The sequence below is a fragment of the Sciscionella marina DSM 45152 genome, from assembly GCF_000379465.1.
Lineage (GTDB): Bacteria > Actinomycetota > Actinomycetes > Mycobacteriales > Pseudonocardiaceae > Sciscionella > Sciscionella marina.
This window is the reverse complement of record NZ_KB905381.1, coordinates 804,128-910,873: the sequence shown is the minus strand read 5'-3', so window position 1 is coordinate 910,873 and position 106,746 is coordinate 804,128. Positions and strand designations below refer to the sequence as shown.

Here is a 106,746-nt window from a genome sequence, read left to right as displayed (position 1 = left end):
ACCCGATCGATCGCCGCTTGGTAGTACTGAACGTACTGTTCGGCCTGCGGGTCGCGGCCGAGTAACTGGCCCATCAGCCGGACACTCGGCACAGTGTTCTGCAATGGTTTCTCGAAGTAGTCCACCACGACCGTGGGGATCCCCACTCGTTGCAACTTGTCGACGATTCCGGCGTCTTGTGCGNCCTTGAAGTTCGCCGCACTCAGCACGAAGACATCCGGGTGCAGCTGAATGGCCTTCTCCACCGAGAAAGATCCGTCATAAACCTGTCCGGTCCGCTGGATCTTGTCGATTCCGGGGAACTTCTTCTCGTACTGTTGCAGGGAGTCCGGGTCGTTCTGCTCCAGATCGTTGGGCAATCCGACAATTCCGGCAAGTGGGTTCCGCTTGTTCAGCACGGCAGTGGTGTAAAGCATCCGCGCGCCATCGAGCAGNATGCGCTTGGCGGGCACCGGTACCTCGACCCGGCGGCCGAGTACATCGGTGACACTGCGCTTCGCGGCATCGGATGACTGCGCACCCGGCGGGCTCCCGCACGCGGCGAGCAGAAGCACCATCGCGAGAGCCACGACGGCACGCTGCCGCCGAGAAACGCGCCATGCCGCCGCACGCAAGTCCCTGATATTAGGCATGGCTAACCTTATCCACATGCGGCCACGGTCACGCAAGCCCCGCGCCGACTCCGTTACTTCGATCGCATCCCACCCGATTAGGTACGGCCTCGATTCGGTACGCACGTACCGGGGCGGCGCGCCAAAGTTCGCCATTGTCCACAACAAATCGCGAATATACGGAGCGTGTCGGCCCGCTCGGGGATAAGCGGGTCGCGCCTTCGTCGATTCCACCCTATGGCGCTTGTCACTTAGCTTTGCCTTACTTAATTTTGTGTCTCATTGTGTGCGAACGGCGACTCGGCGGATAGGGCCACGTCACCGATAGCGAGAACTTGTTCCGACTTTGGAGCGCGCTTGATGACCGAACCGCAATTGCATGTATTCACCAGGACCGATCTGGCCGACCTCGAACTCGCGCCGAGAGACGTGATCGAAGCGGTGCGGCAGGGATATCTCGCCCTGGCCGAAGGGAAAAGCCGGTGCCCCACGAAGCTGATGATGCCGCTGCCGGAAGCCGAGCGCGACGCAGTCTCGTACTCGATGCTCGGCTATGACGGTGCGAACGAATATCTCGGATTCAAGACCTCGTATCGGCAAGGGACCGACAATCCGGACAAGTATTACACGACAATCAGTTTGTACGACAATTCCACCGGCATGCCGTTCGCTTTGCTGGATTGCGAACGGGTCGGGGCGTCACGGACGCCCGCTACGACCGCGCTGATCGCCCAGGCCTGCGCGAAACCCGATGCGAAATCCGTCCTGATGATCGGCACCGGGGTCCAGGGACGGAACACCTTGCCGTATCTGCAGACCGCGTTGCCCGGTCTCGAACGGCGCATGCTGTACGGCACGCATCCGGACGGCATCTCCTCGAGCCTCGAGACCTTTCACCGGCACTTCCCGGATCAAGAGATCGAACTCGTCTCGGATGTCCCACAGGCGGTGGAGGAATCGGACATCGTGGTGGTCGCATCCGGGCGCGCCGCGCACCCGAAGGTGCAGACGAGCCGGATGAAGCCGGGCGGCCTGATGATTTCGGTATCGAGCAAAGGCGTCGACTCCTCCGCGCTGCGCGATGCCGACTATGCGATAGCGACGAGCGCGGGACAGCTGGGCGTCACCGGTTCGCGTTTCGACAGCGAGGACGGCAAAGCCACGATCGACGCGGAATTTCCCGAGGTGCTGGCCGGTCGCGTGCCGGGACGCCGCGCCGATGACGATCGGGTCTTCGTGTTCAGCAGTGGCATGATCATCACCGACATTCCGGTGGCGCATGTCCTGGCGCGGCGGGCCATCGCGGCCGGTCGCGGTCAGCGGGTGGCACTGTGGAGTTGAGGTTCGAACAGGAAAACGTCAGGGCCCCCGCCGCGTCTTTGCCCGCACTGGAGCCGGAATGGGCGCTACGCCTGCGGGCCGATCAGCGGCTGCTCACGGAGATCGCCGAGGCGGTCGGTGGTCCATTCCACGTACTGTGCCCGGACCGGTTCGTGGACAACCTGACCGCATTCCAGACCACACTGGCCGAATCCGGCGTCCCGGGACAGGTTTATTTCGGCAAGAAGGCCAACAAGTCCGGCTGCTGGCTTCGCGCATGTGCGGAGGCGGACGCGGGCGTGGACGTGGCCAGTGTGCCCGAGCTGGCGCACGCCCTGCGCAACGGCGTGCGCGGCGAGGACATCGTTGTCACCGGTGCCGCGAAGACCGAGGAACTGCTCTGGCTGGCGGCCAGGCAGCGCTGCCTGATCGCGGTGGACGCCGTCGATGAGTTGGAACGGGTGATCGAGAAAGCGCACCGCACCGGGACGATCAGGATTCTGTTGCGTGTGTTGCCCGAGCACAATCCGGACAGCCGATTCGGGCTCGCCGAGACTGACCTCCGGCACTGCCTGCGCCGGTGTGCCGAGCAACGACAGCGGGTCCGAATGGAGGGTTTCTCCTTTCATCTCAACGGTTATGCCGTCTCGCCGCGGGCGGCACTCGCCGACCGGCTGATCGACGAGTGCCTTGCCGCCCGAGAGCTGGGCCTGGTTGCCGACTCGATATCGATCGGCGGAGGCTTTGCGGTCAACTACCTCGACCCGGCCGATTGGCGGTACTTCGAACGTGCGCACCGGAGCTCCTGGTTCCACGCCAACCGCGTGTTCAGCCACTTCTACCCCTATGCGCAGGCCCCGGTCGGCGCGGACATGCTCGACGAGATCCTCGCGAGTCCGACCGCCGCGGCCGGTGAGCGGCTTCGGACGAGATTCCTCGAGACCGGAACCCGGTTGCTCCTGGAACCCGGGCGGGCACTGCTCGACGGCTGTGGGTTCAGCGTATTCCCCGTACAGGGAAGCAAACGCCGGGAAGACTACGGAATAGTGACCGTTTCCGGGTTGAGCATGAGCGTCTCCGAACAATGGAAAGCAAGTGAATACCTGCCCGACCCGATACTGTGGCCGGAAGGTGAGGGCCAGCCGATTAACGCCTGCATCGGCGGATCGAGTTGTCTGGACTACGATATGCTCACCTGGCGGAAAGTGCCGTTCACACGGCTTCCGAAATTCGGCGACCTGCTGATCTATCCGAACACGGCGGGATATCAGATGGACAAGAACGAAACCGAATTCCACCAACTTCCACTGCCGGACAGAATTATCGTCTCGGAACGGCAAGGCCGATGGCATTGGCGCATCGACAAGCTACCGCATATTCGATGACAAACGAGAAAGAGCCGATCCATGACCTTTTTGCACAGCGGTCGCGAAAATATTGTCTCCACGGTTTCGGAACTGATCGGGCACACGCCGCTTTTCCACCTGGGAACCGCACAGTCGGGAAGTCGGCTGCTGCTGAAGCTCGAACAGTTCAACCCCACTGGCTCGGCCAAGGTGCGGATGGCGCGGCAGATGCTCATCCACGCCGAGAACTCGGGGCAGCTGGGTCCCGAGGGCCACATCATCGAACCGACCTCCGGAAACACCGGCCTGGGCATCGCGTTGGCCGCCATCGAACGTGGTTATCGCTTCACCGCCGTGGTGGACCATCATGCTTCGAAGGACAAACTCCGTGCCATGGCGGCGATGGGCGCGAACCTGTACTACGTGGGCGATCCGGAGACACCCGGTCCCCGGACGCTCGAGCGCAAACAGGTCGCCAACGAACTCGCCGCATCGGTCGACGGGGGATACCGGCCGGATCAGCACAACCATCCCGGCAACCAAGAGGGATATCAAGGGCTCGCGCATGAACTGCTCGCCGACATCTTCGGCGACCTCGACTACCTGATCAGCTCCGTCGGCACCGGGGGCTCGCTCTGCGGCACGGCACGCGAGCTGCGCCGGCTCGGTTCCCGGGTCCGCACGGTGGGTGTGGAGCCGGTCGGGTCGATCATCTTCGGCACGAGCGGTGGCAGGTACTGGCAGACCGGCGGTGGCAACCCCGAGGGATTCCCACTCGGCAGCAATATCGACTACGGACTGATCGACGAAGGAGTCCAAGTCGGCGATGTGGCGGCGTTCGCCACGGCGCGCGTCCTGGCCCGCCGAACCGGTCTGCTGATCGGGGGCACAGCGGGCGGGGCGATCTACGCCGCACTCGAACGGCTCGACACCGCCACCCCGGGAAGCACCATCGCGACCCTCGTCTGCGACGCCGGGGAGAAATACCTCGATACCATTTTCGACGATGACTGGATGCATGCCCGGGATCTACTCGATCCCACAGTCGAGGAGCTCGTGCAGCAACGGCTCGACCAGCTGGTCAAGCATGTACCGGCACCGCGTGCCCACATCGGCGCCCCGGACACCCTGGAGAAAGTAGGTTCCACCGGATGAATCCGCGCACCGGAGTGCGGGACTACCGCCCCCTGATCGCGGTGTCCGCGCCGATCGCCGGGATCCAGCTCGCCCAAGTCGCCCTCACCACGACCGATCTGACGATGATGGGTCTGATGAGTGTCGAGGCCATTGCCGCCGGCGGTCTCGCGATCACGCTCTACAACCAGCTGCGCACCATGTGTGTGGGCATGGTGACCGCGGTCGGAAATCTCGTGGCGAGCAGTGCTGCGCGAGGTGAGGACGACCGGAGATCACCCGGCGAACGACTCGGCGGGAAAGCCGAAGAAGAGGTCCGCCAGGTCGTCCGCTCGGCGTTCCTCGTCGCCACCGCCATGGCCGTCCTCGGCGCCGGGATTCTCATCGGCCTGGGTTATGCCATGGTCTGGTTCGGGCAGAGCGCGCACACCCTCGAACTCGCGCGTCCGGCCATCGTCACGCTCGCGCCGGGACTCATACCGATGCTCTGGCTCAATGTCCTGCGCCAGTTCGCCGTCGGCATGCGACGACCCGGCTCATTGCTGTGGGTCACGCTCGCCTCCATCGCGGTGAACGCCGCGCTCGACGGTGCCTTCATCTACGGCTGGATGGGCATGCCGCGACTAGGGCTGGCCGGGATCGGACTTGCGACGACGCTGGTCCAGTTCGTCAACTTCTTCGCCTTCGCCATGATCGTGCGCCGCGACCGGCAGCTGCGGCATCTGCTGTCCCTGCGGGGCTGGAAAGCCGATATCCGCACGGTTCGTGAGATCGTCCGGCTCGGTGTCCCGATCTGTCTGACCTACGGCTCCGAAGCGGGCATCACCTCGGTCGCCACCGTGCTGATGGGCACCTTCGGCCCGGCGATGCTCGCGGCGCACAACATCGTGAACCAACTGGCCTACATCGCCTACCAGTTCAACATCGGAATCTCCCAAGGCTCGTCGATTCTGATCAGCCGGGCCGCGAGCAAGAACGACCCGGCGGCGGCGCGCACGATCGCCGGACGGGCGATGCGCCTCAGCGCCGTACTGATGGCCTTGTTCGCCGTTTTCTACCTGGTCGCACCGTCCTGGGCGTTGTGGCTGTTCCTCGACCACCACGACACCCCGCAGATCCAGGCGGCCGCGCACACTCTGCTGTACCTCGCGATCGCGCACCAGTTCTTCAAGGGCGCCCAGAACGTCAACGTCGGCCTGCTACGAGGGCTCGGCAACACCAAGAGCGGTTTCCACATCACCCTGATCGGCTACTGGGCGATCGGCGTGCCTGCCATGCTGCTGGCCGGATACGCCCTCGACCTCGGCGGGCCGGGAATCTGGATCGGGCTCTGCCTCGGATTCGGCGCCACGGCCGTGCTGCTGCTGCGCCGCTTCCACCGAGACCTCCCCACCGCCACCACACCGTCCGTGCTCAGCGCGGCCTGACCACGGCTCCCTTTCGTCGGTGACGCATCGGTATCGATCTGCCTGGCGTTGCCTGAGCTGCCGAGTTCAGCGGTCTCGTCGGCGTTCGCCGGGCCGGGAAGCGAGTGTCCTGCCGACCGGCCGTTCCTGCCGACCGACGATCACGGGATCAGGACGATTTTGCCGCCGGTTCGCTGTTCGGCGACCCGACGGTAGGCCTCGCGGACATCGGCGAGGGAGTAGGTTCCCGCGACAGGGACGTCGAGCTCGCCCGCGGCGACGAGATCGACGAGGCGCTGGAGCCCGGTGGCCCCGCCGGCGTCGTTGGTGCCAACGATTCCGGCACGACCATCGATCGCGGCGTGGAAGTCCACGATGGTGTTGATGCGCTTCGCGGGAACACCCAACTCATGCGCGAGGTCGACGTAGCCGGCGCCGTAGGTGTCGATGAACGCCCCGATCCGATCGCCGGCGGCCGACCGGCACCTGGCCGCCTGGCCATCGCCATAGGTGACCGGGATGGCGCCAAGGCGGCGCATCCGATCGTGGTTGGTCTGGCGGGTCAGACCGATGACGACGGCACCGCTGCGACGGGCGAGCTGAACCGCTACGACTCCGACCGCACCGGCGGCGCCGGACACGACAACGGTCTCGCCGGGCGCAGGGGAAACCGCCTCGACGCTGGCGAGCGCGGCCATCGGCGCGATGTACATCGAGCCGGCGACCTCCCAGCTCATATCGGCGGGCTTGGGGACGAGATGACCGGCCGGCACGGCGGCGAGTTCGGCCTGGCCGACTCGCTCCTCGGACCAGCCGAGCACTTCATCGCCGACCCGCCAGTGCTCGACCCCGTCACCGACGGCGACGACCTCCCCTGCCAAGTCCGTGCCCTGCCCTGCGGGGAAGGTCATCGACTGCCGGGGCGCATCCGTCGCCCGCCCGGACAACCGCGCCCGCAAAGCCCACGCTTGTTCCGCGAGCCCTTCCCGTACGTAGATGTCTCCCGGGTTGGCCGCGGCTGCCCGGATCCTCACCACCACCCGCCCTGCGGTGGCCACCGGGGCGTCGACCTCGCGCACATCGAGCACATCGACATCGCCGTAGTGGTCGAAACGAACTGCTCTCATCCTCGAACTCCTCTGATCACGCCGACTCCCGGCCACAATTAGACATGTCTCATGTTAATACATTGCACATGTCTATCATAGGAGATGTCGGCTCCGCTAGACTGCGTATCGTGAAACCCGAACCGGGCATCGGCGACGGCACCTCTCCCCCAGACACGATCGATGCGCTCGGATTCCAGCGCACCACCTCGTGGCTACTCGCCGGGGCAGGCAAGCTCGTCCTACGGCGCTGGGCCGGCATGCTCGCCCGGCTCGAGCTCACCTCGACGCAGTACAAGCTCCTGTTGACGCTCGACGAGACCGGTCCGCTCGGCCAGCAGCGACTGGCCGAACTGGTCGGCATCGACCCGCGCAACGCCGTGCCGATCATCGAGACCTCGGTCGAACAGGGACTGCTGATTCGTCAGGTCGACCCCGCCGACCGGCGCCGACGGGTACTGGAGCTCTCCTCCAAGGGCCTAGCAGCCGCCGCGAAGCTGCGCGCCTCGACCGCGGACATCGAGGAAGAACTGCTGGGCTCGCTCGATCCGGCCGATCGCACCGCCCTGCGGCGAACACTGGGTGCCCTGCTCGACGCATCCGATCCGCACCCCTGACCATCGCTGAAGCGGCGGGCGCGGACAGTCCGGCGGCGCCTCACCCGAACAGCATCCGCGAATCGAGCCTCAGCGCAGCGCGCGCTGCTTCGGCACGAGCTCGCGCAGCGACCACTGCAGGCTGCCCGGCGAGGGAAGGCCAACGCCTGCGCCAGTTGCGGTTCGAGCGGGATGTAGTGCCTCGCCCGCACCGCGGAGAGCGTGCCGAAGGCCGGACCGTCCTTGAGCGCCTGCAGCGAATCCGGTTACCCGGTAGCGAAAACCACATCGGCATCGGCGGTACCCCGTCTCGCAGCTCAACTTCGCCCGGCCCACGGTCGCCGAGTCCGGCAGCCGCTGCACCGCGGCGGAGAGCTGCAGCCCGAGCCGGCCGAGCAGCCGCGCGCTCCCATCCCGGCCGGAGTTCACCACGTGCACCCCGTTCGCCTGCGGGGCGACGAGGAAGCTGAAGCTCTTGTCCCGCAAGGAGGACAGCTCGCCACGTGCCTTGCCGATCGCCTCCTTGGTCTCGGCGATCAGCCGGTCGGGCCATCGGTGTAGTGCACCACCGGGTGAGCCTGCTCAGTTTCGGGTACGAGTCCGTGAGGTCGTAGTCCTTCGCCGCGAGGATCAGATCCGGACGGCACGAGGCGATCTTCTCGATCGGATCACCGTTGGTGATGGAGAACCGCTCCGGTGCCGAACCGCCGAGCCGCGCCGCGGTCCACGGTTCGATCCCGTTCGGGGCACCGGCCACCGAGGCGATGGCGACCGGCCGCACGCCGAGGGGCACCGCGATGTCCGCGCTCGTCCGGTCCAGCGCCACCACCCGCTGCGGCCGGTGCACGATCTGCGCCTCTCCGAGTTTTCCTTGCACCGTCACGGGAAACGGACCGCCACCGGCGGCTGTCGCGTCCTCGGTTCCGGTGCCCGATCCGCACGCCGTCAGTCCGCATCCGAGCAGCACGGTCAGCAGTGCCGCCACCATTCGACCAGGTTTAACGTAGGTGAGCCTCGCCTAATGCCAACCGGGGCAGCAGCCTGGCGACGAGCACCACGGCCAGCAGTGCCCCGGCGATCCACCAGGCCGCACCCGGATAGCCCGCACCGCCCTGCATCAGGAGCATGACAAGGGCGACCCCGAATGAGGCACCGAACTGGTTGAGCATATACAGCGCGGAACTGCCCTGCGCGACCTGCTCCTCCGGCAGGCTGCGATACAGCGAACCCATCGTCGGCGCGGCCACCAGGCCCATGGCGGCGCCGACGAGAAACAGTCCGGCCAGGACCCAGCCGAGACCGGTGTCGGCGCCCGCGAAACTCAGGCCCAGCATGACGAAGACGGACACGGCGGCCCCCGATCCGGCGAGGCCGCGCGCCCCGACCCGATCGGCGAGCCGCCCGGCAAGCGGCATCGAGATCGCCGAACCGATGCCGAACGGCGCGATCAGCAGCCCGGCCGCGAACTGGCCGAGACCGCGCAGTTGTTGGTAGTACAGCGGGAACAGATAGGTGATGGAGAACATCGCCGCACCGGTGAACAGCATCACCGCGACCGCCCCGGTGAACCCCCGATTGGTGAACAGTCGTGGATTCAGGATCGGTTTCCGCCGCCCGCGCAACGCGCGCGGCACATAACACGCGAGCAGCGCGATCCCCGCCAGCAGCGGAAGGATCGCGCCGAGCGTGCCGGGTTCCTCGCCGAGCCGGGCGAGCCCGAGCATGGACAGCGCGAATCCCGGGCCGAGCAACAGGAAACCGAGCACATCGAAGCGGTCCGCGTCGCCGGGGTCATCGGCGGGGATCAGCCGCAGCGCACCGAGGAAGGCCAGCGCGCCGATCGGCAGATTGATCCAGAACATCCACCGCCAGTCGAGCGAGGAAAGCACCAGCCCGCCGAGTACCGGGCCGAGTACCGGGCCCAGCGAGAGCACCACCCCCATCAGCCCCATCACCCTGCCGGTCCGCGCGGGCCCCGCGGCCCGCGCGAGCATGGTCAGCAGCAGCGGCTCCAGGAATCCGGCACCGAGCCCCTGCAACACCCGGAAACCGATCAGGCTGGCGATATCCCAGGAGAACGCGGCCGTCAGCGAGCCGAGCAGGAACACGGCGAGCGCGGACAGCCACAGCCGTTTCGCCCCGAACCGGCCCACCGCCCAGCCTGCGACCGGGACCATCGCCGCGACCGCGAGCAAGTACCCCGAGGCCACCCAGCCGATCGTGGCGAGATTCGCCGAGAACCGTACGGCGAGCGTATCCGTGGCGACCCCGACCATGGTCGCATCCAGGATGCCCATGATTCCGCCCAGCAGCAGCACGAAGATGCGGCGCAGCACCGGACCGTCCAGTCGGGCGGCTGACTCATAAGTTGTTTGAATTGAACTCATCAGTTCAAGATAGCCAATTGAACTCAGGAGTTCAATCAATGAGATGGGCTAGTATCGGTGGCATGGCACGGCCCCCAACGTCACAGTCCCCGAAGGCACAGCACCCTTCGACACCAGGTACCGGGCGGATCGACAAGCGCGCGGCCATTCTGGACGCCGCGTTCCAGGTCTTCGCCAGGGACGGCTATGCCAACGCCGCGGTGGACGCGATCGCCGCGGCGGCCGGGGTCGCCAAACCCACCGTGTACAACCACTTCACCGACAAGCAGACCCTGTTCCGGGAAGCACTGGCCGCCGATGCCGAGCGCGCACTCGGGCGCAACCTGGCCGTGGTGCAGCGGCTCAGCGACGGGCGCGGCGAACTACGCTCCCGGCTGGAGGATCTGGGCGCCCGGCTGATCGAGTGCTACGCCGATGACCGTTCGGTGGCGGTGCGCAGGTTGCTGTGCGCGGAGGCGAGCACTTTCCCCGAGATCCACAGCGAGATCCGGGAACAGACCGGGGAACGGGTGGTCGCCGCGCTCGCCGACCGGTTCGCGCACCTGGTGCTCGACGGAACTCTGCGCGAGTGCGATCCCGCGCAGGCCGCCGAACAGTTCGAGGCGCTGCTCGCCGGGCCGATGGAGCACCGTTCCCGTTCGGGCAGCCGCAAGGTATCGGCCGCGGCCAGGCGCGCAATCGCCAAGGCCGCCGCCGACACCTTCATCCGGGCCTACGCCCGCTAACCCCGTTCGATCAGGTGGCCGACGACATCCGGGCCCGGGTGCGCGTGCCCCGAACCGTCGCGGCGATTGTCGGTCTCGGGCAGTTCCACCGCGGCACCGTTGTCGGTCGAACCGGCAGGCCGCTGACCGATCCAGGCCACGGTGACCTCGTGCTCCCCCTTGAGGAAACGGTGCACGCGCACCCCACCGGTCGCCCTGCCCTTGGCCGGATAGGCGGCGAACGGGGTGACCTTCACGCTCTGCCCGGTCGAGGTGACCACCATGGGCGCGCCGTGTTCCACATCGGTGGTGTTGACCGCGCCGAAGAACACCGCGCGTCCCCCGGCGCCCAGTTTCACCCCGGCCATGCCACCACTCCCCCGCCCCTGCGGGCGCACGATCGAGGCGTCGAACCGCAGCAGCGCCGCCTCCGAGGTGACGAACGCGAGTGCCTCATCGCCGTCGGCGAGCCAGGCTGCGCCGACCACTTCGTCCCCGTCCTTGAGCCCGATGACCTCGAACTCGTCCGAGCGCACCGGCCAGTCCGGGGAGCACACCTTCACCACCCCGCGCCGGGTGCCGATCGCGAGCCCGGGTGATCCGGCGGCCCGTTCCCCGAGCGGGGCGAGGCCGACCACCCGTTCCCCCTTGGCCAGGGAAAGCAGCTCCCTGGCGGCCACCCCGCCGCGCAGGGACACGGTGCCGGACTGCTCGGGCAGCACGGGAATCGGGAGTACATCGGTCTTCACCGCCCGCCCGTTGCTGGTGATCAACAGGATCTGCCCGCGCGCCGTGGTGTGCGCGATGGCGGCGACCGCGTCGTGTTTGGCCCGCCCGCTGCGTGTACGTGCCTCGCTGGCCTCCTCGGATTCGGCCGCGGTGCGCGCGACGAGCCCGGTCGCGGAGAGGATCACCTGGCAGGGATCGTCGGCCACCTCGAGCGGACCGGCCGGTTTGGAGGCGGCGAGCACCTCCTTGAGGTCCCCGTCGACCAGCGCGGTCCGGCGCGGATGATCGAAGTCCTTGGCCACCTTGGCCAGTTCGTTCGACACGACCTTGCGCAGTTCCTTGTCGTCCTCGAGGATCGCGGTCAGCTCGGCGATCTCGGCGCGCAGCCGCTCCTGCTCCTCCTCGAGCTCGATCCGATCGTATTTGGTGAGCCTGCGCAGCGGGGTGTCCAGGATGTAGGCGGCCTGGATCTCGGAGAGCTTGAACTTGCTCATCAGGCCCTCCTTCGCGGCCGCCGCGTTCTCGCTGCTCCGGATCAGCTTGATGACCTTGTCGATGTCGAGCAGCGCGATCAGCAGACCGTCGACCAGGTGCAGCCGTTCCTCACGCTTGCGCCTGCGGTACTTGGTGCGCCGGGTGACCACCTCGTAGCGGTGCTGCAGGAACACCTCCAGCAGCTGCTTGAGTCCGAGCGTCTGCGGCTGCCCGCCGACCAGCACCAGGTTGTTGATGCCGAAGGACTGCTCGAGCGGGGTGAGCCGGTACAGGTCCGAGAGCAGCGCCTGCGGGTTCACCCCGACCTTGCACTCGATCACCAGCCGGGTGCCGTTCTCCCGGTCGGTGAGGTCCTTCACGTCGGCGATTCCGGTCAACCGCTTGGATTTGCCGACCTCGTCGGTGATCTTCTCGATGATCTTCTCCGGGCCGACCCCGTAGGGCAGCTCGGTCACCGTGATCGCCTGACGGCCCCGGCTGCCCTCCAGCGGGCCGGTCTCCACCTTCGCGCGCATGCGGACCACGCCCCGGCCGGTCTCGTAGGCGCGGCGCACCTCGTCGAGCCCGAGCAGGCTGCCCCCGGTCGGCAGGTCCGGGCCCGGCACGAACTCCATCAGCTTGTCCAGGCTCGCGTTCGGGTGGTTGATCAGCCAGCGCGTCGCGGCGACCACCTCGCCCATGTTGTGCGGGATCATGTTGGTCGCCATCCCGACCGCGATCCCGGAAGTACCGTTCACCAACAGGTTCGGGAACGCGGCGGGCAGCACCTCGGGCTCGCCGAGCGAACCGTCGTAGTTGGGGTGGAAGTCGACGGTCTCCTCACCGAGCTCCCCGACGAGTGCCATGGCCTCCGGGGACATCCGCGCCTCGGTGTACCTGGACGCGGCCGGTCCATCGTCCGGGCTGCCGAAGTTCCCGTGCCCGTCGATCAGCGGTGCGTTCATCGAGAAGTCCTGCGCGAGCCGCACCATCGCGTCGTAGATGGCGGTGTCCCCGTGCGGGTGGTATTTGCCCATCACGTCGCCGACGACGCGCGAGGACTTCACGTAGGCGTGGTTCGGCCGGTACCCGTTCTCGTTCATGGAGAACAGGATCCGGCGGTGCACCGGTTTGAGTCCGTCCCGCGCGTCCGGGAGCGCGCGGGAGTGGATGACCGAGTAGGCGTACTCGAGGTAGGAGTCCTCCATCTCAGTCTTCACGGAATTGTCGTAGACCCGCGCGCCAGCGTTGTCGAAGACGCTCGGATCGATCTTCGTCTTGGGGCCGTTGCGGCGTGCCATGGTGCTCCTCTTAGATATCGATGGCTTCGCGGTCGACGCGGTCGGCGGAGGCGACGAGCCAGTTGCGCCTCGGTTCGACCTTCTCCCCCATGAGCAGTTCGAGCGCGGTCTCGGCGGCTTCCACGTCGTCCAGCGTGATCCGGCGCACTGCACGGGTGGCCGGGTTCATGGTGGTCTCCCAGAGCTCGTCCGCGTCCATCTCACCGAGCCCCTTGAACCGGGGCACCGGGGTGACGACCTGTTTGCCCGCCTGCTGGATCTCGGTGACGGCCTCTTCCATCTCCCGCTGGGTGAAGGTGTACCTGGTCTCGCCGGAGCGGCCCTTGGTGATCACCTTGTGCAGCGGGGGCATCGCGGCGTAGAGCCTGCCGTCCTCGATCACCGGGCGCATGTACTTGGCGAACAGGGTGATCAGCAGGGTCCGGATGTGCGAACCGTCGACATCCGCGTCCGCCATCAGGATCACCCGCCCGTAGCGCATGGTGGACATGTCGAAGGTGCGCCCGGTCCCGGCGCCGAGCACCTGCACGATGGAGGCGATCTCGGCGTTCTTCAGGGTGTCCCCGAGGTTGGCCTTCTGCACGTTGAGGATCTTGCCGCGCAGGGGAAGCAGCGCCTGGTATTCGGAAACCCTTGCCATGCGGGCACTTCCGAGCGCGCTGTCCCCCTCGACGAGGAACAGCTCACTGCGCGCGACGCCGGTGGTGCGGCAGTCCACGAGTTTGGGTGGCATGGCCGCACCCTCGAGCGCGGTCTTGCGCCGTGCCGCGTCCTTCTGCTGCTTGTGCACCAGGCGGACCCGGGCGGCGTCGACCACCTTCTGCAGCACGGTCTTGGCCTCTGTTTTGGTCTTGCGGCCGTCGGTCCACTCCTTGACCTGCTTCTCCACGATGCCGGTCATGACCTTGGTGATGCCCGCGGTGGACAGCTCGTCCTTGGTCTGCGAGGTGAACTGCGGTTCGGGGATGCGCACGTGGATCACCGCGGTGACCCCCTCGAGCACATCCTCGAGGGTCGGCATGTCCTCCTTGGGCTTGAGCAGCCCCCGGGTGCGCCCGATCGCGTCCTGGATGGCCCGGGAAAGGGCGCGGTCGAAACCCTTGCGGTGGGTTCCGCCGTGCATGTTCCGGATGGTGTTGGTGAAGCACTCCACGGTGCGCTCGTAGCCGGTGCCCCAGCGCAGCGCGACCTCGACCTCGGCGCGGCGCTCGACGTTGGAGTGCATCACGCCGTTCTCGTCGGCGGCGTTCTCCTTGTAGGTGCCCTCCCCGGTGATCATCAGGGTCCCGGAGACCGGACGGTCCCCGGACGGGGTGAGGAAGTCCACCATGTCCGAGAGGCCGTTCGGGAAATGGAAGCGCTCCTCCTCGATGGCGTCGTCGCCGGCGATGCGCAGCACGTAGGTGACACCCGGCACCAGAAAGGCCGTGTTGCGCACCTTCTCGCGCAGCACCCCGAGATCGAGCTCGGCGCCCTGCTCGAAGTAGTTGGTGTCGTACCAGTAGCGGATCGAGGTACCGGTCTGTTCACCGCGCTTGAGCTTGCGCGCCACCCGCAGCCCGGACTGCTTGGTGAACTTCGCCTTCGGGCCGGATCCGTCGAACACGCCGGGCACCCCGTGCGCGAACGACATCTCGTGCACCTTGCCCTTCTGCTTGACGGTGATGTCGAACCGGTGCGAGAGCGCATTCACCGCGGAGGCGCCGACCCCGTGCAGACCGCCGGAGGCCTTGTAGCCGCTGCCGCCGAACTTCCCTCCCGCGTGCAGCCGGGTGAGCACCAGCTCGATCCCGGAGAGCCCGGACTTGCTGTGCACCCCGGTCGGGATCCCCCTGCCGTCGTCGTCGACCTGCACACTGCCGTCCGCGTGCAGGGTGACCGTGACCATGCTCGCGTGCCCGCCGACACCTTCGTCCGTGGCGTTGTCGATGATCTCGTTGAACAGGTGATTGATCCCCCGGCTGTCGGTCGAACCGATGTACATACCGGGGCGCTTGCGCACCGCCTCGAGCCCTTCGAGGTGGGTGAGGTCATCCGCACCGTAGAAATCAGCAGCAGTCACGGCGCCACATTATCCGCTGTGGCCGACAGGACCGTTCACCGAACCCCTGGCGCGGCTTTCACCGGGGCGGGTCCGGGGCCAGGCTGCCGTCCGGAGCGATGTGCTCGAAGATCTGGTCGACGAGCGCGATCACGTGCGGATCCTCAACCGCGTAGATCTGCCGCCGCCCCGATCGGCGCGCGGTGATCACCCCGGCGAGCCGCAGTTTGCTCAGGTGCTGACTCACCGTGGCGATGGTGAGGCCGACCCGTTTGGCCAGGGTGCCGACATCGTAGGGGCCGTTGGTGATCAGCCACACCAGATGCAGCCGGGTCGGGCTGGCCAGCAGTGCGAAGGTTCCCGCAGCCGAGTTCAGCTGCGCGTCGGTCGGTTCCGGCGTGTCGGCCGGGGCATCAGCTGGGGACATGATCATCCGATTGTCCCCCACCCGGCGAATCTCCGTTCACCGAGTCTTTCATTTCGGTACTTGCGAAAGTATCAAACCTTCGTGCATGATGGATCTCGTCGAAGGGGAGTAGCCCAGAAGCCCACCGTCGACAGACTGAGGACCGCGGTTCTCCGGTGGTGGCGCCCGTGCAAAACGGGCGGGCGAGACCAACGGCTGCGCAACGTATTGCCTGGCCGAGAACCCCCTGGACGTCTCGGCGGGGACCGAGACGAGTCCGGGAAGAGGGATCACCATGGCAAGGCTGTTGCGGGTACTGCTGCTCTGCGGCGTGCTCACGCTTCCCGCCCTGGCCGTACGGCTCTCCGGGATCGGGCTCGATCCGGTCGCCGGGCTGCTGCTCTACGGCATCGCGGTGGCCGCGGCGTCGTTCCTGCTCGCCTGGGCGGCCGAAGCGGCGCAGGCGGACATCTCCGGTGGGCTCGCCATCGCCATCCTCGCGGTGATCGCGGTGCTTCCCGAGTACGCCGTCGACCTCTACTTCGCTTATACCGCGGGACACAATCCGGCACACGTGGCCTACGCGGCGGCGAACATGACCGGATCGAACCGGCTGCTGCTCGGCCTCGGCTGGTCGCTGGTGGTGCTCGTAACGCTGGCGGTGACCCGCAAGCGCACCGGCAAGCCCGTCTCCGCGCTCGTACTCGAGTCGAACCACCGGATCGAGCTCGGTTTCCTGGCGATCGCCTCGCTTGCCGCGTTCGTGATCCCGGCGACCGGGCAGATCGCGCTGCTGCTCGGGGCCGCGCTGCTCGGGCTGTTCGTGTACTACCTGGTCCGGGTGGCGCGCACCGAGTCCGCCGAACCCGAACTGGTCGGCACCGCGGCGACCATCGGCGCGCTCCCGGCACGGACCCGGCGGACCCTGGTGATCGCCCTGTTCGCCTACGCCGCCACGGTGATCCTCGCCAGCGCGCAGCCGTTCGCCCAGTCCCTGATCGGCACCGGAACCCGGCTCGGCATCGACCAGTTCCTGCTCGTGCAGTGGCTGGCCCCGCTCGCCTCGGAGGCTCCCGAGTTCATCGTGGCGATCCTGTTCGCGGTGCACGGCAAGGGATCCGCCGCGATCGGCACGCTGATCTCGGCCAAGGTCAACCAGTGGACCCTGCTCGTGGGCAGCCTGCCGATCGCCTATCTGCTCGGCGGTGGCGGGCTCTCGCTGCACCTGGACGGGCGCCAGATCGAGGAGTTCCTGCTCACCGCGACCCAGACGCTGCTCGGGGTGGCCGCCCTGCTGGCCATGCGCTTCCCGAGGTGGGCGGCGTGGACCCTGCTCACCCTGTTCGCGGTGCAGTTCGCGGTGCCCGGGCAGACCGCGCGCTATGTGCTCTGCGTGCTCTACGCGGCACTCGCGATCACCGCCCTGGTACGCAATCGGCGCCACATCGGGGCCACCCTCGCCGCGCCGTTCCTGCCCGCGCCGCGCTCCGGCGGGCGGGTACCGGAACTGGCGGATCAGAACGCGAAATAGCGCAGCCACAGATAGGGCGCGGCGATCACCACGGTCAGCAGCGTGACGATCATGCCCTTCTTGGTGAAGTCCCAGAACGAGATCGGCGTGCCCTCGCGCTTGGCGAGCCCGAGGATCACCACGTTCGCGCTCGCTCCCACCGCGGTGAGGTTGCCGCCGAAGTCCGCGCCGAGCGCGAGCGCCCACCACAGCGCCTCGGAGTGCACCGGGTCCGCGAAGTCGTTGGTCAGCTGCAGCACGATCGGGCTCATCGTGGCCACATAGGGAATGTTGTCCACGATCCCGGACAGGACCGCGGAGACCACGAGCACGAGCATCACCGCGAACAGGGCGTTGCCCGCGGTCGCATCCGCGGCCAGGCCGGCGATGTACTTGATCACGCCGGTCTTCACGAGCGCGCCGATCATGATGAACAGGCCCGCGAAGAACAGCAGAGTCTCCCACTCCACCCCGGCGAGGTACTGCTTGGGTTTGGTGCCGGAGAGCAGGATCAGCAGCCCGGCCCCGATCAGCGCGACGATCGAGGGGTCGAGTTCGAACACCGAGTGCCCGATGAACCCGATGAACACCAGCAGCAGCACGATGCCGCACTTGATGAGCAGCTTGGTGTCCTTGATCGCCTCGCGTTCGTTCAGCGCCATCACATCGCTGACCTTCTCCGGATCCACGGTGAACGAACCGCGGAACAGCCAGCGCAGGCAGATGACGAACACGATGAGCTCGATCAGCACGATCGGGCCCATGTTGACCAGGAACTCGTTGAAGTCGAGGTTCCCGCGGCTGCCGATGATGATGTTCGGCGGATCACCGATCAGGGTGGCCGCGCCGCCGATGTTCGAGGCGAGCACCTCGGCGATCAGGAACGGCACCCTGCTGGTCCCGAGCCGGTCGCAGACCAGCATCGTCACCGGGGCGATCAGCAGCACCGTGGTGACGTTGTCCAGGAAGGCCGAGGCGACCGCGGTGATGGTCACCAGCAGCACCATGATGCGCAGGGGTTTTCCCTTGGCGCGCTTGACCGCCCAGATCGCGGTGTACTCGAAGGCACCGGTTCTGCGCAGGATGCCGACGATGATCATCATCCCGAGTAAGAGGAAGATGACGTTCCAGTCGACCCCGGTGTCCGCGGAGAAGAACGCGTCCTTCGAACCGACGACCCCGATGAGCAGCACGACAGCGGCACCGGTGAGCGCCACCGCCGTCTTGGGCAGCTTCTCACTGGCGATGAAGACGTACGCGACGACGAAGATGACGACCGCGACAATGCTCATCACGGCCGCACCACCGCCCGGGTGGCGGCGGTCAGGAGGTGGAGAGCGCGCGCTCCAGCAGTCTCGAGGCGGTGATCACGCCGATCGGCAGCTTGCACCCGTGCACGACCGCGAGCGGGAAGCGCGAGCCCGCGATCGCCGCGGCGACCTCCACCAGGGTGTCGTCGTGCTGCACCACCGGCAGCTCCGGCGGCTCCTCGGGCAGCAGCCCGCGCACCGTCTTCGCGGCGAGTTTGCTGGTGATCTGGTCGGCCATGGATTCGGTGAGCACCCCGGCGAGCGAGGGATCGTCGCGCACGTAGCCCGGCACGAGGCTGTGCACCACCTGCGCGGCGGGCAGCACCGTGTACGGCTTCCCGCTCTCGTCGACCACGATCACCGCGGGCAGCCGATTGTCCGCGAGGAGCCGGACAGCGTCCAGGGCATCCGCGTCCAGGCCGACCGCCGGGAATTCCTCCGCGATGTCTTCCGCGTGCATATCCGCAGGGTACGTCGACGTTGCCGGGATTGCCGAGTACGGGTGGCAACTCATGACGTGACCTTGACAGCGGCCGCGAACCAGTACCACTCCTACGCACCATGAAGCCCCTCTACGCCTCTACACCCACCCCGTTCGAAGCAGGTGTGCCGACCAGACTTCCCGGCACGCCAGGTGTAAAGATGCCGCAAAGCTGGTGGTCGAGGCAAATCCGCCAGGCCACCCGGCAGGTCGCGGGGCACACGGCTCGCCGGGCGGGACGGTCAGGAACGTTTGGTGATGACCACCGGTTTCAGCGTCGTCGGCACCTTGGCGAAGGCACTGGGCCCCACCCCGAAGGTTGTGCCGAGAACCTCACGCGGCAGCGAGTTCAGCGCGGCGAGGATGCCGATGTCGTCGTTCGGCTCGGCGGTGCTCGTATTGAAGATCACGAGCACCTGGAGCGGATCGCGCAGGCTCGCATGACCGAAGTAGTGGAAAAACCCTGCGGCGCGAACACCAGATCGCCCTGCCCCGCCCGAAATCGTTCATTGTGATAGGAACCGTCGGCGTGCGTGCCGAGCACCACCCAGTCCGCCGTTCCGCTGATGATGAAATTCAATTCCCAGGCGCTCGGGTGCCAGTGCGGCTCACGCATACCGCCGACATCCAGATGCACGAAATACACCGATGCCTGCTGGCCGGTCAGCACCGGGAAGTTCTTTTCGTGCGCACCGCGCAGGCTGCCGCCGTGGTAATCGTCCGGAGCGGACCTGGTGAGCCGGAACAAGAACGGATTGCCTCCGCCCGCGGTATCGGCCGGCGCCATCGCGTTCGCCGCCCGCGCGCTGACCCCGGTCGCGGCGAGCGCGGCCGCCCCGGTACCGAGCGCGACCCGTCGATCGATTTCGGACATTCGATCACTCCGCACGACAAAAAGCGGAGAAATTGATAATTCAAGATTAGCCAAGAATCGACGTCGTCCACCCACAAATACGCCCGACAGGGCTAACCCTTCCCAAGAAAACTTTCACATAAAGAATTACCGGCATAAAAACGTTCTCATCGCCGATCGGAATTACTGTTGATGCGCAGCGCGATCCCGAGGCCGCCGAGCGCGAGCACCATCAGCAGCGCGCTCACCGCCACCGGCGCGCGGTAGCCGAATCCCGCGCCGATGGCCAGCCCGCCGAACCAAGGGCCCACCGTGTTGCCGATGTTGAACGCGGCGGTGGTGAACGCTCCGGTCAGCGTGGCCGCCCCGGTCGTGAGGTAGAAGGCGCGCGAGCTGAGTGCCGGCGCGATCCCGAAACCGAGCATGCCCTGCACGAACACCAGCACGAACACCGCGGCCGGGATCCCGGCGAGCGGCAGCAGGGCCAGCCAGCCGGACAGCAGCGCGGTCATGCCGATACCGAGCACCCGGTACGGACGGGCGTCCGCGATCCGCCCGCCGACCGCGATCCCCAGGAAGGCACCGAGTCCGAACAGCACCAGCAGCACGGGAACCCACCGCGCGCCGATCCGCGCGACCCCGGTCAGCAGCGGGGCAAGATAGGTGGAGGTGCAGAAGGTCGCGCCCTGGACGAGCGCGTTCAGCGTGTAGGTCAGCAGCAGCCGCGCATCGGCGAGCGCGCGCAGTTCGCCACCGAGACGCGTACCCGCGGCGTGTTCGGGACCGTGCGGGCGAAGCGCGGGCAGCAGCGCCACGAGCGCGAGCAGGGTGAGCACGGCCACCGCGAGGAAGGCGCTGCGCCAACCCCACCGCGCGCCGAGCAGCGCACCCGCGGGCACCCCGACGACGCAGGCGATGCTCACCCCGCCGAGCACGATCGCCATTGCCCGGCCTTTGCGTTCGGGCGACACCAGATCCATCGCGGTCGCCTGGGCCACCGCCCAGAATCCGGCGTTCCCGAGTGCGCCGAGCACCCGGGTGCCGAGCAACAGGCCGAAGTCCTCGCACGCGGCACCGAGCAGGTGCGCGGCGATGAACACGATCAGGAAACCGGCGAGCGCGGGACGGCGCGGCCAGCGCATGGCGAACACCGCGAGCAGCGGGGCGCCGAAGATCATCCCGATGGCGAAGGCCGAGGTGAGCAGACCCGCGTCCGGGATGCTGACGTGCAGATCGGCCGAGACGTCCTGGACAAGGCCGGAGAACATGAATTCGGACGTGCCGAGTGCGAACACGGCGAAGCCGAGCAGGTATACCGCGGACGGCATGAGAGAGACCCCGTATCGGTTGCGTCGGAGAAGGGCAACGGCAACCGGCCGGTCCGGGATCACCCGGACGCGGGCGCGTTCGGGCTACGCCACCGGAGCAACCGGTGGCCCGCTCCTCGACGCCTCGGGGGTGGACATGCCGGATAGGTCAGCCAGCCCGGGGCCCAGCCGTCCATCCGGTTTCCGGGCGGTTTTCCAGGCGGCCGTGGGTGAGCTCACCACACGGAACCCACGCGCGGTGCTACCTTAATAGTTAAGACGTTAAGCATTAGCACGTACGAGGACAGTGGGAGCGCGGCTTCCGCGAGCGAAGGCGGTGACGGGCGGATGACCATGGCCCGACCCAATCCGGCGCAGTGGATCTGGCACGCGATCGGCGGACGGCTGCCCATGCGCTACAAGGAGTGGGCGCTGCACGACGCAACCTGCCGCACCTGGTGGCTGCGCTATCTCGCCGGGGTGCTGCTGCGGGTGTCCGTGCCCGCGCTGATCCTGTTCTTCGTGCTCGCCTCCTTCGGCGGTCCGCTCTGGCTGGCCTTTCTCTCCGTGCTGCTCGGCCTGATCGTGTCGATCTACTACGGGCTCACCTACGCCCCGGACAGCATCGACTCGCGGCTGGTGCGCTACGGATACCCGCCGCGCACCGCCTCCACGGTCCGGGAACAGGCGAACGAGGAGAAGGTGCGCGCCGAGCGGCTCGACTACGATTCGGTATGGCGCAGCGAGACTTGAGCGGGCATCGCAGCGAGCCCCTGGCGAGTGACTAGCGCAGCGAAGCCCGGGCAAGCCCCGGCGAACCGGCGCAGCGAGGGGTGAACGCGCCCGGCCCGCGGAACGGAGAGGAACTGTCGTGAGTTCATCGGTCGATCTCGGCGAGGATCCCCTCGCTCTCGAACGGCAGGTGTGTTTCGCCCTCTCGGTCGCCTCGCGAAATGTGATCGGCCTCTACCGGCCGCTGTTGAAACCGCTCGGACTCACGCATCCGCAGTATCTGGTGATGCTCGCGCTGTGGGAAGAGTCCCCGCAGTCCATCAAACAGCTCGGCGCCTCGCTGCGGGCCGATTCCGCCGCGCTCTCCCCGATGCTGAAACGGCTCGAATCGCTCGGCTACGTGACCCGGACCCGCAATTCGGCCGATGAGCGCCTGCTCGCCGTCGGATTGACCGAAAAGGGAAAGAAACTGCGGGAAATGGCGGAGCGAATCCCGTACCAGGTGGTCGAGAAACTGGGGATCGACGTCGCCGACCTGGAGAAATTACGGGTGGCGCTCACCAAGGTGATCGCGGCCTCCGAGGAATTGGACATCGAATCGGCTCCGCTGTTCGAATAGCCGGTCCCCGCTGCACTGTGCACCGAACCGGACAAGCGGGATGAACCCCGGGCCGGGTAACCGGATTTCCCACTCCGGAGCCAACGTTTCCGGTGTGACCCGGACCTCCGCCCGAAATCGTGAGGGCGGGCACACGAACACCGACCCGCACGGAGGAGCACTCACCCACGCGGGGTCCACCTGCCGGGAGAACTTTCCCAAATTGGACCACGTGCCACGGCGGTGATGATCCGCCCGTTCTCGCCCCGTGCGGGCCGTACGCAGCGGGTTGTCCCCTCCTGCGGGGCGCGCGGATCGAGCCGGCGAGTTGCCGGCTTTCGTGAGCCGCGCCATTGTTTAGCACGGAGGGTGTTCAACTTTAGCCGTTCGGTCCGACAATAAAGATAGACCAGGTGATCGAGGAATGGGAGGCGATCGGGATGACCGGGTCAATGCGCACCCGTCGGTGGTGGAGGTTTGCCCACCTCCGGCGGAACCCACTTGTGCGCGGCGTTGACCGGTTGGAAAGCGGGTTGCTCGCGTTCGCGGTAGCACTCGCGATTTTGTCCGTGCCGTTTGCGGTGTCGATCGGAACGAACAATTTCACACAACTGCATGAACAATCCACACGACAACTAGCCGACCGGCACGCGGTCGCCGCGACCGCGCTCGCCGACGCACCCATCGCCGGGATGGGACGGATCGCGACGGAACAGACCACGAAGGTGCCCGCCCACTGGAGCGAAAGCACCCTGCCCGGGCGGGCGGACGGGGACATCGTGGTGCCTCCCGCGACGAAGAGGGGCGACCAGATCCAGATCTGGCTGGACAACACTGGGGCGGTGGTACGCGCACCGCTGACCGCGAACGATGTGACGATCGGGGCGATCTGCACCGGCCTGCTCACCTGGCTCGGTATCGCCGGTGCACTGACCGGGCTGTTCCTGCTCGCCAGGGCGGGTATCAATCAGGGGCGCTATTTGCGCTGGCATCGTGAATGGCAACTGTTCGACACGAACAACCACAGCGGGCCCCGTTTCTGGTGACAATACGCAGAGATTCCTTTGCAGAGAATGTTCTGCAGAGGAATCTCTGCGGCGGGTCCGACCGACGAGCTAGTCCGGCCGAGGGGTGAACCGATCGGGGCCCGCTAGTCCGGTTGCTCCCGGGACCGTTTCGGGGCACGCAGTTCGGTAGCCAGCACCGCGGCCTGGGTACGCCGCTCGAGCCCGAGCTTGGTCAGCAGCCGGGACACGTAGTTTTTCACCGTCTTCTCGGCGAGGTACATCCGCTCGGCGATCTGCCGGTTGGTCAGCCCCTCCCCGATCAGGTCGAGCAGCACCCGTTCCTGCTCGGTGAGCCCGGCGAGCGGGCCGTCCACCGCGGCGGCATCCGCGCGCAGTTTCGCCATCAGGGTCGCCGCCGCCCGGTTGTCGAGCAGTGAGCGGCCCGAGCCGACCTCGAGGATCGCCGCGGTGAGCCTCAATCCCTGGATGTCCTTGATGACGTACCCGCCCGCGCCGGCGAGTATCGCGTCGAGCATGGCTTCCTCGTCGGTGTACGAGGTGAGCATGAGCACGTTGAGGCTGGGCAGCATGGAGCGCAGTTCGCGGCACAGTTCGATGCCGTTGCCGTCCGGCAGGCGCAGATCCAGTACCGCGATATCCGGGCGCAGCGCGGGAATCCTGGCCAGTGCCTGGGCGAAACTGCCCGCCTCGCCGATCACCTGCAGCCGGTTGTCCGCGCCGATCAGCTCGGCGAGGCCCCTGCGCACGACCTCATGGTCGTCGACCAGAAATACCCTGATCACGGACGAGTTCTCCTCTCCTGTGGACCCCGGGGCGAACCTAGAGCGCCGCGGGCGCGCGGCGCCAGTGTCGTACCGTCCTCGATCACCGGGACCAAGGTCCTCATCCGGGCCGCTCAGTCCAGGGGCGCGGTCCAGGACAACCGGGTGCCACCGGTCTCCACCGCGCTGACCGTGAGCGCCCCATCCGCCTCGACCGCCCGGCGTTCCAGGTTGCGCAGCCCGCTGCGCACCACTTCCGCGGGGATCCCGCACCCGTCGTCGGTGACCTCGATCGTCAGATCGTCGTCCACGGACACGGTGAGCAGCACCGATCGCGCCCGGGCGTGCCGCACCACATTGCTCACCGCCTCACGCACCACCGCCTCCGCCGCGTCCGCGAGGCGCGCGGAGATGATCTCCAGCGGTCCGGTGACCCGAACCGTGGTGCGCAGCCGGATGTCCCTGGTCAGTTCGTCGATCGCGCCGTCGATCCGGGTACGCAGCCGCGGGGTCCCGCGATCGCCACGATGCAGGTCGAAGATCGCGGTCCGGATCTCGGTGATGATGTTCTGCACGTCCTCGACCATGTCTGCGAACCGCTCGACGACTCCGGGTGTGCGCACCCGCGCCTGAGTGCTCTGCAGCGCGAGCCCATGGGCGAACAGCCGCTGGATCACGTGATCGTGCAGATCACGCGCGATCCGGTCCCGGTCCGCGAACAGCCGCAGATCGTGCAGCCTGCGCTGATCCTCGGCCAGCTGCAGGGCCAGCGCGGAGGAATCGGCGAACGAGGCGGCCAGTGGGATCACCGGCTCCGGGAACGGCTCCGCGCCTGCTTCCCGCAGCAGCACGAGCACCCCGGTCACCGCCTCCGCGGAGACGCGCAGCGGCAGCGCCAGCGTGGGACCGAAACGGTCGCCGAACCGCTCGCCGAGCCCGGGAGACGGCGCGCTCTGCGGCCGCGCGGTCACGAACGCCTGTCCGCAGGGATCACTGGTGACCGGGACCATGTCCGGAGCGGTCCCGCTAGCCGCGACGACCAGCAGTTCGTGCACCTCATCGGAGGGCTGTTCCGCGTCCTCGGTCCGGGCGAGGAAAGCGGCGTCGGCCCCGATCAGTTCCCCGGCTCTGGCCACGATCAGATCGAACGCACCCGCGGGATCGGCGGCGGTGAGCAGTTCCGCGCGGACATCGCTGGTGGCCTCCTGCCAGCGCTGGCGGTGCTTGACCGTCTCATAGAGCCGGGCGTTCTCGATGGCGATCCCCGCCGCGGCCGCCAGCGCGGCGACCACCACCTCGTCGTCCTCGGTGAACGGTTGTTCGCCTGCCTTCTCGGTCAGGTAGAGATTGCCGAACACGGTCTCCCGCACCCGGACCGGCACCCCGAGGAAGCTGCGCATCGGCGGGTGGTGTTCGGGGAATCCCACCGAAGCAGGGTGCGCGGCAAGGTTCTCCAGCCGCACCGCCTTCGGCTGTTCGATCAGCAGCCCGAGCAGACCGTGCCCGCGCGGGAGGTCACCGATGAGCTCACGGGTGTGTTCTCCGATGCCCTCGTAGACGAACTGGGAGAGCCCCACCGCGGAGGGATCGAGCACGCCGAGCGCGCCGTACCGGCAGTCGACCAGTTCGATGGCGGCGTGCACGATCCGCCGCAGTGTGGCGTCGAGTTCGAGCCCGGATGCGACCGCGAGCATCGCCTCGAGCAGACCGTCCATCTGATCGCGCGCGCTGACGAGTTCCTCGACCCGTGCCTGTACCTCACCGAGCAGCTCGCGAAGCCGCAATCCGGAAAGGGTTCCGCGCAGCGATGGCTCCTCGTTCACGGACATGCTTCACCATAGGCGCGCTCACACGCCGCTGACCAGCGTCCATGCCGGGGACCAAGGACCCTGCCCGGTGCGACCGTCTGCTCTGTGCCCGTACTCGGCACGCCACGCAGGATCGGGGCCATGAGCGAACTCATCACCCAGGCGCTGCGTGCCGCGGCCCGGGCGCCATCGCCGCAGGACCGCCGGCCATGGCTGTTCCGGGCGCACGGCGAACGGGTCGAGGTCCACCTGGATCACAGCTTGGCCGCCCATCCGGATGCCCGTGCGACCCTGCTCGCCTGTGGTGCCGCGGTGCACAACCTGCGCGTGGCGGTGGCCGCCCGGGGACGCCGGGTGGTCGTCGACTGGCTGCCGGGACCGGAACACCTGGCCAGCGTGCTGCTGACCGGGCAAAGCCGCCCGACCCGGTACGAGCGTGCCCTCGCCGCGTGCATCGAGACGCGGCGCCGCCGAGCACCGTTCCCGGACGGTCCGGTCCCCGATCCCGCGCGCCGCGCACTGCACCGGGCCGCGCTCGCCGGGGGTGCGCGGCTGCTGTTCCTCGACGGTGACACCGAACTCCCCGCCGTGCTGCGCGAGACCGAGGCACGCCGGCATGAGCACGACCCACTGTTCGCCGTGCTGCACACCGAGAACGACACCGAGTTCGCCCAGCTGCGGGCGGGCGCGGCGATGCAGCACGTCCTGCTCACCGCGACCCATCTCGGGCTCGCCACCGGATTCCGCACCCTGCCGACCGGGATCGCCTCCGCCCGGCCGGTCCTGCGTGAGCTGTGCGGTGGACGGACCCATCCGCAGACGATGCTGCTCCTCGGGGAGGACTCCGCGGCGGTCTCGGACACACACCTGGAGGTCGGGATCGCGTGAAGACGCTGTCCGACGCCGAGACCGGGCTGCTCGCCCGGGCGCTCGAGCACGCGCCCTCGTTCTGCCCGACGCGCCCGTGGCGGCTCGAGGTGCAGGCGAACACCGTGCGACTCGACGAGAACCGCGCCGCGGAACCGGACCAGGAGCGCGCCCTGTCCTGCGGTGCCGCGCTCACCGCGCTCGAACTGAGCCTGCGCGCACTCGGCAGGCAGCCGTGGTCGCGGCTGTTCCCCCGCGGACGGCAGGCCGAACTGCTCGCGAGCATCGAGGCAGGTATGGGCGGGGAACCGGAAACGGCCGAACTGACCGCCTACTCGGCGCTGTTCCGCCGGAGGAGTTATCGCGCCCCGTTCGCCCCACGCCCGCTGTCCGAGGTGTTGTGCGAATCGTTGCTCGCCAACGCCATCCCGGTCCCGGTCCGGCGGCTCGGGGACCGCACGGACACCTACTCCTTCGCCGGACTGCTGTGCGCGGCCGCGCGAACCCGGCACGCCGATCAGGCCTTCCATCAGGAACTGCTCGCCTGGAGCACCCTGTTCCCGGTTTCCTCCGCCCGGGAATCCGGTGCTTCACTTTCCGGGCTCATGCGCACCAAGACCTATCTGCCGCAACCGGAGCTGCTCGCCTCCCGGATCGCGGCCGAATCGGTCGTGCTGCTGTACACCGAGACCGACTCGCGCCCGGCGCGGGTGCAGGCGGGCGCAGCGTTGCACCGGCTGTGGCTGGCCGCCATCGCGGAAGGACTCGCCGGTTCGGTGCTCGTCCGGCCGCTGCGATCGGCGCACCTGAGTGCCGGGGTCGCCCGTGCGTTCGGGATCGAGGGCCACCCGCAGGCGCTGTTCCGGTTCGGTTATCCGGCCGCCTGAGCCGCACTGGCCGGAGGCAGCAGGACCGATCCCCGCGCCAACGGGCGGTAGTGCTCCCGCACGAAACCGGCCAGGGCGGCCAGCCCAGGGTGTGCATTGTCCGCGCGCCAGAGCAGCGAGCAGGGATACACCGGGACCGGATCGATGAGCGGGATCCGCACGATCCCCTCGTGCCAGGGCACCCGCACCCCGTCCCCGGCGAAGGAGAGGCCCTCGGGGCTGCTGCTGAGCCAGTCGAGCAAGTAGTCGATGCCGAGGTCCGGGCCGCTGGTGTCCATCGCGATGCCGAACTCGCGGCCGAACCAGTGCCAGTAGCCGGTCCACTCGGCCCCGGTTCGGTTGCCCGGCATCCACGCGGTCGCACCGCGCAGCTCCGCGGGCCGCACCCGTTTGCGGCGGGCGAACCGGTGGCCGCGCCCGACGAGCAGATGGGCGACCTCCTCATAGGCGGGCACCCGCTCGAACGGCCCGTCCGCGGCGAACGCGAACGCCGCGTCGACCCGTCCGCCGGCCAGTGCCGCATCGCGGGTCCGCACCGAACGGAATCCGGTGACCAGATCGATCTCGATGTCCGGATGCCGTTCGTGGAAGGCATGCAGCAGCTCGGTCCCGATGATCTGATGGGAGATCACGTCGACGCGCAACGGCCGCCGCGTTCCGGTGACCGCCTCGACGGCCCGCTCCGCGACGCTGAGCAGGGCGCGTGCGTGCGGCAGAAAGCGCTCCCCCGCCGCGCTCGGGCGCACCCCGTTCCGGCCCCGGTGCACCAGCTCGGCGCCGAGCCGTTCCTCGAGCCGGGCAACCCGCTTCGACACCGCCTGCTGGGAGAGCTCGAGCACGGCGGCCGCCTCACCGAAGTGCCCCTCCTCCACCACCGCAAGGAAGGCGCGCACCGCGGCCACATCCAGTTCGCTGGCCTCCATCAACAACTCCCGGTGGTCGTTCGTGTCGTGTCGATTGTTGGACTCCCCTGCGGTCTGGCGGTTCGAATGCAGCGGCCAATCAAACGTTACAACCGCGAGGAGTGGGCACGTGGATCCGTTCGTCCATCTGCATGTGCACACCGAGTACTCCATGCTCGACGGTGCCGCGAAGATCGGTCCGCTGTTCGCCGAGGCACAGCGGCTGGGCATGCCGGCGGTCGGGATGACCGATCACGGCAATTTATACGGCGCGGACGAATTCTACCGCGAGGCGTGTGCCTCCGGGGTGAAACCCGTGATCGGCATCGAGGCCTACCTGGCACCCGCCGGGCGTGCGCACAAGAAACCCGTGTTCTGGGGCGGATTCGAGCAGCGCGGCGACGACGTTGCCGGAGCGGGCGCCTACACCCACATGACCATGCTCGCGGCCGACACCACAGGGCTGCGCAACCTGTTCGCCCTGTCCTCCCTGGCGAGCATGCAGGGCTATTACCGCAAACCGCGCATGGACCGGGAACTGCTTGCCGAACACGCCGACGGGGTCATCGGCACGACCGGCTGTCCCTCCGGCGAGGTGCAGACCCGGTTGCGGCTCGGGCAGCGGGAGGAAGCGTTGCGCGCCGCGGCGGAATACCGGGACATCTTCGGCGCGCAGAACTTCTTCCTCGAGCTGATGGATCACGGGCTGGCCATCGAGGCGCGAGTCCGCGAGGGTCTGCTGGAGATCGGCGAGCGGCTGCGGCTGCGCCCGCTGGCCACCAACGACAGTCATTACGTCACCGTGGACCAGGCGAAGGCGCATTCGGCCCTGCTGTGCGTGCAGTCCGGCAAGACGCTCGACGATCCGGCCCGGTTCGCCCTGGACGGCAGCGGGTACTACCTCAAGTCCGCGCGGGAGATGCGGGAGTACTGGGATCGCGAGGTGCCGGGTGCGGCGGACAACACGCTGCTGATCGCCGAGCGGGTCGAGTCCTACGCCGCGGTGTACGCGCCCCGCGACCGGATGCCGCGGTTCACCGTTCCCGATGGTGAGACCGAGGCGAGCTGGCTGCGCGCCGAGGTACTGCGCGGACTGGACTGGCGGTTCCCCTCCGGCATCCCCGAGCAATACCCGCCGCGCGCGGAGTACGAACTTGAGGTGATCGCGCAGAAGGGGTTCCCCGCCTACTTTCTCGTGGTGGCCGATCTGGTGGCACACGCGAGGAAACTCGGCATCCGGGTCGGTCCGGGGCGGGGCTCGGCTGCCGGTTCCCTGGTGTCCTTCGCGCTCGGGATCACCAATATCGACCCGATCGAGCAGGAGCTGCTGTTCGAACGGTTCCTCAATCCGGAGCGGGAATCCATGCCGGACATCGACATGGACTTCGATGACCGGCGCCGGGGCGAGATGATCCGCTATGCCACCGAGAGATACGGCGCCGACCGGGTGGCACAGGTGATCACCTTCGGCACCATCAAGACCAAGGCAGCGATCAAGGACGCCGCCCGGGTGCACTTCGGTCAGCCCGGTTACGGGATCGCCGACCGGATCGCCAAGGCCCTGCCACCACCCGTGGCCGCGAAGGACATTCCGCTCTCCGGGATCGTGGACTCCGCACACGAGCGGTACCCCGAGGCCGCCGAGGTGCGTTCGCTGATCGAGACCGATCCCCAGGCGGGCACCATCTTCGAGACCGCGCGCGGACTGGAGGGGCTGATCCGCAACGCCGGGGTGCACGCCTGCGCGGTGATCATGTCCAGCGAGCCGCTGCTGGAGACGATCCCGCTGTGGCAGCGCGAGGACGGCGCGCTCATCACCGGCTGGGACTACCCGTCCTGTGAGGCGATCGGCCTGTTGAAGATGGACTTCCTCGGCCTGCGCAATCTGACGGTCATCGGGGACGCGATCGAGAACATCCGTGCCAACCGGGGCACGGAGATCGATCTGGACCGGCTCGCCCTCGATGATCCGGCCACCTACGAACTGCTCGGCCGCGGCGAGAGCCTCGGGGTGTTCCAACTGGACGGGGCGGCGATGCGGGATCTGTTGCGGCGCATGGCACCCATCGGGTTCAACGAGATCATCGCGGTGAACGCGCTCTACCGGCCCGGTCCGATGGCGATGAACACGCACAACAACTACGCCGACCGCAAGAACGGCCGCCAGGAGATCGCGCCGATCCATCCCGAACTGGCCGAACCCCTTTCCGGCATTCTCGGCGAGACCTACGGGCTGATCGTCTACCAGGAACAGATCATGCGGATCGCCAGGCGGCTGGCCGGGTTCTCCATGGGACGCGCCGATGTGCTGCGCAAGGCGATGGGGAAGAAAAAGGCCGAGGTACTGGAAAAGGAGTACGCCGGGTTCGCCGAGGGAATGCGCGCGAACGGTTATTCCGGCGAGGCGGTGCAAACATTGTGGGACACGATTCTGCCCTTCGCCGGGTACGCGTTCAACAAATCGCACGCCGCCGGATACGCGCTCGTCGGCTATTGGACGGCCTACCTCAAAGCGAACTATCCGGCCGAGTACATGGCCGCGCTGCTGACCTCGGTCGGCGATAACAAGGACAAGTCCGCGGTGTACCTCGCGGAGTGCCGCAGGCTCGGGATCCGGGTGCTGCCGCCGGATGTGAACGAGTCCGGGCCCCGGTTCGCCGCGGTGGGCCGCGATATCCGGTTCGGCCTGGACGCGGTGCGCAATGTCGGCGCGAATGTCGTCGAATCCATCGTCCGGTCCCGCGAGGAGAAGGGAAAGAGTGGTTCGTTCACCGAATTCCTGGACACGTCCGAACTGCTCGTCTGCAACAAGCGGGTCATCGAATCGCTGATCAAATCCGGCGCCTTCGATTCGCTCGGTCACACCAGGCTCGCACTGTTCACCGAACACGAGGCGGCGATCGAAGCGATCATCCCGCTCAAACGCAAAGCGGCGATGGGCCAGTTCGATTTGTTCGGCGCGAATGACGAGGCCGCCGAGACCGCACCGCTGGCCCATCTGCGGTTCGGCGCCGAGGAATGGCCGCGGGCGCAGTTGCTCACCCAGGAACGGGACATGCTCGGGCTGTACGTTTCCGGGCATCCCCTCGACGGCGCCGAACAAGCACTGCGCAGGCACGCCCCCGCCCCGATCGCCGCGCTGCTGGAGAACCCGCGCGAGGGCGAGGTCACCATCGCCGGGCTGATCACCGAGGTGCAGCGGAGGGTGAACAAACAGGGCCGGCCGTGGGCGATCTGCACCATCGAGGACCTCGACGCCGCCATCGAGGTGCTGTTCTTCGCCAAGGCCTACGATCTGTTCGGCGCCGAACTCGCCGAGGACACCGCCGTCGTCGTGCGTGGGCGCGCCCAGTCCCGCGAGGACCGGCTCTCCGTTTTCGGGGACGGCTTGCAGCGCCTGGAGATCGAAGCCGAACCGGACAACAAACCGCTCATCCTGGAGAGTAGGATCGGCGAGATCACCCTCGAGCTGGTGCTCGAACTCAAGCGAACCCTGGTGGCGCACAACGGCAACACCCCCGTCCAGCTGCACCTGCGAGACGGGGCACGGCGCGCCGAGTTCGCGCTCGATCGCTATCCGGTGCGGGTCACCCCGGCGCTGCTCGGCGAATTGAAGGCGCTGCGCGGGGTGATACCAGTACCCCGCTGAATCGCTGTCATTTCCTGGCCGATTCTTATCCTTTCCACTTCGCTTGCCGAGGCAGTTTGTGATTGCGATCACGAGCAGGCTCGGCTGGATGCCGTCAGCGTGGACCACGTATGCCTTGTATCGCGAGCAAAAGCAGTATGTCGACAAGGATCCGGTCGAGTCGGTGATCGAGGAACTCCGGTTGTCGCGGAATGTTGCGCGTGGCCGATCGATCGATACCGTGGGAACAGCGATATTTCTCCGTGAGCGGATGCCCGGGATTCTCGAATGTATGCTCGACAAACACCTTCGGTTGCGCAGCACCCGCGCGGCGAGCTCACCCGCTAGGCACCCCGCGCCCGGTGCGTTTTCGGCTCAGCGGGACCACGATGGTGCTCGACCGCGAGCCCGACGAGCTCCACGATGTTCGAGTCGTCCACGAAGTACACCTGCCGCTTTCCCTCACGGCGGGCACGCACGAGACCGGCGAGCTTGAGCTTGGCGAGGTGGTGGCTGACGGTCGCGACGGACTGCCCGGTGGCCTCGGCGAGGGTCCCTACATCGCTTTCCCCGGAGGCGAGCAACCACAGGATCTGCAGCCGCACGCTGGCCGAGAGCAGCCCGAATGTGGCGGCGGTCTCCTGCAGCAGGTCGGGCGGGAGCGGTTCGGGAACCGGAATCGACACGTGTACTTGTCCTCTCGAGTCGGCAACACCATGGTGACGTACAACCCAACACTTGAGCAAGTATTTGACTGTTCGGACACTATGCGTTCTACTGGTGACCGAGGCGCGCCGCGGTGTGGATCCGGTGCGGCCCATGGAGCACAGAGGGGAGGTGAGCCGGGTGACCGGCGATCGAAGTAGCGGCAACAACCACGCGGACGATGGCAACGCGGAAGCCCGGCACGAGCGCTACCGGTGAGGGTCAGCGCTGTCGGCCCGCGTGCGCACGGACTGCCCTGTCCGGGCCGATTGCGAAGACGAGGACCCCGAAATGGTGCGTTCGGTTCACACACCCCCACCCGAGCATGAGCGGCTCGGCGAGGTGGCCGCGGCCCCCGCGCTGTCGGTCTACCGGATGCTGGAGAGCTCTCCGCACGGGCTCACCGAGGCCGAGGCCGAGGCCCGCGCGAGCGCGCGCCCCGAATCGGTGCCGCGCCGGTTTTCCCGCACCGGCACCCGGTTGCTCGCCGCGGCGCGCAGCCCGTTCGCCGCACTGCTCGCGGCACTGGGCGCGGTGTTCGTGGTGCTCGGGGACGCGCGCGGGGCGATGACCGTCGGCGTGATGGTCGGGCTGAGCATCGGACTGCGGTACTGGCAGCAGAACCGTTCGGAGCGGGCGGTGGCCGCGCTGCGGGCGAACGTGTCCACCACGCTGACCGTGCGCCGCCGCGCGGAGATCGGCCACCAGTCGCTCGAGCGGGATGTCCCGGTCGCCGATCTGGCCACCGGGGACCTGCTGATGCTCGTTCCCGGCGATGTGCTCCCGGCCGATGTGCGGGTGCTGTCCGCGCACGATCTGGTCGTGGACCAGTCCGCGATCTCCGGGGAGACGCTTCCGGTGCGCAAGCACGAGAACGGCCGGGCACATCCGGTCACCGAATCCCCTTCGCTGTGCCTGGCCGGGACATCCGTGGTCTCCGGCTACGGAACGGGGGTCGTGGTCGCCACCGGGAGCGCGACCTACGCCAGCGCGCTCGCTTCCGCGAGTGCCCGTGCCCGCCCAGAGTCCAGCTTCGATCGCGGGGTGCGCGCGGTCGGCTGGACCCTGGTGCGGTTCATGGCGGTGCTGGTGCCGATCGTGCTCGCGGTCAACGGCACGGTGAGCGGGAATTGGGGCCAGGCGGTGATGTTCGCGGTCGCGGTCGCGGTCGGGCTCACCCCGGAAATGCTTCCGGTGATCGTGACGACCAATCTCACCAGGGGCGCGGTACGGCTCTCCGAGGAGCAGGTGATCGTGTCCCGGCTGGACGCGATCCAGGACCTCGGCGCCATGGATGTGCTCTGCGTGGACAAGACCGGCACCCTCACCGAGGACCGGGTGGTGTACGCGAACAGCGTGGACATCCGCGGCCGCTCCGATGGGGCGCCAGCGGAGTACGCCTATCTCGCCGTACATTTCCAGGAGGCGCCGGGCGACCGGCTGGACGAGGCGATCATCGAGCAGCTGGCCGATGCGGGCGACGATGTGCTCGCCGAGGCCACCTTCACACCGGTGGACGAGCTCGTGTTCGACCACGCCCGGCGGCGCGCCTCGGTGGTGCTGCGCCGCGGCGACCAGGATCTGCTGGTGTGCAAGGGAGATCCGGAGGAGATCCTCACCCGGTGCACCGAGGTCCGCCGGGACGACGAGCAGTCCGTGCCCTTCGACCGCGGGGAGCGGCTGCGGGCCACGGATCTCGCGCGTTCCTACGCCGAGCACGGGATGCGGGTGCTCGCGGTGGCACTGCGTTCCTTCCCGGTGCGCGAGGGCCGGTACCGCGCCGACGAGGAGAACGAGCTGACCCTGCTGGGCTTCGTCGGGTTCGTGGATCCGGTCCGCGAGGGCGCGGGAGAAGCAATCGCCGCGCTGACCGCGCACGGGGTCGCGGTCAAGGTCGTCACCGGGGACAACGAGCACACCGCAGCCCGGGTCGCCCGCACGGTCGGCGTGGATCCGGGCGAGCGAGTCGTGCTCGGCGCGGAACTCGACCGGGCCGAGGGGGCGAGCCTGCGCGAACTCGTCGAGCAGGCAACGGTCTTCGCGAAGGCGACCCCGGAGAACAAGACCCGGATCGTCGACGTGCTGCGCGAAGGCGGGCACGCGGTCGGGGTGATGGGCGATGGCACCAATGACGCGCCCGCACTGCGCGGGGCCGATGTGGGGATCGCCGCGGACACCGCGACCGAGGTGGCCAAGCGGGCCGCGGATCTGGTGCTGCTGCGCAAGGATCTCGGTGTGCTGGCCAAGGGTGTGGTGACCGGGCGGCGCACGCTCGGCAACACGCTCAAATACATCACCATCACCGCGAGCTCCAACTTCGGGAACGTGTTCTCGGTCCTGGCGGCGAGCGTGTTCCTGCCCTTCCTGCCGATCCTGCCGATCCAGCTGGTGATCGCGAACCTGCTCTACGACGGGGCGCAGCTCTCCCTGGCCCTGGACCGGGTCGACCCGGGATACCTGCGGGCCCCGCGCAGGCTCAGCGCCGCCGGGATCGCCCGGTTCATGCTGGTGTTCGGGCCGCTGAGCTCGCTGTTCGACCTCGCGACCTTCGCGGTGTTGCACTGGGTTTTCCACGCCGGTGCCGGGGAATTCCAGACCGGCTGGTTCCTGGAAAGCCTGCTCTCCCAGCTACTCGTGGTGTTCGCGCTGCGTTCCTCGGGCGGCTTGCGGGTGTCCAAATACGTAGCCGGGGCGGCCGGGATCGTCGCGCTGCTCGGGATCGCGCTGCCCTTCTCCCCGCTCGCCGCGGCGTTGAGCTTCGAGCCGCTGCCCCTGTCCTACGCGCCGTGGCTGATCGCGGTGATCGCCTGCTATGGCGGTGCCGCGGTGCTGACCAAGCGGGTGTACCTGCGGGTGCGCGGCAGCCTGCTCTGAGCCGCTGCCCCGGAAACCGGGAAAACCACAGAAACCCTTTCACACACCGGAAAATCCGGCGAAAGCGAGCACGCCATGATGACCACGACGGAGACACTGCTGCGTCTCGCCTGCGGATTCGGGCTCGGCAGCGTGATCGGCTTCGAACGCCAGTACCGCGCCCGGATGGCGGGACTGCGCACCAACGCGCTCGTCGCGGTGGGCGCCGCGCTTTTCGTGCTGCTGTCCGCACACGGATTCCACGGCGGGAGCGCCTATCCGGCCGATCCGACCCGGGTGGCGGCGCAGATCGTGTCCGGTATCGGTTTCCTCGGCGGAGGGGTGATCCTGCGCGAGGGACTGACCGTGCGCGGGCTGAACACGGCGGCGACCCTGTGGTGCTCCGCGGCGGTCGGTGCACTCGCCGGAGCGGGGCTGTACCTGATCGCCGCCGCGGGCACGGTGGTCATCGTGGCCACCCATCTGCTGCTGCGGCCGATCGGGCACGCCGTGGACCGCCGACCGGAACCACGCAGGGAGATCCCGGCGCGCTACATCTTCCGCGCGGTGACCGACGAGGAGGCCCAGGCACATATCCGGACCCTCGTGGTGCAGGCACTGGCCACCACGGATTTCGCCTTGTGCTCCATGGAAAGCGAGACGATCGGCGAGGACGGCGGTGTCGAGGTGCGTGCCTCGGCGATGGCCGAACAGCGCGACGACAAACAGCTCGAGTCCGCGGTCAGTCTGCTCTCCTTCGAACCATCGGTGACCAGTGTCCGCTGGCAGGTCGAGTCCGCGGGCGAGAACGACGAAGGGTGAACCATGTCCCTGCTCCGTGTCTTTCCGGCCCGCGGAACCTTCACCCGCGGGCGAGGAGTCGCCGACGTCCTCGTGTTCCTCGGTGCCGCCGTCCTGCTGTGGCTGATCGTCCGCCTCGCAGGCGGAGCGGCGGCGCCGTGGAATCCGGACACCGCCGCGGCCAAGGTGTCCACCGATCCCACGCTGCTTCCCGAGTACGCCGGCCGTTCGCTGCTGCGCATGTTCGCCGCGCTCGTACTTTCCGTGCTGTTCACGTTCATCGTGGGCACCGCGGCTGCCCGGTTGCGGCGCGCGGAGAAAATCCTGATCCCGGTGCTCGACATCCTGCAGTCGGTGCCGATCCTCGGCTTCGTTTCGGTGACCATCACCGGATTCATCGCGCTGTTCCCCGGATCCGAGCTCGGCCTGGAATGCGCCTCGGTGTTCGCGATCTTCACCTCCCAGGTGTGGAACATGACCTTCGCCTTCTACCACTCGCTGCGCTCCCAGCCCCGTGAACTCGACGAGGCCGCGCGGCTGCTGCGGCTTTCCCGATGGCAGCGGTTCTGGCGGGTGGACGCCCCGAGCGGGATGATCGGCCTGGTCTGGAACGGGATGATGAGCTTCGGCGGCGGCTGGTTCTTCCTCACCGCGTCCGAGGCGATCAGCGTGAACAACCACGACTACGCGCTGCCCGGGATCGGTTCCTATGTCGCCGCGGCAAGCGATGCCGGGCAACTCGACAGGGTCGGGCTCGCGGTCGCGGTGATGATCGTGCTCATCATCGGGGTCAACGTACTGTTCTGGCGTCCGCTGACCGCGTGGGCCGAGCGATTCCGGGTGGAGGACTCGGATGTCGCCGAGGCACCGCGCAGCCTGTTCCTCGGGCTGCTGCGCCGGTCCCGCATTCCCGTGGCACTGCGCGCGGTCTTCGGCAGGCTGATCTATCCGCTGGACCGGTGCTTCGCGGTGTTCGGTCTGGCCGAGCACCGGATCGCCGGTTCCGCGCTGCGCCGCCGGGCCACCGATGTGGTCTTCGCGGTGGCGGTGCTCGCCGCGCTCGGCTACGGGCTCTACCGGATGCTGGCCTTCATCGAGGCCACCACGGGATTCGGCGAACTCGGGCACGCGTTGCTGCTCGGACTCGTCACCTTCGGCAGAGTGCTGGTGCTGCTCGTGGTGGCCACCTGCGTGTGGGTTCCGATCGGCGTGTGGATCGGGCTCAACCCCAGGGTTTCCCGGCTCGCCCAGCCCGTCGTGCAGGTGCTCGCCTCGTTCCCGGCGAACTTCCTGTTCCCGCTCGTGGCCGCGGTGCTGGTGGCCACCGGGATCGGCCTGGATGTCGGCGGGATCCTGCTCATGGCGCTCGGCGCGCAGTGGTACATCCTGTTCAACGTGATCGCGGGGGCCAGCGCGATCCCGAACGACCTGCGCGAGGCGGCGGCGAATCTGCGGCTGCCACGGAGACTGTGGTGGCGCAAGCTGATCCTGCCCGCGGTGTTCCCGAGTTACATCACCGGCGGCATCACCGCGGCCGGTGGCGCGTGGAACGCCTCCATCGTCGCCGAGATCGTGACCTATCACGGCAACACGCTCACCGCGACCGGGCTCGGCGCCTACATCACCGAGGCGACCGGCGCCGGGGACCCGGGCCGCATTCTGATCGGGGTCGCGGTGATGAGCCTGTTCGTCGTCGGGCTCAACCGGGTGTTCTGGCGGCCCCTTTACCGGCTCGCCGAAAAGCGCTACGCAATCTGAGACAGAGGGGAATCCCATGATGGGCAAGGAAATCCTGATCGAAGCCGCTGCGCTCGGGAAGAGCTTCCCCGGCGCGGCAGGCGATGAACTGCAGGTGCTCGAGGGCATCGACCTCCAGCTGCGCGCGGGCGAGATCGTCGCGCTGCTCGGGCGTTCCGGTTCGGGCAAGTCCACCCTGCTGCGCACTCTCGCCGGGCTGATCGCGCCGAGCAGCGGTTCGGTACGTTACCGGGGAACCGAACTGCGCGGAGCGAATCCGGGGACCGCGATGGTCTTTCAGTCCTTCGCGCTCATGCCCTGGCTCACCGTGCAGGACAATGTGGAGCTCGGGCTCGCCGCGCGCCAGGTCGCCCCGCGCGAACGCACCGAACGCGCGCTCGCCGCGATCGATCTGATCGGGTTGGACGGGTTCGAATCGGCCTACCCCAAGGAGCTCTCCGGCGGAATGCGGCAGCGCGTGGGGTTCGCCCGCGCACTCGTGCTCGAACCCGATGTGCTGCTGATGGATGAGCCGTTCTCCGCGCTCGACGTGCTCACCGCGGAGAACCTGCGCGGTGAGCTGATCTCGCTGTGGTCCGGGGAACGGTTCCCCACCAAGGCGGTCTGCGTGGTCACGCACAACATCGAGGAGGCGGTGCAGCTCGCCGACCGGGTGGTCGTGCTCGGTGCCAATCCCGGTCACCTGGTCGCCGAGGTCGAGATCGGCCTGGAACGACCGCGGGACAAGAAATCCCCGCGGTTCGCCGCCCTCGTGGAGCGCCTCTACGACCACCTGACCGGTCGCGAGCCCGGGGTCGATGTGCCCGAACCCGCGGAGGCCACCCCGACCGCGCGCCCGCTGCCCCCGGTCTCGGTCGGCGGGCTTGCCGGGCTCACCGAGATCGTGGGCGCGAGCGGCGGGCGTGCCGAACTGCCGGACATCGCAGGGGAACTCAATTTCGAGATCGACGATCTGTTCCCCCTCGTGGACGCGGCGACCATGCTCGATCTGCTCACCGTGGACGGCGGGGAGCTGGCGCTCACCACCACCGGCAAGGAGTTCACCGGAGCGGATATCCAGCGCAGCAAGGAGATCTTCGCCGCACAGGTCCGAGACCGGGCCCCGCTGGTGCGCACCATCGTCCGTGCGCTGGCCAGCAGCCAGAACGGGAAACTGCGCGCGGATTTCTTCCTCGACCTGCTGCGCCGGGGTTTCCCGAGCACCGAGGCGCGCCAGCAGCTGGACACCGCGATCGACTGGGGCCGTTACGGGGAGCTGTACGACTACGACACGGATTCCGGTCAGCTCACCGTGCCCTGATCCAGGGCGGCCCGATCCAGATCGGCCACCACGAGCCGTAGCCGGGCGTCCGGGACCTCGCTGTCCGCCAGGATCGGGCGGACAGCGGCCTCCAGCTCGGTGAGCAGCCCCGGCAGCGGCAGTTTCGCGGCGACCAGCCGGATCTCCACCAGTTCCGTGGACACGTCGACGGCGAGCGTGTCCACATTCCACGCGGTGCGCACGGTCTTCGGCACCGTGGCCGGTGTCGCCGGCCGCAATCCGTCCACAGTGGACACAGCGGCCAGCAGCTGTTCGGCGAGGCCGGTTTTCTGGTTCATGCCGGAGGTTCTCCGTTCGCACTGAGCTCGACGTCCAGAACGGACACGGTGACAACACTTGCGGTCAGCCCGGTGGCGGAGGCGATCGCCTCGGCGACCGCACGCTGCGCCCGCGCGGCCACATCCGCGGCCCGCGCCGAGCCGGAGACGGCCAGATCGAGCCCGATCCGCACCTCGCCGTCCGCCATTACGGCCCGCGCCCCCTCGGACGGCGCACGTTCCAGCCCGCCGAGACGTTCGCGCACCCCGCGGCCCATCCGGTCGAGCAGCCCACGCAGTCCCGGCTCCATCCGGACCACGCCGGGCGTGCGCCGCGCGGCGTCCACCGCGATGGCGGCGAGCACCGCCTCGTCGAACACCCATTCCGCTCCGGCGCTAGACATCGTAGACATCCGCGATGTGCACATCGAGCCGGGCGAGCTCGAATCCGATCCGGTTCGCGCACGCCGCCCGCACCCGTTCCCGGACGATCTCGGCCGCCGTCTCGACCCCGGTCGCGTGCGCGACCGCGATCGTCAGCTCCGCGGTCACGAGCACCACCCCCTCCCGGCTTTCATCCGCCACCCGGACCCGGCAGCGCCGCGCCCGCACCCCGGTCACCTCGTCCGCCGCGTACCGCAGCACGACCGCGACCGCCTGCTCGCTGATCTCCACCGGACCGAGTTCGGTCGGCGGCAACGGCAGCAGATCTCCCCTGCGCACCTCGGCACGCACCGCGGACATGATGCGATCGGTGAGCGCGCCCGAGGGCCGTTCCTGATCGGTGAGCAGCTCGGCGGTGGCCGCGTGCAGCGCCCCGAGGCTCTCCCGCGCGGTCGCGCAGTGCCGGCATGAGGCCTCGTGTTCATCCGTGCGCCCCGCTTCGAGGTTCTGCCACACCTGTTCGAGCTCGCGCCCGCAGGGCAGCAGATACGGCTCGTACCCTGGCGTCATCGCCATGGCCGCATCACCTCTGCCAGTTGTGCGCGGGCCCGGGCGATGCGCCCGCGCACCGCGGTCGGGCTCGCGCCGACGGCCGCCCCGATCTCCTCGTAGGAGCGCCCGTGCACTTCTCTGAGCAGCCAGCATGCCCGCTGCTCGGGGGTGAGTTCCCGCAGGGCCCGGTTCAGCACCGCGAGTTGCTCGCTCACCTGCGCGCTGCGCTCCGGGCCCGCCTGGTTGCCGGGTGCCGCGATTTCCTCCCAGTCCACATCGGCGCTCGGTTTGCGCGAGCGCAGGACGTTGAGGCAGCGGTTGGTCGTCGTGCGGTAGAGCCAGCCGAGGAACGCCGCGTCCTGTTGCAACTGGGCGAGCCTGCGCCACACGGTGAGGAAGACCTCCTGCACGACATCCTCAGCGTCCCCGCGGTTGCCGAGCATGCGCAGCGCGAGCCGGAACATCCGGTCCTGATGGCGGCGGACGAGCTCTTCGTACGCGCGCACGTCACCGTCCCGGGCGCGTGCGACCAGGGTCGCGTCGTCGAGCTCGTCCGCTACCACTCGGGTCCGCCACACCTTCTGTTCCGCACGGCCGAGGACCTCAATCCTTCTTGAAGGCCTCCTTCGCCTTCCCGGCCGCATCGCTCACGGCGTCCTTGACGCCCTTGGCCGCTTCCTTGAACTCGGCCTTGGCCTGGTCGCCCTTGCCCTCGGCGTCGAGCTTGTCATCGCCGGTCGCCTTGCCGGCTGCTTCCTTCGCCTTCCCGGCGAGGTCGTCCATCTTGTCACCGAAAGACATGCCGTTCTCCTTCAGTCCATCACTCGATACGGTCACTGTCACGAGCCTGGACACCGCATTCGGCGAATTCCTCACGATCTCGGCTCGGTGATACGTATCACATGGAGATACCGTGACACAGGAAAGTGCTCGGTGTCGTCAGGGATACCCGAAAAGCGTGAGGAGAATTCGAATGACCACTCAGGAAACGAAGGCGACGGATCCGAAAACCGGCGAGAACGCGGACCGGACTCCCGGTGAGGGCACCACGAGCATCGCGGACACCGTCGTGGCGAAGATCGCCGGGGTGGCCGCGCGCGAGGTCGCCGGAATCCACGACCTCGGCGGCGGCGCGGCCCGGGCCATCGGGGCGATCCGCGACCGTATCCCCGGAACCGGTCAGAGCGCGGGCCAGGGTGTCTCGGTCGAGGTGGGCGAGAAACAGGCCGCGGTGGATCTGCAGATCGTCGTGGAATACGGGGTCTCCATCGCCGATCTGACCAAGGCGGTCCGCCGCAACGTGATCACCGCGACCGAGCAGATGACCGGGCTCGAGGTGGTCGAGGTCAACATCGCGGTCAATGATGTCTATCTCCCCGGTGACGACGAGGAGGACGACGGCGGCGGGGATTCCGGTACGGGCGAGCGTGTCCAGTGAACGGAGAGAACTCATGAATTCCACCAGTCTCGGGCTGATCGCCGGGCTCGCGCTCGGACTCGCCGCCGCCCTCGGTGGTTTCGGCGCATTCCTCATCGTGCTGGTGCTCGGCGCGGTCGGTCTGCTCGTCGGGCGATTCCTGGACGGCAAGATCGACCTTTCCCGGTTCATCGATCGCGACCGGGGCTGAGCGCATGACCGTGCTCAGCGCCGCACCGGCAGCCGATCGCGGGAAGACGACCATCGCCGACCGCGTCGTGGAGCGCATCGCGACGAGGGCACTGGCCGGGATGGACGGTATCGGGACGGCGACGGCGACGGCGAACATCGAGGGCAACACCGCGACCGTGCGCCTGCGGGTCTCGGTGCGCTATCCGGAGCCGGTGAGCGAGGTGACCGGCCGGGCCCGGGAGCTCGTGCGCGAGCGGATCGGGGAACTGACCGGTCTCGGCGTCCCGCGGGTGGACATCACGGTCACCGCGCTGGAGACGGCGAACGACACCAGGAGGGTGCGATGATCCGCAGGCCACGGCGCTCGATCGCGGCCGCGCTTGCCGCGCTCGTACTGCTCGGCGTGTGTGCGCTGCTCGCGACGAGCACGATCCAGCTGCTCACCGGGTATCCACCGGTGCTCGGCTACCGGCAGCTGTTCGGCACGCTGCACGGACTGCGCTGGATCGACACCACGGTGTTGATCGCCGGCTGTGTGGCCGCCGTGCTCGGGATCGTGCTGCTGCTCACCGCGTTCCTGCCCGGCGCGCCGAACGCCCTCCCGCTGCGGGACAACGAATCCGGACTGCGCGCCTGCGCCTCGAAACGGAGCCTGCGTACCACCCTGCGCACCGCGGCGAGCGGCGTGGCCGGGGTCGAGCGGGCCAAGGCGCGGTGCACCCGCAAGGGAGCGCACATCACGGCATATACCACCCATACGGAGGATTCCGCGTCCTTCGCCGAGGAGATCGGCGCGGCGGTCGAACGCCGTATCGAACAGGTGGAACTCGTCACCCGGCGTCCGGTCCGGGTGCGGATCAGGCAGCTGAGGTCGAAGCGATGAACCTGCCCAATCGTCCCGCCCGGCTCAACCGCACCCTGCTCGCGGTCCTCGGACTGGTGCTGCTCGCCGCGGGCGCCTTCGCGCTCGGCACGGCGACCGGGGTGCTTCCGGTACTCGGCAAGGATTCCGCGCTCATCCCCAGGCTCGCGGTACCGCCGGATTGGGTGAGCATCGTGGTCGCGGTCGTGGCCGTGCTGCTCGGGCTGCTCTGCCTGCGCTGGATCTTCGCCCAGCTCGGCCGCAAGCCCGCGAATACCACGCTGCGCCTCGAGGAGCCGGAATCCGCGGGCAACACCAACCTGTCCACGAGTGTCGCGGTCGTCCCGCTCGCCGCGGAGATCGGTGCCTATCCGGGGGTGTGCAAGGCGGCCGCCCGCCTGGACGGCAAGCGATCCGAACCGGTCCTGCACCTGACCGTGAGCGTCACCCACGAGGCGCCGCTGTCCGCCATCCGGGAGCGCATCGCCGGGGAAGCGGTCCCGCGGCTACAGCGGGCGCTGGGTTTCGTGCAGCTGCCCGTGACGATCGAGGCCCGGTTCCGGGACGGCTCGAGCGCCCGGGTCGATTAAGAGCCCAGCGGCGGGAATTCCGGGGCGCGCGATTCCAGATAGCTGCGCACCCCCTCCACGAAATCCGGGCGCTCGAAGGATTCCTGCATGAGCCGTTTCGATTCGGCGAGCGCCGCGGCGAAATCCGATCCGGCGGCGGCACGGACCTGTTCCTTGATGATCCGCATCGCGGTCGGGGAACAGTTCTCCGCGAGGTCGCGGGCATAGGCGATCGTCTCCGCGAGCAGGTTCGCCGGCTCGCACACCCGCTCGGCAAGCCCGATCCGGACCGCCTCCGCGCCACGCACCGCGCGCCCGGAGAGCAGCAGATCCAGCGCGGCGCCCCGGCCGATCAGCCGGGGAAGCAACCATGCGCTGCCGTACTCCGCGACGAGCCCGCGCCTGGCGAACGAGGTGGTGAACTTCGCTTCCGCCGTGGTGAACCGCAGATCGCAGTACAGCGCCTGCACCATGCCGAGCCCGGCTGCTGCCCCGTTGACCGCGGCGATCAGCGGTTTGCTCACCCCGAGCGGGAATTCCACCGGTCGGTCGCGCAACCGCTCCCGGTCCCCCGCCGAGGCGCCCAGCGCGTTCAGTCCCTCGAGATCCGCCCCCGCGCAGAAGCCCCGGCCCGCCCCGGTCACCACGATCGCGCGGACCGCGGGATCGGCATCGGCCTCGGCGAGCTCGGCGAAGTAGCGCCGCTCCAGCTCGAGTGTCCAGGCATTGAGCCGCTCCGGGCGGTTGAACACCAGCACGCGCACCGCGCCGTGCCGCTCGACGAGGAGGACATCGTCCTGGCTGGCTGCCATGGGCGGATTCTCTGGCCGCCCGGAGAGGGTGTCAAGAACGCCTATCACACCCGGGGACACCGGCAACCGGGACGCTCGTACTGGAAACCCCGCCCCGGCACGCATAAGCTCGGGGACCATGGTCACCTCGCTCGGCTTCCGGACCGATCTCGCCCTGCTCGAACGACAGGGCAGCACGATCGACGAGCACGAGGGCTACACCATCGTGCGGACCCTCGAGAACCCGAGCTTTCACTGGGGGAACTTCCTGCTGCTGCACGACGCGCCGCCCCAGGAGGCGGTCGAATCCTGGGTGCGCACCTTCGGCGAGGTGTTCCCGGGCGCCGAACACATCGCGCTCGGGGTGGACGCGACCGAGCCCGCCGTGTACCGCTCACCGAAGCTGGAGTGTCAGCGGGACACCGTGCTGACCGCGAGCGAGGTGCACGAGCCACCGCGCCCGCACACCGAGGCGAAGATCCGCAGGCTCGACGGGGACGCGGACTGGGCCGCCGCGCTGGAACTGATGCGCGCCAGCGCGAATGTCCCGGTCAACGCGCACAACCTGGCCTACACCAGGGCGAAACAGGCCGCGATGCGCGAGCTGCACGAGGCGGGCAGCGGGGCCTGGTTCGGCGCGTTTCTCGACGGGGTGCTCGCTTCCGGGCTCGGGGTGTTCGAGGCGGGCAACGGGCTCGCCCGGTTCCAGAACGTCAGCACCCTGGCCTCCTACCGCAAGCGGGGACTCGCGGGCACCCTCGTGCACGCCGCGAGCCGGTTCGCGTTCGACCGGCTCGGCGCGCACACCCTGGTCATCGTCGCCGACCCGCAGGACGACGCGATCCGGGTGTACCGCTCGGTCGGGTTCGCCGACACCGAGACCCAGACCGCGCTCTATCACGCGCCCTGGTGACCACGCAGCGCCAGCACGGCGACGAGCGCACCGAGCGCGGCCGCACCCGCCGCCACACACAGCGCGATCCCCTGCGCCCCGGTGAACGCGAACCGGACGGCGGCGGCGAACTCCGGCCGGTGCACCGTGTAACCGAAGCTCGCGGCCACCGAATCCCCGAGCCGCCCCGGGAGCGGTTCCGGTAGCCGCGCCCGGTATCCGGCGGCGAACAGGCTGCCCAGCCCCGCAACACTGAGCGCGATCCCGAGCTGCTGGTGGGTGTCATTGAGTGCGGCGCCCATGCCGGCGCGTTCCCCGGAAACCGCGCCGAGCACGGTGCTGTTGGTGCTCGGTCCCGCGAACCCCGAGCCGCTCCCGGCAAGCAGCAGCCCGAGCATCGCGACCAGGAGGGGCGAGTCCGGAGTGAGCGTGGCGAGCTGCGGCACCCCTGGTCGGGAACACTGGCCGGCAGCAGGCCGCTCATCGGCCCGCACGCGCTGGCCAGGGCCGAGTTCGTGCACACCGCGCTGCTCGCGGGCGGGTTCACCGGCTCCGATCTCACCGCGGCCGCCGCCGCGGTCACCAACCTGGTCATCGGCTCGGCGGCGGCCGAATCGGCCTGGCCTTCCGGGGAGGCGGAACCGGCAAGGGCCCGGATACGCGCACACCTGCTCGCGCACGCCGCGGACTACCCCGGCCTCGCCGCGCACCCGCCACCCGCCGAGGACGATTGGGACACGCACTTCGAGAAGGGGATGAACTACCTGCTCGCCGGACTCGCGACGAGCAGCCGGGACTGAGCGGATCGCCTAACCGAACAGCGCGGCGTTGGCCCGGATATAGCCGATATCGCGCAGGTACAGACGATCGTGCCCATCCTCGAGGTGCCGCGTGAAGGCGGCGTTCCCGCGTGCGGCCTCGGCACGCATGAACTCCACGAGCGCACCCAGCCGGTCCGCGACGAGTTCCGCGATGTTCTCCCGGCCGAACTCCCCGTAATGCGCGCGGAACAGCCTCGCCCGCCGCGCCTGTTCGGCCGGTGCGCCGAAGCCGTCGCCGTTGTCCGGATGGCACAGCGGCGCGAACCGGTAGAGTGCGTAGGCCACATCCCAGGAGCGCGGTCCGGGATGCGCGGTGTCGAAGTCGATGATCCCGATCGCCCGCCCGCGCGCGAAAACGCAGTTGTACGGCGCGAAATCACCGTGACAGATCACCTCGACCGGGGAACGCGGCGGAAAATACCAGCCATCCCGCACCTCTGCGGCCAGGGAAACCGTCGCATCGTGGTAGGCGCGCAACATCCGGGCCGCGGACACGAGCGCGGTGTGCGTACGGGCTTGGCGCGGCAGCGGATAATTCCCCACGGTGCCCGGCAGGTACTCGAGCACATCCCTGCCGTGCTCGTCCACGCCGAGAAACCGGGGCGCGCGGGAGAATCCGGCCGCGCGCAGCCGCGCGAGCAACAGCGGGATCCGCTCGCCGTGCCGCGTTTTCCGCACCGTGGCACCCGCGCGCACCGCGCCGCCCATGCCGCCGGTGAGCGGGATTTCCTTGTCGCACACCGCTTCAGGCTATCCGCTGCGGGATCGGGTATTCGGGAAGCGGTGCGGACCGCTTGCGCGAGGAGCCCGGTTTCGCGAGCGGGGCAAGGAATCGGGCCGCGAGGTTCCGCGTGCGGAGGCCCGTCCTGCTCGCCGGAACCAGCACCCCGCCGCCGTACCCCACCCGCGACTGGCCGCGCCGCACCTGGGCACGCAGCACCTGTTCGTACCCGCGCAGCGCGCGCACCGGATCCCCGGTCGCCGCGAGTTCCCCGGCCAGGACATAGGCACCGACCATGGCCAGGCCAGAACCGGTCCCGGACAGCAGCGCCGGACAGTACGCGGCATCGCCGAGGACCCCGATCCGCCCGCACGACCATTCCGGCATTCGCACCTGACTGACCGTATCGAAGAAGAACTCCGCGCTGCCGCGCATCGCCCCGAGCAGTTCCGGTGTCCGCCAGCCGAGACCGGTGAAGTTCTCGGCCAGCAGTTCGCGCTGCGCCGCCTGATCCCGATGGTCGTAGCGCGGAGCCGGTTCCCGGGACAGGAAGATCACCCGCGCGTGATCGTGGTTGCCCGAGCGGTACACGCCGACCGCCTTGCCGGGCACGTTGTACAGCAGGACCTCCCGATCCCGCCCGAATTCCCGCGCCACCGTGGCCACCCCGACCATGCAGCCCAGGTGGTGCAGGTAATTCTCCTGCGCACCGAAGACCAGCCCGCGCACCGCCGAGTGCAGCCCGTCCGCACCGAGCACCAGTTCGAACCGGCGCGGCACGGCGTGCGCGAAGCTCGCGGTCACCCCGTCCGCATCCTGGTCGAGCGCGGTGATCGTGTCCCCGAAGACATACTCGGTGTCCCGCTCGCTCGCCCGGTAGAGGATGCGCACCAGGTCACCCCGCATGGTCTCGATGTCACCCGCCGCACCGAAAGCCGTCATCGGAACCCGTGCCCCGACCACGCCCTTTTCGTCCACAATGGACAGATTCCGGATGTCGGTGTGCGCGGCGCGGATCTCGTCGAGCACTCCCATGCGCTCGGCCACCTCGAGGGACTGGCCGCGCACATCCACCGGTGACCCCCCGGTGCGCAGATCCGGCGCCCGCTCCACCACCGTCGGCCGATACCCGCACCGGGCGAGCCAATACGCGAGACTCGTCCCCGCGATCCCCGCCCCGCTGATCAGAACCCGTCGCTCCGTCATACCGGCTCCTCGATGTTAGTGGCTAACATATGTTAGTTTATAACACATGAGCGAGGTGCACGAGCGGCGGAAGCGACGGACCCGGCAGTCCATCCAGGAGCACGCGATGCGCCTGTTCCTCGAGCAGGGTTTCGAGGCGACCACGGTGAACCAGGTGGCCGAGGCCGCCGAGGTGTCCGCGATGACCGTCTACCGGCACTTCCCCACCAAGGAACACCTGGTGCTCAGCGACGACTACGACCCGGACATCCTCGAGCTCGTCCGCACCCGGGATTCCGGCGAACCACTCGTCGCCAGGATCGGCCGCGCACTCGCGGACGGGCTGTCCCGGCTCAGCGCTCCGGAACTGGACCTGCTGCTGCGACGCATCCGCCTCATGCTGAGCGCGCCGACACTGCGTGCCCGGCTGCTGGAGAACCAACACGCTACCCAGACGGCCGTCGTCGCGGCGCTGCGCGCGGAACGTACCGACCCGGATTGGGAGTTCCGGCTGCGGATCTGCGCGGACGCCTGCTTCACCGCGACCACGACGGCCCTCATCCGCTGGGCCGAGACGGATGGCGCGCACCGACCGGGCGAACTCGTGCACCGGGCGATCGACTATCTCGCCGAGGAAACCGGATAAGGTCATCAAAGGCCTGCAGGGCCGGTAGGGTCGCGACCGCGGCGCACCACGTTGTTCGGATCAGCGAGCAGACGGTGGGCTACGCGAGCCCTAGTTCCTCGATCACCGAATCCCGCGCCAGCCCCCCCGGTCCGTTCACCCTGCACCGTCAATCCCCCGGCACCAGCACGGTGGACAGGATCCGCCTGCTTCGCCCCGGAACCTCCGCCTTGCCGGTGAAGGACTGCAATAGCTCCACATACCGGGCGAGAAAGTCCGCGAACTCCTCGTCGGTCAGCAGCAGGGCGCTCTGCCGCAGCGTCACTCCGTCGGCGACAGGGTCGAGCTGTTCGCGTTCGAGGTAGCGGTCGAAGTCGCCGGTGACCCCGGCGATGAAAACGGTGACCATGGCGCGCAACCGTTCCCGGTCCACCGACTCGTCCTGCTCGACCTCGGCGCGCAATGCGTAGGTGCGCTCCACGGCCCCACGCACCCGCCGCTCGCTGGTCACGGTGAGCACCTCGGCGCGTACCAGCTTCGCCACGTGCCGGTAGAGCGAGGTCGGCGGCACGTCGTCGAGCAATTCGGCGAGCTGGCCGGTGGTCAGCGCGCGCCCGATGAGCGACTGGGTGATTCGCCAGCGCACCGGGTGATGCAGCAGTTCGACCGGGTTCGACGAGGCCGGGTTCGTTGAGTCGGGGTTCGTTGCGGACATCCCTGGCGCACCATTTCCAGATGTGGTAATAATACTTCTACTGGTAACAGTCTAACCACTGGAGGGGTCATGGCTTCGGTATCCGTCGAGGACCGTGTGGTGCACGTGGAGCTCGGCCGGTTCGAGCGGTTGTTCGCAGGCCGGCGCGCCCGGTTCCGTATTCTGTTCGGTGACCTCGCCGAGGCGGAGGTGGTGCACCATCCGACGAGGTGGCGGGCGAGCCCCGGACTGCGCGCCGGGCTGTACGTCACCGGGGTGCTCAAACTCGGCCGCTGGGGTATCGGCACCGCGCGGCGGCGTTTCGTCAGCGTGCGCAGGTGGGTGCCCGCGGTGCGGCTCGTGCTCGATCCCGGGGTCACCGAGGAGTTCGGCTACGGCGAACTGCTGATCAGCACCGCCGAAGCCGAGGAGGTCCTGCGCCGGATCGAGTGCGCGCGGGTACCGTGATGCTAAACTGACGGCGATGGGTATCAACGCAATTTTCTTCACGCGGATTCGTCGCGACTAGCGGCGAGCTGACTTCCGCGTCTTCTCCGAGAACGTCCGGTAGCTCCGCCGCGTCCGCGTCTTTTGCCAATGCAAGAGCCCCTTGCCGGCGCGGTCATTCGGGCTGCCCGGCTCCGACGTTTCCTCGCGGAGAATACCCATGCCTGCCACGCACTACGGTGGTCCACACGAACTCGGTCAGAATTTCCTCGTCGACCGGAAAATCATCGCGCGCATCACCGAACTCGTCGCGCGCACCGAGGAACCGGTCATCGAGATCGGTCCCGGAGACGGCTCGATCACCCTCGCGCTCGGCGCCACCGGGCGCCCCGTCACCGCCGTCGAACTCGACCCGCAACGCGCGCGGCGGCTGCGAAACCGTGCACCGCAACACATCTCGGTGGTCAATGCCGACATCCTCGGTTACCGGTTTCCCGCCGCACCGCACGTGATCGTCGGCAACCTCCCGTTCCATCTGACCACCGCGCTGCTCAAACGCATCCTCGCCGCGCGCGGATGGCGCACCGCGATCCTGCTCGTGCAGTGGGAGGTGGCCAGGCGCCGCGCGGGAGTCGGCGGGGCGAGCCTGCTCACCGCGAGCTGGTGGCCCTGGTACGAGTTCTCGCTGCACGGCCGCGTTCCCGCACGCGCGTTCCGCCCGGTTCCCGCGGTGGACGGCGGACTGCTCGCGATCCACCGGCGAGCCGTACCGCTCGTGCAGAAACCCCAGCCGTACCAACGATTCGCCCGGGAGATGTTCACCGGTCGGGGCCACGGAATCCGGGAAATCCTGCTGCGTAACGGGAAACCGCGCCGCTCCCGGCTCGATGCCGTGCTGCGCGAGCACGGCATCGAGCCGAAGGCCCTGCCCAAGGAACTGACCGCCGAGCAGTGGGCGGCGTTGTGGCGACTGGTGCAGGAATAACGTCAGTGCAACAGCCCGGACGCGCGCGCCTCCCGGCTCAACCGCTCGCGGTGTTCCGGGTGCGCGATGGCGATCAGCGCCTGTGCCCGATCGGCGAGACTGCGCCCGCGCAGGGAGGCGATCCCGTACTCGGTCACCACATGATCGATGGTGTTCTTCAGGGTGGTCACCACGCTGCCCGGGGTGAGCGTGACGTTGATCCTGCTCTGCCCTGAACTCGTGGCCGAGTGCAGCACCAGAAAGGCCTGCCCGTTCTCGGAATACATGGCCCCGCGAGCGAAATCGGCCTGTCCACCGGACGAGGACCAGTACTTGCCCGCGATGGTCTCGCTCGCGGCCTGCCCCATCAGGTCGACCTCGCTGGTCGCGTTGATGGACACGAAGTTCGGTTCGCGGGCCACCACCCGAGGATCGTTGACCCAATCGACCGGGAGCATCGAGACCGCGGCGTTGTTGTGCAGCCAGCGCTGCATCTTCCGGGAACCGACACAGAAGGTGGCCACGTGTTTGTTGCGGTACTGGTGTTTGCGGGTTCCGGTGATCACGCCCTTGTCGATGAGCCGCATGATCCCGTCGGAGAGCGCCTCGGTGTGCACCCCGAGATCGCGGTGCCCGGCCAGCGCGGCGAGCAGCGCATCGGGCACCTTGCCGACCCCCACCTGCAGGCAGGATCCGTCCGCGATCCGGCCGGCGATCGCGGCCGCGATGGCGTGGTCGCGCTCGTCGGGTTCGCTCGGGTGCACATCGGGCAGTTCGAGCTCGGTGCGGCACCATCCGGCGAGCTGGCTCATGTGCACCTGGTTCTGCCCGAAGGTGCGCGGCATGTGCGGTGTCGCCTCGAGGAAGAACGGCACCTCCCCGATGAACGCGCACGTGTAATCGGCATTGGTGCCGAGGCTGAAATAGCCGTGCTCATCGGGAAGGCTCGCCGCGGCAAGCACGATCGGGCGCGGTGCGGTGCGCCGCAACAGCAACGGCATCTCGCTGAAGTGGTTCGGCACCAGATCACAGTTCCCCGCCCAGTAAGCCTTGCGCGAACCGGGCCCGAGGAAGTAGTCCACATGCCGCAGGTGATCACCGAACTCGCCGTGGATGTAGGCGCGCTCGTGGAACGGATCCATCCGGTGGATCCGCACCCCGTCCAGTTCCCATGCATGCCCCTCGAGCGTGTCGAGCAGCGTGGCGGGCTCGCCGAACTGGATCGGCACGATCACATCCGTGCCCGGTCCGATGTGCTCCAGGACATCCTCGGGCCGTCCCTGCTCGGTCATCACTGTCCTTCCTCCTCGAGGAGCCTGCGCGCGAGTTCCACGCGCGGTTTGTCGATCATCTGGCCGTTCACCCGTACCGCGGAGGTGCCGGATTCGGCGACCGCGGCCAGCACCGAACGCGCCCACTCGAGTTGTTCGGCGGCCGGGCGGAACGCCGCGTTGATCCCGGGCACCTGGCTCGGATGGATCGCCAGCTTGCCGCCGAAACCGAGCCGGTGCGCCGCATTCGCTTCCCGGGCAAGGAGTTCCGCGTCATCGAGCGCCGTGGTCACCCCGTCGACCGGGGCAGGAATACCGGCGACCCGCGAGGCGAGCACGATCCGCGAGCGCGCGTAGAGCAGTTCCTCCCAGCCCACCTCGATCCCCGCGTCCAGACCGAAATCCAGTGAACCGAACGCGAGCCGCGCAACGCCGGGCACCCGGGCGATCGAGGTGGCCTCGTGCACCCCGAGCGCGGACTCCACCAGCGCGATCACCGGCGTTCCCCCGCTCGCGCGGTGCACCTGATGCAACTGGTCGACCTGTTCGCTTTTCGGCAGCATGACCCCGCGCAGTCCGGGCGCCCCGGCCAGCGCGGCGATGTCCTCGGTGTGCCACTCGGTCCCGGTCCCGTTGACCCGGACACAGGCCTCGTGCTCGCGCACCCACTCCGCGACCGCGGTGCGCGCGGATGCCTTGTGCTCGGCGGAAACGGCGTCTTCCAGATCACAGACCACCGCATCGGTCCCGCTCGCGGCCGCCTTGGCGAACCGTTCCGCACGATCACCGGGAACGAAGAGCCAGGACCTCGGCGCGCTCACCGGATCGCCTTCCGCGCGTGCTCGTCCCACACCGGTTCCACGGTGCCGAACTCCGGGCCGTGCCCACGCCGGTAGACCATCACCGTGCGCTCGAACGTGATCACGATCTCACCTCGCTGGTTGTAACCGATGGTGCGCACCCGCACGATGCCCGCTTCCGGATGGGATTTCGAGTCCCGGGTGGACAACACCTCGGACTGCGAATAGATCGTGTCCCCCTCGAAGACCGGATGCGGCAGCCGGACCTTGTCCCAGGCGAGGTTGGCCAGGACATGCTGGGAGACATCGGTGACGCTCTGCCCGGTGACCAGGGCCAGGGTGAACGTGGAGTCCACCAGTGGCTTGCCGAACTGGGTCTGCTTCGCGTAGTGCGCGTCGAAGTGCAGCGGCGCCGAGTTCTGCGTCAGCAGGGTGAGCCAGCTGTTGTCCGTGGTCGTGACCGTGCGCCCGAGCGGGTGCCGGTAGACCTCCCCGACGGTGAAGTCCTCGAAATAGCGCCCCTGCCAGGCGATGGTCGCTGTCTGTTCACTCATGCCCTCAGCATCGTCGCGGCGCGCGGATAACGGAAATGACCGAAGCCGAACTGGTCCATACGTGCGACGTATCATCACCGGCGTGACGGTCGACGAGCTGCGCTGGTTCCTCATTCTGGCCGAGACCGAGCACGTCACCGATGCCGCCGCCATGCTGCACATCACCCAGCCGACGCTGTCCAGGGCCATCGCCCGGCTGGAGCGGCGACTCGGCGCACCGCTGTTCGACCGGGAGAGCCATCGCTTGCGGCTCAACGAGTACGGCGAGGTGTTCCGCACCTACGCCCGGCGCGCCCTGGACGAACTGGCCACCGGACAGGACCGGATCGCGGCGATGCTCGACCCGGGATGCGGCACCGTCAGCCTCGCCTTCCCGCACTCCTTCGGTTCCTGGCTGGTGCCCGAGCTGATCAGCACCTACCGCCCGAGCGCGCCGGAGACCCGCTTCCTGCTGCGTTCGGATTCCGCGGACGCGGTACTCGCCGCGCTGCGCGAGGGCAGCGTCGACCTGATCGTCACCAGCCCGGAACCGCGGGCCCCGGACATCGAGTGGTTCCCGTTGCGCACCCAGCGGCTCTGGCTCGCGTTTCCCGGACAGCATCCGCTCGCCGGGCGCGATTCGGTCAGCCTCGCCGAACTCGCGCAGGAGCAGTTCGTGTTGCTGCGCCCCGAATTCGGCCTGCGCCAGATCACCGATCGGCTGCTCGCCGCCGCCGGGGTGCGCCCGGACATCGCGATGGAGAGCACCGAGCTCGCGACCATCGGCGGGCTCGTCGCCTCGGGTATCGGGATCGCGGTGCTGCCCGGTCCCGCCGTGGCCGGTACCCGGCTGGTGCGGATCAGCGACAGCGGCGCGTACCGCACGATCGGGCTCGCCTGGCACGGTTCGCGGCACACCACCCGGACGGCGCACCGGTTCCGCGCCTTCATCACAAGCCATGGTGTCCCAGGATCCGGGCCGACTACACTCGCCGATAGCTCAGACGTCTGATGATTGGTAGGTCGATGACCGGAACCGCGGTACTGCGCACCGAGGGCGTGGACCTGGTGCGCAACGGCAAACTCCTGCTGAACGGCATCGACATCGCCGTGCGCGAGGGCGAGCACTGGGCGCTGCTCGGCCCGAACGGCGCGGGCAAGAGCACCCTGCTCGGCCTGCTCGGCGCAGTCACCCACCCCACCCGCGGCACCGTGCACGTGCTCGGAAATCAGCTCGGCAAGGTGGACATGCGCGAACTGCGCAGCCACATCGGCCACGTCAATCCGCGGCACCCGCTCGGCACCCCGCTCACCGTGTTCGAGGTAGTGCTCACCGGGATCACCAACACCACCGAGCTCGTGCCCCGCTGGTCACCGAGCCCGGCGGAACGCGCGCAGGCAGGCGAACTGCTCGACATGCTCGGGATGACGGGCAACCGCGAGGAGCGCTGGCCGACCCTGTCCCAGGGCGAGCGCGGCAGGACCCTGATCGCTCGCGCGCTCATGCCCAAACCTCGGCTGCTACTACTCGACGAACCCGCGACCGGGCTCGACCTCGCGGCACGGGAACAGCTGCTCACCGCGATCGACGGGCTGCGCGCCGGGCATCCCGAACTGGCCAGCGTGCTCGTCACCCATCACCTGGAGGAACTGCCCGCGAGCACCACGCATGCCCTGTTGCTGCGCGAGGGCGCGCGCCTGGCCAGTGGGGCCGCCGAAGAAGTCATCACCACGGATCTGGTCAGCGAATGCTTCGCACACTCGGTGGAGATCGAGCGCACCGCGGGCCGGTGGAGCGCGCGCTCCCCGCGGCTGGCCACGGTCGGCTGAACCCCGGAACCCTTGGCGAGCCGCGGAATCAGAGCGCCGCGAGCACCCGGCACCGATCCCGGAGCGTGCGTTCGCTGACCGCGCGATCTCGACGCTGATCCGGTCGTGTGCGTGGCTGACGCCTTCGAGCACGTGCAGCTCACAGGCGATGCCCGCCTGGAAGAACCCGCGCGCATAGTCCACAGACTCGTCCCGGAAGATGTCGAGCTCGCCGACCTCGATGTCGGCGGGAGCGAGATCGGTGAAGTCCCGCAGGCGCCCGGGTGCGGCCGCGGGCGGAATCCGGTCGGTGCCGAGGTCCTCCCCGAGCACGGCGTGCCAGCAGGTCCAGTTCCGGTCCCAGTTCCAGGACGCAGAGGGCTCCAGAACCGGATCGGGCACCGAGCGGTCCCTGGCGAGAAACCGTCGACGCGATGCTGCCGGACTGGCTCGCCCAGGACAGGATTCTTGCCGCGCCCCTGCCGATCACGCCACGGAATGAACCAGGCAGGAACTCTGGGTCTTGACGGGGAAATTGACCGAGTTCGCGATGAAGCAGCGATGGTGCGCGTCCTCGTGCAGCGCCTCGGCGCGCTCGCGCATCTCCTCGCTCGCCACGGTGACCACGGGGTTGAGTACCACCTCGGCGAACGCCCCGCCGGCACGCGCGGATTCGCGCATGGTGCCCTGAGCCTGATCGGTGTACGCGGTCACCACGATGCCCTCGAGGGCGCACAGCGCGAGGTAGCTGAGCATGTGGCATTCGGAGAGCGCCGCGACGAGGAAGTCCTCCGGGTTCCATCGTTCGGCCTCGCCACGGAAGGTGGGGTCGGCGCTGCCCTGCAGGGTCGGCTTGCCCGCGGCGCGCACCTCGTGATCGCGCCCGTAGCCGCGGTAGCTCGCGGTGCCCTCACCGGTGTTCCCGGTCCACTCCACGGTGATCCGGTAGTCGTGCTCGCGTTCCATCAGCGTGTTCCTTCCACGCCCTGCCGGGCATCTGCGTTGTTGGTCGCCAGGGTGGTGAGTACGTGGGCACGGGCGAGCCGTGCCGCTTCGTCCGGCTCGCCTTCGGCGATCGCCTCGATGAGCTGCCGGTGTTCCTCGCCGACCTGTTCGGTGCGCTCGCCGTACCGTTGCCCGTGCAGTGATTCGCGGGTGGAAACCACGATCTGGTCCCAGATCCGGTCGAGCATGCCGAGCGCGATGGCGTTGTCGGCGAGTTCGGCGATCATCCGATGGAAGGCGCGGTTCTGCTCGACGGCTTCGGCGAGGTCACCGCGCTCGGTGAGTTCGTCGGTGCGCTCGGCCTGGGTCCGCAAGCGGTGCAGCGCCGCGGGCGAGAGCTCCCCCTGGCGCTGGCGCAGTGCGGTCAATTCGGCGGTGAGCGCTTCGAGACCGGCGCGCACCCAGTAGGCCTCGTGCACCGCCTTCTCGTCCAGCGCGACCACGGCGACCCCGCGCTTCTCCGGGCGCACCAGGCCGTCTCCGGCGAGCACGCGCAGTGCCTCCCGGACGGGGGTGCGGCTCACCGCGAGCCGTTCGGACAGTTCGAGCTCGGTGATCCGCCGCCCGGGCGCGTATTCCCCGGACACGATCAGCTCGCGCAGCGTGGTGTACGTGGGTTCGGCCCGTACCGGATGCTCGGTCACGGTCGACACGGTACACCATGCATATCGTGGATGCACTGTATACAAAGTATGCCGATTAGGTACCGAGGCACTCTGGTGCCTACTGCTCAGCGCTCGACGACTCAGCGTTCGACGATGTTCTCCAACGGCTCCCCCGCCGCGAACCGGCGCAGCTGGGCGACCGCGAAGTCGGCGGCGCGCGGATAGAAACTCGCCGAGCCGCCCGCCACGTGCGGGGTGATCAGCACTCCGTCCACCGTCCACAATCGATGTCCGGGCGGCAACGGTTCCGGATCGGTCACATCGAGCGCGGCCCGCAACCGCCCGCTCGCGGTCTCGGCGAACAGCGCCTCGGTGTCCACGGTGCGGCCCCTGCCGACGTTCACCACGAGCGCGTCATCCGGGAGCAGGGCGAGCCGTGCGGCGTCGAGCAGTCCGCGCGTCCCCGCACTGTCCGGGAGAACGAGCACGAGGATGTCGGCGCGCGGCAGGATCTCCACCAGTTCGGCGACCCCGTACACCCCGGTCTCCGGCCGCGCCCGGTTCGCCACCGGAACCACCGTGGCGCCACAGGCACGCAGCCGGGTCTCGATCGCCGCGCCGATCGAACCGTAACCGAGGATCACCACCGTGGCGTCGATCAACGAGCGGGTGTGCGCCCGCGCCCAGCTCCCGGTCCACTGCTGACGCACCCAGCGCGGCACATCCCGTTGCGCGGCAAGGACGAGCCCGAGAGCGTGCTCGGCAACGCTCGCATCGTGCAGCCCACGCCCGTTGCACAGCACCACATCCGGGCCCACGAGCGGGAGCAGCTTCTCCACCCCGGCCGAAAGCGCCTGCACGAACCCCAATTCCGGCATGGGACGGGAAAGCAGTTCGGCGGGCGCGGTTCCCTTGTCGTAGGGCAGCACGCAGGCCACCACATCCGAGAGGTCCGCGGGCGGCGGGCGGTCACCGTCGTAGATCTCGGCGGTGACCCCCTCGAGCCGGTCCCGGATCTCCGGCCAGGGCACGAGCACCCGGTTCGTGGAAGGCGGCACCGGATTCACCGCGCCCGCAGATAGGCGAGCACCGCGCGCACCCGGCGATGGTCGTCCTCGGCCTGCGCGAGATCGAGCTTGGTGAAGATGCTCGCGATGTGTTTGGACACCGCGGCGTCACTGACCACAAGCCCCCTGGCGATCGCCGCGTTCGAGCGCCCCTCGGCCATGAGCGCGAGCACCTCGAGTTCCCGCGCGGTGAGCCGGTGCAGCGGATCCTTGCGGTGGCTGAGCAACTGGCGCACCACCTCGGGATCGATCACCGTGCCGCCCTCGGCGATCCTGCCGATATCGGCGGCGAACTCCTCGACATCACCGACTCGGTCCTTGAGCAGATATCCGACCGCTTTCCCGTCTCCGGAGTCGAGCAGCTCGCTGGCATAGGTCTGTTCGACGTACTGGGAGAGCACGACGATCGGCAGCGCGGGTGATTCGGCGCGCAGCGTGAGGGCGGCGCGAATCCCCTCATCGCCGTAACCGGGCGGCATCCGGACATCGGTGATCACGATGTCCACCTCGGTGGCGCGCACCGCGGCCACCAGTTCCTCCCCGGCCGCGACCGAGGCGACCACCTCGTGGCCGAACCGGGAGAGCAGTTCGGCCAGCCCGGCCCGCATCAGTACCGCGTCCTCGGCTACCGCTATGCGCACGGAATCTCCATCCGTAGTTCGGTCGGGCCGCCCCGCGGACTGTGCAGCGCCAGCGTGCCACCGGCGACGGCGACCCGGTCACCGAGCCCGGTGATCCCGGTGCCCGCCTGTGGATCGGCACCACCGACCCCGTCGTCCCCGATGATCATGCGCAACCGGCTGTCGTGCAGCTCACCGTGGACCCAGCAACGGCTCGCCGCGCTGTGCTTGGCCACGTTCGTCAACGCCTCGCTGACCACATAGTAGGCGGCGACCTCGACCGGTACCGGCAGCCGCGCGCCGAGTTCGAGCGCCACTTCGACCGGCACCGGGGAGCGGCCCGCGATGTCCTGCACGGCGGCGGGCAGCCCGCGGTCGGTGAGCACCTGCGGATGCACTCCCCTGATCAGTTCGCGGATCTCGGCGAGCGCGAGCTTGGCCTGCTCGTGCGCCTCGTCGAGGTCCCGTGCCGCGGTGGATCCCTGGGGCACCCCGAGTTTAGCGAGCCCGAGCTTCACGGTGAGCGCCACGAGCCGTTGCTGTGCCCCGTCGTGCAGATCGCGCTCGATACGGCGGGCCTGAGCCTCGAACACATCCACCAGCCGGGCCCGGGAGCGCAGCACCTCGCCGAGCTCGGCCTCGCCGGGCGCGAGGATGGCGCGGGTCATCGCGGCCCGCGCACCGGCCCACGCGGTGAGCGCGTACGCGGCGAGCGGCAGCAGGAAAAGCCCGATCGGGAAACCGACGATGCGGATCGCCAGCAACAGGTTCGGCTGCCATGGCATGCTCAGGCACAGCACCGGGATACCGAAGAGAATGACCCCGAGCATCACGTCGATCAGGTACAGCGCGAGCGCGGACACCGCGATGTACCCCAGTTCGCGCAGCCCCAGCCGGTCGGGCCGGGGCAGCGGAACCCGGTCCACCAATCGGTTGCGCAGCCGTTCGACTCGGCCACCGAACAGACAGGACAGCAGGATCAACGCCGCGGCGAGCCCGTAGAACAGCGGCTCGTTGTCCGTGCCCCCGCTCACCGCGGTGGTCAGCATTATGGTGCCGATGGCGAGCGGAACCCCGCCGAGCACGTACAGCACCGCGCGCCACGGCCACGAGGAGCCGAGGAACTGCAGCGGGCGCTGGGCCACGGCCTCGAGCGCGGTGTCGACGGGCACGTGCTGCAGCGTAGCCAGAACGGCGCCGAACCCGCGGTAGAGCTAGCCATACCCCGAGTTCTCGTGGCTGGGTCAATGCGCACGAAATCGGTGCTCGGGTTGACTCACGGGCATGGTCGATCAGGGTCGGGTATCCGGGCTCATTCAGGGCGTTCCCGGACGCCGGGGCACTTCGAGAACTGTGATCGTGACGACGTGAACATGCTGCGTACCCCTCTTGCGACGCCGCGGGCCGCGGTGCCCGGCCCTTATCAGGTCAGCTCGCCGTGCGACACCGGTTGCGTGGCGCACCGCGCACCGAAGACCGGCAGGCTGACCGCCGCGCGCCGGTTGCGCGGGGCCACGGCCTCGCTCACCGGAACCGGTCCGGTCGGCGCCCGGGCCGCCGCGCTGCTCGACGCCCTCGAGGTCACCGTGGACACGAACGCCACCCGGCTGAGTGTGCCCGCGGAAACCGGAACCCTCGTGGTGGCCAATCACATCTCCTGGCTGGACATTCCCGGGCTGCTCGCGATCGAACAGACCTGCCAGCTTGCCAAGGCCGAGATCGCGGAATGGCCGGTGATCGGCGGGCAGGCGGCAAGGGCGGGCACCGTGTTCATCGATCGCTGGTCGATCCGCTCCCTCCCGGACGCGGTGGCCAGCCTGGCCACGACCTTGCGAGCGGGCCGTTCGGTTCTGGTGTTTCCCGCGGCGACCACCTGGTGCCGGGCGCCAGGCGGAACCTTCCGGCGCGCTGCCTTCCAGGCGGCGATCGAGGCGGGCGCGCCCGTGCGCCCGGTGCGCATCGACTATCTGCAGCGCGGGGAACCGAGCACCGTCCCGGCCTATATCGGCGAGGACAGTCTGGTGCGTTCGGTCGCGCGGGTGCTGCGGGCCGGTGAGTTGACCATGCGGGTTCGCGTCCGGCCCGAGGCCCCGCACCACGGCGAGCGGCGCGCGCTGGCCGCGGCCGCGTACGAGGCGGTGTGCACCGATGTTTGAGCTGCTGGACACCCTGACCACGGTGCTGCGCGAGAACCTGGACCAGCCCTGGCTGTGGCTGCTGGTGTTCGGCATCGCCGCACTGGACGCGGTGATCCCGCTTTCCCCGAGCGAGACGACCGTGGTGACCGTCGCGGTGCTGATCGGCCCGGATCCGGCGCGGCTGCTGCTGTTGTTCGCGGTCGCCGCGGGCGGGGCACTGGCCGGGGACTGCGCGAGCCACCTGATCGGGCGCCGCGCGGGGCCCGGGCTGCTGCGCAGGATGCAGCGCACCGAACGCAACCGGCGCCGCTACGAATGGGTGCGCACCCGGACGAACAAATACACCCCGCTGCTGGTGATCGCGGGCCGCTATCTGCCCGGTTGCCGGTTCGCGACCGGGATGGCGACCGGAAGCATGCGCTACCCGTTCGGCCGGTTCCTCGCCTTCGACGCGCTCGGCGCCTGCGGCTGGGCCGCCTACAGCGTGCTCATCGGCTACATCGGCGGCTCGCAGTTCACCGATGATCCGCTCAAGGGCCTGCTGCTGGCCTACGGTCTCGCGCTGTTGCTGTGCGGCTGCGTGGAGGTCGGGCGCCGGATCGCGGCGCGGCGCAGGCAGGCGAACACCGAGGTCCGGGTCGGCGAACCGGTCTGATCCGCCGCCCGGCCACGGTCTTCAGCCCGCGATGACCTCGGGCTTCTCCTCGGCGAAGTGGCAGGCCGAGAGGTGCCCGCCGGCCCGGACCTCGAGGGCCGGGGTCTCCTGCGCGCAGATGTCCTGCGCCTTCCAGCAGCGGGTGCGGAACCGGCAGCCGGACGGCGGATCCATCGGCGAGGGCACATCCCCGGTCAGCCGGATGACCTCGCGATGCCCGCGCAACGTCGGATCGGGCACCGGAACCGCGGACAGCAGCGCCTGGGTGTACGGGTGCGTCGGGTGTTCGTAGATCTGGTCCTCGGTACCGATCTCGGCGATCTTGCCGAGGTACATGACCGCCACCCGATCGCACAGGTGACGCACCACGGACAGGTCGTGCGCGATGAACACGTAGGAGAGCCCGAATTCCTTCTGCAGGTCCCCCAGCAGGTTCATCACCTGGGCCTGGATGGACACGTCGAGCGCGGAGACCGGCTCGTCGCAGATGATCACCTTCGGGCGCAGCGCGAGCGCCCTGGCGATCCCGATGCGCTGGCGCTGGCCGCCGGAGAACTGGTGCGGGTACCGGTTCAGGTGCTCCGGGGAGAGCCCGACCACATCGAGCAGTTCCCGGACCTTCTGCTCCCTGCTGCCCTTCGGCGCGACCTCGGGGTGGATCTCGAACGGTTCCCCGACGATGTCGCCGACGGTCATCCGCGGGTTCAGTGAGGTGTACGGGTCCTGCAGGATGATCTGCATGTCCCGGCGCAGCGCCTTGAAGTCCTTGCCGCGCAACGAGAACATGTCCTTGCCCTGGAAGACCGCGCTGCCCGATGTCGGTTCCTCGAGCCGCATCAGCACCTGCGCGAGGGTGGACTTGCCGCAGCCGGACTCGCCGACGACCCCGAGCGTCTCCCCCTCGTTCAGCTCGAACGACACCCCGTCGACCGCCTTGACCTGGCCGACGATGTGCTTGAACAGCACACCCTGGCGCACCGGGAAGTGCTTGACGAGATCGGTGACCTGGAGAATGGGTTCAGCCATTGTTGATCAGCTCCGATGCGAAGTGGCAGCGGCTGGCCCGGCCCTCGCCGAGCTGGTGCAGTTCGGGCATCTCGGTGCGGCAGCGGTCCTCGGCGCGGGTGCAGCGCGGGTTGAACGGGCAGCCTTCCGGGATCCGCATGAGGTTCGGCGGCAGGCCCTTGATCGTGTTGAGCTCCTGCCCCCGGACGTCCAGCCGCGGGATCGACTCGAGCAGCGCCAGGGTGTACGGGTGGGCCGGATTGCGGTAGAGCGAGTAGACATCCCCGGACTCCACGATCCGACCCGCGTACATCACCGCGATCCGGTCGGCGACATCCGCGACCACCCCGAGGTCGTGGGTGATCAGGATGAGCGCCATGTTCCGTTCCCGCTGCAGTTCCCCGAGCAGGTCCATGATCTGCGCCTGCACGGTGACATCCAGGGCCGTGGTCGGCTCGTCGGCGATGAGCACCTCGGGGTCGAGCGCGAGCGACATCGCGATCATCGCCCGCTGGCGCATCCCGCCGGAGAACTCGTGCGGGTACTGGGTCACCCGGCTCTGCGGGTTCGGAATCTTGACCAGGTCGAGCAGTTCGACGGCCCGCTTGCGCGCGTCCTTGCGGGACATCCCGCGCCGGATGCGGAACTGCTCCTCGATCTGGAACCCGACGGTGAACACCGGATTGAGCGCGGAGAGCGAGTCCTGGAAGATCATCGCGACCTCCTCCCCGCGCACCGCGACCCTGCGGCTCTCGGTGGCGGTGAGCAGATTCTCGCCCTGGTACCGGACTTCGCCGCCGGTGACGAATCCGGGCGGGGAATCCAGGATGCCCATCACCGTCTGCGCGGTGACGCTCTTGCCCGAGCCGGACTCGCCGAGCACGGCAAGGGTCTCCCCCGGGTCCACGTGGTACGAGACGCCGTTGAGCACGGTGGCCACGCCGTCCCTGGTGCGGAACTCGACGTGCAGATCGGAGACTTCGAGAGCCGGTTGGCCCTGTGCGTCCTCGGTCATGGTCGTGGCGGTGTCGCCGCCTTGCTGAATGTCGGTCACCGTGTCTCCTAGCGGCTCTTCGGGTCCATCGCGTCGCGCACCGCGTCCCCGAGCATCACGAAGCCGAGCACGGTGAACGTCACGAATCCCGCGGGAATGAGCAACATGTGCGGCGAGGTCTCGAAGTAGGTGGCCGCGTCCGAGACCATTACGCCCCAGGATACGACCGGCGGGCGCAGACCGACACCGAGGTAGGACAGGGTCGCCTCAGCACCGATGTTCGCCCCGAGCGCGATAGTCGCGTACACCATCACCGGCGCGATCGAGTTCGGCAGCAGGTGCCGGAAGATGATCCGGGGCGTGCTCGCGCCGAGCGAGCGTGCCGCCTTCACGTAGTCCTGCTGCTTGGCGGTCAGCGTGGCCGAGCGCATCAGGCGCATCGAGATCGGCCAGGACAGCACCGCGATGGACAGCACCACCTGCAGGATGATCGCCACCTGGCCGGGGCTGGACTGCGGCGGGTTCAGCGTGGTGAGCACGACGATCGCGCCGAGCATGAACGGCAGCCCGAAGAAAATGTCCCCGATCCGGGAGATGATCACGTCGACCCAGCGGCCGAAGAACCCGCCGAGCACGCCGAGCAGTACACCGACGACCACCTGGACGACCGTGGCGCCGATACCGACCAGCATGGAGGCGCGGGCGCCGTAGATGACCCTGGAGAAGATGTCCCGGCCCTGGGTGTCGTAACCGAACCAGGCGTCCCCGCCGGGTGACTGGCGCGCCTTGGACAGGTCGCCGAGGTTCGGATCGACGGAGGTGAACAGGCCGGGGAAGGCCATCATCACCACGATGATCAGGATGATCACGCAGGAGATGACGAACAGCGGGTTCGTGCGCAGTTCCCGCCACGCGTCCGCACCGAGGCTGCGCGATTTCTCGGCCCGGTCCGGTACTCCGGGAGCGAGGGTGGCGTCTCCACTAGTCATAGCGAATCCTTGGGTCGAGAACGGCGTAGAGCAGGTCGACGATCAGGTTCATCACCAGGAACACCAGCACCAGGATCGTCACCAGGCCGACGACCTGCATGCTCTCCTTGGTCTCGATGCCCTGTTTGACGAGACCGCCGATCCCCTTGATGTTGAAGACCCCCTCGGTGACGATCGCGCCACCCATGAGTGCGCCGAGGTCCTGGCCGAGGAAGGTCATCACCGGGATCGCGGAGTTGCGCAGCAGATGGATCCCGATGACCCGTTTCTGCGGTTGCCCCTTCGCTATGGCGGTGCGCACGTAGTCCGCGCGCTTGTTCTCCTTGATCGAGGTTCTGGTCAGCCTTGCCACATAGGCCATGGAGAGGCTGGCGAGCACGAAGCCCGGCGCGATCAGCTCACCCCAGGGCGCGTCCGAGGAGACGGTGACCGACATCCAGCCGAGGTCCATGCCGAACACGACCTGGATGATGAAGCCGGTGACGAACACCGGGAGCGAGATCAGCACCAGGGTCGAGATCATGACCAGGTTGTCCACGAAGCGCTTGCGCCCGAGGCCGGTGATGATGCCGGCGGCCAGCCCGATGACTCCTTCGAAGATCAGCGCGATGATCGCCAGCCGCACCGTGATCGGGTACGCCTGACCGATGAGCGTGCTGATGTCCACACCACTGTAGGTCTGCCCGAAATCGCCTTGGAACAGCTTTCCGAGATAGAGGAAATACTGGACGAAGATGTTCTGATCGAGGTTGTACTTGTGCGTCATCTGCTCGATGTACGCCGGAGGACAAGCACGATCACCACATTTACCGGCGAACGGATCACCCGGTACGAGCCAGACGAGCACGTAAATCAGCAGTGTCGTTCCGAAGAACACCGGTATGAGCTGTAGTAGCCGTCGAAGGATGTAACGGCCCATCTATCCTCTCCTCGGGGTTTTGTCGAGGCGGTGCCGCCGCCACCGGCCCCGATCCGGGCTTCCGGGGACGGCGGCACCGTCGGCTTGGTGGCCTATTGTGACCTCAGTGCTTGGCCGGCTCGAAACCGGGTACGTACGGCTTGTTGAACAAGCTGAAAGAACCCTTCGACAATTTGTCCGACCAGCCGTAGGGGACGTTGTAGAAGAACAGCGGGATCACCGGCATATCGTTCTTCAACATCTTCTCGGCATCGCTGTAGAGCTTGTTTCCGCTGTCCGAATCGGGCGCTGCGGCGGCCTCGGCCAATTTCTTGTCGAATGCCGGGTTCGAGTATTCGAACTTGTTCGCCGAACCGCCGGTGCCGTAGAGCTGGGTGAGGAAGTTCTCCACCGTCGGGTAATCGGCGACCCAGGTGCCACGGAACGCGCCCGGGTTCTTCTTCGCCCGGACAACCTGGTTGAACTGGCCGAAGCTGGTCTGCATGTCCAGCCGGCACTTGAGTCCGAGCGTCTTGGTGATCGAGCCACACGCGGCCTCGATCCACTCCTTGTTACCGCCATCGGAGTTCGAGGAGATCGAGATCTCGCCCTTGTAGCCGGACTTGGCGAGGAATTCCTTGGCCTTGGCGGGATCGTACTTGCACATATCCCCGCAGGCACCGGGCTGCGCGCCGTCCATCACCGGCGGCACCCAGCCGTCGGCCGGGCTCCGCGTGCCGTGGAAGATCTGCTTGGCGATCTGTTCCCGGTCGATGGCCAGGGAGAGCGCCTTGCGCAGATTCGGGTCCCGGTACTGCGGGACGTACTGCGGGAGCCCGAGGTAGCCGAAGGTCATCGAGTTCTTCTGCGCGTTATGGTCCTTGAGGTCCTGCTTGTACTTGCCGTCCGCGAGCGCAAGCGGGGGCAGCGTGTCGTCGAAGTCGAGGTTGCCCGAGACCAGGTCCTGATATCCGGCCTCAGCCGTACTGTAGATGCGCGACTCTACGTTCTTGAACTTGACCTTGTTCGAGCCCTGGTACCCGTCGTTGCGGGTCATCTTGATGTAGGTGTTCGGCCGACGCTCGACGAATTTCATCGGGCCGTTGCCGATGGGGTGATCCGCCCACTTCTCCTTGTCCGGTGCCTTGAAGAACTGGTCTGGCATCGGGAAGAAGGCTTCGTAGCCGAGCTGCTTGTCGAAGGTGGAGAACGGCGCGGACAGTGTCACGGCGAACTCGTAGTCGCCCTTGACCTGGAGCCCGGACATCTTGTCTGTCTTCGGCTTGGCTTTCTCGTCCTCCGGGTGCACGTCCTCGTAGCCCTTGATGGCGTGCAGGTAGTTGGCATCCACCATGGCGTTGGGCGCGTAGGCGGTGTAGTTCCACGAGTCCACGAAGTTCTTCGCCTTGACCTCGGTGCCGTCGTGGAACTTCCACCCCTTCTTGATCTTGATGTCATAGGTGGTGGGTGAGGTCTTCTGCACCGAATCGGCCATCTGCGGGACCGGCTTCCCGGTGTCCGGGTTGTAGCTGTAGAGCCCGGTCCACATCAGGTCGACGACATTGGAGCCGCCGTTCTCGTTGGTGTCACCCGGGAGCAGCGGGTTCTCCGGCTCGGTGTTGTAGAACGAGACGGAGTCATCACCCGAGCCCGCTCCGCCCCCGCCGCAGCCGGCGAGCACGAGTGCCGCCACCATCGGTAGTGCGAGCAACGCTCCCTTGCGTGGATATCGCATACTGCTACCTCTTGCTCTCATCCATTGTGGACAGTCCAATACGGATCATTTGGCCAACCGGATCGAACTCAGGTCCGCTACCCGCTTGAGCTTGTTCAGTTTCACCGACTTGATCTTGTCGGAGTATCCGGCGATCCCCTGCTCGCTCCACAGTGGAATGTGCGGCATGCTCGCAGTGAGCAGCCGCTCTGCCGCCCCGAAGTCCGCGGCCGCCTCCTGCTCGGTCGAAGCGGCCCGGGCCTGTTTGAGCTTGGCGTCGAAGCCGGGGTTCGAGTAATCGATGAAGTTGGAGCTGCCGCCCGTCTCGTACTGCGCGGCGAGCTCGCTGTCCGGAGACGGGAAGTCGTAGTTCCACGTCCCGCGGGTCATCCCGGTGAGCTGATGGGACTGCTGTTGCTGGCGCAGCACCTGGAAGGTCGGCACCGGATCGAACCGCAGGGACACCCCGGTCCCCTGCAGCGCCTTGTTCACCGAGTTCACCACGGCCTCGATCCACTCCTTGTGCCCGCCGTCGGCGTTGGACTGGATCGGGATCGTTCCCCGGTAGCCACTGCGCTGGACCAGTGCCTTGGCCTGCTGCGGATGGTATTCGCAGTACTGCCCGCAGGCGTTCGGCGCCGAACCGGGCACACTGTCCGGTACGAAACCATCCATCGGCTTACGCGCATTGTTGAAGATCTGCTTGGTGATCTGCGCGCGGTCGATCGCCATCGAGATGCCGTGCACCAGATCCGGATTGCGCCAGGCGGGATCGCGGTACTGCGGGATCGCGAGGAACTGATCGCTCATCACGGTTCCACCGAGGGTCCGCCCGTCCAGGTCCTTCTGGTACTTGTCCTCGACCAGCGCGGAGGGCGGGACCATCTCCATGAAGTCCAGGTTTCCCGACTCCAGATCGCGGTAGGCCGCGTCCTGGCTCTGGTAGACCTTGAACTCGACCTTGTCCACGGCCGGCTTGTCCTTGCCCGCGTAACCGTCCCAGCGCCGCAGCGTGGTCTGCACCGAGGGCTGGTAGTCGGCGAACTCGAAGGGGCCGTTGCCGACCGGCTTCTTCGCCCACTGGTCCTTGTCCTTCGCGGCGAAGAACTGCGCGGGCATCGGGTAGAACGCGTTATAGCCGAGTTTCTGCTTGAAGGTGACGTTCGACGCGCTCAGGGTCACTCTGAACTCGTAATCGTTCACCTTCTGCAGACCCGACATCTTGTCCGTGGCCGGTTTGGCTTTCTCGTCCGCGGGGTGCACATCCTTGTACCCCTTGATGTCGGAGAAGAATGCGGCGTCGTTCTGCGCATGGGGAGCGTAGGCGGCGTAGTTCCAGGCGTCGATGAAGTTGTCCGCCTTCACCTCGGTCCCGTCCTGGAACTTCCACCCCTTCTTGAACTTGACGTCGAAGACGGTGTTCTTCTCACTCGGCGTGATCGAAGTAGCCATCTCATTCTCGGCCTTACCCGTGTCCGGGTTGTACTTGAGCAAGCCCGACCACATGGCATCCACGATCTTGCCACCCTCGGATTCCTGGGTATTGCTCGGAATCAGCGGATTCTGCGGATCGTTCCCGTACAGAGTGACGGTTCCGTCCTCCGCCTTGCCCGCCCCGCCGCCGCAACCGGCGAGCACCAGTGCGGCGGCGAGCGGTAGTGCGGGCAAGACCCCCTTGCGCGATACGCGCATCCTGTGACCCCTCAATTTCCCGTCAGGAACTCTTGGGCTTGATCGTGGTGAGTACGGGCAGGCGCTTGAGCTTGCTCAGCTTCACCGAAGCGATCTTGTCCGAGTATCCGGCAGTCCCCGTTTCCGTCCACAGTGGAATCTGCGGCATGTCGTTCACGAGCAGTTTCTCGGCTTCGGAGAACTTCTGGTTGGCCTCCTGGTCGGTCGGCGCCTCGAGCCCTTCCTGCATGGCAGCGTCGAACTTCGGGTTGGAGTACTTGGTGATGTTCGTGCTGCCTCCGGTCTTGTACAGCGCGAGCAGGATGTTGTCCTGGGACGGGTAATCGAAGTTCCACCCGGACCGTACGAGACCGGAGAGCTTGAAGGACTGCTCCTGCTGGCGCAGCACCTGGAAGGTCGGCACCGGAGAGAACTGAGCCTTGACACCGGTTCCCTCGAGCGTCTTGTTGATCGAGTTCGCCACCGCCTCGATCCACTCCTTGTGCCCCGCATCCGCGTTCGACTGGATCGGGATCGTGCCCTTCCAACCCGCCTTCTGAATGAGCTCCTTGGCCTTCTGCGGGTTGTACTGGCAGAACTCGCCACAGGCGTTCTTGGCCGAGCCCGGCACGGCGGACGGAACCCAGCCGTCCATGGGTTTGCGGGATCCGTTGAAGATCTGCTTGCTGATCTGCTCCCGGTCGATCGCCATCGAGAGGCCGTGCCGGAAGTCCGGGTTCTTGAGCGCCGGGTTGTCCAGATACTCGGGGACCGCCACGTTCGTCGAGGTGGTCAGATCGTTGTTGAGTACCCGGCCGTCGAGATCCTTCTTGTACTTGTCCCCGGCAAGCGCGGACGGCGGCATGGCTTCCATGAAGTCCAGGTTGCCCGACTGCAGGTCACGATAGGCCGCATCCAGGTTCTGGTAGATCTTGAAATCGACTTCCTTGATCTGGGCCTTGTCCTTACCCTGATAGTTGTCATTCCGCACGATCTTGGTGTCGACCGCGGGCTGATAGGACTTGAACTTGAACGGGCCGTTGCCGACCGGGTTCTTCGCCCATTTGTTCTTGTCCGGGGCCTTGAANAANNNNTCNGGCATCGGNTAGAANGCNGTGTANCCNAGNTTNNNCTTGAANGNGATGTTCGGCGAGCTCAGNGTCACCTTGAACTCGTANTCGTTCACCTTCTGCAGACCCGACATCTTGTCCGTGGCCGGCTTCGCCTTCTCATCCTCCGGGTGAACGTCGTTGTACCCCTTGATGTCGGAGAAGAAGTCCGCGTTGTTCTGCCCGTTCGGGGCATAGGCGCCGTAGTTCCAGGCATTGATGAAGTTGTCCGCCTTCACCTCGGTGCCGTCGTGGAACTTCCAGCCTTTCTGGAACTTGATGTCGAAGACGGTGTTCTTCTCGCTCGGCGTGATCGAGGTGGCCATCTCGTTCTCCGGAGCCATGCTCTCCGGGTCGTAGTTCACCAGCCCCGACCAGAGGGCATCGACCACCATGCCCCCCTCGGTTTCCTGGGTATTGGTAGGAAGCAGAGGATTCTGCGGGTCACCCCCTCGGATCGAGATGACCCCGTCACCGGAGGCCGCCGAGCCGCCACCACCGCCGCAGCCGGCGAGCACGAGTGCGGCGGTGAGCGGAAGAGCGAGCGACGCACCCTTGCGCAGCGATCGCATATCCTACCCCTTCGTTCGATTCCTGTGCAAAAAACCCGAACTCTTCGAGAGAAGATTAGAACATCAAGAATAAAACCAGTAGTAAAGCTTGATGAAGATTCGGGCGGGAGCTCCCCGCGGCTCCCACCCGAATCGACTCAGGATTTGTTGTTGTTCAGCACGATCGAGGTAACGTCCGCGACGCGCTTCATCTTGTTTTCCTTCACCGACTTGATCTTGTCGGAATAGGCGGCCGTCCCGGTCTCGCTCCACAGCGGGATCTGCGGCATATTCGCGACGAGCATCTTCTCGGCCTCGGCGTAGTCCTTGTTCGCCTCGTCATCGGTAGCCGCTTCGCGCGCCTGCTCGAGCATCTGGTCGAGCTTCGGGTTGGAGTAGTCGGTGATGTTCGTGCTGCCACCGGTCTTGTACAGCGCGGCGAGCTGGTTGTCCGGGGACGGGAAGTCGAAGTTCCAGCCCGAACGGGTCCAGCCGGCGAGCTGCTTGCCCGCTTCCTGTTGGCGCAGCACCTGGAAGGTCGGCACCGGAGAGAACTGAGCCTTGACACCGGTTCCCTCGAGCGTCTTGTTGATCGAGTTCGCCACCGCCTCGATCCACTCCTTGTGCCCCGCATCCGCGTTCGACTGGATCGGGATCGTGCCCTTCCAACCCACTTTCTGAATGAGCTCCTTGGCCTTCTGCGGGTTGTACTGGCAGAACTCGCCACAGGCGCCCTTCTGCACGCCGGGAACGCTCGGAGGCAGCCAGCCGTCGATGGGCTCACGCGAACCGTTGAAGATCTGCTTGCTGATCTCGGCACGGTTGATCGCCATCGAGATACCGTGCCGGAAGTCCGGGTTCTTGAACGCCGGCTCCTTCAGGTACTCGGGAATGGCGATGGCCTCGTCGGTCATCAGCGGGCCGTTGAGCACCCGGCCGTCGAGGTCGGTCTTGTACTTGTTCCCGGCCAGCGCGGACGGCGGCACGACCTCCATGAAGTCCAGGTTGCCCGCCTGCAGGTCACGGTAGGCGGCGTCCTGGTTCTGGTAGACCTTGAAGTCGATTTCCTTGGGCTGCGGCTTGTCCGGACCACTGAACTGGTCGAACCGCTTCAGCTTGGTCTCCACCGAGGGCTTGTACTCGTCGAAGCGGTAGGGACCGTTGCCGATCGGCTTGTCCTTCGCCCACTTGTTCTTGTCCGGGGCCTTGAAAAACTGATCCGGCATCGGGTAGAAGGCCGTGTACCCGAGTTTCTGCTTGAAGGTGATGTTCGGCGAGCTCAGGGTCACCTTGAACTCGTAGTCGTTCACCTTCTGCAGACCCGACATCTTGTCCGTGGCCGGCTTCGCCTTCTCATCCTCCGGGTGAACGTCGTTGTACCCCTTGATGTCGGAGAAGAAGTCCGCGTTGTTCTGCCCGTTCGGGGCATAGGCGCCGTAGTTCCAGGCATTGATGAAGTTGTCCGCCTTCACCTCGGTCCCGTCCTGGAACTTCCACCCCTTCTTGAACTTGACGTCGAAGACGGTGTTCTTCTCACTCGGCGTGATCGAAGTAGCCATCTCATTCTCGGCCTTACCCGTGTCCGGGTTGTACTTGAGCAAGCCCGACCACATGGCATCCACGATCTTGCCACCCTCGGTCTCCTGGGTGTTCGTCGGGATCAAGGGGTTCTGCGGGTCGTTCCCCAGCAGCGAGATCACCCCGTCTCCCGAGGAGCTTCCCCCGCCACCACCGCACCCGGCAAGCACGAGCGCGGACACGACAGGCAGCACGAGGACCGAAACCTTCGACCTCAACCGCATCTCATCTTCCTCCAAAAGGGACTCGCTGGCGTCGGGTCGGCGCACGAGCCGCCTTGTGCCGAGCATGGTTGTACCGGAGAGACCGTAGCTCCAATTGTGACTTTGCGTAACGGTCTCGAGGTTACGAACACGTCACATCATTGCCCGTCCGAGTGCTTGAGCAGCGCATGGCCACAAATTGACTACCCAGCGTGCAATTCACCCCGAGTAACGGACAAACCGGCAAGCACTCGACCCGTTCCCCTGCGGCCGGTCGGTATCGCCCGTTCGACCGCCGCCGAGGGATTCGACCTCTCACTCGATCCAGCCTCCCGACCGATCGGGTCCATCATTATGTCAGCGGAGCGTAACCACCACCAGGGCAATCTACCGCCCAAGTACGGTCGACGCAGTGCCTTCTGCTTAACTCTTCACGGAAGACAGCTTGTTACTCGCCATTCGGTAACCGAATGTATTGATTACGGTTCGTGCTGCGATAGCGGTCAGGCAATCGACGTGGCAAGGCCGTCGAGGATGTCCTTCTCGCTGACGAGCAGCCGCCCGATCCCGGCGCGCTCGGCGAGCTGTTCGGCGAGCACCCGCACCACCACCGCGCCCCCGGTGATCACATCGGCCCGCCCTTCGTGGACGGGACCGAGCGCGCGGCGCTGCTCGGTGCTCAGCGCGGCCAGGCGCGCCTCGGTGGCCCTGATCTGCTCCGTCGAGAGCACCGAACCGTGGGTGCGGTCCGAGTCGTAGGCGGGCAGCTCCTGGGCGACGGCGGACAGTGTGGTCACGGTGCCCGCGACCCCGATCCAGGTGCGGGCGCGGTCCACCGGGACCACCTCGAAGGCGGACGCCAGTACCTCGGCGGCGACCCGTTCGGCCTCGGCGAGCTCGGCCGCACTCGGTGGATCCGAATGCAGGCAGCGTTCGGTGAGCCGCACACAGCCGATGTCCACGCTGCGGGCGGCCTCGACCGCGACCTCTCCCCCGGTCAGGGTGCCCAGGACCAGCTCGGTCGAGCCCCCGCCGACGTCCACGACCAGGAACGGGCCTTCCTCTTCGGGCGCGGCTGCGACCGCTCCGGCGAAGGAGAGCCGGGCTTCCTCGTCCCCGCTGATCACCTCGGCCTCGGTGCCGAGCACCTCGCGGGTCATGGCGAAGAAATCCTCCCGGTTCGCCGCGTCCCGGGTGGCGGAAGTGGCCACCATGCGGATCCGTTCGACCCCCTTCTCGGTGCAGCGGGCCGCGTAGCCCACGAGCGCCGCCCTGGTGCGCTCGATGGCCTCCGCGGCGAGCAGCCCGGTCGCGTCGACGCCTTGCCCGAGCCGGACGATGCGCATCTCGCGGTGCACATCCGTGGCCGAGCCGGACCCGTCGAAGTCCGCGATGAGCAGGCGGATGGAGTTCGTACCGCAGTCGATGGCCGCGACGCGCGACATGCAGCCCCCTTCGGTTGTGTTCCGGAACGGCACGCCGTGTGCCGTACCGGAACAGTATCGGAGTCCCGGTCCCGCGCCGGCTCGCGCGTTGGGCGGCGCCTGCTAGGGCTGGATCGCGGGTGTGGCCGAGACCGGTGCCTCCGAAAGCGAACTCCCGGACGGCGCCGGGGACTGCGGAGTCGGGCTCGGCGTCGGTGTGGGGACCGGGCATCCGGGCGGGACGCTCGGCGGCGGTGTGGTGGTGGTCGACGACGTCGACGACGGCGGCGGCTGACTCGGATCCGGTGTCGGCAGCGGCGGACAGCTCGGCGTGGGGCTCGTCGGCGGGGTGCTCGGCGGCGGAGTGCTCGGCTGGCTGCTGGGCGGCTGGCTGCCCGGAGGCGGCGAGCTCGGCGGCTGCGTCGGCTGCGGTGCCGGGGGCTGCGCAGGCGGTGGTTGCGGTGCGGGCGGCTGTGGTGGCACCGGCTGCGGGTTCGGCGCGGACACCGGGGGCAGCCCGGCGACACTCGGGGCGATCGCGGTCGGTCGCACCCCGGAGGCGTAGGCGGCCGACCAGATCAGCACATTACGCACGTAGTCGTTGGAGTGGTTGTAGCCGAACACGGCCGCGGCGCGAGCCTGCGGATCACCGAGGTTCGCCCCGGAGGAACACAGCAGTTTCCCGGTGGCCGCACTCGCGTCGTAGATGTCGTTCGGGTCCGCCTTTCCGTCCCCGTTGCCATCGGCCGCGTAACGCTGCCAGGTGGAGGGAATGAACTGCATCGGGCCGACGGCACGATCGTGCGCCGGGTCGCCGTCCATCCGCCCGCCGTCGGTGTCGGCGATGTCGGCGGTGCCGTTCGTCCCGTCCAGCACCGGACCGAGGATCGGGGCGAGGCTGTTGCCGTGCGCGTCGACCTGACCGCCCCTGGCGTGCCCGGATTCGATCCGCCCGATGGCCGCGACGAGCGACCAGGGCAGATTGCAGCCCTTGTCGAGCGAGGCGAGCTCGGTGGCGGCGTGTTTGTAGGCCTCGAGCGCGACCCCGGGGATGCCGAGCGGGCCGCTGGGCAGCTGGGCGAGCGGCCCGGCTGCCACGGCGAGTCTGGCCGGGTCACCGGCCTCCTCGAGAACCTTGTCGGAAAGCTTGGCGTTCATCCCTCGGGTACCGCTTGCCCCCACCCCGTCCAGGCGCCACAGCCCGTCGTCGTTGCCCAGGCTCGCCGGTTTCGCCTGCTGTGTCTCGGCGGCCGGCGCCACATCCAGCTTGCCCGCGAACGCGGCGGCCGGGACCAGCCCCGCGCCGACGACGAAGGCGGCCGCGAGCACGGCCCGGCTGCGCTTCGAGGCCCTGCGCGTCTCCTGGGTTCTGTTGTCCGGTGCTCTCCGGTCAGTCACTGCCTTCTCCCCTCGGTGTAGCTCCCGACCCGGATACCAGCTTGCTCGACACTGACCGGCGCTGTCAGCTATTTCGCCGAAGTTACCCGCGTGAATGGTCCATTCGTGCGCACTCCCCCGCTGGCCAGGACTCTTCGATGAGCGCACGGGTCTCATCGCCGACCGGGTTCACTCCCGGCCCCCTGGCCAGGGCGTGCGCCAGGTGCACGTGCAGGCATTTCACCCGCCCGGGCATACCGCCCGCGCTCACCTCGGTGCCGAGCGATTCGATGGCGTCCCGCTCGGCGAGGTAGTCGCGGTGTGCGCGCTCGTACCCCTCGGCGAGCCCGGGGTCCTCGGCGAGTCGTTCGGTTATCCGCTTCATCAGGCCGGAGGCCTCGAGCGTGCCGACGAGCGAGCACAGTTTCGGGCAGGTCAGGTAGTAGAGAGTGGGGAACGGGGTGCCGTCGGGCAGCCGCGGTGAGGTCTGCACGACGGCGGGATGCCCGCTCGGACAACGGAAGGCGACCGCGCGCATTCCCCTCGGCTCACGGCCGAGCTGGGCGGTGACCAGCGCGCGGTCAGCTTCAGAGCACATCTGACGCACTCTTCTCGGTGACGGTCACTTGTTGATCGAATTCCACAGGTTCGCGTACCAGGACTTTTCGTTCTGCTTGCGCTGCTCGGGCTTAGGCGGGGCGGCCGGGGCCGTACCGTCCTGGGGCAGCTGCACGAGATAAGGCGTTTCCCCTGGCAGCACATAGCGCAGCCGTTTGCGCGCCTCGGCCTTGGTCTGCTCGGGATCGGCGAGCTGCTGGCTGCGCCGTTCGAGCTTGGCGACCTGGACGCGCAACTGCTCCTGCTGCTCGGCCTGCTCGGCGATCTGGGACCGCTGCGAGAAGTAGGTGCGCAGCGGGACCGCCACGCTGAGCGCGAGCGCGCACACCACGATCGCGAGGACCGCAGCCCGCCTGGTGTTGGACAGGCCGAGACGCCCGAGTAGCCGGGTGCCGCGCAGCGCGGCGAGCCATCTGCGCCAGGGAACCGCCATGGCTCAGCCCTCCGGCTCGAATCGGGGGAAGGCCAGGTCACCGGCATAGCGTGCGGCATCGCCGAGTTCTTCTTCGATACGCAGCAGCTGGTTGTACTTGGCGACCCGGTCGGAACGGGCCGGCGCGCCGGACTTGATCTGGCCGCACCCGGTGGACACGGCGAGGTCGGCGATCGTGGTGTCCTCGGTCTCCCCGGAACGGTGCGACATCATGCACTTGTAGCCGCTGGTCTGGGCGAGGGTGACCGCGTCGAGGGTTTCCGAGAGGGTGCCGATCTGGTTCACCTTGACCAGCAGCGCGTTGGCCACCCCGCGGCCGATGCCGTCGTCCAGCCGTTCGAGGTTGGTCACGAACAGATCGTCCCCGACCAGCTGAACCCGGTCCCCGAGGCTGCTGGTCAGGTGGGCCCAGCCGACCCAGTCGTCTTCGCCGAGCGGGTCCTCGATGGACACCAGCGGGTATTGCCCGACGAGTTCGGCGTAGTAGGAGCCGAGCTGCTCGGCGCTGCGTTTGGAGCCCTCGAAGGTGTAGACACCGTCGGCGTACAACTCGGCCGCCGCCACATCCAGGGCGAGCGCGATGTCCCGGCCGGGGGCGTATCCGGCGTTGCCGATCGCGGTGGTGATCAGGTCGAGCGCCTCGCGGTTGGACTTGAGGTTGGGTGCGAACCCGCCCTCGTCGCCGAGCCCGGTGGCCAGGCCCTGCTTCTTCAGCACCGCTTTGAGCGCGTGGTAGACCTCGGCGCCCCAGCGCAGCGCCTCGCGGAAGGAGTCGGCGCCGATCGGGGCGATCATGAACTCCTGGATGTCCACGTCGTTGTCCGCGTGCGCGCCGCCGTTGAGGATGTTCATCATCGGGACCGGCAACACATGCGAGTTCGGCCCGCCGAGGTAGCGGAACAGCTCGAGCCCGCTGGACTCGGCCGCGGCCTTGGCGACCGCGAGCGAGACACCGAGCACCGCGTTCGCGCCGAGCCGGGACTTGTCCGGGGTACCGTCCAGGTCCACCAGCTTCTGGTCCACCAGCCGCTGCTCCACAGCCTCGATACCGGTCAGTTCGGGGCCGATGTCGTCGAGCACCCCGGCCACGGCCTGCTCGACACCCTTGCCGCCGTAACGCTTGGCGTCCTTGTCGCGCAGTTCGACGGCCTCGTGCTCGCCGGTCGAGGCGCCGGAGGGAACCGCGGCCCTGCCCAGGGTGCCGTCGTCGAGCGCGACCTCGACCTCGACGGTCGGATTCCCGCGCGAGTCGAGGATCTCCCGTGCACCTACCTGCTCGATGACAGCCACTGGCCGCTCCTTGCTCGTCCGCTTCGCTTCCTGCGGCTACGACAGTAGCGCCCATCCGGGTGTTCGCGCGTCAGGCACGCGCGGACTGTGACCGAGCTTGCGAGGTCACTGAAAATACCGCGACCGGGGCACCGGACCGACGAGCGCCAGCGAGGAGGATCGGTGACCGAGCTTGCGAGGTCACCGAAAACACAGCGTCCGGGTCACGGGAACGACGAGCACCAGCGAGGAGGACCCGTGACCGAGCTTGCGAGGTCACCAGTGAGCAAGTGTGGCGCTACTCGCCGCGGCACCGGGTCGCGCGGTAGCGTGGGGGCCATATGTTGGCGCAGAACGGCGATGCGGACGAAACCGGAGACGGCGCGTTCGAGGCCTTCCGCCGCGCGGAGAAGCTGCTCGATGCGCGCCGTCCACGCGAGGCGCTCGCGGCACTCGAGCCCGCGCTGCGCAGCCAGCCCGACCTGCCGAGCGTGCTGCTGCTCGCCGGCCGGGCCTATTTCAAGTCCGCGCAGCTGCGGCGTGCGGAGGCGATGTTCGACCGCCTGCTCGAGCAGGATCCCGCGGATCACTACGCGCGGTTCATCCTCGGCAGGACGCTGCAACGCCAGGGCAGGCTCATCGAGGCCCGGGCGCAGCTGCGGCTGGCCTATTCGATGCGCTCGCTTCCCGAGTACCAGGACGCGCTCAGCGCGGTGCTTGCCCGGTTGAAGCTGGCGTGACCGAGCTTGCCAGGTCACCATCAGACACGGCATCCTCGCGTCACTGGGCCGGCGAGCGTCAGCGAGGAGGGTTCGTGACACGCACTTTGACCGCGGCCTTGGCGTAGGCGTCGGCCGCGCTGAACACGTTCTGCCCGTACTCCACCGAGCGGTTGTACTTGAACACCCCGCCCCACCACTGGCTCGGTGAGCCCATCCGCCGTCCGTTCAGGCACAGGTAGCGCCCGGTGGTCGCGGCGGCGTCGTCGATGTTCTGCGGATCGGGCGCCGCGCCGTCTCCGCTGGCGCGCACTCCCCAGCGGGCCCAGGTCTCCGGGAGGAACTGCATGGGCCCGATCGCGTGGTCCCATTGCGAGTCCCCGGTGTATTTGCCCCCGTCATAGGCCGGCTGGCGCTGCAGTCCCGGCGATCCGTCCAGCGCGGGCCCGATGATCGGTTGCGAGGGGGTGCCGTCCGCCTGCAGCACGCTCCCGTCGTGCTGGCCGTGTTTGGATTCCACCCGCCCGATCGCGGCGATCGTCGTCCAGTCGACCGCGCAGTGCGGGGTACGCCGTTCGGTGAGCGCCGCGGCCTTGACGTAGGCACGGACCGCGCGCGCCGGAATGTCGGTGGCCTCGGCGACCTGTCCGGACCAGGCGCCGAGGTGAGTGGTGTCGGCCTTGGCGGTCGCGGGGATCTTGCTGCGTGGCTGCACATCCTGGAACGGCACGTAGAAGGCCGGCTTGACCGGTTCGCGTTCGCTGTTCAAACTGCCGAGCACCGAGGCGAGCACCACCGTCACCGCGAGCACCACGACGACCAGCAGTGACCAGAAGAGCCACTGCCGTCTGCGGCGCTGTGGTACCCGCGGTGGCGGGGGATAATGGGAGGTCATCGCAGCCAAGCGTACGGTCGATGACCGGGCGGCCGTGTTTGGTTACGGTAAGGAGCTACTTCCAATACTGGCGCCAGGCGTCCGCGTCCAGACTGATCTGGTCCTGTGCGGCGGCGATCTCCGCACGGCGCACCCGGTCGGCGAACCATTTCGCGTACTCGCGCAGTTCCCCTTCGGGATCCCTGCCCTCGGCGGCAATCCTGGCCACCGCGGCGAACAGTTCGGCGTCGTCCCCACTCGCCTCGTCCTCGGCACACAGTTCGGTGGGGAACCCGGCCCGGCTGACCCTGCTGACCAGTTTCCCCGCCAGTGCGGTGGCCGGCTGGCCGAGCGCGACCCCGTCCAGCACGGATTCGCGCTGTTTCTCCGCCTGCTTGAGTACTTCCCAGCGCTGTTGCTGGGCATCGGCGTCCGCGACGTGCTCGAGATCCGAGCCGAACACGTGCCGGTGCCTGCCGACGAGTTTGCGCACCAGCCCGTCGGCCACATCCTCGATGGTGAACGGATCGGCGGTGTGTTCCGCGGCGACCCGGGCGTGGAAGAGCACCTGCAGCAGCACGTCGCCGAGTTCCTCGCGCAGTTCGGCACGGTCCTCGTTCTCGATGGCCTCGAGCAGTTCGTAGGTCTCCTCGACGAGATAGCGGCGCAGGCTCTCGTGGGTCTGTTCGGCGTCCCAGGGGCAACCGCCGGGCGAGCGCAGCCGGTCCATCACCGCCACCGCCCGGTACAGCGCCTCGCCGGGGACGGGCCCGTACACCGGGGCGCCCGCCGCGCGCATGACCTGTGCCGCGGCGCTGCTCCCATCCGGGCACAGCAGCACCACGCCGTGCTCCCGGGCGCGCTCGGTCAGCTCCGACGGGGCCTGGTCCGCGGTGTACACCTCGGCGGCGGCGCGCAGTACCGGAAGCGCCTCGGCAGGCAGTCCGTACTCGCCGATGACCACCGCGCTCGATTCGTGCAGCTCGCTCATGCGCCCGGTCCGGCACTGCTCGGAAAGGCGAGCACCCGCTTCTCCGCACCGCTGGGCACCACCGAGAGCGTGTAGTCGTCCCAGGCGCCGAAGCGCGGGTTGATCCGCACCCCGATCCGTTGCGCATCGGGCACCAGCAGCGCCCTGCCGACCCCGGCGAGCGCGTCCAGGCTGAGCCGGTCCTGTCCCTGGCTCGGCTGGCCCTGGTCCCGGGAGAGCACCCGCACCACGTACCAGCGCGCGTCCTGGCCACCCGCGGGGAAGGCGAGCACGCTGCCGGGGGTTCCGCTGAACACGGTGGTCGGCACGCCTTCCGCGGGCCGCAGCGTCTGGTTCAGCTCGGCGTCCGGGCTCGCGGTGCGCATCAGATCCCCGCCCTTGGCCGGCTGGCGCGCGATGTTCGCGGCGAGTTCACGAGCCTGCGCGGGATCGAGCCCGCCGACGATATCGGCGCGCACGGTCAGCCGATCGGCCTGTTTGCGGGCCAGGTCCATCATCAGCGAAAGGTCGGCCTGGTACCCGGCGAATCCGGCCCGGTCGAGCACCTGGGTCTCCAGGAACTTGTCCAGTCCGGGAACACTCATCTGCCGGTTCACGAAGCCCTGGTCCACGGAGAGGTGCTCGCGCGCGGCGACATCGCGCACGATCCGGTGCTGCACCCGGATGGTGAGCAGATTGCGCGCGGCCTGGTCCATGGTGCGCTGGCGCTGCACCTGTTTCGCCGCCTGCTTGGTGTCGATGAGCCGGGTGATCTCGTGCTGGAACCCGGCGAGCGGGACGGAGTCCTTGCCGATGATCGCCGCCGAATCGACCTCGGCGGGGCCGGTGCCGCATCCGGCGAGCAGCACACCGGCGAGAACGAGCGCTCCGGCCGATTTCATGATGCGCGTCACGCCGCTCAGTTTGTCACACGGTGCTCGCCTGCCGTTGCCGAACCTTGGGGATGATCAACGGCGTGTCCGACTCCGGATCGTCGATCACCCGGCACGGCAGATCGAACACCTGCTCCACGAGTTCCACGGTGATCACCTCGGACGGTTTGCCCTGTGCGACGATCGCGCCGTCCTTCATCGCGATGAGATTGGTCGCGTACCGGCAGGCGTGGTTGATGTCGTGCAGCACCGCGACCAGGGTCCGGCCGTGCTCGTGCAGGTCCGCGCACAGATCGAGCACCTCGACCGCGTGCGCGATATCCAGGAACGTGGTCGGTTCGTCGAGCAGCAGGATCGGGGTCTGCTGGGCAAGGGCCATCGCGATCCACACCCGCTGGCGCTGCCCACCGGAGAGTTCGTCGACACCCCGTTCGGCGAGCTCCTGGGCCCCGGTCGAGCGCAGCGCCTCGGTCACGACCTCCTCGTCGGTCTTCGACCACTGGCGGAGCAGCTTCTGGTGCGGGTACCGCCCGCGGGCCACGAGGTCGGCCACGGTGATCCCGTCCGGGGCGATCGGGCTCTGCGGCAACAGGCCGAGTTCCCGCGCCAGCTGCTTGGCGGGCAGCGAGGTGATCGCTTTCCCGTCCAGGAAGGCATTGCCACGCGCCGGGCGCATCATCCTGGAGAGGCCGCGCAGCAGGGTCGACTTGCCGCACGCGTTCGGGCCGATGATCACGGTGAACTCGCCGTCCGGGATCTCCACGTCGACCCCGTCCAGCACGGGGCGCTTGTCGTAGTGCAGCGCCAGATCACTCGCCTGCAAGCGTGCGGGCACCGTGGCTCGACTCCTCACTCGCTCCGCCTTTCCCTCGCCGGGGGCTCGGTCGATGCTCACTCGATCGTCGCCTTCGGAGACAACGGCTCGACTCCTCACTCGCTCCGCCTTTCCCTCGCCGGGGGCTCGGTCGATGCTCACTCGATCGTCGCCTTCGCGGGTCATGACCGACCAGCCTTCCATTCCCGGGCGAGCAGCCACGCCAGGTAGAGCCCACCGACGGCAGCGGTGAGCACGCCGACCGGCAGCTCGGTGTCACCGAATACGCGCTGGGCGACGAAATCGCTCAGCAGAAGCAGAAACGCGCCCATGATCGCGCCCGCGGTGATCCCGGCACCCGTACTGCGGGTCAGCCGGCGCGCGATCTGCGGGGCGGTGAGCGCGATGAACATGATCGGGCCGCAGGCCGCGGTGGACATTCCGGTGAGGAACACCCCGAGCACGATGAGGATGACCCGGGTGGTCTCCACCCGGATACCGAGTGCGCTGGCCGTCTCGTCCCCCATCTCGAGCACGTTCAGCCTGCGCCCGTACACCGCGAGGACGGGCAGCAGCACGACAAGCGCGATCCACAGCGGGGTCGCCTGCTCCCAGCCGCGGCCGTTGAGTGTCCCGGTCAGCCACACCTGCGCCTGGGTCGCCTCGGCGAGATCGGCACGGGACAACAGGTAGTGCACCACCGAGGTGAGCATCGCGCTGATCCCGATGCCGCACAGGATCAGCCGGTACCCCTGCACCCCGCGCTGGAACGCGAGCAGGTACACCACGATCGCCGCGAGCGCCCCGCCGAGAATGGCCGCGAGCGAGGTGGCGAACGCGGAGGCGCCGAAGAAGGTGATCGCGGCGACCGCGGCCGCCGACGCTCCCCAGTTGAAGCCGATGATGTCCGGGCTGCCGAGCGGATTACGGGTCAGGCTCTGGAAAACCGCCCCGGAGGCGCCGAGCGCGAGCCCGACTCCCATCGCGACGAGCAGCCGCGGCATCCGCAGATCGAGCACGATGAAGTCGGTGGCCCGATCGCCCTGCCCCACCAGTGAGGCGAACAGTTCACCGAGCGAGACCGGATAGTCCCCCGTGGACAGTGAGAGCACCAGCACGACGATCGCGGCCAGCGCGGTGAGCGCGCAGACCAGTACCGCGCGCGGGGTGTAGCGCAACCGGATCCGGTCGCCGATGCCCAGTGTTCGCGGTCGTACCGAGGTCATGGTCGTCACAGCTTCGCCAACCTCTTCCGCCGCACCAACATGATGAACACCGGGGCGCCGAGGAACGCGGTCACCAGGCCGACCTCGAGCTCTCCGGGGCTGACCACCACCCGGCCGAGAATGTCCGCGCCGAGCAGCAGCACCGGGGAGAGCACCATCGAATAGGGCAACAGCCAGCGCTGATCCGGTCCGGTGATGGCACGCGCCACGTGCGGCATGGCGAGCCCGACGAAGGAGATCGGCCCGGCGGCCGCGGTCGCCGAGCCGCAGAGCAGCGTGATCGCGATCGCGCCGAGCGCTCTGGTGCGGCCGAGATGGGCACCGAGGCTGCGCGCGGTGTCCTCGCCGAGCGCGATCGCGTTGAGCGGGCGGGCCAGCAGCAGCGCGAGCACGATGCCGGCCAGCAGGAAGGGGCCGACCTGGTAGAGCACGCCCGCGTCGCGCCCGGCGAGCGAGCCGACCTGCCAGAACCGGAACTGGTCGAAGACCTGGGGGTAGAGCAGCTGCATCGCCGAGATGTACGCGGTGAGCGCGGCGCTGATCGCGGTCCCGGCCAGGGCGAGCCGCACCGGGGTCGCCCCGCTCGGCCCGCGCGAACCGAGCAGGTACACCGCGACCGAGACGACCGCGGCACCGAGGAAGGCGAACCACACATAGCCGGTGACCCCGCCGATGCCGAGGAATCCGATCGCGGTGACCACGGCCGCCGAGGCGCCCTGGTTCACGCCGAGAATGCCCGGTTCGGCGATCGGGTTACGGGTCAGCGCCTGCATCAGCGCACCGGCCAGCCCGAGCGCCGCACCGACCCCGATCCCGATCACGGTGCGCGGCAGCCGGAGTTCGCGCACCACGATCTGATCGTCGAGGCCGTGGAAATCGAACAGGGCCGACCACACCGTGGACAGCGGGATCCCTTTCGCCCCAACGGCTACCGAGGCCGCGGCGAGGAGCACGAGCGCGATGACAGCCAGCAGCAGCCCGATCGCCTTGATGCCCGCATGCCGCTGCTTCGGCTGTTCCGGGACGCCCCGCCCGCCGCTTTCGCGCACGCGAGGCAGCGTCGTGGTCATCTGCGTACAACCTCCGTCTCCGCGCGGCCGGATACCGCCGCCAACAACAGAGGTTAGCCTAACTTCAGGTCTGCGTTGAGTCCTCGTTCCCCTGCAACACCATACGTAACACGGTGACTACGCGCCAACACTGGCCGGTGTGGCTTCACCGGCCAGTGAGCTCAGGAAACCGGCGGCCCAGTCGAGCAGCTCCACATCGCGCAGTGCCGGGGCGCCCATCCGGCCGCCCGCCCCGCCCTCGGTCGGCCGCGGCACCGAGACGGTCCTGGTGACCGTCTTGTAGTTGGCCTTCGGGGCGATCCGCTTGAGCCGGACCTGTTGGGAGTCGGGAAGTTCCAGCGGGGCGAACCGGACCGAGCTGCCCTGCAGTGTCACCTCGGTCACCTTGTGCGCCCGGCACAGCTGCCGGAACCGGGCCACCGCGAACAGGTGCTCGACCGGGCGCGGGAGCTCCCCGTACCGGTCGGTGAGCTCGGCGCGGATCTCGTCAAGGCCCGCCTTGTCCGGCGCCGCGGCGAGTTTGCGGTACGCCTCGAGACGCAGCCGTTCGCCGGGTACGTAATCGTGCGGGATGTGCGCGTCGACCGGGAGATCCACCCGTACCTCGGGCAGTTCCTCCTCGCCTTCGGCCTCACCCGCGCCCGCGTGTCTGCGGAACGCCTCGACTGCCTCGCCGACCAGACGCACATAGAGATCGAAACCGACGCCCGCGATGTGCCCGGATTGCTCCGCGCCGAGAATATTGCCCGCGCCCCGGATCTCCAGGTCCTTCATCGCGACCGCCATGCCCGCGCCGAGTTCGGTGTTCTGCGCGATGGTCGCCAGCCGGTCGTGCGCGGTCTCGGTGAGCGGAGTTTCGCCCGGATAAAGGAAATACGCGTAGCCGCGCTCGCGCCCGCGCCCGACCCGGCCGCGCAGCTGGTGCATCTGGGAGAGCCCGAGCATGTCCCCGCGCTCCACGATGAGCGTGTTCGCGTTCGAGATGTCCAGGCCGGATTCCACGATCGTGGTGCACACCAGGACATCGTGCTCATTGCGCCAGAAACCGTCGATGATCTTCTCGAGCTTGTCCTCGTTCATCTGCCCGTGCGCGGTGACCACGTTCGCCTCGGGAACGAGCTCACGGATGCGCCGTGCCGCCTTGTCGATCGAGGAGACCCGGTTGTGGATGTAGAAGACCTGGCCGTCACGCAGGAGTTCCCTGCGGATGGCCGCGCCGACCTGTTTGTCGTCATAGGCGCCGACATAGGTCAGGATCGGGTGCCGTTCCTCGGGCGGAGTCAGGATCGTGGACATCTCCCGGATCCCGGCCAGGGACATCTCCAGAGTGCGCGGGATCGGGGTGGCGGACATGGTGAGCACATCCACGTGGGTACGCAGCGCCTTGATGTGTTCCTTGTGCTCGACCCCGAAACGCTGCTCCTCGTCCACGATGATCAGGCCGAGGTCCTTGTACCGGATCCCGGACTGCAGCAGGCGGTGGGTGCCGATCACGATGTCCACCGAGCCGTCCGCGAGGCCCTCGATGACCTCGTTCGACTCCTGCGGATCGGTGAACCGGGAAAGCCCCTTCACGGTCACCGGGAAGGAATGCATCCGTTCCAGGTAGGTGTTCAGGTGCTGGTGCGCGAGCAGGGTGGTCGGCACCAGCACGGCGACCTGTTTGCCGTCCTGCACCGCCTTGAACGCGGCGCGCACCGAGATCTCCGTTTTACCGTAGCCGACATCCCCGCACACCACGCGGTCCATCGGGACCGCCTTGCGCATATCGCCTTTCACCTCGTCGATCGCGGCGAGCTGATCCGGGGTCTCGGTGAAGGCGAAGGCGTCCTCGAGTTCGTGCTGCCATGGGGAATCCGGGCCGAAGGCATAGCCGGGTGCCGCCTGGCGCGCCGCGTAGAGCTGCACGAGCTCGGCGGCGATCTCCTTGACCGCCTTGCGCGCCTTGGCTTTCGTGTTCTTCCAGTCCGAGCCGCCGAGCTTGTTCAGCGTGGGCAGTTCCCCGCCGACATAGCGGCTGATCTCGTCGAGCTGATCGGTCGGCACGAACAACCGGTCCCCCGGATGCCCGCGCTTGCTCGGCGCGTACTCCACGACGAGGTATTCCCGGGTCGCCCCGGCCACGGTGCGCTGGGCCATCTCCACGAATTTGCCGATGCCGTGCTGATCATGCACCACGTAGTCGCCCGGTTTGAGGGCGAGCGGGTCCACGGCGTTGCGGCGTTTGGTGGGCAGCCGCGCCGCCTGCCGGCCGGGAGTCGCGCCTCGTGTTCCGGTCAGGTCGGATTCGGTGAGCACCACATAACCGGTGCGCGGCAAGGAGAATCCGTCCTGCGCGCTGGCCTTGACCACGGTGACGAGTCCGGCGGCCGGGGCCTCGGTGAGCCCGTCCACCGCGTTGGTCGCCGGGATCTCCTGCTCGGCGAGCTGTTCGGTGGCCCGTTCCGCGGTACCCGCACCCGGCACCACGAACACCGCGGCGCCGCCACTGGCCGCGTGTGCGCGCAGATCGGTGAACGCCGCCCGCAGATCCCCGCGGTACTCCGGTGCGGGCGTGATGTCCAGGCTGTGCACATCCTCGGCATCGCTGGTCAGCTGGGAAAGCGTCCACCAGCAGCGATCGGTAGCCACCGCGTGCCGCTCGATCACCCCGAGTTCGCGGTAGGCCGAGGCCCCGATGTCGATGGGCGCGCGGCCGCTTCCCGCCGCGGCCATCCAAGAGGCCTCGAGGAATTCGTTACCGGTGCGGACCAGATCCGCCGCCCTGGTCCGGATCTTCTCCGGATCACACAGCAGCACGTGGGTGCCCTCGGCGAGCACATCGGTGAGCAGCTCGAGTTCCCCATCGCAGAGCACCGGGATCAGCGATTCCATGCCCTCGCACGGAATTCCGCCGGACAGTTTGGTCAGCATCTCGGCGAGTTCGGCGTCCGCGGCGTGCTCGGCGGCGAGTTCCCCGGCACGTTCCCGGACCGCCTCGGTCAGCAGCAGTTCCCGGCACGGTGGCGCGACGAGCCGCTCACGGGTGACCTCCTCGCCGGCCAGCGAGCGCTGATCGGCCACGCTGAACTGGCGGATCTCGGTGACCTCATCGCCGAAGAACTCGATCCGCAGCGGGTGCGCCATGGTCGGCGGGAACAGATCGACGATTCCCCCGCGCACCGCGAATTCGCCGCGCTTCTCCACCATGTCCACCCGCTCATAGGCGAGAGCGGCCAGCCGCGCGACGGTCTCCTCGAAATCGGACTCCTCGCCGACCACGAAGGACAGCGGCCGGAGCTCCCCGAGACCGGGCGCCATCGGCTGGATGAGGCTGCGCACCGTCGCGGTGACCACGGAAAGCGGGCCGTTGCCGTCTTCTTCCGGGTGACGCAGCCTGCGGAGCACCGCCAGCCGCCGGCCGACCGTGTCCGCGCGCGGGGAGAGCTTCTCGTGCGGCAGGGTCTCCCAGGACGGGAGCGCGGCGACCCGTTCGGCGCCGAGCAGTTCACCGGCCAGCGTGGCCAGCTCCTCGGCCTCCCGGTCGGTCGCGGTGACCGCGAGCACCGGCCGGGCCGCCGCCCCGGTCTGTTCGTCCCCTGCGAGCGCGCCGGTGACCAGCGCGCGGGCCGCTGCCGGTCCCTGCAACGCTACTGTGCCGGTGCCGGCGAGCGTGACCAGTTCGGTGAGCGCCGGGTCCGCGAGTGCCGCGGCCAGCAGTCCGTGCAGTGGCGGAAGTGTGCATGCTTCGGACACGGGCGGTCCCTTCACTTGGCTGGAGACATCACGCGGACAGACCCGTCCCCTGGTCATCGGCGCGGGACGGGCCTGGGCTCCAGTCTAGAACCCGCGTCGAACGGATAGCCGCGCCCGCGCGGTGCCCCGCCTCAGCGCCTGCTCGGCTGGCCGCCCCAGGCGTAGGTCTGCTTGGTCAGGTCCAGGTACATGAACGTCTCGGTGCTGGTGACCCCGGGCATGGTGCGGATCTGGGTGTTCAGCACGGCGAGCAGGTGCTCGTCGTCGCGGCACACCAGCTCGCAGAGGATGTCGAAGGAACCGGCGGTCTGCACGACGTAGTGCGCGTCCTCGAGTTCGGCGATGCGCGCGGCGACCTCACGCGCGTCCCCTTCGACCCGGATCGCGATCATGGCCTGGCGCTGCAGATTCACCGTCTTCGGGTCGGTGACCGCGACGATCTGCATCGCGTCCTCACGCAGCAGCCGCTGCACCCGCTGGCGCACCGCTCCCTCGGAGAGCTCCACCGCCTTCGCCAGCGCGGTGAACGACGCGCGGCCGTCGGTCTGCAGCATCGAGATCAGCGTCAGGTCGATCTCGTCGAGGCTGCGCTGTACCTGCTGGTGCCCTGTCAACCGCCACCCTCCTCCACCGGTCACGAAAATCGTAGCGAACCACCCTGGAGAATACCGATTCCCTTGCCATGCTTCTCCAGAAGCGGGTAATGTCAGCCGCGAGCATATCCGCTCGGAGGTGGAACCATGGCAGGTGGTACCTGTCGACCGATCGCCGGAACCGGCTGCGGCGTGCGCTGGTACGCCCGCTGCGTCGGCGGACGCCAAGACGGCGGATAACCCGGATCTCCTCGAGAATTCTTCGTTCCGCGTTCAGCGCGGTCCATTCCGTTGATCGCGGCGCGGTTTCGCGCGCCCGCGTTTCCTGACGGATCCCGTTCTGCTCGCCGGACTTTCCGGACACCATCGATGCGAGGAAATCCTTCACTCATGACTGCTTTGCTGCCTGCGCGGCGATATCCCGCGCCCACACACGCCCTTCGCTCGCTCGCGGACGCGATTCCCCGGCCGTTCTGGCTCGAGGCGAACACCGAACCGGCACCGTGCCCGAGCCTCACCGAAACCATCGAGGCCGATCTGCTCGTGATCGGCGGCGGCTACACCGGACTCTGGGCCGCCCTGCAGGCCAAGGAAACCGATCCCGGTCTGAATGTGGTCCTACTCGAGGCGAATACCTGCGGCTGGGCGGCTTCCGGGCGCAACGGCGGATTCTGTTCCTCCAGCCTGACGCACGGCATCGGCAACGGGATCGAGCGCTGGGGCCCGGAAGCCGCGACACTCGAACGGCTCGGCATGGAAAATCTGGACGGTATCGAGGAATCCGTTCGCCGTTACGGGATCGACTGCGATTTCGCGCGCACCGGTGAGCTGACCTTCGCCACGAAACCCTGGCAGGTCGAGGAATTGCGCACCATGACCGCGCAGGCCCGGGAACTGGGGCACGACGCGGTCTATCTGGACGCTCGGCAGGCGCGCGCGGAGGTGCACTCCCCCACCTATCTCGGCGGTTCCTGGTCACGGAATTCGGTGGCGATGCTCGATCCGGCCCGCCTCGCGCTTGGATTGCGCGCCGCCTGCCTGCGCGCCGGGGTCCGCATCCACGAGAACGCTCCGGTCGAACGACTCGAACCGAGACCCCGGGATGTCATGGCACACACCGGATACGGGCGGGTCCGGGCGCACAGGATCATGCTCGCCTCGGGTGCGTTCACCCCACTGCTGCGCAGGCTGCGCAATTTCATCGTGCCGGTCTACGATTACGCGCTGGTCACCGAACCACTCAGCGATGCGGCGCTCGATTCGATCGGCTGGCGCAACCGCCAGGGACTCGGTGATGCGGCGAACCAGTTCCACTACTACCGGCTCACCGCGGACAACCGCATCCTGTGGGGCGGTTACGACGTGGTGTACCACTATCGCAGCGCGGTCCGCCAGGAACTGCTCCGCAGGCCGGCCACCTTCGCCAAACTGGCCGGGCATTTCTTCGCGACTTTCCCGCAGCTGGAGGGAACCCGGTTCACCCACCAATGGGGCGGGGTGATCGACACCTGCAGCCGGTTCGCCCCGTTCGTCGGCACCTGCAGCCAGGGACGCATCGGATACGCGCTCGGGTTCACCGGGCTCGGGGTCGGGGCGAGCCGCTTCTTCGCCGCCGCGGCGCTGGATCTGTTGCACGGCAGGGAAACCGAACGCACCGGACTGCGGATGATCCAGAGCAGACCGGTGCCGTTCCCGCCGGAACCGCTGCGCTGGACGGGAATCGCGCTCACCATGTGGTCGCTCGACCGGGCCGACCGGTCCGGGCAACGCAACCTCTGGCTGCGCTGCCTCGACCGGCTCGGCCTCGGGTTCGCCTCCTGAGCCCCGGCGCGAGGACGGGTACCGCTCAGACGACGAACCCGAGGAAATCCGCCATCCGTTCCACGGAGTAGTCGAAGAACTCGTCGGCCGACTCGGCGCTGCCCACGAGGGAACCGAACAGTTCGAAGCTCACCATGCCGAACAACTGTGACCAGGCGATCATCGTGCGGGCCAGCAGCGCCACCGGCACCTCCGGGGCGTTGGCGGCCGCGATCGGGGCAAGTTGCTCGTGCAACCCGGCCCGGGGCGCGGTCGCCTCCGGAGGTTCGACGATCCACCCCGCGTAGCGCGCGTCCCGCACCACGCCCAGCAGCGCGAGCGAGGTGCGCGCGGCGGGTCCGATCGTGTCCTGCGGCGCCTGATACCCGGGGACCGGCGAGCCCTGGATCAGCGCGTACTCGTGCGGGTGCCGCTTCGCCCAGGAGCGCACCGCCGCGCAGGCGGCCCGCCAGGCGATACGCGGCTCCTGCACCGGGGGCGACTGCTTCGCGGCTTTCTCGACCGCCGCACCGAGCGCGTTGAACGCGTCCACGAGCAGCCCGGTCAGCAGAGCGTCCCGGTTCGGGAAATACCGGTAGATCGCCGAGGCCGCGATCCCCAGCTCGCGCGCGACCGAGCGGAGGGAGAGCGCGTCCGCCCCCGAGCTCGCCAGCTGGCGCCGGGCCTCGTCCTTGATCCGGCCGGTCAACTCCGCCCGCGCCCGCGCACGGGCCGTCTGTACCGCGGTCATGGCGGTTCAGTCTGCCACAGCCGGGCACCTTGCGCAGAACACTGCTCGCATCGGAGAACAGTGTTCACGAGGCGGCGCGGTGCACACACGTACGCCTGCCCCGCATCCCTCGACCTCCCCGTTCCCTCGCAGGACCTCCCGCCCCACACAGAACCGTTGGCAACGCCGTTCTCCTTCGAGTCCGCTGTTCCAAAATGAGAACACTGTTCGCGGAACGGAGCACTGCTAGGAAACCGGAACAGTGTCGCCTGCCGCCCTCGCCGCCCGTCCCGGAACGAGTGCGCTCGCGGCGCCGACACTTGGCGGGATCACCGAGATCACCGAGAAACCGGCCGTGCTGCGCGCCTATGTGGGCCGCTGGAGATTCGAGGCCGGGGCGTTCTTCACCGAGATCGGCCCCGAGGACTCCCTGGAACGCTGGGCCGGGGTCGCCGCACGCTGCCCGGTCTTCCGGCTCGCCTTCGAAGGTTGATTCACCCAGCAGGTGATCGGCGGACGATCGACAGGTGCTCGACGCTGTGAGGCTCATCGCAGCGCGGCGGCAGGAACACGGCAGCGTGTCACGCTGAGAGAGTCCATGTCACCCGGGGACCGGCAATGCCGGCTTCGAGGAAAGGGGCCATCAGAAATGAACCAGGAAGAAACCGCGCCGTATGGCTCGGGCACCGGCCAGGGATCGAACACCGACCAGGGACCGGGTTCCGAACAGGGCAAGCGGCGCAAGAAGGTACGTGTACACCACCTCGCCCAGTGGAAGCAGCAGGGCGAGCCGTGGCCGATGCTCACGGCCTACGACGTCTACACGGCCGCGCTTTTCGACGAGGCGGGCATTCCGGTGCTGCTTGTCGGGGATTCCGCGGCGAACAATGTGTTCGGCTATGACACCACGCTCCCGGTCACCGTGGACGAGTTGCTTCCGCTCGTGCGCGCGGTCACCGGCGCGGTCAGTTCCTCGCTTGTCGTGGCGGATCTGCCGTTCGGCTCATACGAGGTGTCCCCGGAACAGGCGCTGACGAGCGCGATCCGGCTGATGAAGGAGGGCCGGGCGCACGCGGTGAAGCTCGAGGGCGGGCGCCGCTTCGCCCCGCACATCGAGGCCATCACCGCCGCCGGTATCCCGGTCATGGCCCATCTCGGGTTCACCCCGCAGTCCGAGCACAACCTCGGCGGCTATCGGGTGCAGGCCCGCGGTGATGCGGCCGATGCGCTGCTCGACGACGCGCGTGCGGTGCAGGAGGCCGGTGCCTTCGCGACCGTGCTCGAGATGGTCACCGCGGTGGCGGCCAAGCGGGTGACCGCCGATCTGGACATCCCGACCGTCGGCATCGGAGCGGGCCCGGACTGCGACGCGCAGGTGCTGGTCTGGCAGGACATGATGGGCCTGCGCCGGGGCAAGGCGCCCCGGTTCGTGAAGCGCTACGCCGATCTCGCTGGGGTGTTCAGCGAGGCGGCGACGGCCTTCGCCGAGGATGTGCGCCAGCACCGGTTCCCGGCGCCGGAGCATTCCTTCCTCTGATGATCGGACTCCCGCGTGCCGGAGCGCCGCACGGCCTCCGGTACGCGGGGCACCACCCCGGCGCTCAAGGACGTTCGGTGAGCTCGCCGAGCCCGAGTGCCCGCAGTGCCGTGTTGGCCATCTCCCGGTGCCCGACCGCGTTGGGATGGGAGTGGTCGTCCATCCACGGAATCGGAGCGGCGCCGTCGAAGTGCTCCCTCCAGTACGCCTCGTGATCGACCAGAAACGAGGACTGTTCCCCGGCAACGGCGCGCACCTGTTCGGCATAGGCGGGAAGACAGGTGCGCCGGTTGGCCGGGGCATCCGAGGTCGTCAGCACCGGGGTGTGCAGCACGACCAGCGCGCCCAGATCCGCCGAACGCCGGACGAGATCGGTGAGCCCGCGGCGAAACTCGGCGAGGCCGTCCGCTCCGGCCTTCGCGTCGTTGGTGCCGAGGGAAATGCTCACGACCTCCGGTGCGAACCGTCCGATCAGGTGCTCGAACGACGCACGGACGTCGGATACCCGCCAGCCGGACACCCCCGAGTTGATCACGATGTCCTGCAAGCGATCCAGTTCCCACCGGATACGTTCGTGCACAAGCTCGACCCAGGACCGGGCGCCGTGGGTGTGGTAGACGCCCTGGGTGATGCTGTCCCCGGCGAACACCCAGGTCGTGCCCGCGGCAAGGGCAGTGTGCTCGAAGCTCGGCATACCCAGGCCAACCGATCACGAAGGAGATCGATTCCCGCGGCCGTTCAGCCGCGCCCGTGCGGGGAGTTCCAGCCTTCGGTGTCCGGGCCGAGCGGCACGATCCCGGTCGGGTTGATCTGTCCGTGCGTGCCGTAGTAGTGGCGCTTGATGTGATCGAAGTTCACCGTCTCGCCGAATCCGGGAGTCTGGAAGAGATCCCGGGCATAGGCCCACAGGGTCGGCATCTCGGTGAGCTTGTGCCGGTTGCACTTGAAGTGCCCGTGATAGACGGCGTCGAACCGCACCAGCGTGGTGAACAGCCGGACGTCGGCCTCGGTGACCCGTTCCCCGAGCAGGAATCTGTTGTGGCACAACCGTTCCGAGACCTTGTCCAGCGCGGCGAACAGTTCGTGGAACGCGGCGGCGTACTGTTCCTGGGAGGTGGCGAAGCCGCAGCGGTACACGCCGTTGTTGATATCGCGGTAGATCGGTTCGGCGACTGCGTCGATCTCCGCGCGCAACGGTTCGGGGTAGAGCTCCGGCGCACCCGGGGCGTGGAATTCGGTCCACTCGCCTGCGAAGTCGAGGGTGATCTGCGGGAAGTCGTTGGTGACCACGTGCCCCGTCGTGGTGTCCACCAGGCAGGGCACGGTGACCCGGCCGGTGTAGTCCGGATCGGTGGCCAGATAGGCCTCGGACAGGTACTCGATGCCGAGCACCGGATCGCGCCCGTCCTGGTCGAGGGTGAACCGCCAGCCGCCCTCGTCCCGGATCGGGTCGACGACGGCGAGCGGGATCGCCTCCTGCAGGCCGAGCAGCTCACGCACGATGACCGCCCGGTGGGCCCACGGACAGGCGAGGCTGACCACGAGGCGGTAGCGGCCGGGCTCGGGGACGAATCCGTCCGTGCCCGCGCGCGTGATCCGCTTGGTGAACCGGTTCGCCTGGCGCACGAACGCCCCGGTTCCCGAGGTTTCCTTGCCGAACTGCGCGGCGTTCATAGCGGTGAGGATAGCTGCTCGCGCAAGAGTGCGTGCGCTTCGAGCAACGAGGGACCGCACCAGGTGAGGTGGCGGCCGGACAGCAGGACACAGGGCAGCCCGGGGAAGCACTCCGGCCCGTCCTCTGCGGTGAAGGCATACGGTTCGTCCGGGAGCACCACCAGTTCGGCGCCCGAGGCCCGCAGTTCCTCGAGCCCCGGCCGCGGATAACGTTGTTCGGCATCGGCGTAAACGTTCGCGATTCCCAGGCGCAGCAACACATCCCCGGCGAAGGTGGCGCTGCCGAGCACCACCCAGGGGCGCCGCCACACCGGGATCACCGCCCTGGCCTGGACCGGGTCACTGTGCTCCCACACCTGCTCGGCGCGCTCCAGCCAGTCCGGCGCGGGTACCGCGAAGGCCTCGGCGAACATCCTGCGCAGCGACGCGAGCGCACGCGGAACGGTCCCGGCGGCCTCGGTCACCCAGACCGGGATCCCGTTGTCCCGCAGGGCCCGCACCTCCTGCGGGCGGTTCTCCTCGGCGTTCGCGAGCACCAGATCGGGTCGGAGTTCGAACACCCGCTCCAGCACCGGGTACTTCGAACCGCCGACCCGGGGCACCGCCAGTCCCTCCGGATGGGTGCAGTAGTCGGTGGCCCCGGCGAGCAGTCCGGGCAGGCTCACCTCGACCGCCTCGGTGAGCGAGGGAACCAGCGAGACCACGCGGGCCGGGCTGTCCGGCAACAGCACCGCCGCGCCGAGGTCGTCGATCCGGGCTCGCATCTTCACTTCCGTACCGGGTTCGCGAAATCGGTGTTGTCGATGATGAAATCGGCGCGCTCGGCGGGCCGGATCTCGGCGAGGTAGATCTCCTCGGCGGGCAGGTACCGGTCCCGGTGCAGCCGGGTGGCCTCCTCGACGCCCTCGAGCCCGGTGTCCCTGGCGATACCGCGCTCGATCGCGACCTCCGCACCGACCTCGAGCCAGACGCGGTGATCCCAGAACTCATCGTACTCGGGGCGGAAGGCGAACACTCCGTCCACCACGAGCACGGCGTCCTCCGGTGCTTGCACGACGACCGAGCCGTGGTCCGCGCCGGTGTGCGGATCGCGCGCGCAGAGCACGACCTCGCCGCTGCCGCCCGGGCCCGCCGGAGTGAGCAGCAGTTCCCGGGCCGCGGTGAAATCCCACGCGTTGCGGTAGAAGCCCGGTCCGCTCGTGCGGTCGTAGCCCAGCCGGAACGCCTCCGGCCACGGGTTCTTGAAGTCATCGAGGCTGGCCCGCAGGGTCGGCCTGCCGAGCAGGCGCACCGCGGAAGCGAGTTCGTGCCCGAAACTGGTCTTGCCCGCCGCGGTACGCCCGTCGATCACCACCCGCAGCCTGCCGGGCGAACTCGCCACGATCCGCCCGGCCAGCTCGGCGACCAACCGGGAGCGCCGCACCGAGGCCGGTGCGGGCTCCGGCTGGCTCCAGGTGGAGACCGACTCGAACGAGCTCACTGCCGGGGGCCGCGCCATCCCCTGTTGTCCTGTCCCCGCGGCTGCGGCGGCATCGGCGGTTCGCTCGGCCGGGGAACCCGGTTCTGGTTCGGGATCGGATCGAGACAGGACACGAGCACCGTGGTGTTCTCCGGGTCCTGGATCCGCCTGCCGCCGCGGTCGCGGTAGACGAGTTCCCCGTCCGGATCGAGTTCGACGATCATGCCGACCTCGGCGAGCTGTTCCTCGTCGAGGTCCACCAGCCGCTCGGTACGGGAGGGCACGACCTTGTAGACGGGCCACTGCAGGTGCCCGAACGCCGAGTGGAAATCGGCGAGCAGCGCGGTCATCTGCTGTTGCCAGGGCAACGGCATCGACTCGGCAAGGGTTCGGGGAATGACCGCGTAACCCGCTTTGTCCACACCGGGCAGATCACGGGCGTCGAGGTAGTCGGCGAACGGTTTGCTCGATGCGGGGGGCCCATCGTGGCGCGGGAGTTGGTTGGGACCGAACAATGCTGCTCCTTCCAGCGGGTGCTGCTCATGCTCCGGGACGAACGGCTTGGGGGACGAGTTCGGAGGAGTTCCAGTTGACGTCGCGGGTACGCACGGTCAACCCGACATCCGGGGCCTCGACGATCTTGTTGTTGCCGAGGTAGAGCGCAACGTGGTGGATCGTCGCGGGGTTGGTTTTATCGTATGCCCAGAACAGCAGGTCGCCCGGCTTCGCGTCGCGTGCCGGGAGCATGGCACCTGCCTTGTACTGCTCGCGCGAGGTACGCGGCAGCCGGACCCCCGCATCCTTGAACGCCTCCATCATCAGCGAGGAGCAGTCGAAGGAATCGGTTCCGGTGGCGCCCCACACGTACGGTTTGCCCTGCTGGCCGAGCGCGAACTGGATGGCCCGTCCGGCGAGCGCGGTCGGCGGCGGGAGCTTGTCCCCGAAGGACTGCCCGCAACCGGTCGGATCGGCGACCTGGCCGACATTCTTGACCAGCGCTGCACCCATGGCCTCCCAGCGGTTGTACCGGTCCGGGAAAGCCGAACGCTCCACGTCCTGGGCCGAGGCCCCTGGGCGCTGGCTCTTCCAGTTCGGCAACGCAGTGAGCACGTTGTAGAACTTGTTGATCGCGTAACCGGGATCGGTGATCTGCGCCGGGCTGCCCCAGCCCGCCGAGGGGCGCATCTGGAACAGGCCCTGCGAATCCCGGTCGCCGTAGTCCAGGCTGCGCAATCCGGACTCGGTCATCCCCGCCTGGATCGCCACCTGCCAGGCCAGCGGCGGCAGCTCCCGCTGCTTGCCGATGCTGATCATCATCGCCACATTGCCCCGCTGCTCGGGATTGAGCTGGGCGGCCTGCCCGGCTCCGTCACCCGAGCCGTTGAACGGTCCGAGCGAGGCATCGCAGGCGGACATGTTGTATTGCGTCGAGGCCGCGCCCGCCCCGCTCGCCCCGGTGACGACCTGCCCGACGGTGCCGGTCGCGACGATGACCGCCGCGAGGGCGGCGACGAGCACGAAGGCGATCAAGAGGATTCGCACCGGCCGCTCACCCCTTGTCGTAGTCGGCGACCAGCCAGCCCTGCGGGGCCTTGATCACGGTGATGCGCAGTTCCCCACCATCGGTCGGCACGGTCACGTTCACCGAGGCCGCGTAGGACTGCGCGGCCTTACCTGGACCGGTGACCTTGCTCGCGGGCACGTTCGCCGGATCGATGGACTGCATCTGGGACAGGTACTCGGGCGTGGTGAACGGCTTGAGCCCGGCGAGCCACTGCTGGCCGGTGACCCCCTGCGGATGGTTCACCCAGGCCTTGGCCCACTGCTCGGCGACCGCGACCGCCCGCGGATCGGGCGGCGCCGATGCGAGCGGCGAGGTCTCGGTGATCCGGTTCGGCAGCGCGGACACGTCCATGCTCGGCTGGCTCACCTGCACACTCGGCGCAGCGACCGGTCCCTGCGGCTGCTCCGGCTTCTTGCCCGTGTCGTTGCCGCCCGCGCGGGCGATGCTGATGCCGATCGCGACCGCGACGACGGCCACGATGAGCACGGCGCCGACAAGGTGGGCGGGCGAACGCAGCGGCCAGCCCCACACCTTGCGATAGACCGCGGCACGCCCGCGGTTGGTCCTGATCGGCACCGCTACTCCTTACTGCCTTCCATTGCCGCGGGCCGAGTGCCCGTCGCCGGTCTCGAATCCGCGCGAGGGCCGGTAGAGCACGTAGACCTGCTCGCCACCGACGAGCTCGGGCTCGGTCGCGCGCGGCTGGGTCGCCCGGGCCGTCACCGGCTTGCCGCTCGGAGTGACGACCGAGGACGGCACGACGACCGATTCGTCGTTGTCCCATGCGGAATCCACCGTGGGGAAGCTGTCGGTGACCCTGCTCGCGCCCGCCGGAAGCAGCGCCGTGCTCGGCCCGCGATAGGCCGGATAGGCCGCCGCGGCACCGATTCCGCCGATGCCCGTGCGGGCCTGCGCACCGAGCGCATTGGCGCGCTCGGCCGCCTTGTCGGTGTCCAACCGGGTCGCGGTCGCGGTCATCATGCCCGCCGCGGCACCGGCGGCCGCACCGGTCGCGGCACCCGCCGTCCCGCCGTGCACGCCCTCGGGACGCCCGCGCCTGCCCCGCATTCCCCTGCCGAGCAACGGGACATCCGGGGTCCCCTCGCCGGCACCGGAGACGTTGTCCCAGAACGCTTCCTGCGGGCTCGCCGAATGCTCCCCGCCCCTTGTGCGGAACCGGTTGAACAGCCCGCGCCCGAACGGGGTCGCCAGGCCGTTTCCGCCGACCGCGAGCTCGACCATCTGACGCATCCGGCGCACCGGTTTGCCGATGAGCAGGAAGATCCCGGTGATCAGGGTGGCCAGCAACATCTGGGCGATCAGCGAGAGCTTGTTCGAGGCGTCGAAGATCTGCTGCAGCAGCAGCGCGTGCGCCCCGGCCATCGCGGAGAAGGCCAGCACCAGCAACAGCACCGCACCGGCGGCACGGGCCACCTTGCGCAGCAGGTCCGGCATCACCATCGCGACCAGGCCGATCAGCGGTGAGGCGAGGATGAGGATCCGGATCAGCACTTGGGCGAGCAGCACCGCCGCCTTCGCCAACAACTGGAACAGGGCATAAGCAAAGCCCTGGAACATCGCCAGGAAGCCCGAACCGGTGCGGGACCCGTCGGTGCCCATGAAGAAGCCCTTGTCGGTGCCCAGCTTGTCCGGAAGCGCCTTGTAGTCATTGGCCTTCGCCTCGACCTTGGCCTGATCGTTGGCCGAGCTCACATCGGTCTTGGTCCATGCCTGGTCGTCGAGCAGCTGCGGGCCGTAGCGCTTCGCGTTGTCCGAGTTGGGATCGCCGAACTCGCCGCGCAGCCAGTTCGTGTACACCACGTTGTCGTAGAGCGAGTTCGGCAACTGGTCGCGCTGATCCTTCGAAGCCTCGCCGCTGATGAACCCGCCCTGGATCTGCGAGGTGGTCTTGATCAGCGTGGCATCGATCGTCTGGTACACCCCGGTCACGGTGAACACCGAGGCGGCGAGCCACATCCCGGCAAGGGCCCACAGTCCGCGCCGCCCGATATTGGCCAGGTCGCCGTTCCAGATATAGCGGAACAGCATCACCGCCAGGATCAGCGCGGCGACCCCGAACCACTGCACGTAGACGTTGTTGAAGAACGTCTTCGCCCCGTTCTCCACGGCGTCGTCCAGCGGGGCAAGCATCGAGTCCTGCGAGAGCATCGCGTAATGCAGCGAGTTCGTCGCACCGACCACGTTCTTGCCCATGTCGAAGAGCTGGTTGCCCGCCCAGGTGTCGATGGTCGCGGTCGGGTCGGGAATGCACGGGGTCGCCGGGGCCTGGTACACGTTCCACCGCGTACCCGCATACCCGTACTTGCCGTAGTTGCCCTTGATCGGATCGCCGTGATCGAGCGCGGGCGGGTCGATCGCGCCGACCATGCCCGCACCGGGGCGCTCGGGATTCGGGGCCTCGCCACAGCCCGCCGCGCTCGCGCTCGGGGTGAGCAGCACCAGCTGCACCGCCACGATCCCGACGACGGCGAGCAGATTGCGTTTTCTTCCGGTCCGGCGCCCGGGGCGCGGTGCCGGACCGGCCTTGCGCCGGTGCCGGTAGAACCGCCATGCGCCGTATGCGCAGGCGACAAGCAGCACGATCAGCGCCGGACTCATCGCTCTCGCTCCCTGGGGGAGCTCGGCGCTTCGCCCAGGCGCGGTGTCCTCGATTCGCTCGCAGGCTCGCTCAGATGCTCTCGCTCCCTGGGGGAGCTCGGCGCTTCGCCCAGGCGCGGTGTCCTCGATTCGCTCGCAGACTCGCTCATCCGCGTTCCCCACCACCGCTTCGCTGCCACGGGGCCGAGGAACTCGCGGTTCTGTGCCCGTTGGCGGGATAGGCCTCGTCGTACTGGTACTCGTGCTCGAGCCCGACATCGAGTTCGGCGGCGAGCTCCGCGTCCAGATTGCCCGGCTCCTGGCCGGGCAGCTGCTCGGTGACGCTCGCCTCCGGCGGCACCTCCGCGACCTGCGCGGGCTCCCGGGTACCCGGGGTGGTGTCCAGGGTGCCGCGCAGATGCTGCAGGTGTTCACCGGAAAAGTCGATCCGGATCCGCTCCACCCCGCCCGCACCGTCGGCGAAGATGAACTGGCGCGGCGCATAGTCGCGCTCGATCTGGCGGTTCTGCCCGCCGGGGCGGCGCCCGAGCGAGGCGACGACCTGCTCGTATCCCGCGCCGACCGGCACCTTCAGCAGCCGCAGCGCGTCCGACTGGGCGTTCTCGTCGTCCAGCCGGCCCACGAACACCGAGTCCAGCAGCGAGACGAAGCCCTGCATCTTCAGGAAGTCGTCGGGGACCTGGCTGGACAGCAGCACGCGCACGTTCCACTTACGGGAGTCGCGGGCGAACCGGTTCATCAGCACTCGCCCGGTCGGTACCTCGGAGAGGAAGAACGCCTCGTCGATCCACACACCCTTGCGCAGATCCTTGGGCTGGTCGTAGATGGAGCGCTGGGTGAGCCAGGCGGCGAGGTTGAGCAGCTCGACCGAGAGCGCCTCCGCGTCGGTCCAGTGTTCGCGGCCGGTGCCGTCCTTGGGCAGGGTCATCCCGGCCATGGTCAGCACGGTCAGCCGGTCGTCCCGGCTCTCCGAGTACGGGTCGGCGTCCCGGTCCGGGATGAGCAGCGACATCCGTTCGCGCATCTCGTCGAGGAAGTCCGCGACCACGACCGCGTGTTCGTGGTGCTCGGACGCGTCCCGGCGCAGCGCGTCGAAGACCTCCTGCGGGGAGGCGTCCGCGCGCCCGCCGACCGTGCGCACCGCGCGCAGCAGCACGATCCTGGTCTGCGGCTGGCGGGCGAGCTCATAGGGCAGCAGGCCGGAGAGCACGTCGAGCACGAGCCGTCGCCTGGTCGCCGCGGTCAGCGCCTTCTCCCGCCGCCACGCGCGTTCCGGGTCCTCCTCGTCCATGAAGTGCTCGAGTTGCGGCTCGGCGACGACGCGGTACGGGTTGAGGATCCCCGGATCGGCGTTGAGCAGGTTGATCGGCCGCGCGTAGGGCCGCAGCTCGGGCAGCTCGCACAGTTTGGACAGCGGTCCCGAGGGATCCAGCAGCGTCCAGTGGGCCCCGGCGCGCAGCGTCTTGTACACGATCCCGCCGCCGAGGAAGGACTTCCCGCCACCGAGGCCGGCCACCATGGCGGTCAGCCCGGACCCGTCCCTGATCTCCTGGGCCATCCACGGGTCCCAGGCCACCGGGCGCCGGGTAGCGGTGCAGGTCTCACCGAGCAGAATGCCCCGCCGGTCTCCCACCTCCGCGGTCGCGGTCGGCACCGAGGAGGCCAGCCACACCACCGAACCGCGGCGCAGGTAGGCGGAGTTCGCCAGCGGCTCGCCCGGGATGAATTCGCGGGCCAGCGCGTACTGCGCCTCGGGGTGCTCGATGGCCACCTTCGGTTTGTAGAGCTCGAGCAACTGCTGGGCGAGGCGCAGCGATTCGCGCTCGTTCTGCCCGGAGACCGCGAGCCGCCACCAGGAGCGCACCCGGGTGGCCAGCGCGGTGAATCCGGAGGTCATCTCGTCGTCGATCTCGAGCACCCGGGATGCCTGGCGGGCCAGCGACTGCGGCGGCTCGAGCTCGTGCTCGTCGGTGTAGTGCCGGACCTGGGAGCGCACCTTGTTCATCTGCCGCTGCAGTTCACCGGAGACATCCTCGGGTTTGCGCACGTAGATGCGCGCGGACCACTCCACGGGCGCGGCGAGCCGGTCGGAACGCTGCACCCAGGGATCGTCGATCTCCGGGATCTGCAGGCCGTGCATGAGCCCGACGTTCAGCACGGTGACATGCCTGCTCACCCCGGCATTGGAACCGGTGCGCCCGCGCACGGTGACCGTGGGCGAATAGGGCTCGGTGTGGAAGTCGGCCGCATCGGTGAAGCTGGCCAGGTCCTCGGGTTCCCAGGACCCGGTGGGCACCGCGGGCAGGCTGCGCGGCGCGGGAAGGCCGAGCGAGCAGGAGCGGTGCATCAGCCAGGACATCTCGTCCGCGGTGACCGGGGCTCCTTCGAGGCCCGCGGAGCCGATCACCTGGTCCAGGTGTTCGACCTCCGAGTCCAGGGCCATGAGCTCGGCGTCGATCGCCGTGGGGAACACCTTGCGCAGCACCGGGGCGGCGCGTTCCACCGCGCGGTCCATCATGTTGCGGGTCTGCACCTGGACTCCCAGGTAGACCTCTTTCTCCGCCATGGAGCGGCCGAGCAGCTGGCGCTGTTCCCCGACCAGGTAGTCGTCGAAGCTGAGCGCCCCGCCGGTGTCCGGGAGCCGGTTGATCGCGTTGTGCACGTGTGCCTCGGCCCACATCCGGATCGGGTAGGGCCGGGTGGTGACCCGCAGATGCATCCAGCGGCCCTGCAGCTCCGAGTACTGGCCCGCGATGGCCGCGATGAGGTCCTGGCGCTGCGAGTCCGAGCGGAACGACCAGCGCTGCGGGGCGAGCCGGTACCAGGCGTACACGTCCTGACCGTTGCGCACCAGATGCCCGTCGATGGACCTGGTCGCGATGGACGGTGTGTACGAGGGAATCGCCCGCTCGCCGGGTAGCCGGGCTTCGCCGCGCTTGCGTCGCGACCGGTTAGCCACCGTGCACGCCTTCCTTTCGCTGGGTTCGTTTCGGGCGCGGCCGTGCCTCGTTGACCCGGACCCGGGCGGCGCTGGCCGCGCCCCCGGTCGCACGGGTGCGTTCACGGGGAGAGCTGAGCTCGCGGCTGGCCATCGCCAGCACCGCGGACAGCGGGCGTTCGTGCGTGATCCGGCCGCAGATCAGCCGGGTGAGCACCACGGTGACGATCATGCCCCAGGCGAGCGGGAAGAACCCGATGCCGATGCCGATCTCTTTCTCGACGACGAGCACCAGCAGAAACATCAGCAACCCGACGCCCCAGGCTACGTAGCGGGCGCGCCACGGGAAGGTGACCTTGGGCGGGCCGAGCCAGACGGCATCGACCCGATAGACCTCGTCATCGGTACGAACTTGCACGTTGAGCGCTACCTATGTCCAGTGGATCGGGTCAGGTGGTGAACAGGCCGGCAAGCCATTCGCTGACATGCACCCCGGCTCCGGTCAGGGCGAGGCCGATGATGCCGAGTGCGACGAAGACCCCGGCGAGCCGCTTCATCACACCGGCGTTGTCACCTCGCCCGCCACCCATCCACAGCAGCAGCAGCGCGACCGCGAGCAGCAGCAGCGGGATCATGTTGTTCACGATCCAGTTCTGGATGCCCCCGGTGCCGAGCTCACCTGCCGCAAGAACCGAGCTCAGCTGGTCATGGACTCTGGCGATCATCGTGCGCTCCCGGTCATCGTTCGGCGGTTTGCCCGTGCATTGCGTCCCGTACTGCCGCTGCCACACACGAGTACACCGTGTCGCAACCTTGCGTAGCAAGGGGGTCGCCCCGAGTCGGTGAACGACCTCCTGGCCCAGTCGCTTCGGTGCGCGCGCATGGTCAGCCTTCTCTATCATCGGCAGAAACCGGGTGAGAGTGAAATGCTCGTCACCCGATCATCGCAATCGAATCTTGACCACTGAGAGTCATCCGCCGATCCGCGCAGGCGAGCGCGGCGCCGCTGACCCCGGGGCGGCCCCGGTTCGTGCGGAGCGCACGATATCGCACGGAGATCGGAGACACACCGGGACTCGGTCCGGCTCGGTCCGGTGGGCCCGGGGACGGTCTTGGGCGAATGAGCCGGCCTGTAAGCCGGATCCTGTACCCGCTCGCGCGGGTGGCGGCCATCCATCTCGACCTGCCGTCACCGACAGGCTCCAGCGGCCTACCCGCAGGCATGGACGGGCCATCCGCCTGCGTCTGGCCTTGCTCCGGGTGGGGTTTACCGAGCCATCCCGGTCGCCCGGGATGCTGGTGGTCTCTTACACCGCCGTTTCACCCTTACCTCCGCGGCCACCGGAACCGGCGGCGCGAAGGCGGTCTGTTTTCTGTGGCACTGTCCCGCGGGTCGCCCCGGGTTGCCGTTAGCAACCACCCTGCCCTGTGGAGTCCGGACTTTCCTCGACGCCGGTGAACACCGCGCGCCGCGGCCGCCCGGCCGACTCATTCGCAGACCGAGTGTAGCGTCCCACCGGATGGACGCGGATGACCGAGGTGCCCTCCTGCTGTTCTACTGCGAATCATGATTCCCCTCACCCGGCGTCGATACGTCGATTTCCTCCGTATTGCCGGTGGCGTCTGCCGCTGAACCGAATATCTCGGAAAGGGAATCAATTCGGCAACGGAGGAAAACAATGACCGCTGCACCCAATCCATACCTCGACATGCCGCTCGAATTCGCCTACTGGGTGCCCAATGTGAGCGGCGGCCTGGTCACCAGCACCATCGAACAGCGCACCGACTGGGGCTTCGACTACAACACCGAACTCGCCAAGCTCGCCGAGCGTTCCGGGTTCTCCTACGCGCTCTCCCAGGTCCGCTACGCCTCTTCCTACGGCGCGGCCCAGCAGCACGATCCGGCCGCGTTCAGCCTCGGACTGCTGTTCGCGACCGAGAAACTCAAGCTCATCGTGGCCGCGCATCCGGGACTGTGGCATCCGGGGATCCTCGCCAAGTTCGGCATCACCGCCGATCAGCTCTCCGGCGGCCGCTTCGCGGTGAACATCGTCTCCGGCTGGTTCAAAGACGAGTTCACCGGACTCGGCGAGCCGTGGCTCGAACACGACGAACGCTACCGCAGGACCGAGGAATTCATCCGGATACTCCGCGGGTTGTGGACCGGCGCCAATTTCACCTTTCGCGGCGATTTCTACCGGATCAACGATTTCAGCCTCCGCCCGCAACCGGCCGAGGTACCCGGAAGGGCGCATCCCGAGATATTCCAGGGCGGTAATTCGACCGCCGCGCGAAAGCTCGCCGGCCGGGTATCCGACTGGTATTTGTCGAACGGAAAAGATTTCGAGGGCTTCACCGAACAGGTCTCCGACGTCCGCGGGTACGCCGAGCAGAACGGGCACGCGGTGCGCATCGGGCTCAACGGGTTCGCGATCGTGCGGGACACCGAGCAGCAGGCCCGCGCACTGCTGCGGGAGATCGTCGACAAGGCCGACACCGGCGCGGTGAACGGCTTCCGCGAATCGGTCCGCCAGGCCGGCCAGGCGACCGGGGACGGCAAGGGAATGTGGGCGGACTCGGGCTTCGAGGACCTGGTGCAGTACAACGACGGGTTCCGTACCGGGCTCATCGGCACCCCGGAACAGGTCGCCGACCGGATCATCGAGTACAAGCGGCGCGGGGCGAACCTGATCCTGCTCGGTTTCCTGCACTACCTCGAAGACCTGGAACATTTCGGGAAGACGGTGATCCCCATCGTGCGGGAGAAGGAACGCGAACTGGCCGCCGAACCGATCGGAGCCCCGCGATGAGGCTGACCCTGCTCGCGGGCGCACCCGCGCCCGCGTCCGCGCCCGCCGCCCTGTTCGACCGCCTCGCCCTCGTACTCGGCGAGCTCGGCCACACGGTGACCGTGGTGTCCGCGCGGGAGCTGCCCACGGTCGCCCTGCTCGGCGGGCAGACCGGAGCGCCCGAGCTCGCCGCCGCGATCCGAGCGGTGACCAGGGCCGACGCGCTCGTCGTCGCCGCGCACATCCACCGCGCGGGCTACAGCGGGCTGGTGCAGTCCGTCCTGGAACTGCTGCCGCGCAACGCGCTCGCGGGCAAACCGGTGCTGCCCGTGGCCACCGGCGGCGTACAGGGCCGGGTCGTCGCGCTGGAGTACGCGCTGCGCCCGCTGCTCGCCGCGCGCGGGGCGGGCCGACTGCTCGAGGGCACTTTCGTCGAGGAGACCGGGGTGCTCACCGTGGACGGCAGGATCCGCGAGGACGCCGAGGCCGCGGTGCGCGGCGCGGCGGGCAGGCTGACCGCGGAGCTGGCCGCCCAGGCGAACCGGAGCCGCGACCTCAGCGCGTGAGCGTGCCGGTCAGTGCAGGTGCGCGGTGTCGTTGACCAGGGTGACCGAGGCATTGCCGTCCGGGTAGAAGTCCACCCGGGAAATGCCCGCGAGGTCGAGGTGGCAGCGGTACAGCACCGAAGGACCGGCGTCGAGCCCGATGCGCAGCAGCGTCTTGATCGGGGTCACGTGACTGACGAGCACCACGGTCTCACCGCCGCGGCGCTCGATGAGGTTCCCGAGGCTGGTGAGCACCCGCTCGTGCACCTGTTGGAAGCTTTCCCCGCCGGGTGTCGGCACGCTGGGATCGCGCAACCAGTCGCGGTGTTCGTCCGGGTACTGCCGAGCGGCCTCGCCGAAGGTCAGCCCCTCCCATTCGCCGAAGTCGAGCTCCACCAGTCCCTGGTCGATCTCCAGCGCGGCCCCGGTGGCCTCGCTGACGGCGCGGGCGGTCTGGCTCGCGCGCCCGAGCGGGGAGCTGACCACCGCGGCGACTCCGTCGAGCTCACCGAGCCTGCGCGCGGCGGCCTCGGCCTGGCGCAGCCCGGTCTCGGTGAGGCCCGGGTCCCCGCGCCCGGAGTAGCAGCGGCGCACCGAGTGTTCGGTCTGCCCATGCCGCAGCAGCACCAGCCGCAGCGGGTCACCCATGGCCCCGGACCAGTGCGCCGCGGTTCCCGTACTCGCGGATTCGGGTGTGCTCACAGCCCGGATTCCTTGGTGCGCACCAGGATCGCGCCGCATTCTTCGCAGCGGCACACCTGGTCGGCCGCGGCGTCACGCAGTTCGGCGAGCGCAGTGCGGTCCAGTTCGAGCCGGC

At 68.2% G+C, this 106,746-nt stretch carries 105 protein-coding genes, 1 other RNA gene and 1 pseudogene (1 of these 107 running past the window's edge); 37 read left to right on the top strand and 70 right to left on the bottom strand.

Annotated elements, in window-relative coordinates; genetic code table 11:
- Window positions 1-971: 971 nt before the first annotated feature.
- The 4 genes from A37U_RS0110280 to A37U_RS0110265 are packed head-to-tail and all read left to right on the top strand — an operon-like array spanning window position 972 to window position 5,838.
- Window positions 972-1,952, top strand: coding sequence for a hypothetical protein (locus A37U_RS0110280; protein ID WP_020496553.1), 981 nt, complete (start codon window positions 972-974; stop codon window positions 1,950-1,952).
- Window positions 1,943-3,316, top strand: a complete 1,374-nt coding sequence (locus tag A37U_RS0110275) for a Y4yA family PLP-dependent enzyme (RefSeq protein ID WP_240437525.1) — start codon at window positions 1,943-1,945, stop codon at window positions 3,314-3,316. The genes A37U_RS0110280 and A37U_RS0110275 overlap by 10 nt, the downstream gene beginning before the upstream one ends.
- 21 nt (window positions 3,317-3,337) lie before the next feature.
- Window positions 3,338-4,432: a PLP-dependent cysteine synthase family protein gene (locus tag A37U_RS0110270; RefSeq protein ID WP_020496551.1), complete on the top strand. Its 1,095-nt coding sequence runs from the start codon at window positions 3,338-3,340 to the stop codon at window positions 4,430-4,432.
- Window positions 4,429-5,838, top strand: coding sequence for an MATE family efflux transporter (locus A37U_RS0110265; RefSeq protein ID WP_020496550.1), 1,410 nt, complete (start codon window positions 4,429-4,431; stop codon window positions 5,836-5,838). The genes A37U_RS0110270 and A37U_RS0110265 overlap by 4 nt, the downstream gene beginning before the upstream one ends.
- Before the next feature lie 140 nt (window positions 5,839-5,978).
- Here A37U_RS0110265 and A37U_RS0110260 read toward each other — a convergent pair whose 3' ends face one another.
- Window positions 5,979-6,944: an NADP-dependent oxidoreductase gene (locus A37U_RS0110260; protein ID WP_020496549.1), complete on the bottom strand. Its 966-nt coding sequence runs from the start codon at window positions 6,942-6,944 to the stop codon at window positions 5,979-5,981.
- A 110-nt stretch (window positions 6,945-7,054) separates the two neighbouring features.
- On the opposite strand from A37U_RS0110260, the gene A37U_RS43045 reads away from it, so the two are divergent.
- The gene (locus tag A37U_RS43045; RefSeq protein ID WP_020496548.1) at window positions 7,055-7,540 is read left to right on the top strand and encodes a MarR family winged helix-turn-helix transcriptional regulator; all 486 of its coding nucleotides are present in this window, start codon (window positions 7,055-7,057) and stop codon (window positions 7,538-7,540) included.
- Window positions 7,541-7,609: 69 nt separating this feature from the next.
- Here A37U_RS43045 and A37U_RS0110250 read toward each other — a convergent pair whose 3' ends face one another.
- Window positions 7,610-8,005 carry a hypothetical protein gene (locus A37U_RS0110250; protein WP_020496547.1) on the bottom strand — a complete coding sequence of 132 codons (396 nt, stop codon included), beginning with the start codon at window positions 8,003-8,005 and terminating at the stop codon, window positions 7,610-7,612.
- A 512-nt stretch (window positions 8,006-8,517) separates the two neighbouring features.
- Window positions 8,518-9,906 (bottom strand): DHA2 family efflux MFS transporter permease subunit, encoded by a 1,389-nt coding sequence (locus A37U_RS0110240; RefSeq protein WP_026197064.1) that lies wholly within the window; start codon window positions 9,904-9,906, stop codon window positions 8,518-8,520.
- 62 nt (window positions 9,907-9,968) lie between these two features.
- Here A37U_RS0110240 and A37U_RS0110235 point away from each other — a divergent pair, with 62 nt between their 5' ends.
- Complete coding sequence (locus tag A37U_RS0110235) at window positions 9,969-10,631, top strand: TetR/AcrR family transcriptional regulator C-terminal domain-containing protein (RefSeq protein WP_020496544.1); 663 nt, start codon at window positions 9,969-9,971, stop codon at window positions 10,629-10,631.
- On the opposite strand, the gene A37U_RS0110230 is transcribed toward A37U_RS0110235, so the two are convergent.
- The 3 genes from A37U_RS0110230 to A37U_RS0110220 are packed head-to-tail and all read right to left on the bottom strand — an operon-like array spanning window position 10,628 to window position 15,582.
- Window positions 10,628-13,114, bottom strand: a complete 2,487-nt coding sequence (locus A37U_RS0110230; RefSeq protein WP_020496543.1) for a DNA gyrase/topoisomerase IV subunit A — start codon at window positions 13,112-13,114, stop codon at window positions 10,628-10,630. The genes A37U_RS0110235 and A37U_RS0110230 overlap by 4 nt on opposite strands.
- 10 nt (window positions 13,115-13,124) lie before the next feature.
- Window positions 13,125-15,176, bottom strand: coding sequence for a DNA gyrase/topoisomerase IV subunit B (locus A37U_RS0110225; protein ID WP_020496542.1), 2,052 nt, complete (start codon window positions 15,174-15,176; stop codon window positions 13,125-13,127).
- A gap of 58 nt (window positions 15,177-15,234) precedes the next feature.
- Window positions 15,235-15,582, bottom strand: coding sequence for an ArsR/SmtB family transcription factor (locus tag A37U_RS0110220; protein ID WP_031464854.1), 348 nt, complete (start codon window positions 15,580-15,582; stop codon window positions 15,235-15,237).
- A gap of 274 nt (window positions 15,583-15,856) precedes the next feature.
- Here A37U_RS0110220 and A37U_RS0110215 point away from each other — a divergent pair, with 274 nt between their 5' ends.
- The gene (locus A37U_RS0110215; RefSeq protein WP_020496540.1) at window positions 15,857-17,092 is read left to right on the top strand and encodes a hypothetical protein; all 1,236 of its coding nucleotides are present in this window, start codon (window positions 15,857-15,859) and stop codon (window positions 17,090-17,092) included.
- On the opposite strand, the gene A37U_RS0110210 is transcribed toward A37U_RS0110215, so the two are convergent.
- From A37U_RS0110210 to A37U_RS0110195, 5 genes are all read right to left on the bottom strand, one after another.
- The gene (locus A37U_RS0110210; protein WP_020496539.1) at window positions 17,077-18,363 is read right to left on the bottom strand and encodes an ArsB/NhaD family transporter; all 1,287 of its coding nucleotides are present in this window, start codon (window positions 18,361-18,363) and stop codon (window positions 17,077-17,079) included. The two genes, A37U_RS0110215 and A37U_RS0110210, sit on opposite strands and share 16 nt — an antisense overlap.
- A 31-nt stretch (window positions 18,364-18,394) precedes the next feature.
- Complete coding sequence (locus tag A37U_RS0110205) at window positions 18,395-18,841, bottom strand: CBS domain-containing protein (protein WP_020496538.1); 447 nt, start codon at window positions 18,839-18,841, stop codon at window positions 18,395-18,397.
- 263 nt (window positions 18,842-19,104) lie between these two features.
- A complete protein-coding gene (locus A37U_RS53510; protein WP_240437524.1) occupies window positions 19,105-19,272 on the bottom strand; it encodes a cupin domain-containing protein in 168 nt (55 codons plus the stop codon).
- Window positions 19,269-19,736 (bottom strand): cupin domain-containing protein, encoded by a 468-nt coding sequence (locus A37U_RS43040; protein WP_240437523.1) that lies wholly within the window; start codon window positions 19,734-19,736, stop codon window positions 19,269-19,271. The genes A37U_RS53510 and A37U_RS43040 overlap by 4 nt, the downstream gene beginning before the upstream one ends.
- A 146-nt stretch (window positions 19,737-19,882) precedes the next feature.
- Window positions 19,883-21,043 (bottom strand): Cmx/CmrA family chloramphenicol efflux MFS transporter, encoded by a 1,161-nt coding sequence (locus tag A37U_RS0110195; protein ID WP_020496537.1) that lies wholly within the window; start codon window positions 21,041-21,043, stop codon window positions 19,883-19,885.
- 327 nt (window positions 21,044-21,370) lie between these two features.
- Here A37U_RS0110195 and A37U_RS0110190 point away from each other — a divergent pair, with 327 nt between their 5' ends.
- The 3 genes from A37U_RS0110190 to A37U_RS0110180 all read left to right on the top strand — a co-directional run bounded on the left by A37U_RS0110190 (window position 21,371) and on the right by A37U_RS0110180 (window position 23,398).
- Entirely contained in the window at window positions 21,371-21,775 is a 405-nt protein-coding gene (locus A37U_RS0110190) for a DUF5313 family protein (protein ID WP_020496536.1), read from the top strand.
- Window positions 21,776-21,893: 118 nt separating this feature from the next.
- Window positions 21,894-22,373, top strand: coding sequence for a MarR family winged helix-turn-helix transcriptional regulator (locus tag A37U_RS0110185; protein ID WP_020496535.1), 480 nt, complete (start codon window positions 21,894-21,896; stop codon window positions 22,371-22,373).
- Between the two features lie 419 nt (window positions 22,374-22,792).
- Window positions 22,793-23,398 carry an Rv1733c family protein gene (locus A37U_RS0110180; protein ID WP_476707420.1) on the top strand — a complete coding sequence of 202 codons (606 nt, stop codon included), beginning with the start codon at window positions 22,793-22,795 and terminating at the stop codon, window positions 23,396-23,398.
- 104 nt (window positions 23,399-23,502) lie between these two features.
- On the opposite strand, the gene A37U_RS0110175 is transcribed toward A37U_RS0110180, so the two are convergent.
- Together A37U_RS0110175 and A37U_RS0110170 are read right to left on the bottom strand one after the other, a co-directional pair.
- The gene (locus A37U_RS0110175) at window positions 23,503-24,162 is read right to left on the bottom strand and encodes a response regulator (protein ID WP_020496533.1); all 660 of its coding nucleotides are present in this window, start codon (window positions 24,160-24,162) and stop codon (window positions 23,503-23,505) included.
- 113 nt (window positions 24,163-24,275) lie between these two features.
- Window positions 24,276-25,970, bottom strand: coding sequence for a GAF domain-containing sensor histidine kinase (locus A37U_RS0110170; RefSeq protein ID WP_020496532.1), 1,695 nt, complete (start codon window positions 25,968-25,970; stop codon window positions 24,276-24,278).
- A gap of 120 nt (window positions 25,971-26,090) precedes the next feature.
- Here A37U_RS0110170 and A37U_RS0110165 point away from each other — a divergent pair, with 120 nt between their 5' ends.
- Together A37U_RS0110165 and A37U_RS43035 are read left to right on the top strand one after the other, a co-directional pair.
- Window positions 26,091-26,837 (top strand): nitroreductase family protein, encoded by a 747-nt coding sequence (locus A37U_RS0110165; protein ID WP_020496531.1) that lies wholly within the window; start codon window positions 26,091-26,093, stop codon window positions 26,835-26,837.
- Window positions 26,834-27,703, top strand: a complete 870-nt coding sequence (locus A37U_RS43035) for a nitroreductase family protein (RefSeq protein ID WP_020496530.1) — start codon at window positions 26,834-26,836, stop codon at window positions 27,701-27,703. Before A37U_RS0110165 ends, A37U_RS43035 begins: the two co-directional genes overlap by 4 nt.
- Here the strand turns inward: A37U_RS43035 and A37U_RS0110155 are convergent.
- Entirely contained in the window at window positions 27,688-28,626 is a 939-nt protein-coding gene (locus tag A37U_RS0110155) for a LysR family transcriptional regulator (RefSeq protein WP_020496529.1), read from the bottom strand. The two genes, A37U_RS43035 and A37U_RS0110155, sit on opposite strands and share 16 nt — an antisense overlap.
- 151 nt (window positions 28,627-28,777) lie before the next feature.
- On the opposite strand from A37U_RS0110155, the gene dnaE reads away from it, so the two are divergent.
- On the top strand, window positions 28,778-32,254 hold the full coding sequence (gene dnaE, locus A37U_RS0110150; protein WP_051111605.1) for a DNA polymerase III subunit alpha: 3,477 nt from the start codon (window positions 28,778-28,780) through the stop codon (window positions 32,252-32,254).
- A gap of 323 nt (window positions 32,255-32,577) precedes the next feature.
- On the opposite strand, the gene A37U_RS0110140 is transcribed toward dnaE, so the two are convergent.
- Window positions 32,578-32,919 (bottom strand): ArsR/SmtB family transcription factor, encoded by a 342-nt coding sequence (locus tag A37U_RS0110140; RefSeq protein WP_020496526.1) that lies wholly within the window; start codon window positions 32,917-32,919, stop codon window positions 32,578-32,580.
- A 310-nt stretch (window positions 32,920-33,229) separates the two neighbouring features.
- Here A37U_RS0110140 and mgtA point away from each other — a divergent pair, with 310 nt between their 5' ends.
- From mgtA to A37U_RS0110115, 4 genes are all read left to right on the top strand, one after another.
- Complete coding sequence (mgtA, locus tag A37U_RS0110130; RefSeq protein WP_020496524.1) at window positions 33,230-35,812, top strand: magnesium-translocating P-type ATPase; 2,583 nt, start codon at window positions 33,230-33,232, stop codon at window positions 35,810-35,812.
- A 75-nt stretch (window positions 35,813-35,887) separates the two neighbouring features.
- Window positions 35,888-36,613 (top strand): MgtC/SapB family protein, encoded by a 726-nt coding sequence (locus A37U_RS0110125; protein WP_020496523.1) that lies wholly within the window; start codon window positions 35,888-35,890, stop codon window positions 36,611-36,613.
- Between the two features lie 3 nt (window positions 36,614-36,616).
- On the top strand, window positions 36,617-38,350 hold the full coding sequence (locus tag A37U_RS0110120) for an ABC transporter permease (RefSeq protein WP_020496522.1): 1,734 nt from the start codon (window positions 36,617-36,619) through the stop codon (window positions 38,348-38,350).
- 16 nt (window positions 38,351-38,366) lie between these two features.
- Window positions 38,367-39,650 carry an ABC transporter ATP-binding protein gene (locus A37U_RS0110115; protein WP_020496521.1) on the top strand — a complete coding sequence of 428 codons (1,284 nt, stop codon included), beginning with the start codon at window positions 38,367-38,369 and terminating at the stop codon, window positions 39,648-39,650.
- Here A37U_RS0110115 and A37U_RS0110110 read toward each other — a convergent pair.
- Genes A37U_RS0110110 through A37U_RS0110090 form a run of 5 tightly spaced genes read right to left on the bottom strand, consistent with a single transcriptional unit; the run spans window position 39,632 to window position 41,665 of the window.
- Window positions 39,632-39,949 (bottom strand): hypothetical protein, encoded by a 318-nt coding sequence (locus tag A37U_RS0110110; RefSeq protein ID WP_020496520.1) that lies wholly within the window; start codon window positions 39,947-39,949, stop codon window positions 39,632-39,634. The two genes, A37U_RS0110115 and A37U_RS0110110, sit on opposite strands and share 19 nt — an antisense overlap.
- Window positions 39,946-40,332, bottom strand: coding sequence for an Asp23/Gls24 family envelope stress response protein (locus A37U_RS0110105; protein ID WP_020496519.1), 387 nt, complete (start codon window positions 40,330-40,332; stop codon window positions 39,946-39,948). The genes A37U_RS0110110 and A37U_RS0110105 overlap by 4 nt, the downstream gene beginning before the upstream one ends.
- Window positions 40,325-40,888 carry an Asp23/Gls24 family envelope stress response protein gene (locus A37U_RS0110100; protein WP_020496518.1) on the bottom strand — a complete coding sequence of 188 codons (564 nt, stop codon included), beginning with the start codon at window positions 40,886-40,888 and terminating at the stop codon, window positions 40,325-40,327. Before A37U_RS0110100 ends, A37U_RS0110105 begins: the two co-directional genes overlap by 8 nt.
- Entirely contained in the window at window positions 40,879-41,427 is a 549-nt protein-coding gene (locus A37U_RS0110095; RefSeq protein WP_020496517.1) for an RNA polymerase sigma factor, read from the bottom strand. The genes A37U_RS0110100 and A37U_RS0110095 overlap by 10 nt, the downstream gene beginning before the upstream one ends.
- A 40-nt stretch (window positions 41,428-41,467) precedes the next feature.
- The gene (locus A37U_RS0110090; RefSeq protein WP_020496516.1) at window positions 41,468-41,665 is read right to left on the bottom strand and encodes a CsbD family protein; all 198 of its coding nucleotides are present in this window, start codon (window positions 41,663-41,665) and stop codon (window positions 41,468-41,470) included.
- 172 nt (window positions 41,666-41,837) lie between these two features.
- Here A37U_RS0110090 and A37U_RS0110080 point away from each other — a divergent pair, with 172 nt between their 5' ends.
- From A37U_RS0110080 to A37U_RS0110060, 5 genes are read left to right on the top strand one after another with little or no spacing between them, the layout of a single operon-like run.
- Window positions 41,838-42,302, top strand: a complete 465-nt coding sequence (locus A37U_RS0110080) for an Asp23/Gls24 family envelope stress response protein (RefSeq protein ID WP_020496514.1) — start codon at window positions 41,838-41,840, stop codon at window positions 42,300-42,302.
- Between the two features lie 13 nt (window positions 42,303-42,315).
- Entirely contained in the window at window positions 42,316-42,492 is a 177-nt protein-coding gene (locus tag A37U_RS52555; protein ID WP_020496513.1) for a hypothetical protein, read from the top strand.
- 4 nt (window positions 42,493-42,496) lie between these two features.
- A complete protein-coding gene (locus A37U_RS0110070) occupies window positions 42,497-42,820 on the top strand; it encodes an Asp23/Gls24 family envelope stress response protein (protein WP_020496512.1) in 324 nt (107 codons plus the stop codon).
- Window positions 42,817-43,356 carry a DUF6286 domain-containing protein gene (locus A37U_RS0110065; protein ID WP_020496511.1) on the top strand — a complete coding sequence of 180 codons (540 nt, stop codon included), beginning with the start codon at window positions 42,817-42,819 and terminating at the stop codon, window positions 43,354-43,356. Before A37U_RS0110070 ends, A37U_RS0110065 begins: the two co-directional genes overlap by 4 nt.
- Window positions 43,353-43,925 (top strand): hypothetical protein, encoded by a 573-nt coding sequence (locus A37U_RS0110060; protein WP_020496510.1) that lies wholly within the window; start codon window positions 43,353-43,355, stop codon window positions 43,923-43,925. The genes A37U_RS0110065 and A37U_RS0110060 overlap by 4 nt, the downstream gene beginning before the upstream one ends.
- Here the strand turns inward: A37U_RS0110060 and A37U_RS0110055 are convergent.
- Window positions 43,922-44,716, bottom strand: coding sequence for an enoyl-CoA hydratase-related protein (locus A37U_RS0110055; protein WP_020496509.1), 795 nt, complete (start codon window positions 44,714-44,716; stop codon window positions 43,922-43,924). The genes A37U_RS0110060 and A37U_RS0110055 overlap by 4 nt on opposite strands.
- A gap of 118 nt (window positions 44,717-44,834) precedes the next feature.
- Here A37U_RS0110055 and A37U_RS0110050 point away from each other — a divergent pair, with 118 nt between their 5' ends.
- The gene (locus A37U_RS0110050; RefSeq protein WP_020496508.1) at window positions 44,835-45,608 is read left to right on the top strand and encodes a GNAT family N-acetyltransferase; all 774 of its coding nucleotides are present in this window, start codon (window positions 44,835-44,837) and stop codon (window positions 45,606-45,608) included.
- On the opposite strand, the gene A37U_RS54830 is transcribed toward A37U_RS0110050, so the two are convergent.
- Window positions 45,593-46,108, bottom strand: a complete 516-nt coding sequence (locus A37U_RS54830) for an MFS transporter (protein WP_240437540.1) — start codon at window positions 46,106-46,108, stop codon at window positions 45,593-45,595. The genes A37U_RS0110050 and A37U_RS54830 overlap by 16 nt on opposite strands.
- On the opposite strand from A37U_RS54830, the gene A37U_RS49480 reads away from it, so the two are divergent.
- Complete coding sequence (locus A37U_RS49480) at window positions 46,025-46,387, top strand: TetR/AcrR family transcriptional regulator C-terminal domain-containing protein (RefSeq protein WP_240437538.1); 363 nt, start codon at window positions 46,025-46,027, stop codon at window positions 46,385-46,387. The two genes, A37U_RS54830 and A37U_RS49480, sit on opposite strands and share 84 nt — an antisense overlap.
- Before the next feature lie 9 nt (window positions 46,388-46,396).
- Here the strand turns inward: A37U_RS49480 and A37U_RS0110035 are convergent, their stop codons facing one another.
- The gene (locus A37U_RS0110035) at window positions 46,397-47,149 is read right to left on the bottom strand and encodes a phosphotransferase (RefSeq protein ID WP_020496505.1); all 753 of its coding nucleotides are present in this window, start codon (window positions 47,147-47,149) and stop codon (window positions 46,397-46,399) included.
- Between the two features lie 4 nt (window positions 47,150-47,153).
- Window positions 47,154-48,335, bottom strand: coding sequence for an FAD-dependent monooxygenase (locus A37U_RS0110030; protein WP_020496504.1), 1,182 nt, complete (start codon window positions 48,333-48,335; stop codon window positions 47,154-47,156).
- A gap of 46 nt (window positions 48,336-48,381) precedes the next feature.
- On the opposite strand from A37U_RS0110030, the gene A37U_RS43025 reads away from it, so the two are divergent.
- Window positions 48,382-48,960, top strand: coding sequence for a TetR/AcrR family transcriptional regulator (locus A37U_RS43025; protein WP_020496503.1), 579 nt, complete (start codon window positions 48,382-48,384; stop codon window positions 48,958-48,960).
- 148 nt (window positions 48,961-49,108) lie between these two features.
- Here the strand turns inward: A37U_RS43025 and A37U_RS0110020 are convergent, their stop codons facing one another.
- Complete coding sequence (locus A37U_RS0110020; RefSeq protein WP_020496502.1) at window positions 49,109-49,654, bottom strand: helix-turn-helix domain-containing protein; 546 nt, start codon at window positions 49,652-49,654, stop codon at window positions 49,109-49,111.
- A 69-nt stretch (window positions 49,655-49,723) separates the two neighbouring features.
- Here A37U_RS0110020 and A37U_RS0110015 point away from each other — a divergent pair, with 69 nt between their 5' ends.
- Both A37U_RS0110015 and erm read left to right on the top strand, forming a co-directional pair.
- Window positions 49,724-50,101, top strand: coding sequence for a hypothetical protein (locus tag A37U_RS0110015; RefSeq protein WP_020496501.1), 378 nt, complete (start codon window positions 49,724-49,726; stop codon window positions 50,099-50,101).
- Window positions 50,102-50,300: 199 nt separating this feature from the next.
- Entirely contained in the window at window positions 50,301-51,065 is a 765-nt protein-coding gene (gene erm / locus A37U_RS0110010) for a 23S ribosomal RNA methyltransferase Erm (RefSeq protein WP_020496500.1), read from the top strand.
- A 2-nt stretch (window positions 51,066-51,067) separates the two neighbouring features.
- Here erm and A37U_RS53500 read toward each other — a convergent pair whose 3' ends face one another.
- Genes A37U_RS53500 through A37U_RS0109995 form a run of 3 tightly spaced genes read right to left on the bottom strand, consistent with a single transcriptional unit; the run spans window position 51,068 to window position 53,669 of the window.
- The gene (locus A37U_RS53500; protein WP_020496499.1) at window positions 51,068-52,336 is read right to left on the bottom strand and encodes an acetyl-CoA hydrolase/transferase family protein; all 1,269 of its coding nucleotides are present in this window, start codon (window positions 52,334-52,336) and stop codon (window positions 51,068-51,070) included.
- A complete protein-coding gene (locus A37U_RS0110000; protein ID WP_026197060.1) occupies window positions 52,336-53,136 on the bottom strand; it encodes an HpcH/HpaI aldolase/citrate lyase family protein in 801 nt (266 codons plus the stop codon). Before A37U_RS0110000 ends, A37U_RS53500 begins: the two co-directional genes overlap by 1 nt.
- Complete coding sequence (locus tag A37U_RS0109995) at window positions 53,133-53,669, bottom strand: MaoC family dehydratase (protein WP_020496497.1); 537 nt, start codon at window positions 53,667-53,669, stop codon at window positions 53,133-53,135. The genes A37U_RS0110000 and A37U_RS0109995 overlap by 4 nt, the downstream gene beginning before the upstream one ends.
- Before the next feature lie 82 nt (window positions 53,670-53,751).
- Here A37U_RS0109995 and A37U_RS43020 point away from each other — a divergent pair, with 82 nt between their 5' ends.
- Complete coding sequence (locus A37U_RS43020) at window positions 53,752-54,660, top strand: LysR family transcriptional regulator (RefSeq protein ID WP_157182710.1); 909 nt, start codon at window positions 53,752-53,754, stop codon at window positions 54,658-54,660.
- 14 nt (window positions 54,661-54,674) lie between these two features.
- A complete protein-coding gene (locus tag A37U_RS0109985) occupies window positions 54,675-55,478 on the top strand; it encodes an ABC transporter ATP-binding protein (RefSeq protein WP_020496495.1) in 804 nt (267 codons plus the stop codon).
- A gap of 168 nt (window positions 55,479-55,646) precedes the next feature.
- On the opposite strand, the pseudogene A37U_RS54825 reads toward A37U_RS0109985, so the two are convergent.
- The 6 genes and pseudogenes from A37U_RS54825 to A37U_RS0109960 all read right to left on the bottom strand — a co-directional run.
- Window positions 55,647-55,790 (bottom strand): annotated as a pseudogene (locus tag A37U_RS54825) (alpha/beta hydrolase); the annotation flags it as partial.
- 153 nt (window positions 55,791-55,943) lie between these two features.
- Entirely contained in the window at window positions 55,944-56,423 is a 480-nt protein-coding gene (locus A37U_RS0109980) for an OsmC family protein (RefSeq protein ID WP_020496494.1), read from the bottom strand.
- Complete coding sequence (locus A37U_RS0109975; RefSeq protein WP_040587213.1) at window positions 56,423-57,106, bottom strand: GntR family transcriptional regulator; 684 nt, start codon at window positions 57,104-57,106, stop codon at window positions 56,423-56,425. Before A37U_RS0109975 ends, A37U_RS0109980 begins: the two co-directional genes overlap by 1 nt.
- Window positions 57,107-57,207: 101 nt before the next feature.
- Window positions 57,208-58,134: a 2-hydroxyacid dehydrogenase gene (locus tag A37U_RS0109970; RefSeq protein WP_020496492.1), complete on the bottom strand. Its 927-nt coding sequence runs from the start codon at window positions 58,132-58,134 to the stop codon at window positions 57,208-57,210.
- The gene (locus A37U_RS0109965) at window positions 58,131-58,775 is read right to left on the bottom strand and encodes a response regulator (protein ID WP_020496491.1); all 645 of its coding nucleotides are present in this window, start codon (window positions 58,773-58,775) and stop codon (window positions 58,131-58,133) included. Before A37U_RS0109965 ends, A37U_RS0109970 begins: the two co-directional genes overlap by 4 nt.
- Window positions 58,766-59,926: a sensor histidine kinase gene (locus tag A37U_RS0109960; protein WP_020496490.1), complete on the bottom strand. Its 1,161-nt coding sequence runs from the start codon at window positions 59,924-59,926 to the stop codon at window positions 58,766-58,768. Before A37U_RS0109960 ends, A37U_RS0109965 begins: the two co-directional genes overlap by 10 nt.
- 201 nt (window positions 59,927-60,127) lie before the next feature.
- Between A37U_RS0109960 and A37U_RS0109955 the strand changes: the two genes are divergently transcribed.
- Together A37U_RS0109955 and A37U_RS0109950 are read left to right on the top strand one after the other, a co-directional pair.
- Window positions 60,128-60,910, top strand: a complete 783-nt coding sequence (locus tag A37U_RS0109955) for a lysophospholipid acyltransferase family protein (RefSeq protein ID WP_083933361.1) — start codon at window positions 60,128-60,130, stop codon at window positions 60,908-60,910.
- Window positions 60,903-61,547, top strand: coding sequence for a DedA family protein (locus A37U_RS0109950; protein ID WP_020496488.1), 645 nt, complete (start codon window positions 60,903-60,905; stop codon window positions 61,545-61,547). The genes A37U_RS0109955 and A37U_RS0109950 overlap by 8 nt, the downstream gene beginning before the upstream one ends.
- 21 nt (window positions 61,548-61,568) lie before the next feature.
- On the opposite strand, the gene A37U_RS0109945 is transcribed toward A37U_RS0109950, so the two are convergent.
- From A37U_RS0109945 to eno, 13 genes are all read right to left on the bottom strand, one after another.
- Window positions 61,569-62,573: an ABC transporter ATP-binding protein gene (locus tag A37U_RS0109945; protein ID WP_020496487.1), complete on the bottom strand. Its 1,005-nt coding sequence runs from the start codon at window positions 62,571-62,573 to the stop codon at window positions 61,569-61,571.
- Window positions 62,566-63,567, bottom strand: coding sequence for an ABC transporter ATP-binding protein (locus tag A37U_RS0109940; RefSeq protein WP_026197056.1), 1,002 nt, complete (start codon window positions 63,565-63,567; stop codon window positions 62,566-62,568). Before A37U_RS0109940 ends, A37U_RS0109945 begins: the two co-directional genes overlap by 8 nt.
- A gap of 47 nt (window positions 63,568-63,614) precedes the next feature.
- On the bottom strand, window positions 63,615-64,535 hold the full coding sequence (locus A37U_RS0109935) for an ABC transporter permease (RefSeq protein ID WP_020496485.1): 921 nt from the start codon (window positions 64,533-64,535) through the stop codon (window positions 63,615-63,617).
- Entirely contained in the window at window positions 64,528-65,454 is a 927-nt protein-coding gene (locus tag A37U_RS0109930; protein ID WP_020496484.1) for an ABC transporter permease, read from the bottom strand. Before A37U_RS0109930 ends, A37U_RS0109935 begins: the two co-directional genes overlap by 8 nt.
- A gap of 103 nt (window positions 65,455-65,557) precedes the next feature.
- Complete coding sequence (locus tag A37U_RS43015) at window positions 65,558-67,168, bottom strand: peptide ABC transporter substrate-binding protein (RefSeq protein WP_020496483.1); 1,611 nt, start codon at window positions 67,166-67,168, stop codon at window positions 65,558-65,560.
- A gap of 45 nt (window positions 67,169-67,213) precedes the next feature.
- A complete protein-coding gene (locus tag A37U_RS0109920; protein ID WP_040586888.1) occupies window positions 67,214-68,839 on the bottom strand; it encodes a peptide ABC transporter substrate-binding protein in 1,626 nt (541 codons plus the stop codon).
- 22 nt (window positions 68,840-68,861) lie between these two features.
- Window positions 68,862-70,253: a peptide ABC transporter substrate-binding protein gene (locus tag A37U_RS0109915; RefSeq protein ID WP_476707419.1), complete on the bottom strand. Its 1,392-nt coding sequence runs from the start codon at window positions 70,251-70,253 to the stop codon at window positions 68,862-68,864.
- Window positions 70,254-70,636: 383 nt separating this feature from the next.
- The gene (locus A37U_RS0109910) at window positions 70,637-72,280 is read right to left on the bottom strand and encodes a peptide ABC transporter substrate-binding protein (RefSeq protein WP_020496480.1); all 1,644 of its coding nucleotides are present in this window, start codon (window positions 72,278-72,280) and stop codon (window positions 70,637-70,639) included.
- A gap of 482 nt (window positions 72,281-72,762) precedes the next feature.
- Window positions 72,763-73,704, bottom strand: a complete 942-nt coding sequence (locus A37U_RS0109905; protein ID WP_020496479.1) for a Ppx/GppA phosphatase family protein — start codon at window positions 73,702-73,704, stop codon at window positions 72,763-72,765.
- Between the two features lie 102 nt (window positions 73,705-73,806).
- Window positions 73,807-75,081 carry a lytic transglycosylase domain-containing protein gene (locus tag A37U_RS43010; RefSeq protein ID WP_063712762.1) on the bottom strand — a complete coding sequence of 425 codons (1,275 nt, stop codon included), beginning with the start codon at window positions 75,079-75,081 and terminating at the stop codon, window positions 73,807-73,809.
- Window positions 75,082-75,163: 82 nt separating this feature from the next.
- Complete coding sequence (locus A37U_RS0109895; protein WP_020496477.1) at window positions 75,164-75,658, bottom strand: DUF501 domain-containing protein; 495 nt, start codon at window positions 75,656-75,658, stop codon at window positions 75,164-75,166.
- Window positions 75,659-75,682: 24 nt separating this feature from the next.
- Window positions 75,683-76,111, bottom strand: a complete 429-nt coding sequence (locus tag A37U_RS0109890) for an FtsB family cell division protein (RefSeq protein WP_020496476.1) — start codon at window positions 76,109-76,111, stop codon at window positions 75,683-75,685.
- Between the two features lie 3 nt (window positions 76,112-76,114).
- A complete protein-coding gene (gene eno, locus A37U_RS0109885; protein WP_020496475.1) occupies window positions 76,115-77,401 on the bottom strand; it encodes a phosphopyruvate hydratase in 1,287 nt (428 codons plus the stop codon).
- Window positions 77,402-77,721: 320 nt separating this feature from the next.
- Here eno and A37U_RS0109880 point away from each other — a divergent pair, with 320 nt between their 5' ends.
- Window positions 77,722-78,120, top strand: a complete 399-nt coding sequence (locus A37U_RS0109880; protein ID WP_020496474.1) for a tetratricopeptide repeat protein — start codon at window positions 77,722-77,724, stop codon at window positions 78,118-78,120.
- Between the two features lie 58 nt (window positions 78,121-78,178).
- Here the strand turns inward: A37U_RS0109880 and A37U_RS0109875 are convergent, their stop codons facing one another.
- From A37U_RS0109875 to A37U_RS0109840, 8 genes are all read right to left on the bottom strand, one after another.
- The gene (locus A37U_RS0109875) at window positions 78,179-78,994 is read right to left on the bottom strand and encodes a lytic murein transglycosylase (RefSeq protein ID WP_020496473.1); all 816 of its coding nucleotides are present in this window, start codon (window positions 78,992-78,994) and stop codon (window positions 78,179-78,181) included.
- A 55-nt stretch (window positions 78,995-79,049) separates the two neighbouring features.
- Window positions 79,050-79,964 (bottom strand): nucleoside triphosphate pyrophosphohydrolase, encoded by a 915-nt coding sequence (locus A37U_RS0109870; RefSeq protein ID WP_020496472.1) that lies wholly within the window; start codon window positions 79,962-79,964, stop codon window positions 79,050-79,052.
- Window positions 79,961-80,857 carry a hypothetical protein gene (locus tag A37U_RS0109865; RefSeq protein WP_020496471.1) on the bottom strand — a complete coding sequence of 299 codons (897 nt, stop codon included), beginning with the start codon at window positions 80,855-80,857 and terminating at the stop codon, window positions 79,961-79,963. The genes A37U_RS0109870 and A37U_RS0109865 overlap by 4 nt, the downstream gene beginning before the upstream one ends.
- Before the next feature lie 13 nt (window positions 80,858-80,870).
- Entirely contained in the window at window positions 80,871-81,671 is an 801-nt protein-coding gene (locus tag A37U_RS0109860; protein ID WP_020496470.1) for an ABC transporter ATP-binding protein, read from the bottom strand.
- A 161-nt stretch (window positions 81,672-81,832) separates the two neighbouring features.
- Entirely contained in the window at window positions 81,833-82,876 is a 1,044-nt protein-coding gene (locus A37U_RS0109855; protein ID WP_026197053.1) for a FecCD family ABC transporter permease, read from the bottom strand.
- A gap of 5 nt (window positions 82,877-82,881) precedes the next feature.
- Complete coding sequence (locus A37U_RS0109850) at window positions 82,882-83,946, bottom strand: FecCD family ABC transporter permease (protein ID WP_020496468.1); 1,065 nt, start codon at window positions 83,944-83,946, stop codon at window positions 82,882-82,884.
- 117 nt (window positions 83,947-84,063) lie between these two features.
- Window positions 84,064-87,681: a transcription-repair coupling factor gene (gene mfd / locus A37U_RS0109845; RefSeq protein ID WP_020496467.1), complete on the bottom strand. Its 3,618-nt coding sequence runs from the start codon at window positions 87,679-87,681 to the stop codon at window positions 84,064-84,066.
- A gap of 131 nt (window positions 87,682-87,812) precedes the next feature.
- A complete protein-coding gene (locus A37U_RS0109840) occupies window positions 87,813-88,295 on the bottom strand; it encodes an Lrp/AsnC family transcriptional regulator (protein WP_020496466.1) in 483 nt (160 codons plus the stop codon).
- Between the two features lie 369 nt (window positions 88,296-88,664).
- On the opposite strand from A37U_RS0109840, the gene A37U_RS0109835 reads away from it, so the two are divergent.
- The gene (locus tag A37U_RS0109835) at window positions 88,665-90,095 is read left to right on the top strand and encodes an NAD(P)/FAD-dependent oxidoreductase (protein ID WP_020496465.1); all 1,431 of its coding nucleotides are present in this window, start codon (window positions 88,665-88,667) and stop codon (window positions 90,093-90,095) included.
- A gap of 25 nt (window positions 90,096-90,120) precedes the next feature.
- On the opposite strand, the gene A37U_RS0109830 is transcribed toward A37U_RS0109835, so the two are convergent.
- Window positions 90,121-90,825: a TetR/AcrR family transcriptional regulator gene (locus A37U_RS0109830; protein ID WP_020496464.1), complete on the bottom strand. Its 705-nt coding sequence runs from the start codon at window positions 90,823-90,825 to the stop codon at window positions 90,121-90,123.
- Window positions 90,826-91,066: 241 nt separating this feature from the next.
- Between A37U_RS0109830 and A37U_RS0109825 the strand changes: the two genes are divergently transcribed.
- Together A37U_RS0109825 and panB are read left to right on the top strand one after the other, a co-directional pair.
- Window positions 91,067-91,297, top strand: coding sequence for a hypothetical protein (locus A37U_RS0109825; protein ID WP_020496463.1), 231 nt, complete (start codon window positions 91,067-91,069; stop codon window positions 91,295-91,297).
- 156 nt (window positions 91,298-91,453) lie between these two features.
- Entirely contained in the window at window positions 91,454-92,341 is an 888-nt protein-coding gene (gene panB / locus A37U_RS0109820) for a 3-methyl-2-oxobutanoate hydroxymethyltransferase (protein WP_020496462.1), read from the top strand.
- A 64-nt stretch (window positions 92,342-92,405) separates the two neighbouring features.
- On the opposite strand, the gene A37U_RS43005 is transcribed toward panB, so the two are convergent.
- The 12 genes from A37U_RS43005 to rnpB all read right to left on the bottom strand — a co-directional run bounded on the left by A37U_RS43005 (window position 92,406) and on the right by rnpB (window position 104,086).
- Complete coding sequence (locus tag A37U_RS43005) at window positions 92,406-93,035, bottom strand: SGNH/GDSL hydrolase family protein (protein WP_020496461.1); 630 nt, start codon at window positions 93,033-93,035, stop codon at window positions 92,406-92,408.
- Window positions 93,036-93,079: 44 nt separating this feature from the next.
- Entirely contained in the window at window positions 93,080-94,015 is a 936-nt protein-coding gene (locus A37U_RS0109810; protein WP_020496460.1) for a glutathione S-transferase family protein, read from the bottom strand.
- On the bottom strand, window positions 94,012-94,779 hold the full coding sequence (locus A37U_RS0109805) for a helical backbone metal receptor (protein WP_026197050.1): 768 nt from the start codon (window positions 94,777-94,779) through the stop codon (window positions 94,012-94,014). The genes A37U_RS0109810 and A37U_RS0109805 overlap by 4 nt, the downstream gene beginning before the upstream one ends.
- A gap of 2 nt (window positions 94,780-94,781) precedes the next feature.
- On the bottom strand, window positions 94,782-95,495 hold the full coding sequence (locus A37U_RS0109800; protein ID WP_026197049.1) for a nucleoside/nucleotide kinase family protein: 714 nt from the start codon (window positions 95,493-95,495) through the stop codon (window positions 94,782-94,784).
- Complete coding sequence (locus tag A37U_RS0109795) at window positions 95,492-95,989, bottom strand: hypothetical protein (RefSeq protein ID WP_020496457.1); 498 nt, start codon at window positions 95,987-95,989, stop codon at window positions 95,492-95,494. Before A37U_RS0109795 ends, A37U_RS0109800 begins: the two co-directional genes overlap by 4 nt.
- Before the next feature lie 25 nt (window positions 95,990-96,014).
- Window positions 96,015-97,016, bottom strand: coding sequence for a C40 family peptidase (locus tag A37U_RS0109790; protein ID WP_020496456.1), 1,002 nt, complete (start codon window positions 97,014-97,016; stop codon window positions 96,015-96,017).
- A 7-nt stretch (window positions 97,017-97,023) separates the two neighbouring features.
- Complete coding sequence (locus A37U_RS0109785) at window positions 97,024-97,614, bottom strand: hypothetical protein (RefSeq protein ID WP_020496455.1); 591 nt, start codon at window positions 97,612-97,614, stop codon at window positions 97,024-97,026.
- Between the two features lie 9 nt (window positions 97,615-97,623).
- The gene (locus tag A37U_RS0109780) at window positions 97,624-99,657 is read right to left on the bottom strand and encodes a hypothetical protein (protein WP_020496454.1); all 2,034 of its coding nucleotides are present in this window, start codon (window positions 99,655-99,657) and stop codon (window positions 97,624-97,626) included.
- 145 nt (window positions 99,658-99,802) lie between these two features.
- Window positions 99,803-102,616, bottom strand: coding sequence for an ATP-binding protein (locus tag A37U_RS43000; protein WP_020496453.1), 2,814 nt, complete (start codon window positions 102,614-102,616; stop codon window positions 99,803-99,805).
- Entirely contained in the window at window positions 102,609-103,013 is a 405-nt protein-coding gene (locus A37U_RS0109770; RefSeq protein ID WP_020496452.1) for a hypothetical protein, read from the bottom strand. The genes A37U_RS43000 and A37U_RS0109770 overlap by 8 nt, the downstream gene beginning before the upstream one ends.
- Window positions 103,014-103,044: 31 nt before the next feature.
- Entirely contained in the window at window positions 103,045-103,320 is a 276-nt protein-coding gene (locus A37U_RS0109765) for a hypothetical protein (RefSeq protein ID WP_051111603.1), read from the bottom strand.
- A gap of 392 nt (window positions 103,321-103,712) precedes the next feature.
- An RNA gene (rnpB, locus tag A37U_RS48200) (RNase P RNA component class A) lies at window positions 103,713-104,086 on the bottom strand.
- 188 nt (window positions 104,087-104,274) lie between these two features.
- On the opposite strand from rnpB, the gene sfnG reads away from it, so the two are divergent.
- Together sfnG and A37U_RS0109755 are read left to right on the top strand one after the other, a co-directional pair.
- Window positions 104,275-105,405: a dimethylsulfone monooxygenase SfnG gene (sfnG, locus tag A37U_RS0109760; protein WP_020496450.1), complete on the top strand. Its 1,131-nt coding sequence runs from the start codon at window positions 104,275-104,277 to the stop codon at window positions 105,403-105,405.
- Complete coding sequence (locus A37U_RS0109755) at window positions 105,402-105,950, top strand: NAD(P)H-dependent oxidoreductase (RefSeq protein WP_020496449.1); 549 nt, start codon at window positions 105,402-105,404, stop codon at window positions 105,948-105,950. Before sfnG ends, A37U_RS0109755 begins: the two co-directional genes overlap by 4 nt.
- A gap of 9 nt (window positions 105,951-105,959) precedes the next feature.
- Here the strand turns inward: A37U_RS0109755 and A37U_RS0109750 are convergent, their stop codons facing one another.
- Complete coding sequence (locus A37U_RS0109750; RefSeq protein WP_020496448.1) at window positions 105,960-106,631, bottom strand: histidine phosphatase family protein; 672 nt, start codon at window positions 106,629-106,631, stop codon at window positions 105,960-105,962.
- On the bottom strand, window positions 106,628-106,746 hold the 3' end of the coding sequence (locus A37U_RS0109745) for a zinc ribbon domain-containing protein (RefSeq protein WP_020496447.1). It continues 616 nt past the right edge of the window; the window shows 119 of its 735 coding nt (coding positions 617-735); the start codon falls outside the window, past its right edge; its stop codon occupies window positions 106,628-106,630. The genes A37U_RS0109750 and A37U_RS0109745 overlap by 4 nt, the downstream gene beginning before the upstream one ends.

Coding starts and splice junctions, on each gene's coding strand:
- A37U_RS0110280 (WP_020496553.1), top strand. CDS start 972: ATGACCGAACCGCAATTGCATGTATTCACCAGGACCGATCTGGCCGAC.
- A37U_RS0110270 (WP_020496551.1), top strand. CDS start 3,338: ATGACCTTTTTGCACAGCGGTCGCGAAAATATTGTCTCCACGGTTTCG.
- A37U_RS0110265 (WP_020496550.1), top strand. CDS start 4,429: ATGAATCCGCGCACCGGAGTGCGGGACTACCGCCCCCTGATCGCGGTG.
- A37U_RS0110260 (WP_020496549.1), bottom strand. CDS start 6,944: ATGAGAGCAGTTCGTTTCGACCACTACGGCGATGTCGATGTGCTCGAT.
- A37U_RS0110240 (WP_026197064.1), bottom strand. CDS start 9,906: ATGAGTTCAATTCAAACAACTTATGAGTCAGCCGCCCGACTGGACGGT.
- A37U_RS0110235 (WP_020496544.1), top strand. CDS start 9,969: ATGGCACGGCCCCCAACGTCACAGTCCCCGAAGGCACAGCACCCTTCG.
- A37U_RS0110230 (WP_020496543.1), bottom strand. CDS start 13,114: ATGGCACGCCGCAACGGCCCCAAGACGAAGATCGATCCGAGCGTCTTC.
- A37U_RS0110220 (WP_031464854.1), bottom strand. CDS start 15,582: ATGTCCCCAGCTGATGCCCCGGCCGACACGCCGGAACCGACCGACGCG.
- A37U_RS0110215 (WP_020496540.1), top strand. CDS start 15,857: ATGGCAAGGCTGTTGCGGGTACTGCTGCTCTGCGGCGTGCTCACGCTT.
- A37U_RS0110210 (WP_020496539.1), bottom strand. CDS start 18,363: ATGAGCATTGTCGCGGTCGTCATCTTCGTCGTCGCGTACGTCTTCATC.
- A37U_RS0110205 (WP_020496538.1), bottom strand. CDS start 18,841: ATGCACGCGGAAGACATCGCGGAGGAATTCCCGGCGGTCGGCCTGGAC.
- A37U_RS43040 (WP_240437523.1), bottom strand. CDS start 19,736: ATGTCCGAAATCGATCGACGGGTCGCGCTCGGTACCGGGGCGGCCGCG.
- A37U_RS0110195 (WP_020496537.1), bottom strand. CDS start 21,043: ATGCCGTCCGCGGTATACCTGCTCGGCTTCGCCGTGTTCGCACTCGGC.
- A37U_RS0110190 (WP_020496536.1), top strand. CDS start 21,371: ATGACCATGGCCCGACCCAATCCGGCGCAGTGGATCTGGCACGCGATC.
- A37U_RS0110180 (WP_476707420.1), top strand. CDS start 22,793: ATGACCGGGTCAATGCGCACCCGTCGGTGGTGGAGGTTTGCCCACCTC.
- A37U_RS0110170 (WP_020496532.1), bottom strand. CDS start 25,970: ATGTCCGTGAACGAGGAGCCATCGCTGCGCGGAACCCTTTCCGGATTG.
- A37U_RS0110165 (WP_020496531.1), top strand. CDS start 26,091: ATGAGCGAACTCATCACCCAGGCGCTGCGTGCCGCGGCCCGGGCGCCA.
- A37U_RS0110155 (WP_020496529.1), bottom strand. CDS start 28,626: ATGGAGGCCAGCGAACTGGATGTGGCCGCGGTGCGCGCCTTCCTTGCG.
- dnaE (WP_051111605.1), top strand. CDS start 28,778: ATGCTCGACGGTGCCGCGAAGATCGGTCCGCTGTTCGCCGAGGCACAG.
- mgtA (WP_020496524.1), top strand. CDS start 33,230: ATGGTGCGTTCGGTTCACACACCCCCACCCGAGCATGAGCGGCTCGGC.
- A37U_RS0110125 (WP_020496523.1), top strand. CDS start 35,888: ATGATGACCACGACGGAGACACTGCTGCGTCTCGCCTGCGGATTCGGG.
- A37U_RS0110120 (WP_020496522.1), top strand. CDS start 36,617: ATGTCCCTGCTCCGTGTCTTTCCGGCCCGCGGAACCTTCACCCGCGGG.
- A37U_RS0110115 (WP_020496521.1), top strand. CDS start 38,367: ATGATGGGCAAGGAAATCCTGATCGAAGCCGCTGCGCTCGGGAAGAGC.
- A37U_RS0110110 (WP_020496520.1), bottom strand. CDS start 39,949: ATGAACCAGAAAACCGGCCTCGCCGAACAGCTGCTGGCCGCTGTGTCC.
- A37U_RS0110105 (WP_020496519.1), bottom strand. CDS start 40,332: ATGTCTAGCGCCGGAGCGGAATGGGTGTTCGACGAGGCGGTGCTCGCC.
- A37U_RS0110100 (WP_020496518.1), bottom strand. CDS start 40,888: ATGGCGATGACGCCAGGGTACGAGCCGTATCTGCTGCCCTGCGGGCGC.
- A37U_RS0110090 (WP_020496516.1), bottom strand. CDS start 41,665: ATGTCTTTCGGTGACAAGATGGACGACCTCGCCGGGAAGGCGAAGGAA.
- A37U_RS0110080 (WP_020496514.1), top strand. CDS start 41,838: ATGACCACTCAGGAAACGAAGGCGACGGATCCGAAAACCGGCGAGAAC.
- A37U_RS52555 (WP_020496513.1), top strand. CDS start 42,316: ATGAATTCCACCAGTCTCGGGCTGATCGCCGGGCTCGCGCTCGGACTC.
- A37U_RS0110070 (WP_020496512.1), top strand. CDS start 42,497: ATGACCGTGCTCAGCGCCGCACCGGCAGCCGATCGCGGGAAGACGACC.
- A37U_RS0110065 (WP_020496511.1), top strand. CDS start 42,817: ATGATCCGCAGGCCACGGCGCTCGATCGCGGCCGCGCTTGCCGCGCTC.
- A37U_RS0110060 (WP_020496510.1), top strand. CDS start 43,353: ATGAACCTGCCCAATCGTCCCGCCCGGCTCAACCGCACCCTGCTCGCG.
- A37U_RS0110055 (WP_020496509.1), bottom strand. CDS start 44,716: ATGGCAGCCAGCCAGGACGATGTCCTCCTCGTCGAGCGGCACGGCGCG.
- A37U_RS0110050 (WP_020496508.1), top strand. CDS start 44,835: ATGGTCACCTCGCTCGGCTTCCGGACCGATCTCGCCCTGCTCGAACGA.
- A37U_RS0110030 (WP_020496504.1), bottom strand. CDS start 48,335: ATGACGGAGCGACGGGTTCTGATCAGCGGGGCGGGGATCGCGGGGACG.
- A37U_RS43025 (WP_020496503.1), top strand. CDS start 48,382: ATGAGCGAGGTGCACGAGCGGCGGAAGCGACGGACCCGGCAGTCCATC.
- A37U_RS0110020 (WP_020496502.1), bottom strand. CDS start 49,654: ATGTCCGCAACGAACCCCGACTCAACGAACCCGGCCTCGTCGAACCCG.
- A37U_RS0110015 (WP_020496501.1), top strand. CDS start 49,724: ATGGCTTCGGTATCCGTCGAGGACCGTGTGGTGCACGTGGAGCTCGGC.
- erm (WP_020496500.1), top strand. CDS start 50,301: ATGCCTGCCACGCACTACGGTGGTCCACACGAACTCGGTCAGAATTTC.
- A37U_RS53500 (WP_020496499.1), bottom strand. CDS start 52,336: ATGACCGAGCAGGGACGGCCCGAGGATGTCCTGGAGCACATCGGACCG.
- A37U_RS0109995 (WP_020496497.1), bottom strand. CDS start 53,669: ATGAGTGAACAGACAGCGACCATCGCCTGGCAGGGGCGCTATTTCGAG.
- A37U_RS0109985 (WP_020496495.1), top strand. CDS start 54,675: ATGACCGGAACCGCGGTACTGCGCACCGAGGGCGTGGACCTGGTGCGC.
- A37U_RS0109980 (WP_020496494.1), bottom strand. CDS start 56,423: ATGGAACGCGAGCACGACTACCGGATCACCGTGGAGTGGACCGGGAAC.
- A37U_RS0109955 (WP_083933361.1), top strand. CDS start 60,128: ATGCTGCGTACCCCTCTTGCGACGCCGCGGGCCGCGGTGCCCGGCCCT.
- A37U_RS0109950 (WP_020496488.1), top strand. CDS start 60,903: ATGTTTGAGCTGCTGGACACCCTGACCACGGTGCTGCGCGAGAACCTG.
- A37U_RS0109945 (WP_020496487.1), bottom strand. CDS start 62,573: ATGGCTGAACCCATTCTCCAGGTCACCGATCTCGTCAAGCACTTCCCG.
- A37U_RS0109940 (WP_026197056.1), bottom strand. CDS start 63,567: ATGACCGAGGACGCACAGGGCCAACCGGCTCTCGAAGTCTCCGATCTG.
- A37U_RS0109935 (WP_020496485.1), bottom strand. CDS start 64,535: ATGACTAGTGGAGACGCCACCCTCGCTCCCGGAGTACCGGACCGGGCC.
- A37U_RS0109930 (WP_020496484.1), bottom strand. CDS start 65,454: ATGGGCCGTTACATCCTTCGACGGCTACTACAGCTCATACCGGTGTTC.
- A37U_RS43015 (WP_020496483.1), bottom strand. CDS start 67,168: ATGCGATATCCACGCAAGGGAGCGTTGCTCGCACTACCGATGGTGGCG.
- A37U_RS0109920 (WP_040586888.1), bottom strand. CDS start 68,839: ATGCGCGTATCGCGCAAGGGGGTCTTGCCCGCACTACCGCTCGCCGCC.
- A37U_RS0109910 (WP_020496480.1), bottom strand. CDS start 72,280: ATGCGGTTGAGGTCGAAGGTTTCGGTCCTCGTGCTGCCTGTCGTGTCC.
- A37U_RS0109905 (WP_020496479.1), bottom strand. CDS start 73,704: ATGTCGCGCGTCGCGGCCATCGACTGCGGTACGAACTCCATCCGCCTG.
- A37U_RS0109895 (WP_020496477.1), bottom strand. CDS start 75,658: ATGTGCTCTGAAGCTGACCGCGCGCTGGTCACCGCCCAGCTCGGCCGT.
- A37U_RS0109890 (WP_020496476.1), bottom strand. CDS start 76,111: ATGGCGGTTCCCTGGCGCAGATGGCTCGCCGCGCTGCGCGGCACCCGG.
- A37U_RS0109880 (WP_020496474.1), top strand. CDS start 77,722: ATGTTGGCGCAGAACGGCGATGCGGACGAAACCGGAGACGGCGCGTTC.
- A37U_RS0109875 (WP_020496473.1), bottom strand. CDS start 78,994: ATGACCTCCCATTATCCCCCGCCACCGCGGGTACCACAGCGCCGCAGA.
- A37U_RS0109870 (WP_020496472.1), bottom strand. CDS start 79,964: ATGAGCGAGCTGCACGAATCGAGCGCGGTGGTCATCGGCGAGTACGGA.
- A37U_RS0109855 (WP_026197053.1), bottom strand. CDS start 82,876: ATGACCTCGGTACGACCGCGAACACTGGGCATCGGCGACCGGATCCGG.
- A37U_RS0109850 (WP_020496468.1), bottom strand. CDS start 83,946: ATGACCACGACGCTGCCTCGCGTGCGCGAAAGCGGCGGGCGGGGCGTC.
- A37U_RS0109835 (WP_020496465.1), top strand. CDS start 88,665: ATGACTGCTTTGCTGCCTGCGCGGCGATATCCCGCGCCCACACACGCC.
- A37U_RS0109830 (WP_020496464.1), bottom strand. CDS start 90,825: ATGACCGCGGTACAGACGGCCCGTGCGCGGGCGCGGGCGGAGTTGACC.
- panB (WP_020496462.1), top strand. CDS start 91,454: ATGAACCAGGAAGAAACCGCGCCGTATGGCTCGGGCACCGGCCAGGGA.
- A37U_RS43005 (WP_020496461.1), bottom strand. CDS start 93,035: ATGCCGAGCTTCGAGCACACTGCCCTTGCCGCGGGCACGACCTGGGTG.
- A37U_RS0109810 (WP_020496460.1), bottom strand. CDS start 94,015: ATGAACGCCGCGCAGTTCGGCAAGGAAACCTCGGGAACCGGGGCGTTC.
- A37U_RS0109805 (WP_026197050.1), bottom strand. CDS start 94,779: ATGCGAGCCCGGATCGACGACCTCGGCGCGGCGGTGCTGTTGCCGGAC.
- A37U_RS0109780 (WP_020496454.1), bottom strand. CDS start 99,657: ATGAGTCCGGCGCTGATCGTGCTGCTTGTCGCCTGCGCATACGGCGCA.
- A37U_RS0109765 (WP_051111603.1), bottom strand. CDS start 103,320: ATGATCGCCAGAGTCCATGACCAGCTGAGCTCGGTTCTTGCGGCAGGT.
- sfnG (WP_020496450.1), top strand. CDS start 104,275: ATGACCGCTGCACCCAATCCATACCTCGACATGCCGCTCGAATTCGCC.
- A37U_RS0109755 (WP_020496449.1), top strand. CDS start 105,402: ATGAGGCTGACCCTGCTCGCGGGCGCACCCGCGCCCGCGTCCGCGCCC.